Consider the following 115343-nt stretch of genomic DNA (forward strand, 5'->3'; position numbering starts at 1 on the left):
TCGGCACGGGCGGCCAGCCACATGTTCTGGATCGCACAGGACACCGATGCCAGGTCCATCTGCGGCATGGTCCGGCGCCCGAACACGTGCCGTTGCCGGTCATCGCGCAGCGCGACCACCAGCAGTTCGGCGCACTCCAGGATGCCCTCGACCTTCAGTTCCAGGAATTCGTCACCCCGGGTGCCCAACGCTTCGGCGGTGTGCTTGCGTTCCTCGTCGACCAGATCGTGCATGGCGGTGCGCAGGTTCGCGTCGCTGATGCGGATGAAGCGCCACGGCTGCATCAGTCCCACACTCGGGGCGGCATGCGCCGCCTGCAACAGCCGGGCCAGGACGTCCTCGTCCACCGTGGCGCCCGGCACGAATCGGCGAATGTCCCGGCGTTCGGCGATGGTCCGGTAGACGGCCCGGCGTTCGGCGGCGCTGAACGCGTGATCGGTCACGCCGTCAGCCTAGAGACCCCGGGCCGCCCTGGTGCTACGCAGCCCCGCGGCGGCCGCGCCGAGGCAGGCCGCGGCGACGGCACCGGCAAACCACGGGAACACCGAGGCCAGATCCCACCGGGTGGCGGCCCAGCCGGCAATCAGGGTCGGGACGGCCATCGCGGTGTAGGCCAGCAGGTAGAACGCCGACATCGTCTCGCCGCGCCGCGTCGCGGGCACCACATCGGAGAGGTGGCGCAGCGAGCCGCCGAATCCCAGTCCGAATGTCGCGCCGAGCAGCACCGCGGCCACGAACACCAGCTCCCAGCGGTGGGTCAGCAGGACCGGGATCGTCAGCAGCAGCGACACGGCCATCCCGACGTCACCGATGATCGCCGAGTACCTGGCCGGCAGCCGGGTGGCGGCGAGCTGGGCCATGGCGGCGGCGAACGCGGTGGTGGCGACCACCGCACCGCCGAAGACGAGATTGTCGATGTGCGTCTGCTGGGCGGCCAGTGACGGGTACAGCGAGAGCAGCACACCGAGCACCGACCAGGACGCCATGGCGCCCAGGGCCGAGAACCAGAAGTCGGCGCGGATCTCCGCGGGCACAGCCGGTTTGGCCAGCCGGATGGGACCCTGGGTGCGCGCGGTGTGTGGCTCGTCGAGTGCCAGCAGCCCGACGCCGATGACCAGGCAGATGACCGCGACAACGGCATACGGTGTGCGCAGCGGATGCGGTGCGTACTGGGCCAGCAGCGCCGAACCGATGATCGCGACTGTCATGCCGATGTTGAAGCTGACGCCACTGAGCTGGCCGGTGCGCACCCCGTGGTTCGGGCGCAGGTCCAGCAGTGCCGCCGCGCCGGCGACGACGATGGAGCCGACCGCGGCGCCGTGGATGGTGCGGGCCAGCAGCAGCATCGCCATGCTGTCCGCGATCAGGAACACCCCGAGCCCGATCAGCAGCGCCACCAGCGCCCCGATCAGGACCGGCTTGCGGCCGACGACATCGGAGATCTTGCCCGACACCAGCACCGCCGCCAGGGCCGCCAGCGCGTACACCGCGAAGACGATGGTGGTGGCCAGCGGAGACAGATGCCAGTTCGCCTCATAGATCCCGTACAGCGGGGCGGGCAGTCCGGAGACGCCCAGTGCGACGCCGCTCAGTACGAGTACGAGGGGGTAGGCCCAGCGTTGCACCGGGCTGGTCGCAGGGTCGAATGCCACCATCGCAGGCAACCTCCTCGGCTGGTTTGACGGACATCGAACTGGATCCAGGCTACGCTGGGTTTGACAGACATCAAACCGAATATGACCGAGGTTATTCCGATGCCGAACAATGCGCTGGTCACCGAGTACCCGGTGCATGCGGTGGGTCCGGTGCAGAGGGTGCTGGCGGCGATCCACGACCCGGTGCGTCTGGAGGTCGTCCGTCGCCTCTACAACGCCGGGACGCCACTGCAGTGCGGGGTGCTCTACGACGGCATCAACAAATCCACCGCCACCCACCATTTCAAGATTCTGCGTGAGGCCGGCATCACCGAGCGCATGGTGATCGACGGGTTGACCTATCAGAAGCTGCGTCTCGACGAGGTCGAGTCGGCCCTGCCCGGATTGCTGGCCAGTGTCGTCGGCGGCGCCAACCGGGACGCCGCCGCTAGCTGAACGGCGCGGGCGTCATCCCGTGCTCGGAAAGCCGTGTCCGGACCGCCTCGGCGATCTGCACGGCCCCGGGCGAGTCCCCGTGCACGCACACCGATTCCACGCTGATCGGTATCTCGGTGCCGTCCTGCGCGGTGACCCGGCCCTCGGTGACCATGCTCAGCACCCGGACCGCGATCTGCTCGGCGTCGCGCAGTACCGCGCCCGGTTCGCGGCGGGACACCAATTGCCCGTCGGGCCGGTAGGCGCGGTCGGCGAAGGCCTCGGCCACGGTACGCAGACCGAATTCTCTTGCAGCGCCGAAGAACACCGAGCCCGCCAGCCCGAGCACCGGCAGCCCGGGGTCCACCGCGTGCACGGCCGCCGCGACGGCGCGAGCCTGCGGCTCATTGGTGACGATCGAGTTGTAAAGCGCCCCATGTGGTTTGACGTAGGTCACCGATGACCCCGCAGCGGTGGCGATCGCGGACAGCGCACCGATCTGGTAGATCACCTCGGCGGTCAGCTCGTCGGGATCCACATCGATGAAGCGTCTGCCGAACCCGGCCAGATCGCGATAGCTGACCTGTGCACCGATGCGCACGCCGCGCTGGGCCGCGGCCCGGCAGACCCGCAGCAGCCCCGCCGGATCGCCGGCGTGGAAACCACAGGCCACGTTGGCCGAGGTGACGATGTCGAGCATGGCGTCGTCGTCGCCGAGGGTCCACACCCCGAAACCCTCGCCGAGGTCGGCATTGAGATCGACAGTCACGGTTTTCTAGCCTAGTGCGCGTCGATGCTCGTCGAGGTCGATCCGGTGCTCGGCGGAATCGATCAGCGCGTTGTCGTGAGTGGCGGCCACCACCGTGGTGCCGTGGGCCGCCAGCCTTCTCAGATGCCCGATCACCATGGCCGCCGATGCGGCGTCCAGCCCGGTGGTCGGCTCATCGAGCAGTAACAGCGGGGCCTCCTGCGCGAAGGCCTGAGCCAGCAGGACGCGTTGCCGTTGGCCGCCGGAGAGTTCGCCGAGCGTGCGGTGACGCAGATCGGCGAGTCCGAGTTCGGTCAGCCAGAATTCGACGACGGCACGGTCGTCGGCTGCGGGCCGGCGCAGCAGGCCGAGGTGGCGCCACCGCCCCATCATGACGGCCTGCGCCGCGGTCAAGGGGAATGAATCGGTGACCGCGCTGCGCTGCACGGCGAACGCGATATTGCGCGTACCGGGGGCGACGGTGCCGGCGTCGGGGTGATGCACACCGGCCAGTAGTCCGAGCAGCGTCGACTTCCCACAGCCATTGGAACCCACGACGGCGGTGACGGCGCCCGAGGCGATCGACAGCGTCAGCCCACGGAAAACCGTTGTGCCGGAAAAGCCGAAGTCGATCCCGGACACCTCGATGGCGTCGGTGACCCGAGTCACCTTATTGAAAATGAGTTTCATTACTGATAAGACTCTACGGCATGACGTCCTGGCTCATCGACCCCTTCCAGGCGGACCTGGTCCTTCGAGCCTTGGTGGCCGGGGTGACCGCCGCCTGTCTGTGCTCTCTGGTCGGCTGCTGGGTGTTGTTGCGGCGCAGTGTCTTCCTGGGTGAAGCCATGACCCACGGCATGCTCCCGGGTGTCGCCGTCGCCGCTCTGCTGGGTGGCAGCCTGATGGCCGGTGGCCTGGCCGCCGCCCTGATCATGGCCTTCGGTGTCGCCGCGATCGGCAGATCCTCGAAGCTGTCCGCCGATACCAGCATCGGACTGTTGCTGGTGGGCATGCTCGCGCTCGGGGTCATCGTGGTGTCCCGGTCCCAGAGCTTCGCCGTCGACCTCACCGGTTTCCTGTTCGGGGATGTCTTCGCGGTGCGCACCACCGATCTCGCGGTGCTCGGCGTCGCGCTGCTGCTGACACTGGGTGCCGTGGTCGCGGGGCACCGTGCCTTTGTCGCGGTGACCTTCGATCCACGTAAGGCCGCCACCCTCGGTCTGCGTCCGCAGCTGGCGATCCCGGCGCTCACGGTCCTGATGGCAGTGGCCATGGTTGCGTCGTTCCACGTGGTCGGGACCCTGCTGGTGCTCGGTCTGCTGGTCGCTCCGCCGGCCGCGGCGCTGGCATGGGCCACCTCGATACCCCGTGTCATGGCGCTGTCGGCCGTCATCGGGTCACTCGCGGTGTACGTCGGCCTGCTGATCTCCTGGCATGCCGGTACGGCGGGTGGCGCGACGATCGCCGGTGTCGCGGTGCTGCTGTTCTTCGTGTCGGCGCTGTTGGCCCAGCTGCGCATCCGGTGGACGAAGGCCGCGGCGGTGGCGGTGGTTTCCTGCGCGGTGGCCGGATGCGCCACCGCGCCGACGCCGGCGCCGGCTGCCGGTACGGGCGACGAGGTTGCCGTCGAGGACGGCGCCCGCGAGGCCGACGGGCCCCTGACGAAGCTGGTGCTCGTCGACCCCGTGACCGGTGCCACCTCGGTGTACGACGCGGTCGACGAGGTCGAGACCCCGGTCGGCACCCACGGACCGGTGACCGGACTGGAGGGTGATGGACGGTTCGCCTACCTGCAGACCCGCAGCGGCACCACTGTCGTCGATGCCGGGGCGTGGACCTTCGACCACGGAGACCACTACCACTACTTTTCCGGCACTGCGGCCGAGGCCGCGACGCTCGATGTGTCGGCGGCCTCGGTCAGCGCGAGCAATTCCATCGTGGCGCTCCGTTCACCCTCGGGGACAACCGAACTGATCGACCGGGAACGCCTCGGGCAGAAGTCCGTCGCACCGTCCGAACTCACCGTCCCGCCGGATGTGGCCGCGGCCGCGCCGTACGGCAGCAGGCTGGTGACGGTCACCTCCGGCGGCCGCCTGCAGGTCACCGACGACGCCGGCACCTCCGAGTTGGCGGGAGACTGCCCGCAGCCCTCCTGGGTGATGACCAGCAGGCGGGCCGTGGTGTTCGGATGCGAGACCGGCGCCGTCCGGGTCACCGGAGGTGACAAGGATCTGACGGTGACGGCGGCCCCGTATCCGGCCGACGCACCGTCCCAACGTCCGGCGAGCATGGAGCACCGCGACCGGGCCGACGTGTTCGCGGGACTGGCCGCCGGGAACGTCTGGGTACTCGACAGCCGTCAGCGATCCTGGACGCTGATCCCGGTCCCGGACGCGGTGGCGACCAACACCGCCGGCGACGGGACCGTACTGGTGCTGCACCGCGACGGGACACTCAGCGCCTTCGACATCGGAACCAGAACCGAGACGGCACGAATCGCGTTGTTCCCCGGCCCCATTCCGCACGACGGCCCGCAGCCGGTGGTCGATCTGGACTCCGATCGCGCGTATGTCAACAACGCCGCCACCCACGAGGTGTACGAGATCGACTATGCCGACGGACTGCGCGTCGCCCGCACCCTGCGCACCGAGGTGGCGCCCGGTCTCATGGTGGAGGCCGGCCGGTGAGCCGCCTGCTGGCTGTCCTCGCGCTGCTCGGGGCGCTGCTCACCGCGTGTGCGGACAGCGCCGGCGGTAGCGAGATCGTGGTGACCACCAACATTCTCGGCGACGTGGTGCGCAACGTGGTGGGTGATGCCGCGACCGTGCGGGTGCTCATGCAACCCAACGCCGACCCGCATTCGTTCGGGGTGTCCGCGCAGGACGCCGCGGCGATGGGCAGCGCCGGACTGATCGTCCACAACGGACTCGGACTGGAAGAGAACATCATCCGAAACGTGGAAAGCGCACGGGCACAAGGCGTTCCCGCGCTCGCGGTCGGTGATCACATCGATCCCCTCGAGTACCGCGGCGGCGACAGTGCGGGCACGCCCGACCCGCATTTCTGGACCGATCCGCAACGCATGATCACGGCCGTCGACGTCATCGAGCAGACGATCACCCGTGAGGTGGACGGGATCGACACCGCGGCAGTGACCCGCAACGCCGACACCTACCGCGAACAACTGCGCGCCCTCGATCGGTCCATGGGTGACGGTTTCGGCGCCCTGGCGCCGGAGCGCCGCAAGCTCGTCACCAATCACCACGTGCTCGGCTACCTCGCCGAGCGCTTCGGCTTCGCCGTGATCGGCGCCGTCGTGCCCAGCGGCACCACCCTGGCGGCACCCAGTCCGTCGGACCTGCAATCTCTGGTCGGGGCCATCGAATCCGCCCGGGTGCCGGCCATCTTCGTCGACTCCTCACAGCCGGAGAAGCTGGCCCGGGTGCTCGCCGAAGACGCCGGTGTCGAGGTGCGCATCGTGCCGCTCTACAGCGAATCCCTCGGCCCGCCCGGCACGCCGGGCGCCACCTACCTCGACATGATGCGCGCCAACACCGACGCCATCGTCACTGGTCTGCGATAGCAGAGAAAAGGAGCCAAAATGTCCCATCCGCGGTGGCTTTACCGCGTCGGAGCCGTGTCGTTCGCGACGGCCGCGCTGGCGGCGTGCTCATCGAGCACCGAGAACGCCGACAGCACAGCCAGTTCCGAGTCGACCTCGAGCGCGCCGATCGCCGAACCGCTGGTGGCCACCTACGACGGGGGCCTCTACATCCTCGACGGCGAGACGCTCGAGGTGAGACAGGACATCCCACTCGAGGGATTCCTGCGGGTCAACCCGGCAGGGGACCACGGCCACGTGTTGGTCACCACCACCGAGGGTTTCCGCATCCTCGATGCCGCGGGCGGGCAGCTGACCGAGGACACCTTCCCCGCCGTCGAGGCCGGTCATGTCACGCCGCACGGCGAGAACACCGTGCTGTTCGCCGACGGCACCGGGGAGATCACCGCCTTCGATCCGCATGACCTGGAAAAGGGCGGTATGCCCGAAACCCGGAAGTTCACCACCCCCGAGGCGCATCACGGGGTGGCCGTGATCCTGGCGGACGGCACCCTGCTGCACACCCTGGGCAACCCGGACACCCGCGTCGGCGCCGTTGCGCTGGACGGGGACCGCGAGATCGCGCGCAGCGAGGAGTGTCCGGGCGTGCACGGCGAGACCGCGGCCGCGGACGAGGTGGTGATTCTGGGCTGCGAGAACGGCGTGCTGGAGTTCGCCGACGGAAAGTTCACCAAGATCGCCAGCCCCACGCCGTACGGGCGGGTCGGCAACACCCGGGGTCACGAAGACTCGCCGGTGGTGCTGGGGGACATGAAGGTCGATGCGGATGCCGAAATGGAACGTCCCGAGCAGTTCGCGCTCGTCGACACCACCACCGACAAGATGCGGCTGGTGAAACTTCCACCGGGCGTGAGCTATTGGTTCCGTTCACTGGGACGCGGCCCGCAGGCCGAGGCGTTGATCCTCGGTACCGACGGCAAGCTGCATGTGTTCGATCCGGTGACCGGTGACCTGGTCACGTCGATCGAGGTGGCTGCGCCATGGACCGAGCCCGACGACTGGCAGCAGCCAGGTCCTGCTGTCTTCACCCGTGAGGGCGCGGTCTACGTCAGCGACCCGGCGGCCAAGCAGATCCACCTGGTGGATCTGGCGGCGGGCACCGTCACCGAATCGGTGACGCTGGAGCAGACGCCCAACGAGCTGAGCGGGGCCGTCGGCCACGACCACTGAGCAGAACAGCAGTCCGGCCGGGGGCACGCCCCCGGCCGGGTTCTGTGTCAGTGCGAATGCTGTTGGGTCACACCCCAGGCCGGCAGCGGATCGGAGAAACCGAGCCACGCCGACTCGCCCTCGGCGATCTCGTCATCGGTGAGCAGCGCGCCGTTCAGCAGTCGGTAGACCTTGTCCCGGTCGAGTTCGACGCCGATGAACACGATCTCCTGGCCGGGCGTGATGTCCGTGTTCGACCAGTATTGGGCCGGTTCGATCACCAGGTTCGGTCCGGCCTGCGACCAGATCGCGGCAATCGATGGGCGGCTCGCGACCCAGCAGAATCCCTTGCTGCGCAACACCCTGGTGGTCTTGGCGAGTGCACCGGCGAGCCGATGCGGATGGAACGGCCGGTCGGACCGGAAGGTCATCGAGCTGATGCCGTATTCCTCGGTCTCCGGCGTGTGTCCCTCGGCAATCTCCTCATCCCAGCCGGGAGACTGCGCCGCGGCGATCGGATCGAAGAGCCCGGTGCCCAGTACTTCTGCGATCTCGACGACACCGTGCCGAGTTCTGATCAGCTTTGCGGTGGGGTTGAGCCGGCGTAGCAGCGTCTCGACGGTGCCCAGGTGCGCCGGGCTCACCAGATCGGTCTTGTTGAGCAGCAACACATCTGCGAACTCGACCTGGTCGGTCAGCAGGTCGGCGATGCTGCGCGCGTCGCCCTCACCCGCGGAGAGGTCGCGGTCGGCCAGTGCCTCGCCTCTGGCGATCTCGGTGAGGAAGGTGGACGCGTCCACCACCGTCACCATGGTGTCCAGTTTCGCGAGCTGCCCCAGCTGGAAGCCGTCCTCGAACTCCCAGTCGAAGGTCGCTGCCACCGGCATCGGCTCGGAGATCCCCGTCGACTCGATGACCAGCTGGTCGAAACGGTTCTGCCGGGCCAGCGTGCCGACCGCCTCGACCAGATCCTCGCGCAGCGTGCAGCAGATGCAACCGTTGGTCAGTTCGACCAGCTTCTCGTCGGTTCGGAGGGCAGAAGCGAAGCGACCCGGGGAATGATCACGTTCCAGGTGTCCCTGCCCGGCGATCAGGGCGGCGTCGATGTTGATCTCGCTCATGTCATTGACGATGACCGCGACGCGGCGGCCCTCGCGGTTGCCGAGGATGTGGTTGAGCAGGGTGGTCTTGCCGGCACCGAGAAAGCCGGACAGGACGGTGACCGGAAGTAGAGCGGGGGCTGTCATGACACTCCTTATTGATAATGATTATCAATAAGACATTGTCCGATGCGGCGTTTACTAATGCAAACGGTTATCGTTATCGGCGTGATCTCGTTTGCGTCCTCCCGCGCCCTGGCCGCGGGTCTGCTGCTGGCCGTCCCCTTTGCGCTGAGTGCCTGCGGAACGAACGACGGACCGGCTCCGGCGTCGACCGCCGCCCAGGGGGACTGCCCGACCGAGCCCGTCGACGTGGTGGTCAGCGTCGACCAGTGGGGCAAGATCGTGTCCTCGCTCGCCGGAGCCTGCGCCAACGTGACGACAGTGCTGTCCGGCTCGTCGGTCGACCCGCACGATTTCGAACCGGCACCCTCGGACGCTGCCGCCTTCGAAGGCGCCCAGTTGGTCGTGGTCAACGGCGGCCACTATGACGAATGGGCGGCCAAATTGGCCGAGAACAGCGCCCCGGAAGCACCGGTCGTGGACGCCATGGCGATCCTCGGTGGCGATCACGCGGGCCACGACCACGAAGACCACGATCATGAGGGCCACGATCCTGACGACGCCAACCCGCACGCCTGGTACAGCCCGGTCGCGGTGACCGACGTCGCCACCGCGGTGACCGCCGAGCTCACCAAGCTCGCCCCGGCCGCAGGCGAATACTTCGCCGCCCGGAACACCGCGTTCACCGCGGCGCTGCAGCCTTACCGCGATCTCATCGCCCAGATCAAGGCCGGCGCCACCGGTAAGAGCTACGCCGCCACCGAGAGCCTGTTCGACGACATGGCCGCCGAACTGGGGCTGGCCAACCGCACCCCGCAGGGCTATCAGGTCGCCTCGTCGAACGAAACCGATCCCTCCCCGGCCGACCTCGACGCATTCCTGCGTCTGCTGTCGGATCGCGGCGTGGACGTGCTGCTCTACAACACCCAGACCGAGGGCTCGGTGCCCGAACAGCTGCGCGCCGCGGCCGAGAGCGCCGGTGTTCCGGTGGTCGATGTCACCGAAACGGTGGCACCGGGCGCGCCGACGTTCGAGGCTTGGCAGGTGGATCAACTCACCGCTCTTGCCGAGGCTCTTGGTGTCAACTAATCCGGTGTCCGATGACGCGCTTGTCTTCGACGATGTCAGCGTCGTCCGTGGCGGCCGGCTGATCTGGTCGGAAGGCACCTTCGCCATCCCGGCCGGCGGCATCGTGGCCGTGATCGGATCCAACGGCTCGGGCAAGTCGACGCTGCTGCAGGTCGTGCTCGGCCTGCTGCCGGTGGCATCCGGATCGGTGCAGGTGCTCGGCGGGCGGCCCGGGGCCAACAACGACGCCATCGGGTACGTGCCGCAGGACTATGTGGCCGGCGCCGGGGAGGCGATCCGCGCGCGCGACGCCGTGATGCTGGGACTCACCGGTCGGCGGTGGGGCGTGCGTCGCGACACCGCGGCCGACAAGGCCCGGGTCACCGACGCGCTGGAGGCCGTCGAAGCCGGCGAGTTCGCCGACCGACGGGTGTCCCAGCTGTCCGGCGGGCAGCGTCAACGCATCGCACTGGCCAACGCCCTGGTGTCCCGCCCGCGCCTGCTCATCCTCGACGAACCGCTCGCCGCGCTCGACCTGCGCAACCAGCACGAGATCGTGCAGCTGCTGTCCCGGCTGAACTCCGAGTACGACGTGACCATTCTCGTTGTCGCCCATGACCTCAATCCGCTGCTCTCGGTACTGGACAGCGCGGTGTACCTGCTCGACGGGCACGCCCATCACGCCGCCATCGATCAGGTCGTCGACGCCGATCTGCTGACCCACCTCTACGGCACCACGGTGGCGGTGGCCAACACCCTGCAGGGGCAGATGTACATGAGGACCACCTAGATGGGCAGTACCCAGGTGTATCTGGCGCTGGGCTATCAGGAGAACTGGTGGCAGATCCTGACGTCGGCGTTCATGCGCAATGCCTTGATCGGCGGGACATTGGTGGCCCTGGCCGCCGGTCTGATCGGCTACTTCATCATCGTGCGCAATACCGCGTTCGCCGCGCATGCGCTGGCCCATATCGGGCTGCCCGGAGCCACGGGTGCCGCCTTGCTCGGCCTGCCCGTGGTGCTCGGGCTGGGCGTGTTCTGCATCGGCGGCGCCTTGGTGATCGGGGCGATGGGTAAGCGCGCCGGTGACCGTGAGGTCACCACCGGCACGGTGCTGGCGCTGGCGACCGGCTTCGGCTTGTTCTTCAACTCGCTGGCCACCAAGAACTCGTCGACGCTGACCAATGTGCTGTTCGGCAATCTGCTGGCCATCACCCACCAGCAGTTGCTGACGTTCACCGCGCTGCTGCTGGTGATCGCCGCGACCGTCGTCATCGTGTACCGCCCCTTGCTGTTCGCCTCGGTGAACGCTCAGGTCGCCGAGGCCAAGGGCGTTCCGGTGCGGGCATTGTCGGTCATTTTCATGGCGCTGCTCGGCCTGTCCGTGACGATGGCCGTGCAGGCCGTCGGCACCTTGCTGCTGTTCGCACTGGTCGTCACCCCGGCCGCGACCGCGATCATGCTGACCGCGCGACCGCTGGCGGCGATGGCGATCTCCACGGTGATCAGCCTGGTTTCGGTGTGGGCGGGCCTGGCGTTGTCGGCGCTGTTCAACATGCCACCGAGCTTCGTCATCGTCACCATCGCGTGCGCCATCTGGCTCGCGGTGTGGTCGGGTAACCGGATCGGCGCCGTCGTCCGCTAGCCTCAACAGGCATGTCCAGAAGTCCGGCGCCGCGGAGGCGCGCGACGCTGGCATCGCTGGCCGCCGAACTCAACGTTTCGCGCACCACCATCTCCAATGCCTACAACCGGCCCGACCAGTTGTCGGCCGATCTGCGCGAGCGGGTGCTCGCCGCGGCAAAGGAATTGGGCTACGCCGGCCCCGACCCGGTCGCGCGGTCGCTCCGTACCCGTAGGGCCGGTGCGGTCGGCCTGATGATCACCGAGCCGCTCAACTATGCGTTCAGCGATCCGGCGGCCCTGGATTTTGTTGCCGGGCTTGCCGAATCGTGTGAGGAGGCCGGGCAGGGTCTGCTGCTGGTGGCGGCCGGCCCCAACCGCAGCGTCGACGACGGTTCGGCGGCGGTGCTCTCCGCGGGCGTCGACGGATTCGTCGTCTATTCGGCCTCCGACGACGACCCTTACCTACCGGTTCTGCTGCAACGCCATCTGCCGATCGTCGTCGTCGACCAGCCCGGGGATGTCCCCGGCGCGTCGCGGGTCTGCATCGACGATCGTGCGGCCATGCGTGAACTCGCGGAACATGTTGTGGGATTGGGCCATCGCGAGATCGGTGTGCTGACCATGCGGCTCGGTCGGGAATGGCCGCACGAGAGCACCAGACCCATGGTCGCCGATCCGGAGCGGCTCAACACCCCGCATTTTTTGGTCCAGCGTGAGCGGGTGCACGGGGTGTACGACGCGATGAGCGCGGCCGGACTGGATCCGGCGTCGGTGACCGTGGTGGAGAGCTACGAACATCTGCCGCAGTCCGGTGGTGCGGCGGCCGAGGTGGCGCTGGCCGCCAACCCGCGCATCACCGCCCTGATGTGCACCGCCGACGTGTTGGCGCTCTCGGCGATGGACTATCTACGGGCGCACGGCATCTTCGTGCCTGGGCAGCTGACGGTGACCGGTTTCGACGGGGTGCCCGAGGCACTGGCCCGCGGCCTGACGACCGTCACCCAGCCCAGCATGGAGAAGGGCCGCCGCGCCGGGGACCTGCTGCACAACCCGCCGCGCTCGGGTCTGCCGGTCGTCGAGGTGCTCGGCACCGAGGTGGTGCGGGGACGCACCTCCGGCCCACCCGCCTAGCTCCGGCGTCGCGCCAGCAGCACATCGTCATGGGTGTGCTGCCCGTCCGGGCCCGCAGGCACCGCGCGCTGCCGCCGGCGGTCCACGGTCACCTCCCAGTCGGTCCCGAACAGGGCGACCACATCGTCGTGCAGAAGGTAGAGCGCCGGATCGAATCCGTGTGACTTGGCCAGTTCCACGTCGATATCGGCGTGATGCACCACCAGCAGCAGACCGCCGGGCGCGACCGCGGCCAGCAGTGCCCGTTCGGCATCCCGTCCCGGCGAGTGCAGCAGGGCCGGATAGTGCGCGGTGACGAGATCGAAGCCGCCGTCGGGCAGGTCCAGATCCTCCAGGCGGGACCGGACCCAGGTCACCGCCACACCCGCCCGGTCGGCCGCCGCGGCGGCTTCATCCAGTGCCACCCGGGAGGCATCGATGGCCGTGACGTCCCAGCCCTGAGTGGCCAGCCAGACCGCATCGGCGCCCATGCCGCACCCGATGTCGAGTGCCGAACCCGTTGAGCGGCCGGTGATCTCGGACACGACGGCAGGGTTGGGGCGTTGGGCGGGTAGTCGATCCAGGTAAGCGTGGTAGCGCTCGTCCCATTGGTCGAACAGCATCTGTGCCGGGGTATCGGTCATGGCTCCAGGATGCGTGGCCGATGGACCGAAGAGCAATCAATCTTGCCGATCAGGCAATCGGGCATCGACCAGGAACCGCAGCACCGTCGCCACATCTGCCGGGGTGTCCACCCGGAAACCGGCCAGTGTCTCACCAGGCCCGATCTTGATGCCGATATCGCCGTCGCGCATCCGCCGAAATGCCTTCTCGTCGGTGACGTCATCGCCGAGGAAGACCACTGCCGTTGCCGCACAACGGTTCCGCAGGATGTCAACGGCCTCGCCCTTGTCGGTGACGATCACCGCGAACTCGAGCACCGCCTTACCCGCGGTGGTGTGCGCATCCCAGGACTCGGCCGCCGCGGTGGCCAGCGCGAGCGCGGCCGCACCGTCGGCTTCCGAGGCGTTGCGCACATGCAGCGCCACGCTGGCCAGCTTGGGTTCCACCGTCACGCCCGGTCTCCCGGCGGCGATCACGTTGAGCTCGTCGATGATTCGGGTCAGCAGCGCGGTGTCGATCGGGTGGGCGAATCCGGTGTCGAACTCGGCGCCGTGGCTGCCGACCGCCTGCACCGCATCCGACATCCCGGACAGTTCGCGCAGCACCGACAGCGCCCGCCCGGAGATCAGGGCGACGACGGTGTCGGGCAGCCCGGCAAGTTCTTCGAGTGCTGCCGCCGCCTCGGGCAGTGGCCGGGCGTCTGCGGGGTTGTTGACGATCGGCGATAACGTGCCGTCGAAATCGGAGGTGACCAGCAGGCGCGGGGTGGCCGCCGCCTCGGTGAGGGCGCGCTGCAGACCGGCATCAAGCACGGTCACACCTTAGGTTGTTCCCCGTCGCCGATGAGCAGCCGGACCGCCAGGTCGAGCCGTTTGGCCACGTCGGTGGCCGATGCGCGCCGTGTCAGCCAGGCCAACAGGTTGGACAGCCACACATCGGAGATGACGCGCGCGATGTGGAATTGATCCTCGGTGGGCTCGCCTTCGCTCATCGCGCGGGCAAACATGGAGTCCATCAACTTGCCGACGTGATCGACCTCGCCGGCCGCCGAGGCGTCGGCGAAGACGAAGGCGCGGGTCATGGCCTCGGTGAGCAGCGGGTTGCGCTGCATGGACCGGTTGAGGCGTCCCACCATGATGTTCAGGCGTTCGTACGGGGTGCCGCCGGTGAGGGTGGCGCGGTCGGTCTTGGCGTCGATACGTTCGAACTCCCGGCCCAGCGCGGACACCAGCAGGTGCACCTTGGACGGGAAGTAGCGGTAGAGGGTCCCGACGGCGACATCGGCGCGCTCGGCGACGGCCCGCATCTGGACGGCCTCGTAGCCGCCCTTTGAGGCGATGGCCAGGGTGGCGTCCAGGATGCGCTTGCGGCGTTCGCGCTGCGCCTCGGAACCGAGCTCGGATTCGGAGAGAACGGCCACGGCCATCACCTGACGGGGTGAGTCAGAACCCGATCCGGGTTGTGCAGGCGACGACATGTGGCGGACAACTCCTTCGTGATGCGCTTAAGGGGAAAACGATACGCATGCCGGCTGTTGATCGCTCACCTCCCCGCTCCAGATCACAACGGCGCGTCGCGGCCGTGACAGTGGTCGACTTGACGTCCGTGCGCTGGCACTATTAGAACACGTTCTAGTGGGAAGCGGAGCCTTCTCACCCAATGGCTAGGAGTTGCCGGTGTCCGTGTTGTCAGTGCAGACCGACACATCCGATGAGTTCGCGGCCCGTGAACTGGTGCGTAGCTGGGCCGGGGGCTCCGGAGCGATCGAGGCGACCCGCAATGTGGAGCTCGGGGATCCCGATGCCTGGCGGGCGCCGTACAGCGCTTTCGCTCAACTAGGGGCATTCGGTGTGGCGGTCCCCGAAGAGTTCGGCGGGGCGGGCAGCACCGTCGCGGATCTGCTGGCCATGGTCGACGAGGCCGCCGCAGCCCTGGTGCCCGGTCCGCTGGCCACCACGGCGCTGGCCACCCTGGTGGTCGACGATCCCGCCGTGCTGGAGGCGCTCGCCGGCGGAGAGCGCAGCGCAGGTATCGCGTTCGCCTCCGGCATCTCCTTCGACGCGGGCACCGCGACGGGCACCGCGGCGTTCGTCCTGGGTGCGGACCCGGCCGGTGTTTTCGTGCTGCCCGCCTCGGACAGTTGGTTGCTGGTCGACGGCACCGCCGACGGTGTCACGGTCGAGCCCCTGGAGGCCACCGACTTCTCCCGGCCGCTGGCGCGCGTGGTGCTCACCGGCGCCCCCGCCCAGGTGCTCGGCGCCTCCGCCCAGCGGGTCACCGATCTGATCGCCACCGTGCTGGCGGCCGAGACGGCGGGGCTGGCCCGCTGGCTGCTGGACACCGCCAACGAGTACGCCAAGGTGCGCGAGCAGTTCGGTAAGCCGATCGGCAGCTTCCAGGCCGTCAAGCACATGTGCGCGGAGATGCTGTTGCGCAGTCAGCAGGCCGCGGTCGCAGCCGCCGACGCCGCATCGGCCGCCGCCGGAGATGATGCCGAACAGCTGTCGATCGCCGCCGCGGTCGCCGCGTCCATCGGCATCGATGCCGCCAAGAAGAACGCCAGGGACTGCATTCAGGTGCTCGGCGGTATCGGCATCACCTGGGAGCATGACGCGCATCTCTACATGCGGCGGGCCTACGCGGTCGCGCAGTTCCTCGGCGGGCAGTCCCGGTGGCTGCGCCGCACCGTCGAACTGACCCGTGCCGGTATCCGCAGGCAGCTGCATGTGGACGTGGCCGATGCGGACGCCATCCGCCCCGAAATCGCGGCTGCCGCAGCGAAGATCGCCGAGCTGCCCGAGGACGAGCGCCAGCGGGCGCTGGCCGAGTCGGGGCTGCTGGCGCCGCACTGGCCCAAGCCCTACGGCCGGGACGCGACGCCCGCCGAGCAACTCGTCATCGACGAGGAACTGAACGCGGCGGGCGTGGCGCGCCCGGACATCTCGATCGGCTGGTGGGCCGCGCCGACCATCCTGTCGGCGGGCAGCCCCGAACTGATCGACCGGTTCATCCCGGGCACCCTCACCGGGGACGTGTACTGGTGCCAGCTGTTCTCCGAGCCGGGCGCCGGTTCGGACCTTGCCGCCCTGCGCACGAAAGCCGTTCGTACCGAGGGTGGTTGGCTGTTGACGGGGCAGAAGGTGTGGACCTCGAATGCGCACCGCGCGAACTGGGGCATCTGCCTGGCGCGCACCAATCCCGATGTGCCGAAACACAAGGGCATCACCTATTTCCTTGTCGAGATGAACTCGCCCGGTATCGATATCCGGCCGCTGCGCGAGATCACCGGCGAGGCCCTGTTCAACGAGGTGTTCTTCGACGACCTGTTCGTGCCCGACGATCTGGTGGTCGGCGAGGTCGACGGCGGATGGCCGCTGGCGCGCACGACGCTGGCCAATGAGCGCGTCGCGATCGCCACCGGCGGCGCCCTCGACAAGGGGATGGAGCACCTGCTCGAGGTGATCGGGGACCGCGAGCTGGACGGCGCGGAGGCCGACCGGCTGGGGACGTTGATCATTGCGGCACAGGTGGGTTCGCTGCTGGACCAGCTGATCGCGCGGTTGGCGGTCGGCGGCAACGATCCCGGTGCGCCGTCGAGTGTGCGCAAGCTGATCGGGGTGCGCTATCGCCAGGGTCTGGCCGAGACGGTGATGGACTTCCTGGATGGCGCGGGCATCGTGGATTCCCCGGACGTGCGTTACTTCCTGAACACCCGTTGCCTGTCCATCGCCGGTGGCACCGAGCAGATCCTGCTCACGCTGGCGGGGGAGCGGCTGCTGGGACTGCCGCGCTGAGATAACTGGTCAGCAGCCGGACCACCTCGTCTTCGAGCTGCCCGGTGTCCACCGGCGCCCCGATGAGCCGGTGCACCAACGATTCGACGGTGGCGATGGTCAGCCGGGCCGCGAAGTCCGGGTCGGTGACCCGGACCTCGGGGTGGTGGCGCAGCAGTTCGGTGACGCCGGCGACACCGCGGGCCTCGGTGTCGTGCAACCGGTTCAGCAGCGCCGCCGAGCGGGGCGCCTCCTCGAAGAGGACCCGGTGCAGCGAGGGGTCGTCGCGGTGATTGTCGATGGCGGCGCGCACGAACAGTCGCACCAGATCCTCGAGCGCCGCGGGCAGGCCGTCGCGCAGCCGCTCGGTCAGTAGCGTGGTGCCGGCGTCGATGTGCGCTTCACTGAGCGCGGCGAGGATGGCGTCCTTGTTCGGAAAGTACTGATACAGAGAGCCGATGGACACGTCGGCCGCGGCGGCGATGCGGTTCGTGGTGCCCGCGGCGTAGCCGTGCTCGCTGAAGACGCGGGCAGCCGCATCCAGGATGTCGCGACGGGTCTGAGCCGAGCGCTGCTGGCGGGGCTGCTTGCGGGCACGGAACCGGTCGGTGGGTGCCATGTCACCAGCGTAGGTCAGCTGAAAGTGGTCTGCGCGCACGCCGCCGGGGTGGTGAAGTTCACCCCGGAGTAGACGACCTGAACGTTCGAACACACGATGAAACCGGCTTCGGTCGTGGGTTTGCCGGTGGCCCAGTCGGTTTGCACGGCGGTACCGTCGGTGCGGAAACGCTCGAGCGGTCCACCGCCGAAGTAGGTGACCGAGATCTCGTTACCGCTGACGGCCTTGAAGGACCGGGAGAGGACGTTGTTGATGTTGGCGCCCTTGCTTTCCGGCGGTGCGCCCGACGGTGCGCTGTAGCTGACTTCCTGGAAGACACTGCGATCGGTGCTGCGCACGGTGATGGTCTGCCGCGCCCAGAACTCGCCCGGGAAGCCGATCGGCCCTTCCGGGGTCAGCAGGTTGATCTGGGTGTTGAAGAAGCACCGCCCCTGCGCCTGCACGCAGTCGGCGGTGGCGTGCACTTCGAGCGTGCCGCCCGGCGCCGGTATCGACGACATCCCGGAGTTCGTCGCGGCCCCGGCGACGGCCGGACCCGTCAACGCGGCGGTGGCACACACGGCCGCGGCCGTCAGACCCGTCGCCACGCGCCCAAGAATCCTCTTCACGGCAGTTCCTCCCGGTCCGGGCGAATGTTAGCCCGAGCGCTATTCGTCGTAGGTGACTTCCACCGAATCCGACGTGGGCAGCGCCTGGCACGCCAGGATCAGCCCTTCGTCGAGATCCGACGGTTCGAGCACGTCATTGATCTCCATGTCCACATCGCCCTTGCGCATCAGCACCGCGCAGGCCCCGCAGTGTCCCTCGCGGCAGGAGAACGGGGCGTCCAGTCCCTTGTTGAGCAGGACGTCGAGCAGCTTTGCCTTGCGCGGCCACTCGATCTCGTGGGTGGTGCCGTCGAGTTCGACGACGGCCTGCGCCGGCCCGCGGTCGTCGTCCTCGTCGATCTCGATGACCACCTCGGCGAACGGGTCCGAGTCCAGCGATTTGAAGACCTCGATGTGGATGTGCTTCGCGTCGACGGTCTTCAATGCGGCCTCGGCGGCCGCCATGAACGGGCCGGGCCCGCAGATGAATGCCTCGTGCGCGGCGAACGGCCGCAGCAGGGTGGCCAGCGCGTCGGTGCTGGGCAGGCCCTGCACGGTTTCCAGCCAGTGGATGACCGTCAACCGGTCCGGGTGTGCCGCCGCCAACTCACGCAATGCGGCGGAGAAGATCACCGAGTTCTCGTCGCGGTTGGCGTAGACCAGCACGATCTTCCCGCTGCCCTCGGCGAGTGCGGATTTGCAGATCGCCATCATCGGCGTGATGCCGCTGCCGGCGGCCAGCAGCAACAGATCAGTGTGCAGGTTCTTCGGCACGAACGTGCCCGACGGAGCCAGCACGTGCATTCGCATCCCGGCGTGGGCGTTGTCGCACAACCAGTTCGACGCGTAGCCGTCGGCGGTCCGTTTGACGGTGACCGTGAGATGCTCATCGACCGCCGGCGCGCTCGACAACGAGTAGCAGCGGGCCACCGACCCGGTCTTCTCGCTGGGCACCCGCAGGGTCAGGAACTGACCGGGTGAGTAGCGAAGCCGGTCCGCGGGAATGTCACTCCCGTCCGGAATCGAGAACACCAGCGAGCGGGCGTCGGCGGTCTCCTCGACGACCTCGGTCACCTGTAGTTCCAGCACATGGCTGCCGAGCGGCTCATCCGTCACAGCCCTGCCCTCATTTCCCTCATAACTAGAACATGTTACAAAACAGAACATGCGCAGGTCCAGCCGATGATTCGGCACGCTACTCGACACAAATCGTAACGTGTTCTAATCTTTGTCCAGTGCTTGATCTCGATCCGGGAGGCAATTCAGTGACGTCTATTGAACAGCGTGACGTGCAGGCGGTGCTCGCCGGCATCGATGATCTGTTGCCGAAGCTGCGGGAACGGGCCCAGGCCGCCGAAGATCGGCGCCAGGTGTCCTACGAAACCATCAACGAACTCGACGAGGTCGGCTTCTTCAAACTGCTCCAGCCCGAGCAGTGGGGCGGCCTGCAGGCCGACCCGACGAACTTCTACGAGGCGGTCCGCCGACTCGCCAGCGCCTGCGGTTCCACCGGCTGGATCAGCTCGATCATCGGTGTGCACAACTGGCATCTCGCGCTGTTCGACCAGAAGGCCCAGGACGAGGTGTGGGGCGAGGATCCGACGGTCCGGGTGTCCTCCTCGTACGCACCGATGGGGGCTGGCACCGTCGTCGACGGTGGTTACCTGGTCAGCGGCGCCTGGCAGTGGTCCTCCGGCAGCGAGCACGCCACCTGGGCGTTCCTCGGCGGCCCGGTGATCAAGGACGGCCGCCCGGTCGACTTCGGCAGCTTCCTGATCCCGCGCACCGAATACACCATCGACGACGTGTGGCATGTCGTCGGCCTGAAGGGGACCGGCAGCAACACCGTGGTCGTCAAGGACGTCTTCGTGCCCTCGCACCGCTTCCTGTCCTACAAGGCGATGAACGACGGCTCCGCGGGCGGGTACGAGAACAACACCGCGCCGGTCTACAAGATGCCGTGGGGCACCATGCACCCCACCACCATCTCCGCGCCGATCGTCGGTATGGCCTACGGCGCCTACGCCGCCCATGTCGAGCACCAGGGCAAGCGGGTACGTGCGGCCTTCGCCGGCGAGAAGTCCAAGGACGACCCCTTCGCCAAGGTCCGCATCGCCGAGGCGGCCAGCGATATCGACGCCGCCTGGCGCCAGCTGATCGGCAATGTCGGCGACGAGTACGCACTTCTGCAGGCGGGCAAGGAGATTCCGTTCGAGCTGCGCGCCCGCGCCCGTCGCGACCAGGTGCGTGCCACGGCCCGCTCCATCGCCTCGATCGACCTGCTGTTCGAGTCGGCCGGCGCCACCGCGCTGGTCACCGGCGCCCCGTTGCAGCGGTTCTGGCGTGACGCGCACGCCGGGCGGGTGCACGCCGCCAACGAGCCCGAGCGCGCCTACCTGATCTTCGGCAACAACGAGTTCGGACTGCCGCCCGCGGACACGATGGTCTGATATGACTGCCGTTCAAGAGATCACGTTCGAATCGACCTCGCGATACGCGGATGTGCAAGCCGGGGAACTGGCCATGCGGCTGCACTACCACGAGGCGGGTGACCCGACCGCTCAGACCATCGTGCTGCTGCACGGCGGTGGTCCCGGCGCGTCGAGCTGGTCGAACTTCGGCCGCAACATCGCCGTGCTCGCCGAGAAGTTCCACGTCATCGCGATCGACCAGCCCGGCTACGGGCTGTCCGACAAGCACACCGAGCACGAGCAGTACAACCGGTACAGCGCCAAGGCGGTGCTCGGTCTGCTCGACAGCCTCGGCGTGCAGGGACGCGTTCCGCTGCTGGGCAATTCGCTCGGCGGGGGCACCGCGGTGCGGTTCGCGCTGGACTACCCGGACCGCGCAGGCAAGCTCATCCTGATGGGGCCCGGCGGCCTGAGCGTCAACCTGTTCGCGCCGGATCCGACCGAAGGCGTCAAGGCGCTCGCGAAGTTCAACTACGAGCCGACGCGGGAGAACCTCGAAGCCTTCATCCGCATCATGGTGTTCGACCAGAAGCTGGTCACCCCGGAACTCGTCGACGAGCGATTCGCCATCGCCAGCACACCGGAATCGTTGGCCGCCACCCGGGCGATGGGTAAGTCGTTCGCGGGACCGGACTTCGAGCTCGGCATGATGTGGCGCGAGGTCTTCAAGCTACGCCAGCCGGTGCTGCTGATCTGGGGTCGTGAGGACCGGGTCAATCCGCTCGACGGCGCACTGGTCGCGGTCAAGCAGATCCCACGCGTGCAGTTGCACGTTTTCGGACAGTGTGGACACTGGGCTCAGGTCGAGAAGTTCGACGAGTTCAACAAGCTCACCATCGATTTCCTGAGTTAGGAAGGGCACCGCGATGAGCATCAAGGCTCTTGGATACATGCGCATCGAAGCCACCGATGTCGCGGCGTGGCGCGAGTTCGCGCTCAAGGTGCTCGGCATGGTCGAAGGCGACGGCAGCACCCCCGGTGCGCTGTACCTGCGCATGGACGAGATGGCCGCCCGGCTGGTGATCGTGCCCGGCGACCAGGACCGGCTGCTGATCTCGGGCTGGGAGGTCGCCGACGCGCCGGCGCTGCAGGCGCTGCGCGAGACGCTGTCCAAGGCAGGCGTCGAATTCGCCGAGGGCACCCGCGAGGAGCGCTCCGAACGGCGGGTTGAGGGCCTGATCCGTTTCACCGATCCGGCGGGCAACGTGCTGGAGGCGTTCCACGGTGCCCAGTACCTGGGGCGCCGGTTCGTCAGCCCGTACGGCCACAAGTTCGTCACCGCCGAGCAGGGTCTCGGGCACGTGGTGCTCACCTGTGACGATGATGCTGCGGCACAGGCGTTCTACCAGGATGTGCTCGGCTTCCGGCTGCGCGACTCGATGAGCCTGCCGCCGCAGTTGGCGGGCCGCCCGGCCGACGGTGATCCGATCTGGCTGCGCTTCTACGGGTGCAACCCACGCCACCATGCGCTGGCCTTCATGCCGATGCCCAACCCGACCGGCATCGTGCATCTGATGGTCGAGGTCGAGGAGTCCGATGACGTCGGTCTCTGCCTGGACCGCGCGCTGCGCCGCAAGGTGAAGATGTCGGCGACCCTGGGCAGGCACACCAACGACAAGATGCTGTCGTTCTACATCAAGACCCCCGGCGGGTTCGACATCGAGTTCGGTTGTGAGGGGCTCGAAGTCGAGGACACCAGCTGGGTGGCCCGGGAGAGCACCGCGGTCAGTCTGTGGGGCCACGACTTCAGCGTCGGCTTCAAGTAGTCATGAGTTCTGCGACCATCGATCCGCGTACCTTCCGGCATGTGCTCGGCCAGTTCTGCACCGGTGTCACCGTGATCACCACGGTCCATGACGGGGTGCCGATCGGTTTCGCCTGTCAGTCCTTCGCCGCGCTGTCGCTGGATCCGCCGCTGGTGCTGTTCTGCCCCACCAAGCAGTCGCGGGCCTGGCAGGCCATCGAGTCCAGCGGCAAGTTCTGCGTCAACATGCTGCACGAGAACCAGCAGCACGTCTCGGCACAGTTCGGATCCAAGGCGCCGGACAAGTTCGCCGGGATCGACTGGAGCCCTTCGGAACTCGGATCGCCGGTGATCGACGGCAGCCTGGCCCACATCGACTGCACGGTGGCCTCGGTGCACGACGGCGGTGATCACTTCGTCGTGTTCGGCGCGGTGCAGTCGATGTCGGAGCCGCCCGCTCTCAAGCCGCGCCCGTTGCTGTTCTACCGCGGCGAGTACACCGGTATCGAACCGGACAAGAACACCCCGGCCCAGTGGCGCGACGATCTGGATGCCTTCCTCACCGCGACCACATCGGACACCTGGCTCTGAGGCTGCTAGTCCCCGGTGCGCTGTATCCGGACGTCCAGTTCCACCTGGGCCGGGCAGTCTCCGGTGTAGTCCTGGAACGACTTCCCGGTCAGCGTGGCGATCGGGTTCTGCGGACCCTGCGGCAGCGGTAGTTCATCGCGGGATGACTGGCGTACCTTGCCGATTCCATCGGTGCACTGCGCATCACCCTCTGGGAAGCTCGCGGTGAAGCGGCGGTCGCCGTACTGCATCACGAACAGGTTGTTGGTGTCGATCGTCGACATCAACGTCACGCAACGGTCCCCGGTGCGCAGGCAGTGGGTGGTGGCGCGGTAGTCGTGCGGCGGGAACACCTCGCCGGTGGCCGGGTAGGTCTGGGTGTAGGTGTAGGTGCCCCACAGGGCCGCGCCGGGGGAGGCCCGCAGCGGCGGCTCCTCCGCAGGGTCCGCCGCCTGGGTACCGGTGCCGGTTCCGCTGGTGGGCGACAGGTTGACGGCACGCTTGCTGGCGCACAGGGCCGGTGCGGTGGCCCAGGTGTACTCACCGGACATCGATCCGTCGAGGCGGGGCCGCAGCGAGATGACAGTCCATCCGGTGACATCGACCTCGGCATCGCCGACCTTGCACTTGTCGGGCGCCTCGCGCACGGTCAACCAGTCTCCGTCGATGTAGTCGAACACCATGGAGAGCGACGGCGGTCCGGACGGGTTCTTCGGATCGACCACCGCCACCGTCGCAACACATTCGGTGCCGCGGCAGGTCGAGCGGGCCACCCAGGTCTCGGTGCGGGCCGTGCCGGCCACCGGCTTACCGTCCGGGGTGGCGGTCGGGCCGATGTCCACCTTGAAGCTGCCTTGCAGCGCCGGCCCGGCGTTCGTCTCCGTCGCCTCGTCGGTGGAGCGGACGGTGAACAGGCACGCCGCGAAACCGCCGAGGATGACCGCGATCAGCGCGACCGCCGCCAGCAGTTTGACGAGTGTGTGTTTGGTGTCTTTATTCAGCCCGAGTGCCATCGCGAACAGAATGCCATCCCAGAGTCGCTGCGATGAAGGCAATGACGGTCGTGGCGACATCTCGATGCACTGTTTCGTTGAGGATGTCGTGTTTGGCGCCGGGGAACTCGGCGATCTGCAGGGCCTCGATCTGTTCGGCGTAGGCCCGCACCGGCCCGACGGGCGCGATGGGATCGCCGGTGCCGTGTACCGCCAGGGTCGGGACCGTCAGCGTCGGAAGCTCGGCACCGAACCGATCCCAGGCGGCGGACAGTGCGCGCGCCAGCGGCGCGCTGTCCGCCTCGACGAATGCCAGCGGGTCGTTCTCCAGCGCGTCGAGGTAGAACGGGTCACCGGACAGCCAGGCCGGATCGAGATCCAGTGCGGTGTCGACGTCCAGCAGATCGGCCACCGGCGCCAGCGGAGCTCCGGAGATGATGCCCGCGCGGTAGCGCGCCGGCTGCTCCACCAACCGCAGCGCGGTGACGACAGATCCGAACGAATGGCCCGCCGCGATCAACGGCAGTTCCGGACGCTCCCGCTCGACGATGACGGTGAGCGCCTCGGCCAGCGCCGAGCTGTCCGCCAGGGTGCCGAAATCCCCACGGGGACCTGGGCTCAGCCCGTGCCCCAGCTGGTCGACGGCCCACAGGTCGATACCCGCGGCGTTGAGCGCGAACCCGTAGCGGTGGTACACGCCGGTGTGTTCGCCGAAGCCGTGCAGGAACACGACGGCGGCGCGGGGTTCGGCGGCCGCCCAGTGCCGGTAGTACGCGCGGGCGGTGTCGGTCTCCAGGAAGGGCATGGCCTCACGATATTCAGCTCGGGCCGCCGAGCAGAGCATTACGCTCAGCGATCATGCGATCCCGGATCGCGTCGATGATCGCCGCCACCTCGGGTCGGCGCAGCGTCTCGGCGCGGGTCACCAGCCAGTAGGCCAGCTGCACCGAGACGGCGTCGGGCAGCACCCGGACCAGATCGTCGTGCGGGTCGGCCAGAAAGCACGGCAGCAGTCCCAGGCCGGCGGCGGCGCGCGTCGCCTCGACGTGGACGAAGACATTGGTCGAGGAGACCGACTGCCGCATGCTCGGGGCGAAACTCGTGGCAAGGTCCAGTTCATCGACCTGCAGCATGGACTCGATGAAGTAGACCAGCGGATGGTCGGCGAGGGCGCCGACCTCGCCGGGGGTGCCGTGCTCGGCCAGGTACCTCCGGGAGCCGTACAGGGCCAGGCAGTAGTCGCCCAGCCGGATCGCCTGTGCCCGGTGCACGGTGGGCTCGCCGACCACGACCTCGATATCGACGCTGGAGCGCTGCTGGCTGGCACGCCGGGTGGCGGCGATGATCTCCACCGATACCCCGGGATGGCGGCGCTGGACCGCGGCGGCTGCCGGGGCGGCGATGTAGGCACTGAAACCGTCGGTCGCCGAGAGCCGCACCACCCCTTCGAGGTCGCGCTGCTCCCCGGACGGCGTGCCCAGCGACTGCACCGCGGCTTCGACGGCCTCTGCGGCGGCCAGCACCTCGCGACCCCGATCGGTCAGCTCCCACACCGCACCCACCCGGGTCAGCACCCGGGCGCCGATGGTCTGTTCCAATGCGGCGATGCGCCGCGAGACGGTGGTGTGGTTGAGCCCGAGGGTTTCGGCGGCGAGAACGTAGCGTCCGGTGCGCCCGACCGCCAGCAGGATCAGCAAATCGTCGGCACTCGGCAGGCCCATATCTGCATTTTTGCAGAGATGTACTGCAGATCTGACCATTGTGTCGATCTTGACGTGCATGAATACTCACTCATATGTGTGCTGCCGATCACAATTCCACTCAGACCACCACCGGTCTGAAACGCGTCGTCACCGCATCCATGGCCGGCACGGTCGTGGAGTGGTACGAGTTCTTTCTGTACGGCACCGCGGCGACGCTGGTGTTCAGCAAGGTGTTCTTCGCCGAGACGACCAGTGAGCTCAACGCGATCTTCCTGGCCTTCGCCACCTATGCGGTCGGGTTCGTGGCGCGCCCGCTCGGCGGCATCGTGTTCGGTCACTACGGAGACAAGTACGGTCGCAAGAAGCTCCTGCAGTTCTCCCTGCTGCTCGTCGGCGCCGCCACCTTCCTGATGGGCTGCCTGCCGACCTTCGGACAGATCGGTTACTGGGCGCCGGGTCTGCTGGTGGCGCTGCGCTTCATCCAGGGCTTCGCCGTCGGCGGTGAATGGGGTGGCGCGATCCTGCTGGTCGCCGAGCACAGCCCGAACAACCGCCGCGGGTTCTGGGCCAGCTGGCCGCAGGCCGGTGTCCCGGTGGGCAACATGCTGGCCACCGTCGTGCTGCTGGTGCTCACCGCGACCCTGTCGGAATCAGCCTTCCTGTCCTGGGGATGGCGGGTGGCGTTCTGGCTGTCCGCGGTCGTCGTGCTGATCGGCTACTACATCCGCACCAAGGTCACCGACGCACCCATTTTCGTTGCGGCACAACAGGAAGCCGAGCAGATCAAGGCCACCTCGTTCAGTGTCAAGGAGGTGCTCCTGCGTTACCCGCGCGGTGTGTTCACCGCGATGGGCCTGCGATTCGGCGAGAACATCATGTACTACCTGGTGGTCACCTTCTCCATCACCTATCTGAAGGTCTCAGTGGGCGCGGACACCAGTTCCATCCTGTGGTACCTGCTGGTCGCACACGCGGTGCACTTCGCCGTTGTGCCGGTGGTGGGCCACCTGGCCGACCGGTTCGGCCGGCGTCCGGTCTACATGGTGGGTGCGGTGCTGGGCGGCACCTGGGGCTTCTTCGCCTTCCCGATGATGAACAGCGGCAACTATGTGGTCATCACCGCCGCGATCACGCTCGGCCTGATGATCCACGCCTTCATGTACGCACCGCAACCGGCCATCATGGCCGAGATGTTCCCGACCCGGATGCGCTACTCCGGTGTGTCCCTCGGTTATCAGGTGACCTCCATCGTGGCCGGCTCGCTCGCACCGCTGATCGCGGTGAAGTTGCTCGACATCTACGGCTCGCCCGTGCCGATCTCGATCTACCTGGCCATCGCGTGCGCCATCACCCTGGTCGCGGTGCTCTTCACCCGGGAGACCAACGGCATCGACCTGCGGACTCTGGACGACGCGGATGCGCGGGAGATCGCCGAGGCGCGTGCATGAGTGAGCTCTCCGGCAAGACCGCACTGGTCACCGGTGGGGCCAGCGGTATCGGCGCGGCGTGTGCCCGCGAACTCGCGGGCCGGGGTGCGACCGTGACGGTGGCAGACGTCGACGAGGAGGCCGCCGGCGCGCTGGCCGACGAGATCGGTGGAACCGCCTGGGCGGTCGACCTTCTCGACGTGATAGCACTGCAGGATGTGCGCCTGGATGTGGACATCCTGATCAACAACGCCGGCGTGCAGACGGTCGCGGAGATCACCGAGTTCGACCCGGCGCGGTTCCGCTCGATGCTGGCCCTGATGGTGGAGGCGCCGTTCCTGCTCATCCGCGCCGCGCTCCCGCACATGTACGCGGAGGGTTTCGGCCGCATCATCAATATGTCCTCGGTGCACGGATTGCGGGCCTCTGAATACAAGGTCGCCTACGTGACGGCCAAGCACGCGCTGGAGGGGCTGTCCAAGGTCACCGCGCTCGAAGGCGGGCCGCGCGGGGTGACCAGCAACTGCGTCAACCCCGGCTATGTGCGAACGGCACTGGTGGACAAGCAGATCGCCGATCAGGCGAGCACGCACGGTATCGACGAGCAACAGGTGGTCGAGCAGATCCTGTTGAAGGAGAGCGCCATCAAGCAGCTGGTGGAACCCCAGGAGGTCGCCTCGCTGGTGGGCTGGCTGGCCTCCGCGCAGGCGCGCATGGTGACCGGTGCGTCATACAGCATGGACGGCGGTTGGAGCGCACGCTAGGCGCCCCTCTTGAGGCGCAAGGTCAACTCGTGCGCGGTGCGCAGCAGGGTCTCGCCGAGCTGCGCGGTGCGTTCGCCGGCCATCCGGGCCTGCACTCCGGTCAGGCTCAGCGCCCACTGCGGTTGGCCGAGTGCGTCGAAGACGGCGGCCCCGATACCCCAGCTGCCCTCGACCAGCAGGCCCGGGTTCAGCGAATAGCCATCGATCCGGGTCTGCCGGATCCGCTCCTCGATGACCGTGCGCGAATGCGCGGCGCCCCATTCCTTTTCGAGGGCGGCGCGGTGCAGATATTCCTGAGTCTCGCCGTCCGGGAGATGGGCGAGCACGACCAGACCCGCCGAGGCGATGCCGAGCGGAAACCGGCTACCCGGGTAGAGCACATGCGACCGCAATGGGAAGCTGCCCTCGATCGCGGACACACACACCGTCTCCCAGCCGCGTCTGGCGGACAGGAAGGCGCTCTCTCCGGTGTCGTCGGCGAGGGCGCGCAGCAGATCGTCGGCCACCGGTGCGGCGTCGTAGCGGCTGGTCGACACCGAGCCGAGCAGATAGATCTCCGGACCCAGGAACCACAGCCCGGTGCCGGCTTCCCGGTCGATCAGACCTTGCTCGGCGAGTGCGGTGAGCATGCGGTGCGTGGTGGCCCGCGGGATGTCGGTGGCGCGGGCGACGGCCGTCGTCGTGACGCCGCCGCGTTCCCGCCCGACGGCGCGCAGGATCGCGGCGACCCGGGTGATCACCGGTGTACCGAGCTCGGTCATGGTCCGACAATAGCGTTCACTGAGTGGACGCCGATAGCCCTGACCGTCCCGTCGAGCGAGCAGTTCGTAGTCGAATCACGGCAAACCTTGTGGCAGGAGGCGGCAAGATGATGTTCTGGTGGCGGCCGAAGACGCGTTCGGTGAGCGAACGCCTACAACAGGAAGTTGCGTACTGATGTCCAGTAAGCAGGTCAAGGACGTCCATGAGGCGATCGCCGGGATCGCGAGCGGATCGTCGCTCGCCGTGGGTGGTTTCGGGTTGTGCGGGATACCCGATGCCCTCATCGAGGCGCTGGCCGAGTCGGGCGTGGACAACCTCGAGGTCTACTCCAACAACTGCGGTGTCGACGGCGTGGGCCTCGGGGTGCTGCTCGGGCTCGGCCGGATCCGGCGGGTCACCGCGTCCTATGTCGGGGAGAACAAGGAGTTCGCCCGGCAGTACCTGTCCGGCGAACTCGAGGTGGAACTGACCCCGCAAGGCACCCTCGCCGAACGCCTCCGCGCCGGCGGCGCCGGTATCCCCGCGTTCTATACGCCCGCCGGAGTGGGCACGCCGGTGGCCGATGGTGGTCTGCCGTGGCGCTACGCCGCCGATGGTTCCGTCGCGGTGGCCTCACCGCCGAAGGAGACGCGCGAATTCGACGGCCGCCGGTATGTCCTGGAAACCGGCATCCGGACCGATTTCGCATTGGTGCATGCCGCAGTGGGGGATACCCAGGGCAACCTGGTCTTCGACAAGACCGCGATGAACTTCAATCCGCTGGCCGGGATGGCCGGCCGGGTGACGATCGCCCAGGTGGAACGGCTCGTCGCACCGGGCGAACTCGACCCGGAGGGCATTCACCTGCCGGGGGTCTTCGTCCAGCACATCGTCGAGACCGGACCGCAGGACGTCCGGATCGAGAAACGCACCGTCCGCGACGAGGCAGGAGTGAACGCATGACCGAGCCACAGACCGTCAAGGGATGGACCCGGCCGCAGATGGCGGCACGGGTCGCCAGTGAATTGCGCGACGGGGAATACGTCAACCTCGGGATCGGCCTGCCGACCCTGGTGCCGGGTTTCCTGGACCCGTCCGTCCGGGTCACCCTGCACTCGGAGAACGGCATTCTGGGCACTGGCCCGTATCCCCTTGAGGCTGAGGTGGATTCGAATCTCATCAATGCCGGCAAGGAAACGGTGACTGTCCTGCCCGGTGCGGCATTCTTCGATTCGGCGTTGTCATTCGGGATGATCCGCGGCGGGCACATCGATGTCGCCGTGCTCGGCGGGATGGAAGTGTCGCGGTTCGGCGATCTGGCCAACTGGATGGTGCCCGGCAAGATGGTCAAGGGCATGGGCGGGGCCATGGACCTGGTCCACGGCGCGGCGCGGGTGATCGTCCTGATGGAACACACCGACCGGCAGGGTAATCCGAAGATCCTCTCGGAATGCACCCTGCCGCTGACCGGCGAGCGGGTCGTGCACCGCATCGTCACCGATCTTGCGGTCATCGATATCCCCGGCGACGGCGAATTGGTGCTCGTCGAGACCGCGCCGGGCGTCACTGTCGACGACGTCCGCGCCGCGACGGGTGCGCCACTCACGCAGCGTTGAACCTGACCAGGTCCACGCTCAACCCGCACTCGATGACGCTGACCGTCCTGATCGGCGGCCCCGGCAGCGGCGGGGCGGTCGATCGGTAGACGGCCCCGGTGGGAGTGGTGAACTCGGCTGTATGCGCACCGTCGACCTCCTCGGTGCGCACCGACCAGCCCGGCGCCTCCTTGGCGTAGTTGCCGGCCTCGCACAGCCCGAGCCCGTTCAGTGCGCTCGTCGGGCCGTGCCTACGTCGGGGAACCGCATGGTCGTGGTGCCGAATCGGTGCATCGCAGTACGGAGTTCGGCATGTTCGGTCGCGAAGCTCCAACAATGTAGACAGGCCCTTCGGGAACAGCTGCGCCCGCGACTCCATCGCCACCAGCTGGCCGGACTGCGGGTGCCGGTACAACCGCCGGAGTGTCGATTTCAGTTCCGGGTCGGCCGCGCCGCCGGTGAGAGTGCGTGCGAAACCGGCCGGAATAGGACCGTAATCGGCCAACCAGGCGGGCGACTCATCGTCGCCGGCCAGGGTCGTATCGGCCATCACCAAGTTCAGTGTCATCGGTACGGGTTGTTCTGCAGGGCGGCCGGTGGTCCGTTCGACGAGGGTGTCGGCCATGGTCTGCCCGCGCGAGCGGTCGTCGAAGGTGGTGTCGGCGGCGCGCTTCAACGCGGCATACACCGCGACACCCTGGGCGACGGGCAGCAGCGCCGTCACATAGGCCATCGTGTCCGGTGCGGGGCGGATCGTCACGCAGCGGTCCTTGGCGGCTTTGGCGGACCGTGCGACCACCGCCTCGACGTCCAGCCTTGTGACGATGGCCTTGGCCTCGGCCGCCACCCGCTTGTCGCCCCAGCCCTCCAGCCGGGAAGGATCGGCACAGAGTTCGGCATCGAGCTGGCGGCGGTGATCGACACTCAGGCAGGCGGATTCGCGCACGATCAGGGTTGCCCGCCATTCCGAGAGGTGTCCGCGTTCCAGCGCGGCGAGGGTATGTGGCATCTCGTGGACCAACGCGCGGGCCATCCCGAGATGGGTGCCGCCGCGTACCGGCGCCTCATGGCGGGCCAACGCGACTTCGGCGGCCAGACCGCGCCCGCGTTTCGCCGCGGGCACTCCGGCGACAGCCTCGGCGGCGCGCCGCTTGGCTGACCACAACGCGGTGGCCCGGGCCTGCGCCGCCGCGGCCGCCGACTTGAGTCGCTCGAAACGCTCGATATCGGCCCGGAGCTCCGCCTCACCGGCACCGGGATCGATATCGAACATACTTTCGAACATGTAATTGATCATAGCTGCCACCACCGACACGCGATTGCGGCTAGCGGTAAAGACACCGGGCCCGCTCCGGGTGCAGAGTGGTGACCATGAGCATCCTCACCACCGCCGACGGCACCGACATTTTCTACAAGGACTGGGGTACCGGTCAGCCGATCGTGTTCAGCCACGGCTGGCCGCTGTCCTCGGACGACTGGGACAACCAGATGCTGTTCTTCCTGAGCCAGGGCTACCGGGTGATCGCCCACGACCGCCGCGGGCACGGCCGCTCCACCCAGACTCCGGGCGGGCACGACCTCGACCACTACGCCGACGATCTCGCGGCCCTGGTCGAGCACCTCGACCTGCACGAGGCCATCCACGTCGGGCATTCCACCGGCGGCGGAGAGGTGGTGCGCTTCCTGGCCCGCCACGGCGAGAGCCGCGCCGCGAAGGCCGCCATCATCAGTGCGGTGCCCCCGCTGATGGTGCAGACGGAGGCGAACCCGGAGGGCCTGCCCAAGAGCGTGTTCGACGATCTGCAGGCGCAGCTGGCGGCCAACCGTTCGGCGTTCTACCGGGCGCTGCCCGCCGGCCCGTTCTACAACTACGACAAGCCCGGCGTGGAGTCGTCCGAGGCCGTCATCGCCAACTGGTGGCGTCAGGGCATGATGGGTGACGCGCTGTCCCACTACGACGGGATCGTCGCGTTCTCGCAGACCGATTTCACCGAAGACCTGAAGAAGATCACCGTGCCGACGCTGGTGATGCACAGCCGTGACGACCAGATCGTCCCCTATGTGGCCGCCGGCCCGAAATCTGCTGCGCTACTGCAGAACGGGACGTTGAAGACATACGGCGACAACTTCCCGCACGGCATGCCCACCACACATGCCGATGTCATCAACGCCGATCTGCTGGCGTTCCTGAAGTCCTGAGCCACGGACCCATACGCTTCAGTGCCGTGGTGATATCGGAGGGCGCGCCGGCGAAGGACAACCGGACGAACGAACCCCCGTTCACGGTGTCGAAATCGATACCCGGCGCGATGGCAACACCGGTGTCGGCCAACAGCTTTGCGCAGAAATCCAGGGAGTCGGTGGAGTAGCGGGAGATGTCGGCGTAGACGTAGAACGCGCCGTCGGCCGGGGCCAGACGGTCCAGCCCGATATCGGCCAGACCGTTGAGCAGCAGCCCCCGGTTGACGGTGTATTCGCCGACCAGCGCGTCCGCCTCGGCCAGCGACGCCGGGTCGAACGCCGCCACCGCCGCCAGCTGCGGGAGCGTCGGAGGGCAGATGGAGAAGTTGCCGGTCAGCCGGTCCACCGCGCGGCGCAGCGGCTCCGGCACGAGCAGCCATCCCAGCCGCCAACCCGTCATGGCGAAGTACTTCGAGAAACTGTTCACCACAATGGGATTGCGGGAGGTCTCCCATGCGCAGCTGGTCGCCGGTGCCCCCGGGTACACCAGGCCGTGGTAGAGCTCGTCGCTGACCAACTGCACGTCGCGGTCATCGCACCAGTTCACGATGGCGGCCAGATCGGCGGGTGGGATGACGGTGCCCGTCGGGTTCGCCGGGCTGGCGATGATCAGCCCCTTGACCGGTGGATCCAGCGCCTCGAGCATCTGCACGGTCGGCTGGAAGCGAGTGTCCGGCCCGCACGGCACCTCGACCGGCTCGCACCCGAGGGCGGACAGGATGTTGCGGTAACAGGGGTAGCCGGGGCTCGTCACGGCGACCCGGTCGCCGACGTCGAAGCAGGACAGGAAGGCCAGCAGGAAACCTCCGGTGGACCCGGTGGTGATGACCACCGCGTCGGGATCGACCGCGATGCCGTGCCGGTCCAGATAGGACACCGCGATCGCCTCGCGCAGCTGCGGAATGCCCAGCGCCACCGTGTAACCGAGGTTGTGATGCTCCAGAGCATCGGCGGCGGCGGCCCGCACCGGCGCCGGTGCCTTCGCGCTGGGCTGGCCCGCGGACAGATTCACCAGATCACCGTGGCTGCGCTGGCGTTCGGCGGCGGCCAGCCACACGTCCATCACATAGAACGGTGGAATTCCCGCGCGCAGCGCGACGCGGCCGGTGTTTGCGGTCATCGGTTCCAGGCTAGTCTGCGAGCATCATGAGCACCCTCAAGAACCGGCCGAACGGTGCCCTGCTCGTCATCGATGTGCAGAACGACGTCGTCGCCGAGGCGGTCAGGCGCGACGAGGTGGTCGCCGCCGTCGGCCGACTGGTCGAACGCGCCCGATCCGAGAATGTCCCGGTCATATGGGTGCAGCACTCCGACGACGAGCTTCAGCGGGGCAGCGACGGCTGGCACATCGTCGAGGAGCTGACGCGAGCCGATGCCGAACCGCTGGTCGAGAAGAACCACGGTGACGCGTTCGAGGGCACCACGCTGGAGGGTGTGCTCGACAGCCTGGGCGTCGGCCGGCTCGTGGTGACGGGTGCCTCCAGCGATCAGTGCATCCGCTCCACCATCCACGGTGCATTCGCCCGCGGGTACGACGTCACGCTCGTCGGCGACGCGCACACCACCAGTGACTTGACCCAGTGGGGCGCACCACCGCCCGAACAGGTGATCGCGCACACCAACCTGTACTGGTCGTATCAGACCGCGCCGGGCAAGACCGCCGCCGTCGAGGCCGCCGACGCCGTACGGCTGGCTTAGAAGACCTCGGCTTCGAGCCGCCGCAGGTGCTCCCGCGGCGGCCCCAGCAACTGCGCGCTGCCATGGGCGCGCTTGAAATACAGCTGGATGTCGTGCTCCCAGGTGATGGCGATCCCGCCGTGCATCTGGACGGCTTCACCGACGACGGCGGTCAGCGCCTCGCTGGCGAAGACCCGTGCCAGCGACGCCGATGCCGGTGAGGGTTCGGCGATCGCGTCATAGACCACGGCGCGTGCGGTCTGTACGGCGACGTACAGATCGGCCATCCGGTGCTTGAGCGCCTGGAAACTGCCGATCGGGCGGCCGAACTGCACCCGGTCCTTGGTGTAGGCCACGGTGAGGTCCAGGGCGCGCGCCGCCGCCCCGATCTGCTCGGCGGCCAGCAGCAGCGCGGCGGTGTCGGCCAGCCCGGGATCGCTGCCCAGCGGCGTCGTCTCACCGGCGGTCACCGATGACAGCCGCCGGGTCAGGTCCATCGTGGACTTGGCGTGCGCGGTGGAGGTGTTCCAGCGGGTCAGATTCGTACCGTCCGCGGCAATCACCACATCGGCGATATCACCATTGATGACGTATTCGGGATCGAAGACCACCGTCCCGATCGAGACGCCCTCGGCCAGACCCTCCAGCGGCTCGTGGTCCTCGGCGCTCAGCAGCGCCAACTCGGCCAGCGTGGTGCCCAGCAGCGGGGTGGGCACCAGCGCCTTGCCGAGTTCCTCCAGCACCACCGCGGCATCGGCGAGTTCGCCGCCGGCGCCACCGAGATCTTCGGGCACCACAAGTGCTGCGGCGCCGACCTGTTCGCACAGCAGCTTCCACAGCGCCTCGTCGTAGCCGCGCTCGGATTCCATCGCGCGCCGCACGGCCTCGGGGTTGGCGTGCTTGTCGACCAGGGCGGCGACGGTGGAGCGGAGCAGTTCGCGTTCTTCACTCATGGTCAGAGGGCCTCCAGCAGTCGGCGGCGGTGCAGGGTGGGGTCGCCCCAGGCCGAGCGCAGCGCCTGTACCCGCAGCAGCAGCAGGGACAGGTCGTGCTCCTGGGTGAACCCGATGGCGCCGTGGGTCTGCAATGACGAACGGGCGGACAGCAGTGCGGCGTCGGCCGCGGCGACCTTGGCCGCGCTGACATCGCGGGCGGTATCGGCGGACCCGTCGGCCAGCGAGAGTGCCGCCCCGTACACCAGCGGGCGTGCCAGCTCGAGGGCGATGTGCACGTCGGCCAGCTTGTGTTTGATCGACTGGTAGGAGCCGATGACGCGGCCGAACTGGGTGCGCTGCTTGGCGTAGGCCACCGACTGGTCGAGCATGGCCTGCCCGGCGCCGATCAGCTGCGCCGCGGTGGCCAGCACGCCGAACTCGTAGGCGCGCGCGGTGTCGGCGGCCTGGGCGGCTCCGGAAGCGCTGACCTCGAACAGCTTTCGCGCCGGGTCCACCGAGTCGTGGGCCGCACCGGCGGTGGCGTCGCTGACCTGGCCGTCTCCGGCGAGCAGCACCAGATCGGCGAAATCGGCGTTGACGGCGTACGGCACCTGCGGGGGCAGTGCGACGGTCGCGATCGACTCGCCCGCGGCCAGAGCCGCGGTCCGCTCGTCATCGTTCAGCAGCAGCGGCGCGACGACGATCGATTCGGTGACCGGCCCGGGCACCGCCCAGTAGCCGAGACGTTCCAGCGCGACCACGGCATCGACCGGGTGCGCATCGATACCGTCGAACTTCTCGGCCACCAGCAGTGCGGTGACGCCGAGTTCGGACAGCTGGTTCCAGACCTTGCGGCCGGGTGCGGTGTCACCGTCAGCCCAGGCGCGGACCGCGGCGGGCACGTTTGCCGCACCGAGCGCGGCGTCGATACTGGACGCGAAATCGCGCTGCTGTTCGTCGATCTCGAAGTTCACTTGGGCTTCCCCCCAGAAATTTCCCGCGGCAGACCGAGTAGGCGCTCGGCGATGATATTGCGCTGGATCTCGTTGGTACCGGCATAGATCGGGCCGCCCAGGGCGAAGAGCAGGCCCTCGGTCCACTCGTCGACGATCTCGCCATCGGCGCCCTGCAGGTCCAGGGCGGTCTGGTGCAGCGCGACGTCCAGGTCGGACCAGAACACCTTGGTCACCGAGGACTCGGCCCCGAGCTCACCGCCACCGGCGAGCCGGGTGACGGTGCCGAAGGTGTGCAGCCGGTAGGCCTGAGCCTTGATCCAGGCATCGGCCACCCGGTCGGTGAACACCGGGTCCGGGTTGGATTTCCACAGTGCGACAAGCCGTTCGGCAGGTGCCAGAAAACGGGCCGGGCTGCGCAGCGACATGCCGCGCTCATTGCTCGACGTGCTCATCGCCGCGCGCCAGCCGTCGTTGACCTCACCGATGACGTCCTCGTCCGGGACGAACACGTCATCGAGGAACACCTCACCGAAACCGGTGTCGCCACCGAGTTGGGCGATGGGGCGGACGGTGATGCCGTCGGCCTTGAGGTCGAACATGAAATAGGTGAGGCCCTTGTGCCGCTGGGCCTGCGGGTCGGAGCGGAACAGCCCGAAACCGCGTTCCCCGAATGGGGCCCGCGAGCTCCAGATCTTCTGCCCGTTGAGCTTCCAGCCGCCCTCGACCCTGGTGGCTGTGGAGCGCAGCGAGGCCAGGTCACTGCCGGACTCCGGTTCCGACCAGGCCTGCGCCCAGATCTCCTCGCCACTGGCCATCTTCGGCAACACCCGGTCCAACTGTTCCTTGGTGCCGTGCGCGAACAACGTCGGCGCCAGCATGGAGGTGCCGTTGGCGCTGGCCCGTCCGGGCGCGCCGGCGCGGAAGTACTCCTCCTCGAAGGCCACCCACTGCAGCAGGGTGGCGTCGCGGCCGCCGTATTCCTTGGGCCATGCGATTACCGACAGGCCGGCGTCGAAGAGCACCTTGTCCCAGCGGCGGTGCTGCTCGAAGCCCTCACGGGTGTCGTAGGACTCGGTCGGGAAGGACTCCCGGTTGGCCGCCAGGAACTCCCGGACCTCGGCCCGGAACTCCTCGGTGCCCTCGTCGAAATTCAGGTCCACCTCAGGCCTTTCCGTCGATCTCACGGAGCGTTGGTTTGACCACTTTGCCTCCTGGGTTTCGCGGCAGAACATCGAGGAACGCCACCGAACGCGGCACCTTGAAGTTCGCCAGATGTTCACGCGTATAGGCGATCACCGCCGCCTCGTCGAGTTGTGCGCCGGCCTTGACCACGACGAAGGCCTTGCCGACCTCACCGAGGCGCTGATCGGGAACCCCGATCACCGCCGCCTCGGCCACCCCGTCGAGGCGGGCCAGCACCTGCTCGATTTCGGCCGGGTACACGTTGAACCCGCCGCAGATGTACATGTCCTTCAACCGGTCGGTGATGGTGAGATTGCCCGCCGCGTCCAAGGTGCCGATATCGCCGGTGTGCAGCCAGCCGTCGGCGTCGATGGCCGCGGCGGTCGCCTCCGCGTCGTCGAGATAACCGAGCATGACGTTGGGGCCGCGTAACAGCACCTCACCCGAGTCGTCCAGGCGCAGTTCGAAATCGGCGATCGGACGACCGCAGGTGGTGGCCACCGTGGTGGCGTCGTCGTCGGCGCTGCACATGGTGCCGAAGCCGGCAGCCTCGGTCAGGCCGTAGGCGGTCAGCACGATGTCGATGTCCAGTTCGGACTGCATCCGCTCGATCAGCACCACCGGCACCACCGCGGCGCCCGTGACCGCGAACCGCAGCGAGGTCAGATCGTGGTCGCCGCGGCGCGGATGGTCCAGCAGGGTCTGGTAGATGGTGGGCGGTCCGGGCAGCACCGTGATCTGGTGTTCGGCAACGGCTTTCATTGCCTGCTCGGGATCGAAGGTGAGTAGCGGGTAGAGCGTGGCCCCGGTCTGCAGGCAGGCCAGGATGCCGGCCTTGTACCCGAAATTGTGGAAGAACGGGTTGATGCACAGGTAGCGGTCGGCGCTGGTGATCTGCCCGCACGCCGCCCAGGCCGCCGAGGCGTCCAGCGACTGCCGGTGCGCACAGCGCACGCCCTTGCTGCGCCCGGTGGTGCCGGAGGTGAACAGGATGTCGGACACGTCGTCGGGGGAGACCGCGGCGGAGCGCGCGTCGACCTCGGTCAGGTCGGTGCCGCGGGCCACGAAGGAGTCCCAGGTTCCGTCGTCCGCGTCGATCGGCACCCGCACGATGTCACGCAGCGCCGGCAAGGCGGCGCGATCGAGTTGGGTGGTGCGGTCGGCCCCGAGGAACTCGCCGGCCGCGATCAGCAGGGGTGCCTCGGTGCGCGCCAGGATGTCGGTGGCCTCGCTGGCGGTGTAGCGCGTGTTCAGCGGGACGACGATGGCGCCGGCGTAGTGGGTGGCCAACGCGGCGACCACCCAGTGCCAGGTATTGGGAGACCAGATCGCAACCCGGTCGCCGACGGCGACGCCCAGGTCGATCATGGCCGCCGCGGCCCGTCGCACCTCGTCGCGCAACTGACCGTAGGTGAGCCGTTTATCCCCCGTGACCAGGGCATCATGCTCGGACAGCTGTACGGCAATCCGGTCCAGCACCGCTGGAACGGTCCGCGTTGCGCTCGTCATTGACGCTCCTCTAACAAAGCAAGTGCTTGGTAGGTTAGCCTACAAGGGTGATAGAGGTCGAGGACTTCCGGGCCGAGGTCCGGCAATGGCTCGCCGATAATCTGGTCGGCGAATATGCAGCGCTCAAGGGCCTCGGCGGCCCGGGGCGGGAGCACGAGGCATTCGAAGAACGGCGCGCGTGGAACCAGCATCTGGCCGCGGCCGGACTGACCTGCCTGGGCTGGCCCGAGGAGCACGGGGGTCGCGGTCTGACGGTCGCGCACCGGGTGGCGTTCTACGAGGAATACGCCAAGGCCGACGCCCCCGACAAGGTCAATCATTTCGGTGAGGAACTGCTCGGTCCGACGCTCATCGCGTACGGCACCCCGGAACAGCAGCAGCGCTTCCTGCCCAAGATTCTCGACGTCACCGAACTCTGGAGCCAGGGCTACTCCGAACCCGGCGCCGGCAGCGACCTCGCCAACGTCTCCACCTCGGCCGAACTGGTCGGCGACGAGTGGGTGATCAACGGCCAGAAGGTGTGGACCTCGCTGGCGCACTGGGCGCAGTGGTGCTTCGTGGTGGCCCGCACCGAAAAGGGCTCCAAGCGGCACGCCGGACTGTCCTACCTGCTGGTGCCGCTGGATCAGCCGGGTGTGCAGATCCGTCCGATCATCCAGCTGACCGGTGACTCCGAGTTCAACGAGGTGTTCTTCGACGATGCCCGCACCGAGGCTTCTCTGGTGGTCGGGGAACCGGGCGACGGCTGGCGGGTGGCGATGGGCACGCTGACCTTCGAGCGCGGCGTGTCCACGCTCGGTCAGCAGATCCAGTACGCGCGTGAGCATTCCAATCTGGTGGAACTGGCCAAGCGCACCGGCGCGGCCGACGATCCGCTGATCCGGGAGCGGCTCACCCGGTCCTGGACGGGTCTGAAGGCCATGCGGTCCTATTCGCTGGCGACCATGGATGTGGAGCAACCCGGCCAGGACAACGTCTCGAAACTGTTGTGGGCCAACTGGCATCGCCAACTCGGCGAGATCGCCATGGACGTGCAGGGCACCGCCGGACTGACGCTTGAGGGCGGCGAGTTCGACGAGTGGCAGCGGCTCTTCTTGTTCTCCCGCTCGGACACCATCTACGGCGGCTCCAACGAGATCCAGCGCAACATCATCGCCGAGCGGGTGCTCGGCCTACCGAGGGAAGCCAAAGGATGACAGACCTCTCCGCAGTCCCCACCGAGATCGACGGACACGGACTTCTGAAGGACAAGGTGGTCCTGGTGACCGCCGCTGCCGGCACCGGCATCGGGTCGACCACCGCACGACGTGCCCTGCTCGAGGGTGCCGATGTGGTGGTCTCCGACTTCCACGAACGCCGCCTGAACGAGACCCGCGAGGAACTCGCCGCGCTCGGCCTGGGCCGCGTCGAATCGGTGGTCTGCGATGTCACCTCCACCGAGGCCGTCGACAATCTCATCTCCCAGACGGTGGCCGTCGCGGGACGTTTGGATGTACTGGTCAACAATGCCGGCCTGGGCGGGCAGACACCGGTGATCGACATGACCGACGACGAATGGGACCGCGTCCTGAACGTCACGCTGACCTCGGTCATGCGCGCCACCCGCGCCGCACTGCGCTACTTCCGGGACGCCCCCCACGGCGGCGTCATCGTCAACAACGCCAGCGTGCTGGGCTGGCGCGCGCAGCACTCCCAGTCGCACTACGCCGCCGCAAAGGCCGGCGTTATGGCGCTGACCCGTTGCAGTGCAATCGAAGCCGTCGAGTTCGGGGTCCGCATCAATGCGGTGTCCCCGAGCATCGCCCGGCACAAGTTCCTGGAGAAGACCTCGTCCTCGGAACTGCTGGACCGGCTCGCCGGTGACGAGGCCTTCGGCCGGGCCGCCGAGCCGTGGGAGGTGGCAGCCACCATTGCCTTCCTGGCCAGCGACTACTCCAGCTACCTCACCGGTGAAGTGATCTCGGTGTCCAGCCAGCGAGCGTAGTTTCTCCACAGAACCTTCACAAACGCTGCCCGAAAGCACCACAGCCTGGCCCTACAGTCGACGGTGTGAAGCGAATCCTGGTGGTCGACGACGAGCCGACCATTCTGGCCGCGGTGGCCGACCGGCTGCGCGCCGAGTCGTTCACGGTGGACACCGCGGTCGACGGGCCATCCGCCGTCGCCGCTGCGGCGGCCACCGCTCCGGATCTGGTGGTCCTCGATGTCATGCTGCCGGGGTTCGACGGTCTGGAGGTCTGCCGCCGGATCCAGGCCGAACGGGCCGTCCCGGTACTGATGCTGACGGCCCGCACCGATGAGACCGACATGCTCATCGGCCTGGGTGTCGGCGCCGACGACTACCTGACCAAACCGTTCAGCATGCGGGAGTTGGTGGCCCGGGTGCAGGTGCTGCTGCGCCGGGTGGAACGTGCCGGCGGGCAGCAGCCGCTCGCGGTCGGTCCGTACCGGATCGACCTGCAGGAGCGCCGGGTTCATGACGGAGATCGGGAGATCTACCTGACCCGAACGGAATTCGATCTGCTGGTCTTCCTGGCCGGGCGTCCCCGCGCTGCGGTCGACCGCGAGACGCTCCTCCAGCATGTGTGGGGCTGGGCGGCCGAGGTGGAGAGCCGCACGGTCGACAGTCACGTGAAAGCGCTGCGGCGCAAGCTGGGTCCGGATCTGATCCGCACCGTGCACGGGGTGGGTTACGCCCTGGAGATGCCTCGGTGACCGCTCGGGACTGGTGGGACAAGCTGCCCCGCCCATTGGATCCGCTGGCCTCCTTCAAGGTCAAGACCACCCTGCTGGTCGGTAGCGCGATCACGTTGGCGGCGTTCACCTTCTGGATCGGCGCCAGCTGGCAGTTCCGCTGGGCACTGCTGGCAGCCCTGACGACCTCGGTGCTGTTCGTGCAGTTCCTCGCACACGGGATGACTTCTCCACTGCGGCAGATGACCGCCGCGGCGCGCGCGATGGCACGCGGCGACTACAGCATCCGGGTGCGCGCCACCTCACGTGACGAGGTCGGTCAGCTCGCGGCGGCGTTCAACCAGATGGCCGCGGATCTCGGTGCCGCCGACGAGTATCGGCGCGGCCTGATCGGCAATGTCTCCCATGAGCTGCGCACCCCGATCACCGCTCTGCAGGCGGTGCTGGAGAACATCGTCGACGGTGTTGCCGAGCCCGACCCGGACACGTTGCGCGCGGCGCTCAAGCAGACCGAGCGGCTGGGGGAGCTGGTGACCGACCTGCTAGACCTGTCCCGCGTCGAGGGCGGTGCGATCTCCCTGCAGCTCAACAGCTTCGGCGTCGAGGAATTCCTGCGCGACGCCGTCGCGCACACCGCGGTCGAGGTCATCGTCGACCCGCCAGACCTGACCGCGGTGGCCGACCCGGCGCGGCTGCGTCAGGTGGTGGTGAACCTGGTGGACAACGCCATCCGGCACAGCCCGCCCGGCGGACGGGTGTCGGTATACGCCCGGGCCGTTTCGGGGCTGCAACTGGAAATTCGCGATGAGGGCCCGGGCATCCCGGCAGAGGAGCGGGAGCGGGTGTTCCAGCGGTTCACCCGCGGCGACACCTCCGATGGCGGCACCGGCCTGGGTCTTGCCATCGCCCGCTGGGCTGTCGAATTACACGGCGGCACAATCGAAGTACTGGACGCAGCCGATGGTTGCCGAATCCGGGTGACCATCCCGGACCTGGAGGAACTCTCATGACGATGATGGCCCCGGGCGCCTACCCGATGATGCCGCCACCGCCGTTGATCGGCCCGGCACTGCCCCGCCACGGTGAGCCGGGATTCTCGGTCTTCTCCCGCCGGGTCTGGCCGCTGAACCCGCTGGCGGCCGCGCCGCTGCCCTTCGTCCTGATCGCAGTGGCCGTCGGGCTCGTGGGCACCGCGTTGTGGCGGCCGATGGAACACAGCATCGGGTACGTCGTGGTGGGTGCGCTGGTGTTCGGCGCCGTGTACGGGACGGCTGGGCGGCGGCCGGGCAGGTTCGAAGCGCTCGGCATCGTCATGACCCTGGCGCTGCTGGCGGTCCCGGCAGTGCTGGCCGCGCCGTGGGTGAACGCGTTGTGCATCGCGGCTGCCTGGCTGATCGGCTGGCACACGCTGGCCGGCGGGCGCACCTGGACCGCGGTGCTCGCCGGAGCGTTCGTGGCGTGGGCGCTGCCCGCCCGTGCCATCGGCTGGGTGCAGCGCGCGGCGCCACGCCGCGTTCAGGTACCCCAGCTCGGGCGCATCGCGCTGGTCACCGCGATCACCTGCGCTCTGGTGTGGGTATTCGGCGGGTTGTTCGCCGGAGCCGACCCGGCGTTCGACAAGCTGGTGCAGAACCTGATCCCGTCGTTCGATACCGAGGACATCGTCTCGCGCACGGTCGTATTCTTCGTGGTGCTGGCGTTCGTACTGGGCGGTGGATATCTGGTGCGCTTTCCGCCGAAGCTCGACGCGCTGGCACCCGGGCCGCGCAGTCCGATGCCGCGCTGGGAATGGGCGGTGCCGCTGGCCGTGCTCGACGGGTTGTTCCTGGCCTTCGTCGCCGTGCAGGCCACGGTCCTGTTCGGTGGGCGCGCCCACGTGCTGGCCACCGAGGGGCTGACCTACGCGGAGTACGCGCGGCAGGGCTTCTGGCAGCTGCTGTGGGTGTCGGCGCTGACCGTGCTGGTGATCGGTGTGGTGATCCGGGTGGCCTCGCGAGCGACTGGAACGGACCGCCGGACGCTGCGCATCCTGGTCGGAACCCTATGCGCCACATCGATTGTGGTGGTCGTCTCGGCGATCCACCGGATGTGGGTGTACCAGGACGCGTACGGGTTCAGCACCGAGCGGCTGATGGTCATCACCATCGAGCTGTGGCTGGGGACGGTGTTCGTGCTGATCGCCGTGGCGGGCGCGCGGATGTCCTCATCCTGGTTGCCGCGGGCGGTCCTGGTGGCCGGGGTGGTGGCCCTGCTGGGACTGGCCGCGCTGAATCCCGAACGGCTCATCGCCGACCGCAACATCGACCGGTTCGAGCGCACGGGCCAACTCGATGCGACCTATCTGTCCGGGCTGTCCTCCGATATCGATCCCGCCCTGCACCGCCTGCCCGAGTCGGTGCGCCAGTGCGTCACCGGTGAGTCGCCGGCCGGGACACCCTGGTATCTGTTCAACCTGTCCGGGTCCCGCGCGGACCGGATCTACACCTCGGCCCGTCCGGAGATCTGCGTGCCGTACTGGCCGGGTTACTGACGTCACCCCGTTACCGCTTACCTAGCAAGCGCTTGGTTGATACGCTGTGGAGATGACACAGCCGGCCAGCCGCCGTGACGAGCTCCTCACGCTCGCCGCGACGATGTTCGCCGAGCGTGGCCTCAAGTCCACCACGGTCCGCGATATCGCGGACTCGGCGGGCATTCTGTCGGGCAGCCTCTATCACCACTTCAAGTCCAAAGAGCAGATGGTCGAAGAGGTCCTCAAGGACTTCCTGGACTGGCTGTTCGAGCGCTACCAGGAGATCGTCGCCGGCGAGTCCACCCCGCTGGACCGGGTGAAGGGCCTGTTCATGGCGTCCTTCGAGGCGATCGAGCACCGTCACGCACAGGTGGTCATCTACCAGGACGAGGCCAAGCGGCTCTCCGCGCTTCCGCAGTTCGCGTTCGTCGACGACCGCAACCGCGAGCAGCGCAAGATGTGGGTGGACCTGCTGCACGAGGGCATCGCGGACGGCTCGTTCCGGCCCGACCTCGATGTCGACCTGGTCTATCGCTTCATCCGTGACACCACCTGGGTGTCGGTCCGGTGGTACCAGCCGGGCGGGCCCCTCACGGCCGAGGAAGTCGGCCGCCAATATCTCGCCATCGTGCTCGGTGGCATAACCCAAACCGATCAGAAGGAGACACCCTGATGGCTGAGGCGTACGTCATTGATGCCGTTCGTACCGCGGTCGGCAAGCGCAACGGCTCGCTGAGCGGTCTGCATCCGGTCGATCTCGGTGCCGCCGCCTGGCGTGGACTGTTCGAGCGCACCGATCTGGACCCGGGTGCGGTCGACGATGTCATCGCCGGCTGCGTGGACGCCATCGGCGGGCAGGCAGGCAACATCGCCCGGCTGTCGTGGCTGGCCGCCGGCTTCCCCGAAGAGGTTCCCGGTGTCACCGTGGACCGCCAGTGCGGCTCCAGCCAGCAGGCCATCTCCTTCGGCGCGCAGGCGATCATGTCCGGCACCGCCGATGTGATCGTCGCCGGCGGCATGCAGAACATGAGCCAGATCCCGATCAGCTCGGCGATGATCGTCGGCGAGCAGTTCGGCTTCACCTCGCCGACCAATGAGTCCAAGAGCTGGCTGCACCGCTACGGCGATCAGGAGATCTCCCAGTTCCGTGGGTCGGAGATGATCGCCGAGAAGTGGAACCTGTCCCGCGAGGACATGGAGCAGTTCGCGCTGACCAGCCACCAGCGCGCCCAGGAAGCGATCCGGGCCGGCTACTTCGAGAACGAGATCATCCCGGTGGACGGATTCACCATCGACGAGGGGCCGCGGGAGACCACGCTGGAGAAGATGGCCGGGCTCAAGACCCTGGTCGAGGGCGGACGACTGACCGCCGCGATGGCCAGCCAGATCTCCGACGGCGCCAGTGCCGTACTGCTCGCCTCCGAGGGCGCCGTCAAGACCCACGGTCTCACGCCGCGCGCCCGCATCCACCACATCAGCGCCCGTGGCGCCGACCCGGTGTACATGCTGACCGGTCCCATTCCGGCCACCCATTACGCGCTGGAGAAGACCGGCCTGTCGATCAGCGATATCGACACCGTCGAGATCAACGAGGCTTTCGCCCCGGTGGTGCAGGCCTGGCTCAAGGAGACCGGCGCCGACCCGGCAAAGGTCAACCCCAGCGGCGGCGCCATCGCCCTGGGGCATCCGCTGGGCGCGACCGGTGCAAAGCTGTTCGCCACCATGCTGAACACGTTGGAGCGCACCGGCGGTCGCTACGGGCTGCAGACCATGTGTGAGGGTGGCGGAACCGCCAACGTCACCATCATCGAGCGGCTCTGATCGCACGCCACACCCGGGCCGGCGTCATCGGCAGCTGATATACCCGCGCCCCGCACGCCCGGGCGATGGCATTCGCCAAGGCGGGGGCGACCGGGTTGTACGGTGATTCGCTCATCGACTTGGCCCCCAGCGGGCCCAGCTCGTCGTAGGTGTCGGCGAAATACACCTCCGTCACCGGAACATCCGCCAGTTGCGGCACGTGGTAGTTGCGCAGCGTCTGGGTGGTGACCGTCCCGTCGGCGCCGATCTGCATCTCCTCGAACAGTGCCGACCCGATCGCCTGCGCGACACCGCCCTCGACCTGACCGCGGCACTGCTGCGGGTTCATCACCACACCGGCGTCGGCGGCCTGAACCGACTGCAGGATCGACACCTCGCCGGTCTCCGGGTTCACCGCGACCCGGAAGGCGTGCACGTTGAAGGCCACCGAACGCGGTGTGCCGTCATGCTTTCCGCGGCCGGTGATCGGCACCGGCAGCGACCCGAAGTCCACCAACTGCTCGCCGCACTGCACCCCGTTGCGGTCCAGTCGGCACAGTGCCGGGGAGACCCCGGTCAGCTCGGCGGCGGCGGCCTCCAGTGCGTGGCGCAGCTCACGAGCGGCGAGTTGAGTCGCCCGACCGGCGACCACCGTGCCCGCCGAACCGAAGGCGCCGGTGTCGTAACCGGTTGTAGCCGTATCCGATTGGCGGATCGCGATCCGCTCGGCGACGGTGTTGAGCTCATGGGCGGCCAGCTGGGTGTGCACCGTGGTGGTCCCGTTGCCGAACTCCGTGGTGCCCACGTCCAACAGGTAGCTGCCCTCGGCATCGACCGATACCGCCGCCTCGGCGAAATGCCCGCGTGGGGGAATCGTGGCGATCATGGCCACCGCCATTCCCTCGCCGACCCGCCATCCCGCCGGCGCCGCGACCCCGTTGCCCGCGCGCAGGGCGCCCTCGGCCAGGTCGAGGCACTGGTCCAGCCCGTAGCTGCCGAAGGTCAGATCATCGTCGAGCACATGGGAATCCACGAACCTGTCGCCAGGCACGATGACATTTCGCCGCCGGAACTCGAAGGGGTCGACGCCGAGCCGGTCGGCGAGCTGGTCCATGGCGGACTCGATGGCGAACATGACCTGGCCGAGCCCGTACCCGCGGAACGCGCCCGAGGGCAGGTTGTTGGTGTAGACGGACCGGGCGTCAACGCGCTTGTTCGGGCTGCGGTACACCGCAACGGATTCACCGCAGCCATGGAACATGACCCCCGGGCTGTGGTTGCCGTAGGCCCCGGCGTCGACGAGGACGTCGATGGCCAGCGCGGTGAGCGCCCCGCCGCCGTCGGCGGCCACGGTGACATCGACGCGGAACGGGTGCCGGCAGGGCGCCACGGTGAACTGGTCGCTGCGGTGGAACTCGTAGCGCACCGGCGCTCCCAGGCGCAGCACCGCCAGGGCGACCAGGTCCTCGGTGAGCATTTCCTGTTTGCCGCCGAACCCGCCGCCGAGCCGTTTGGTGAACACCTGTACCTCGTCGGCACCGAGACCGAAGATGTGGCACAACTCGTTTCGGACCAGGAAGGGCACCTGCGTGCTGGTGCGGATCACCAGCTTGCCGGAGCCGTCGCGCCATCCGGTGCAGCCGTGCGTCTCGAGGTGGACGTGCTGTACCCGTTGAGTCAGCCAGCGTCCGCGCACCACGGCTCCGCCGGAGGCCTCGGCGGCAGCGATCCCGGCCGCGACATCGCCCACCTCGCCGTGCAGTTCGGCCACCAGATTGCGGTGCGGATCGGCGATGCGCGAGCCGGACCGCTTGTCGGCGTGCAGCAGCGGCGCACCCGTGCGGCCCGCGGCGTCGGGATCGAACACCGCGGGCAGTTCCTCGTAGTCGACAAGAATTGCCCGGCAGGCATTTTCGGCGATGTCGTAGCGTTCGGCCACCACCGCCGCGACGCGCTGGCCGACGAACCGCACGGTGTCGTCCAGGATGGCGGTGTCATCGGGGTCGTCGTCGCGCAGCTCGTGACGGGCCGTGGAGAACAGCACCGGCGGGCTGTCCCGGTGGGTCAGGACCAGCCGCACCCCCGGCATGGCCTCGGCCGCCGAGGTGTCGAGCGACCGGATGCGTGCGTGGGCCAGCGGGCTCGCCAGCACGGCCATGTGCAACAGCCCCGCGGGCGCGTCGTCCATGGTGTATTCCTCGGTGCCGGTGACCACGCGCACGCCCGCCGGGGCGCCGATGGACCGGCCCGCATCGTGGATATCGGACTTGTCGATGTTGACCACCCCGGACAGCGCGTCGGTGATCGCCCGGTAGCCGGTACATCGGCACAGGTTGCCCTTGAGCTGTTCGGGCAGATCCGACATCTGCTCCGGGGTCAATGTGGTTGCGGTGGTGACCATCCCGGCGGTGCAGAAGCCGCACTGGAATCCGGCGGCCTCCACGAAGCGGCGTTGCACAGGGTGCAGGTCGTCGGGAGTGCCCAGGCCGGCCACCGTCGTCACCGTCCGTCCCCCGGCCCGGAAGGCCGGGAACACGCAGGAATGCACCGCGGCGCCGTCGACGAGTACCGAGCACGCCCCGCAGTCGCCGGCGTCGCAGCCCTTCTTGACCTCGAAGTGACCGTGTTCGCGCAGGAAGGTGCGCAGACACTGGCCGGGACGCGGGTCCGCGTCACAGTCGGAGCCGTTCACCGAGAGCTTCATGCCAGCTCGGCCCGGATCTGCTCGGCGAGTGTCAGCGTCACCGCCCGGCGCCAGTCCGGGTCGCCGTGCGCATCGCGGGTCAGATCCTGATCGGGGATCCCGGCCAACACGGCCCGCAGATCCTCGGACGAAGGCGCGGCCGGGAATCCGAACACGTAGGGCCGCACCGTGGCCGCCGTCACCGACAGCACGAACCGGCCGTCCTCGTCACGGCGACCGATGATCACCACACCGGATCGGCCGAGCGGGGACGGGGCAAGCTTGCGGAACGCGGTCCGGGCCCGCAGTGCGACCACCGGGATTTGCACGGCGCGAAGGACGTCACCGGTCTTCAGCACATTGGTGGCTTCGCCGGTGACGAACTCGGTGACCGGCAGTGTGTACTCGGTGCCGTCGGCCCGCCACACGGTCACCTCGGCGTCCAGTGCCGTACACAGCGAGATCATCGCACCGGCCGGGAACGATAGGCAGATGTTGCCGCCGACGGTCGCGGTGCGCCAGATCTTGAACGACGCGAGCAGTGCGGTGCAACACTGCCGGAACAACGGTGCGGCCGCCCATTCCGGGGGCAACGTCGTTGACAGCGAGGCGACTTCGTCGAGGGTGCAGGTCGCCGCGAGTTCCAGCCCGGCCGGTGTCAGGGTGACCGACGGCCATCCCAGCCCGGTGATGTCGACCAGCCGGGTCACCGTCGGCTGCGGTTCGGAGAACAGCCAGGTGCCGCCGGCGAGCACGGCGTCTGCGGGTCCGAGCGGCCACACCTCGTCGCGGCGGGTGGGGATGTGCACCGCCTCGACGGTGTTGAGGTCCATCTATCGACCGTAGTCGCCGATCCGGGCGCGTGCAGGCCGAAGCCGCCGAACTGCACGGCTGCGCAGACGCTGTGACAATTGGGGGTATGCGTGTGTATCGCGGTCACCTGATCCACATCGGCGGTGCGCCCGGACTCGATGGTGCGCGCGATCATCTGGTGAGTATCCCCGACGGTGCGCTGGCCGTCGATGACGCCGGGACGATCGGCTACAGCGGTGCGTTCCGGGGGCTGCCCGAGATGACCGCTGAGGTCGTCGACTGCCGTCCGGGCTTTCTGCTACCCGGTTTCATCGACACCCACATCCACTTCCCGCAGACCCACTGTGTGGACTCCTACGGTGGCGGACAACTGCTGGACTGGTTGCAGCGCTGCGTTTTTCCGGCGGAAGCGATGCTGGCCGACGCCGGTTACGCCCGCGGCGTGGCCCGGGACTTCAGCAGCCGGCGCGTCGCCGTCGGAACCACCACGGCACTGGTGTTCGGGTCGGCCTTCCCGGAAGCCCAGGACGCCTTGTTCGAGGAATCGATCGCCGCGGGGCTGCGCACGATCTCCGGGCGCGGGATCCAGACGGTGGGCCCGCAGGCCGCCGAACCGCTGCTGACCGGCGACGATCAGGCAATCGAACTCACCCGCAACGAGATCGAGCGGTGGCACCACCGCGCCGACGAGCTCACCCACGTCGCGGTGGTGCCCCGCTTCGCGCTGTCGGTCACCGAGCAGACACTGCACGCGCTGGGCGAACTCTACGAAGATGTCCGGACCGACGGTGTCTACTTCCACACTCATCTGTCGGAGAACATCGGCGAGATCGACGCGGTGCGAGCCGGTTACGGTGTGCAGCACTATCTGGACACCTACGACGGACGCAGCGCGGGCGGTGGGGTGTCGCTGCTGGGCCGGCGCAGTGTGTTCGCGCACGCGGTGCACTGCACGGACCATGAACTGGGCCGATTGGCCGAGACCGGCAGCTCGATCGCGCACTGCCCGACCTCACAGCTGTTCCTCGGATCGGGCACCATGCCGTGGCGGCGCACCACCGCCAGTGGGGTCACGGTGGCGTTGGGTACCGATGTGTCCGCCGGTGACGAATGGCTGATCCCCCGGGTGCTCAACGACTGCTTCAAGGTGCACATCAGCGAGCCTGGGGGACAGGCGCTCTCGATCCCGCCCGCCGACCTGCTGTTCACTGCGACCCTGGCCGGGGCGCGGGCACTGGATCTGGAGGATCGGGTAGGCAACCTGGACGCCGGTAAGGAAGCCGATTTCGTGGTGATCGATCCGCAACGACAGGCGCTGCTGCCCGAGCTGCTGGCGCGGATCGATCCCGAGGACGCCGACCGCCTGCTGTTCACCCTGCTGATGAGCATGCGTGAGGACGCCATCGACGGTGTCTACGTACGGGGCCGCCGGGTCACAGCGCCGGCGTGAGCGGCCCGCCGAGAATGTTGCCGACGATCCCACGGATGACGTTGGTGCCGTCCTCTTTTCGCAGCTCGTCGTACCACTGCGCGGTGACCTGCGGATCCTTGGCGTGGGTGACGTCACAGCGTTTGCGGGCCCGCAGCACCAGTTCGCCGGCCCGTTCGGTGCGGGCGGCCTGATACGCGGCCAGCGCGGCGTGCACATCGCCCGCGTGATCCTTGAACGCCCACTGCAGTTCGATCGCGTCCTCCATGGCCGAGCAGCCACCCTGCCCGATATCGGGTGTGGTGTTGTGCGCCGCATCGCCGAGCACGGCGACCCGGCCCTTGACCCAGGTGTGGAAGGGATCCAGATCCAGGATCTCCACCCGGTTGGTGGTCTGCGGGTCCAGCTTGTCGATGAGGGTCTGCACCCCGGGAGCCCAGTCCGCGAACTGACCGCGCAACACCTCCCGGGCGGTCCCTCTCTCGTAGGGGGTCCCCTCGGGTTCGACGACGTCGAAGAAGAAGTAGAAGCGCCCGCCGGCGACCGGCATCACCGAGACACGTTTGCCCTCACCGACATACGTCGTCCATTCGGTGGCAGGCCCGATCCTGTCATCTGTGTCGACCAGCCCGTTGTAGTTGACGTAGCCCGCGTAACGGCGGGTCACCGGCCCGCCGAGCACATACTCGCGGGTGATCGAACTGGCGCCGTCGGCGCCGATGATCACGTCGGCGGTCACGGTGGTGCCGTCGGCGAAAGTTGCCGTCGCGGATTCGGGACCGTCGGTGACGCTGATCATCTTCATGCCGAAGTTGATGTCATCCAGGCCGTAGGCCTGCATCAGCATCGACTGCAGTTCGGCGCGCGCGATGGGGTACGGGCGCTGCCCCACCTCGTCGATCAGCGGCTGCATGGAGAACCGGCACATGGTCTCGCCGGTGTGCGCGTCGACATAACTCATGGTCTCGACGATGCCGCCCAGCTGCGCCGTCTCCTCCTGCAGACCAAGGTAATTGAGGCATTTGACGCCGTTGGACCACACCGAGATGGCGGCGCCGACCGGCTTGTTCTCGGTGACCCGCTCGTAGACCGCGGTCTCGATGCCGATCTGGCGCAGGGCGATGGCGGCACTCATTCCGCCCATGCCCGCCCCGATGATCACGACCTTCACGTTCAGCTCCCTCGGTAGGTGGAGTAGGAGTACGGGGACAGCAACAGTGGCACGTGGTAGTGACCCGTCAGATCGGTGATCTCGAAGGCGATCACGACCTCCGGGTAGAAACCGTTGATGCCCTCGGCGGCGAAGTAGGCGCCGGTGTCGAAATGCAGCCGGTACACGCCGGCGGCCAGATCCTCGCCGAGCCCGGCGATGCGGCCGTCGGCATCGGTGAGGCCGTCGGCGACCGTGGTGCCCGCGGCGGTGAGGGTGACCACGACACCGACGGCGGGCCTGCCGGTGGTGGCGTCGAGGACATGCGTGGAAAGGGTCATGCTGCCTATCATGTCGGTTCGCTCAGCAGGCGCTCCAGGCGCAGCCTGTTGATCTTGGCCAGTTCGTTGCGCATCACCCGGCGCTCGGTCTCCGGGTCGTTGTCGAGGCGGTCGGTCAGGATGGCCAGCAGTTCGTCGGCGGAACGTCCGCTGGCGCACACCAGGTAGACGTAGCCGAACCTGTCCTCGTACTCCCGGTTCTTCTCGGCCAGTGCGGCTTTCACCGCATCGCCGGCGTCGGCGACCCGGGCCTGCTCGCGGGCCGACGACGGACTGTGCGCCGCCGAGACCGACGCCCCGATACGGGGGTGGCCGTCCAGGGCGGCGTCGATCTCGGCATCGGGTAGCTCGGCGAGCACCCGGTCGGCCCGGTCGTAGAGCGCCTCGGCGTCCCGGAACGGTGAACCCGCCACCACCCGTCGCGCCCAGATCGTCGAGGAGCACACCTCGAACAGCAGGTGCATTCGTTGCCGGTCGGACAGCGCGTTGAAATCCTCCAGTCCGATCGCTTTCACGAGAGTTCGTTGAGCCTGCCGAACCGCGCCGCGGCAATGGGATTGGCGTCGGCGACCAGATCGGTGAAGCGGTAGTTTGCGATCTTGGCCACCTCGATCAGCGCGTAGGCCTTCTCGGTCGCCGCGGAGTTGTCGATCCGCGACCAACCGTTGCGCAGCACCCTATCGAAGCGTTCGGTCTCCCGTGCGCAGATGATCAGCGGGAAACCGAAGTGTTCGCGATAGGCGGCGGCCAGCCCGACCACGTCCTGGTGGTCGTCCTCGTCGAGATTGCTCAGCGCCACATGGTCGACCGCCAGCACCTGACCGGTCTCGTCCTCGGCACCCAGATCGTGGAAGGCGTTGAGCAGTTCCTCCTGCTGCTCGGTGGTGCCGGTCAGCACTGCGTCCTGGAAGGCCTCCCGCAGCGCGGTGGTGTCGGTGAACGGCCGCTGCTCGTAGGCGCGTTCGGCGGCCCACGTGACGTCCTGCACGACGTGCCCGAAGACCTCGGCGAAACGATCCTTCGTCATCGTGTTGACCTCGTCGAGGGAGATCGAGCCGCCGCCGGCGACCCGGGGCCCCTTCTTGCCGATGTGGAAGAAGACGATGTTGAGCACGATCGCGGTGATGGCGCCGGTGCTGATACCGCTGCCGAACAGGATGTCCAGTCCCGCGGGCAGTGCCGAGGAGATGCCCGGGTATGACGTCCCCAGCAGGGCCAGCGCCAGGCTGGTGGTCACGATGATGACGTTGCGGTGGTCGGTGAAGTCGACCTTGCCCAGCGTCTGGATACCGACGACGGCGACGGTGGCGAACAGCACCAGCGCCGCGCCTCCGAGCACCGGGTTAGGGATGGACGCCACGATGGCGGCCACCTTGGGCAGGAAGCCCAGCACGATCATGATGACGCCGGCCGCGGCGACCACCCAGCGGCTCTTCACCCCGGTGAGCCGCACCAGGCCGACGTTCTCGGAGAACGCGGTGTAGGGGAACGAGTTGAAGATGCCGCCGATGGTGGTGGCGACACCGTCGGCGCGCAGCACGTTGCCGATATCGGAGGGGCGGACCCGCTTGCCGACGATCTCGCCGGTGGCCAGGGTGCTGCCGGTCGACTCCACCGCGATGATCATCATCACGATGATCATCGTGATGATCGCGACGACGTCGAACTTGGGCATGCCGAACACGAACGGCGGTGTGAAGCCGAACAGCGAGGCCGCGCCGACCCGGTCGAAGTTCATGTCGCCCAATGCGAACGCCACCGCGCACCCCACGATCAGACCCAGCAGCACGGCGATCGTGGACATGAACCCGCGGAAGATCCGCTGGATCGCGACGATCACGGCGATGGTGCCCAGCGCGTAGAGCACCCAGCGCAGGTTGGTGGGATCGGGTTCGTGGGTGGCCGGGTTGGTGACCGCGTCCAGCGCGCCGATGGGCACCAGACACAGGCCGATGATGGTGATCAGCGTGCCGGTCACCACGGGCGGGAAGAATTTGAGCAGCCGGACGAAGACGGGTGCGATCAGGAAGGTGAAGACACCGGCGACGATCACCGCGCCGTACACGTAGAGCAGGCTCGCCGTCCCGCCACCGTGCGCCAGCCCGATCGCGATGATGGGGGCGACGCCCGCGAACGTCACGCCCTGCAGCAGCGGTAGCCGCACCCCGACGTTCTTGAACCCGACCGCTTGGATGATCGAGGCGACACCGCAGGTGAACAGGTCGGCGGTGATGAGCATGACGAGCTCTTCGCCGGACAGCCCCAGAGCGTTGGCGATCAGGATGGGCACCAGCACCGCGCCCGCGTAGAACGCGACGACGTGCTGGAAGCCGTATGCGGCCAGCTTCGGAAGGGGAAGCACCTCGTCAACGGGGTGCACGCGCTTGCGCTGGCTCTTGGTGGGTGCCGACATGGGAACAGGATCGGGCAGCTTCGCTGTTTTCCGGTGTCCTGCGCGTTTCGGGGATGTTGCCGCTGGAGCCACCTGTCATCGATACGGTCGATGGGAGTCATCGAAAGTCATCGTTGGACGTGATCGTGCGGCGCTGGTGTCATGGACACATGAAGACTTCACTGACACGTTTCGCCGCCGTGGCCGCCCTCGCCGTCGTCACCGGCGCGGCCTGCGCCCTGGAATCCGGGGTCGCCCGGGCCGACAACGAACCGACGGCGGGAGTCACCCGCACCGAGTTGCAGCGGTTGCCCGCGCCCGACCCGGCGTTCGAGATCGTGCAGACCCGCACCGAGATCCCGGTGGGCGCCCGGTCCGGCCGGCACTCGCACCCGGGCCCGGAGGTGGGCTATATCGTGGCCGGCGACATCGAGTTCCGGTTCGACGACCGCCCCACGCAGTACGTGCACACCGGGGATCCGTTCCTCATCCCGGCCGGCGTGATCCACGATGCCGTCAACGTGGGTCAGGTGCGCACACTGATGTTGTCCACCTACGTCATCCCGGTCGGTCAGCCGTTGGTCGATATGCACTGAGCCCGTCAGTGGTCGTGCAGGATCACCCCGCGGATATTGCGTCCGTCGCGCATGTCCTGGTACCCCTCGTTGACCTCGGCGAGCTTGTACTCGTGGGTGACGGTCTCGTCGAGCAGCAGCTTGCCCTCCCGGTACAGCGACAGCAGCCGGGGGATGTCCGCGCGCGGGTTGGCCTCGCCGTAGAGGCTGCCCAGCAACCGCTTCTGGAACAGCGTGAACATCATCAGCCCGAGCGTGGGGGAGTTGTCGGCCATCGTGGACAGTGCGGTCATGACGACCGCGCCGCCCTTGCGGATGATGTTGGCGGCATCCTCGAGCATCGCGCCCTCCAGCAGCCCGACGGTGAGGATGGCCGAATCCGCCATCACCCCGCGGGTCAGCTCGGCGACCAGAGCGGTTGCTTCGGGCAGTGAGGTGGCGAAGTGGGTGGCTCCGAATCGGAAAGCCAAGTCCCGCTTGGCTTCCACCGGCTCGACGACGATGATCTTCTCGGCGCCGGCCAGTCGGGCGCCCTGTACCGCGCCGCTGCCGATCCCGCCGAGCCCGATGACGACGACGGTGTCTCCGGGTGCGACGTCGGCGGTGTTGACCGCCGAACCCCAGCCGGTGGTGACACCGCAGCCCAGCAGGCAGGCCCGTGACAGCGGAATGTCGTCATCGATCTTGACGATGGACGCCTCGGGCACGGTGCCGTATTGGGAGAAGGTGCCGACCAGGGCCATCACTCCGATGTTCTGGTCCCGTGCGCGGCGCCGGTAGGTGCCGTCGAGCTGGGTGCCCGCCATGATCATCGCACCGAGGTCGCAGAGGTTCTGGTGGCCCGTCGAGCAGAACCGGCAACGTCCGCAGGCCGGCAGGAACGAGGCGACGACGTGATCGCCGGGTGCGAGCCCGACGACGCCGGCCCCGACCTCGCGCACGATCCCGGCACCCTCGTGGCCCCCGATCAGCGGCAGCGGGGCGGGCAGGTCACCGGTGCGGATGTGTTCGTCGGAGTGGCACAGTCCGGTGGCCTCCCAGGACACCAGCACCTCGCCGTCGCCGGGCGGATCGAGATCGATCTCCTCCACGGTCCAGTCGCCGCCGTACTCCCACAGAATCGCCGCGTTGGTCTTCATCCGGCCGAGTGTAGGAACCGCACAGGTCTACCGTGGCCGAATCGCCACGATCACCAGCGGCCCCGGATGCGGTCGCGAAGGTTGCGCCCGTCGGGGTCGTAGATCATCCGGTAGGCGGGGCTCGCCCAGAGCCGGGTGAACCTGCTGGGTCGCTCCGGTTGATGGGGGCGCAGCCTGCCCGGTGGGCGCGGGCCGCTGCGCCCGGAGGCATGCCAGGCCTCCAGCGCGTCTGCGGCGGCGGTGATTTCGGCGATCGCGGTGCGCGGGTCGGCGAGTCCGCCGTCCTCGCTGCCGTCCTCGGCGCGATCGAGGTGTTCGCGCAGCAGGCGTAGCCGTAGGTCGCGCGCGAAGTCGCCGCGTGTGTCCAGGACCGCGCAGGACAACTCGCTGTCGTGGGTCCAGGACCGCCGGTTGAAGTTGTCGCTGCCGACGCTGGCCCAGACGTCGTCCACCGTGCAGACCTTTGCGTGCACGTACACCGGTGTCCCGGCATGATTTTCGAGGTCGAACACGTGCACCCGGTCCGGGCTGACCCGGCTGCACGCCTGGACGGCTTCATGGCGGCCGATCTGATTCGGCGGCAGCGCGAACCGTCCGTCGACATCGGGGTATCGGGGCACCACCGCCACCAGATGCAGTTCCGGGTTGTCTTGCAGGGCGCGCGCCAGCAGCTTCGCCACCCGCTTCGACCACAGGTATTGGTCCTCCAGGTAGATCAGTTGGCGGGCCCGGCCCAGCGCCTTGCTGTAACCCCTGGCGATGCTGCGTTCCCCCAGCGGCGCGAAGTCGTACTCGAAATGCGCGTCGGGATAGGTGCGCAACACCTGCACCGCGTGCGGTCCGCACGGGGGCGGGTCGGGCGGCTGCTCGGGTAGCTTGCCGGCTTGCAGGTCGGCGCCGCGCAGTTTGTCGCGCAGGTAGGCGATCGGCGACAACATGTCCAGCTGCGCGGGATCGTTCCACCGTTCCCGGAACGAGGTGTCCAGCGCGCCGACGACAGGGCCCTGCAACCGCAATTGCACGTCGTGCCAGGGTGGGTGTTCGCCGTAGTGCTCCGCCATCTGCACGGCTTGGCGGTCGCCACGGTGGGAGGCGTCGTCGCGGCGGGAATGGCACAGGTCGATACCGCCGGCGAACGCGACATCGCGTTCCGGTGCGCCGGGGTGCCGGATCACCACCAGCTTCTGATGATGGGACCCACCGAAGCGGACGCGTTGGTCGAGCAGCACCTCGCCGCCCGCCTTCTCGACCGCGTCGCCGAGGTGCTGGTTCTCTTCCTCGCTGTAGGACAGCGCGTCCATGTGCGACCGCCACATGAGTCCCTTGACCACCACGCCGCGCTCGGCGGCGCGGCAGAACAGCTCGCCGACCGTCGGGCCCTCGTCGCGCAGCAACTGGTCGGGGTCGCCCCGCCAATCGGTGAAGAACACGTAGTCACCGGCGCGCAGTGCCTCGACCTCCCTGACCAGGTGGTCGAAATAGGTTGACCCGTGGATCAGCGGTTCGGCCAGGTTGTCCGTGCACCAGTTGGGCAGCTGCGAATGCGGATTGCCGCGTTCGTGCTCCGTGAGGAACCATCGGGCAAGATCGGGCATTGTCGGCGGGTACCCGATAAGCGGGCCTGCCGAACAATGTCAGTCGGTGATGAAGCCCGATGCCTTGGTCAACTGCTCGATCGCCTCGGCGACGATCTGTGGCACCAACTCCGCGCAGGACGGCAGGTCGTCCAGGATGCCGGCGACCTGTCCGGAGGCCAGCACGCCGGCGTCGGTGTTGCCCTCGACCAGGCCGGCCTTGAGCAGCATCGGGGTGTTGGCCGCCATCACGACCTGCGACCAGGTCAGGTCCTTGCCGTGCCGCATGGCCAGGCCGTCGGTGACCATGGACTTCCAGGTCATCCCGGACAGCTTCTTGAACTTCTGGGCATTGCCGATCGCCGCCGCGAAACCGCGTACCGGTGAACCGCTCTCCAGCTTCTCCACCAGCCCGGTGCGCAGCACCCGGTGTGGCATGCCGTCGACGCGGGTGGAGACGACGGTGCCGTCCAGTGCCGCGTCCAGATAGCGCCGCTTGACGGCGTCCGGGACGGTCGAGTCCGAGGTCAGCAGGAACCGGGTGCCCATCGCGACCCCGGCCGCCCCGTAGGACAGCGCGGCGGCCAGGCCGCGGCCGTCGAAGAAACCACCCGCGGCGATGACCGGCATACCGGTGTCGGCGACGGCGTCGAGCACTGATGGCAGCAGCAGCGTGGTGGCGATCGGGCCGGTGTGGCCGCCGCCCTCACCGCCCTGCACGATCACCGCGTCCGCGCCCCAGCCGGCGACCTTCTTGGCGTGCTTGGCCAGACCGACCGACGGAATCACCACTACGCCTGCCTCTTTGAGCCTGGCGATGAGGTCGGGCTTGGGTGCTAAGGCGAAGGAGGCAACTTTGACTCCTTCGCGGATCAGGAGGTCGACGCGGTCGTTCGCATCGCCGGCGTCGGCACGGATATTGATGCCGAACGGTTTGTCGGTGGCCGCCTTGACCTTGGCGACGGCGGTGGTGAGTTCTTCCAGCGTCATCGTCGCCGAGGCCAGGATGCCCAGGCCGCCCGCGTTGGAGGTGGCCGCGACCAGTCGGGCGCCGGCCACCCAGCCCATACCGGTCTGCACGACCGGGTGCTCGATGCCGACCAGTTCGGTCAGCGGGGTCTTGAGTGTGGTCATGGTTAGACCTTGACTTCCTTGTCGCGCAGTGACTTCGGGTCGATGACCTGGCGCAGCAGCTCCTGCTCCTCACCGGTGGGAACCCGGGTGGTGGCGGCCTCGGACAGGCCGTGCACCTCGAAGGAGGTGTTCTCGGCGACCTGATCGGCCTCGACACCGGGGTGCAGCGAGACGGCGCGGAACTGGTGGTCGGGGCCGTTGAAATCGAAGACGCCCAGGTTGGTCACCACTCGGAAGATGTTGGCGAAGCGGAACGCGGGATTGTCCGGATCGACCTTGTCCCAGCCGATCCCGGACACGATATCGACGGAGTCGGTGAACACCCGCTTGGAGTGGTTACCCACGAAGTAGCTGGTGGCGTGGTTGATGCTGTTGCCGGGCGCCCCGCGCACACCGAACATCTGCCGGGTGGGGTGCTGGATGGGCCCGAACGCGGAGAGGTTCTGGTTGCCGAAGCGGTCGATCTGGTTGGCGCCCATCACGACATGACGCTTTCCCCAGGACAGGGTCTCGAAAACCCGGTTGAACGGCATCCAGCCCTCGATGGCCGCCGGTGCCCCGATGGCCGGGGTGTCGGCGATGATGCGGGCCTCACCGTCGGTCAGCACGATGTCGGGGGAGAAGGTCAATCGAGCCAGACGGGCCCCGATCTGGACGATGGTGGTCATCGGGGAGACCATGATTTCGCCTGCGTCACGGAACAATTCGGCGCACGCGACGGCGCACACCTCGGCACGGGTCACCGACATCACTTGGCTCCTTCCTTCTGCGCTTCGGCGAACTTGCGCACCGCGGCCTGGTAGTCGGCCTCGCTGCCGGACAGATACGTCTTCACGAACTCGGCCCAGGTCTCATCGGATCCCGCCGCCTCGGCGTAGTGCCGCTGGAACTTCTCATCGCGCTTGTAGTCGGGTTCGTTGGTGGTGAAATGCGCACCGTTGGGCGCCTCCACGACGGTGTCGACCATCATCCGGTTGATCAGCAGCTGCTGCGGCACCACCGAACTCACCAACTCCTCGGTGGACACCACCTTCTCCACGGAAAGGAAGCGCTGCTGCGCCGACATCAGGAACAGGTCGTCGAAGTACGGGTCGATCCCGGTGTAGGCCGCATTGCCGCGGGCATCGCCGAGGTTCAGGTGCACGAACGCGGCGTCCAGGTTCAGCGCAGGCATGGCGATCAATTCGTCGTCCCCATAGGGCGATTTCACGGTCTTGAGCTCATCGCCCCAGAACGTCCGCACATCGCTGCCCAGTCCGGCGCGGATCGGCAGGAACGGCAGCCGTTGCGCGGCGGCCTGCAGCCCGCAGCGCAGCATGCCTTCGTCCATCTCGCGGGCCTCGATGGCGCCGCTGGTGCGCGCCTTGGCGAACCACGGATCGTAGAACGGCGGCGAGTCCAGGGAGACGAAGCCGTAATAGACACGCTTGACCTTGTCGGCCGAGCACAGCAGGCCCAGATCGGGACCGCCGTAGGTGACCACGGTCAGGTCCTTGACGTCGGTGCGCAGCAGCGCGCGGATGAAGGCCATCGGCTTGCGCCGCGAGCCCCAGCCGCCGATGCCGATGGTCATGCCGCTCTCGATGGACGAGACGGCCTCGTCCAGAGTTGTTCTCTTGTCTTTCATTATTTCCCTGCTCGCTTCGCTCGTGCCCGCCGAATCATTGTTACTTTGTTCCCTTGTCGGTTCCTGCGAACGCGTCGCGGTGCTCGTCGGACACCCCGGCCAGGTTCAGCTCGAACGTAAACCCTTGCTCCATGCGGTATCTCGCGGTGACCGGCTGCACGTCGATGAAGTTCAGCGCTTCCTTGGCGGCACGGATCACCCGGGTGTCCTTGCTGGCGATATCACGGGCCACCCGCAGTGCGGACTCGTCGAGATCGGCGCGCGGCACCACCTCGTGCACGGACCCGAAGTGCTGCAGGGTGTTCGCGTCCACGGTGGCGGCGGTGAAGAACAGTCGGCGCATCAGATGCTGGGGCACCAGCCGCGACAGGTGGGTGGCCGCGCCCAGGGCGCCGCGTTCGACCTCCGGGAGGCCGAACGTGGCGTCATCGGAGGCGACGATGACATCGGCGTTGCCGACCAGGCCGATACCGCCGCCGACGCAGAATCCGTTGACTGCGGCGATCACCGGCACCTCGCACTCGTACACGGCCTTGAAGGCGTGGTAGCAGCCACGGTTGGCGTCGATGAGCGCGGTGAAGCCCTCGGTGTTCTGCATCTCCTTGATGTCCACGCCGGCGTTGAAGCCGCGGCCCTCGGCACGCAGGATGACCACGTGGGTGCTGCGGTCGCGGCCCGCGGCGGTGATGGCATCGCCGAGTTCGAACCAGCCGCGGGACGGGATGGCATTCACGGGTGGGTAGTTCACGGTCACCGAGACGATGCCCGGTTCGACTGTGCTGGTGGTGATCGTCATGAATCACTTCCTTGAGGGGGTCGCTACCTAAGCAAGCACTTGCTTGGTACGCTAGCACAGTGACCGATGCGGCTGGAATCAATCTGCAACTGGATGGCCGGGTGGTCCTGGTGACCGGCGGAGTGCGCGGTGTCGGAGCCGGTATCAGCGCTGTCTTCGCTGCTCAGGGCGCCACCGTGGTGACCTGTGCACGCCGCCCGGTAGAAGGCTCGCCGTACGAATTCCACTCCTGCGACATCCGCGACGACGCGTCGGTGCAGGCCCTCATCGGCGCGATCGTCGAGCAGCACGGGCGCCTGGATGTGGTCGTCAACAACGCCGGCGGCTCGCCCTACGTGCTGGCCGCGGATGCGTCGGCCAAGTTCAGCACCAAGATCATCGAACTCAACCTGATCGGTGCACTGTCGGTCTCGACGCACGCCAATGCGGTCATGCAGAACCAGGACTCCGGCGGCTCCATCGTCAACATCTCCAGCGTGAGCGGGCACCGGCCGACACCGGGTACCGCCGCCTACGGCGCCGCCAAGGCCGGCATCGACAACCTCACCTCGACGCTGGCCGTGGAATGGGCGCCCAAGGTCCGGGTCAACTCGGTGGTCGTCGGCATGGTCGAGACCGAACAGGCCGAGCTGTTCTACGGCGATGCGGACTCGATCGCGGCCATCTCCAGGAACGTGCCGCTGGGCCGGCTGGCCAAACCCGCCGATATCGGCTGGGCCACAGCGTTTCTGGCATCCGAAGCGGCTTCCTATATCAGCGGTGCGTCGCTGCAGGTGCACGGCGGCGGAGAACCGCCGCACTATCTGTCGACCACCACTGCGGATATCAAATAACACCGACGTTCAGTAACTAGAAGGAGATCAGCAATGGGTTTGCTCGACGGCCGGGTAGTCATCGTGACCGGCGCCGGTGGCGGTATCGGGCGTGAGCATGCGCTCGCCTTCGCCGCTGAGGGCGCACGCGTGGTGGTCAACGACATCGGTGTCGGACTGGACGGTTCACCGGCCGGCGGCGGCAGCGCCGCGCAGACCGTCGTCGACGAGATCGTCGCTGCCGGTGGGGAAGCCGTCACCAGCGGTGCCAACGTCGCGGACTGGAGTCAGGCCGAGGGGCTCATCCAGACCGCCATCGATTCCTTCGGCGGCCTCGACGTTCTGGTCAACAACGCGGGCATCGTCCGGGACCGGATGTTCGTCAACGCCACCGAAGACGAATTCGACGCCGTCACCGCCGTGCATCTCAAGGGGCATTTCGCCACCATGAAGCACGCCGGTGCCTACTGGCGGGCACAATCCAAGGCCGGCAACACTGTCGACGCCCGCATCATCAACACCAGCTCGGGCGCCGGACTGCAGGGCAGCGTCGGCCAGGCAACCTACAGCGCCTCCAAGGCCGGCATTGCCGCGCTGACGCTGGTGGCCGCCGCTGAGATGGGCCGCATCGGCGTCACCGTGAACGCCATCGCCCCGTCGGCCCGCACCCGGATGACCGAGACGGTGTTCGCCGAGATGATGTCGACGCAGGACTCCGACTTCGATGCGATGGCGCCGGAGAACATTTCCCCGCTCGTCGTCTGGCTGGGCAGCGTCGAGTCCCGCGACGTCACCGGCCGCATCTTCGAGATCGAGGGCGGCATCATCCGGGTGGCCGAGGGCTGGGCACGCGGCGGCGAAATCGACAAGGGCGCCAAGTGGGATCCGGCCGAGCTCGGCCCGGTGGTCACCGACCTGTTGGCGAAGTCCCGCACACCGCTGCCGGTCTTCGGCGCCTAGACCGGTTCGCAGATCACCAGCGGGATGACACGGTCGGCGGCCTCCCGGTATCCCCGGTAGGGCGGGTACATCCGAGTCAGACGCGGCCAGTAGCGGTTTCGCTCCTCGGCCGTGGCGTCTCTGGCGGTCATGTCCCATTTGTGCGGGCCGTACTGCACCTGCACACGCGGATCCGACGCGATGTTGAGATACCAGGCCGGATCGTGATCACGGCCGCCGAACGAGGCGGGCAGTACCACCCGGTCGCCGTCGCGCAAGCACAGCGTCGCGGTGACCCGGGGCTGCCCGGTGCGGCGACCGGTGGTGGTGAGCAGCGCCGCCGGCAACCACAGCAGGCGCGCGCCGATGCGGCCGTCGGTGTGCTGGTAGGTCCAGACGTGAGCCTTGGCGAAGTACTTCATGGACCAGGCGAGTAGCCCCGAATTCCGAACGTCGACCATGCCCCGTCTTTGCCCCGAACCGGGCTGGGGCAAACGCCCGACTACCGCAGATTCAGTATCGCGTAGAGCATTGTCGTGAACACCAGGAAGCCCGCCGTGCACGCGCGGCGGGCGGTCCGTCGGCGTTCGGCGGGGAACGCCGCGGGCAGCACAACGGCGAACAGCAGTCCGGCGATCAGACCCGCGACGGTGCCGAACATCAGCGCGTACCCGTGCGGATCGATCGCCGGGTCCGCCGAGAAGCCGGATCGGGCGACCGAATACATGCACAGCAGCCACAGCAACCCTGCGGTCGAGCCGAGCAGCCCGGCGACGGCCCGCACGATCGCCGGGGTCACTGCTTGGTCGGGTCGGTGGTGCAGATGGTCAGTAATGACCGGCGGTTCTGCTCGGCAACCTGCTGCGGATCGAGCCAGCCGATTCCCTGAAAGTAGAACGTGTCCGCGGGGTGCTCGGACGACCCGTCGACGACCTCGCTGATCTGCGTCGGCGTGGACCCTGAACCCTCAGGTGCGGTCACGATGAGGGTCACCTCTTCGGCTGTGCGCCAATCGAATCCGTCGGGCAACGGCTCGGTGACCTGCAGCCCGTCGTACGGGCCTCCCACCGTCAACTGATCGACCTCGGCGGTTCCGCTGACCGGCGCCAGGGTCAGCCGGCCGGCATCCGGGGTGAACAACACGACCACCCGGGACACCTCGCCGCACGGTGTGCCGGTCGAGAGTTCCAGCCGGCCATCGGTGACTCGGGCACCGAAAACCGGTGGCAGCGAAGCGACCTCGGGATCATCACCGATGAGTGAACATCCCGAGAGGCTGAAACCCAGTAGCGCGGCCATCAGATGTCTGATCACGTGTAACCCCCGTCGCCCAAACCGGCCTCCTTCTCGATGCCGTCCGAGTCGGTGACGGCGGCCCACAACATGCCGAAGTAGCCCTTGTCCGCCCACTGCCGCGAATGCATCTCCTCGTGGTGCAGCAGCCGGTCGAGGTCCAGGGAACCCGCACGGGGAGTACCATCGGCGCCCACGTTCCAGGACGTGCCGGACTCGATGATCTGCCGCAACTGCTGGGACGGATTGTTGCCGTGATCGATGTTCTCCATGAAGATGTCGCCCCAGGCGGTGCCACCCTTCCAACTGAACTGGTCCTGCACCCAGTTGCCGCCCATCCCCATCAGCATGCCGTTGGGCGTCGTCATCAAAGCCCCGTCGGCGCCGAGGATGAACGGCACATCCTCGTCGTAGGTCCACGAGTTCGCGTTCTGCCGGTCGATGATCCGTTGCACCTCGTCGGCGTTGTAGGGCTCCGGGGTGAAGTCGGTCGTCGGGTTATCACCGTAATCGGTGCCGGCGTTGAGGATGTAGGTCATCAGCACCGCCTTGCGGGCGTCCTCTCCCGAGGTGCCCTTCGGAAGCTGGAAGAACGATTTCCCGTCGGGATCCTTCACGCGTTGCATGCCGCCCAGTACCTCGAAGCTGGCCGGCGTGATGTCGTGACGGCGCGCGATGTCGACGATCGTGTCGGGCGGAACACCCTGGCGCTCCGCGTTTTCCAGCCACTCCCTGTAGTAGCCCGTGGGCTCCTCGTCGAGGAGCCCCGCTTCGCGTAGTGCCTTCTCGTATTTGTTCTCCGGTTCGGGCTGCTGATCACCGGGCGTATCGCCCGGCCCGTCACCGCCTCCGAATTTCTGGATGCCCAAGGCCCGGTACTCCTCACCGAGCGCGGCGATGCGGGCGCCGACCGCATTCAGGTCGCTGTTGGACCGGGTCACCGTGTCGATCACCTCGGCGACACCCTTCTGCACGATCGGCACGAGCATGCGTTCGCCCGCGGCGGTGGGCGGCACCGTCGCGGCCGCATCGGTCACCCAGCGCCGGGTGGCGTCCAGGCTCTCCCGGCCGGTGCTGACCAGGCGCGCCGACTGGTCGACCTGCTCGCGCAGTCGCCGATCGAGATCGGCAAGGGCACCCAGCACGCGGCCGTGCTCGGTGTTGACCGCGGCGTAGGCATCGGCCGCGGTCCCGGTCCACTGCCGGCCGGGTGCGGCAGCACCAACCTGTTCCTGGAGCCGGCGCAGGGTGGAACTGCCGTCGAACGCGGCGCCGTCCTGTGGCGTTCCGGCGCCGAAGGTCGCGCGAGCATTCGACCAGGTCGACATGAACGCGTCGAGCACACCCATGACCATCAGTCTTTCACGGTGCCGTGCCCACCGGATGCAGCGATTTCAGGCCGACACGGTGTCAGGCGGCATCCTTCTCGGTGCCGGAGTCGCGGTCGGCGGTCTTGGTCTCCGGGCGCGCGGCCTGCTTTGGGGCGATCGGAGAAACCTTCCGTTCCGTGCTGAGACCGGGTGTGTCGGAGCTCTTTTCGGCCACTACAACGCTGGGACGGCCTGGCTTCTTCACCGTGCGGGCGGTCCGTAGTTTCTTGACGGGGGCGGCCACCTCGGGTTGCGGCTCCACGGCCTGCGCTGTGGCGGGCGCCGCGATGCGGTTCTCTGCGGCCGCCGCCGGCGTGTCGGTGGTCGTGGTGTTCGGCGCGCTCGGCCGGAGCACCTTGGCGACTTCACCGGCGATATCGCGCACCACGGCGACCGCGAACTTGATGGGGGCCTGCACGACGGCGCCGACACCGTTGCGGATTGCCGTGGCGATCTGGCCGATGTCGCCGGTGCCGAAGGCCCGCACCACGTTGTAGGCCGCGGTCTGCGGTGCCACCACGAGATCGCGCGCGTTGACAAACAGTTTGGTGCCAAGGCCGGCCGGTCCGACCGGCAGACCCGCCCAGGTTTTCAGCGTCCAGCCCTCCTCGGAGCTGCCCTCCACCACCACAATCCCGGTGTTGTCCAACCGGTGGCGCAGCATCAGCCCCAGGTCCGGGTTGTCGACGTTCATCATCGTCCAGAACATGATCGTGGCGGCATGGGAGAACACGACGGGGTTCTGTGCGCCGGAGTCCTCGACGACCTGAAGCGCGGCGTCCATACGGGCATCGAAGGCGTTGCCGTCTCCGCCGCCGGGGACCGGCACCGAGCGAGCACCCAGCGTCCACAAGGCGGGGGCGAGCACGTAGCCGATTCCGCCGATCCCGGAATCCGACGATCCCTCGAACCAGCCGGCGTTGATCTCCCGGAATCCGGGCAGCACGGTGGGGGTGAGGCCGGTGGCGGCCGCGAACGGCGCGGCGGTTTCGGTGGTGCGCACCATGTTCGACGCGTAGATCGCGTCATAGTCCACACCGCCGGCGGCCAGCGCTGCCGCCACCGCCGCCGCCTGGGTCTGGCCCAGCGGCGTCAGATGGGCACCGGGAATCGAGTTGTCGATCGTGTGCGTCGCATTGGCTTCGGACTCGCCGTGCCGCACGAAGGTCACCGTCATCGCGGCCGCGGGCAGGGCCGTGATGACGAACAGGACGGCGGCGGTCAGCGCCGCGAGCAGGAGTTTCAGTGACCGACTGCGTGACCCCGGGACCATCGGATCACAGTAGCGAGCCAGGCCGTATCGCCGCGTGAAATGGCGGGAAATGCGGCCGAAACGAACGGTGCGCCGATGACACACCACTTAAGGGGTTTTCACCGACGCGAAGGTGGCGTCCGCGCTGCGAACCTGTTGATACGGAAAGGCCGGTTCTGCCGACGCGATCCGCAGCACACGTGCCTTCGGCGAGAAATCAGTAGGAGATATCCATGAGCAACATCAGCATCATCGGTCTGGGCCACATGGCCGGCGCCCTGGCAGGCCGGGCACTGGCGGGCGGCAACACCGTCGAGCTCATCGGCCGCAACCCGGCCAAGGCGAAGGAACTGGCGAGCAGGCTGGATGGAGCCACTGTCAGGGCGATCGGAGAGCCCCCGGCGGGAGACATCGTCGTGCTCGCCGTGCCGTACGCCGGCGCCGCGGTGGCGGTCGGAGAGTTCGGAGATGCGCTGAAGGACAAGGTCCTCATCGACATCACGAACCCCTTCGCTCCCGATCTCACAGGCCTCGTGACCCCCGACGGCAGTTCCGGTGCCCAGGAGATCGCCAAGGCCGCCCACGCCGGCACGCGCGTCGTTAAGGCGTTCAACACCTTGTTCGCCGAGGTCCTCGCGACCCGTCCGGACAAGGACCGCCCGCTGAACGTCTTTCTCGCCGGCGACGATGCCCAGGCGAAGGCCGACGTGTCGGCGTTCGCCGAGAGCCTGGGACTGCGCCCGTTGGACGCCGGGCCGCTGTCAATGGCGCGGGCGCTGGAGTACGCCGGCCTGTTGGAGATCAGTCTGAAGACGCACGGGCTCGAGCAGATCGACTTCGCTCTGGGTATCACCGTCGTGCGCTGATCCGAATCGCCATCTGCACCAGGAGGATTTGTTGCAAGCATATGAACACTCGCCATGAGACGACACCACGACGGCGTGAGCGATAAATCGAACCCCATGTCGGAGAACAGTCGTGGCGATTATCCGGTGTGGGGTACGTGTTCGGTGGGGATGACGCCGAATCGGCCGGCCTGGTAGTCCTCGTAGGCTCGAAGGATCTCCTCGCGGGTGTTCATCACGAAGGGCCCGGACTGAACCACTGGTTCTCGGATCGGCCGGCCACCGAGTAGCAGGACCTCCAAGTTCGGCTCGGCGGCGGGTTGGCTCTGCTGTGCGGCCAGGGTCAGCGCGTTCCCGGCGCCGAACACGCTGAGTTGGCCCTTGTGGATCGGCTGTGCTGCCGTACCTGCGGTGCCGGTGCCGGCGAGCACGTAGGCCAGCGCGTTGAAGTCGGCCCGCCATGGCATTTCCAAACGCGCGCCCGGGCTTATGGTCGCGTGCACGACCGTGATCGGTGTGTGGGTCGTCCCCGGCCCGGTATGACCGGCGATACCGCCGGCGATGACCCGCAGCAGTCCGCCACCGTCGGCCGAGGACAGCAGCCGGGCTTGCCGGGCGCGGATATCCTGGTAACGCGGTGTGACGAACTTGCTGGCGCGCGGCAGGTTCACCCACATCTGGACACCGTGGAACATTCCGCCTGAGACGACCAGATGCTCCGGGGGCTTCTCGATGTGCAGGATTCCGCTGCCCGCGGTCATCCACTGCGTGTCACCATCGGTGATCGTCCCGCCGCCGCCGTGGGAGTCGGTGTGCTCGAACGTGCCGTCGATGATGTAGGTGACAGTCTCGAAGCCTCGGTGCGGATGCCAGGGGGTTCCCATGGGCTCGCCTGGTGCCCATTCGATCTCGCCTATCTGGTCCATGTGGATGAATGGGTCCAGGTCGGTGAGCGACACCCCGGCGAATGCCCGTCGCACGGGGAATCCGTCTCCCTCGAGCCCGACCGGTGCAGTGGTGATAGATCGCACCGGCCGTTGCATGCCGGTGGCGGGATCGGGGACGGCGACCCGGGGCAAAGTGAGCGTATCCGCAGTGATGGCTGGCATGGCTTGGTCTCCTGTCGGTTGGCAAAAGGTTTGGGATACCGGACCCCGGCGGGGTGGTCGTGCTGTTTTCTGTCAGTGGCTTCGCAGGCGGTCGACGACGAATTCGGCTGCCTCGGCGGCCATGCCGTTGACGGCGTACGCGCTATGGGCGCCACGATCGAGGCCGGTCGATCCGCAGACCGGATCCCTTGGGGCGCAGAGGTCGATGGTCCTGTCGTCGAAGGCCGGGCCGATCTCGATGGGAGGAGCGTCATGCCGCAGCAGCCTCAGGATTTCCGGTGAGGGTTTACCGAACAGGACGACCGCGGTGATGTTCTCGACGACGTCCGGAGGTAGAGCGGTCAGCGCGTACCCGGCAGGAACGGTCTCGCTGGTGACGTAGCCGCTGACGGCGGCGCCCTGAGAGTAGCCGCCGACGATGATCTCGGTGGAGGGGCAGTTGGCACTGAGATCGAGCAGGCGGTTGCCGGCGTCCAGGATGCCTTCGACGGCCCGGTCGAACTGCAAGGATGCCGGATAGTTCACGGCATGGACGCCGACGACGCGGTCGGGTAGGCGTTCGCGCAGTGCTTGGATGAATGGCTCACCGACCTTGCCCACGCCCGGGTCCTCGAAGGTACCGCGAGCAAAGACGACCTCGACATCGGCGCAGTCGGCGATCGAGGTCGCTGCGGGCTCCCCGTTTGCCTGTCCAGGGGTGGCGCCGATGAACAGTGCGGCGATTGCCGCGCCGACGGCCATCGCGTAGAGCGGCAGGCGCAAAACGTTTGTATCTCCCTGTTGGATAACTAATTTCGAAGGCGAATGCCGTATCATGGCGATTGTGTCCTTTGGTTCGGTGGCGGTGGCCCCTGCCCGTCGATGTTGGAACTACCCCGCTTGATTGTGAGCGCCCCTGTACCCACGGTCCGCGGCGATGCCGGCCAACAGCACGCGCAGGCGAGAGCGGCCGCGGTGGATTCGTGACATGACAGTCCCCAGTGGCGTGCCCATGATCGCGCCGATCTCTTTGATGGCAAGGCCCTCGACGTCGGCGTAGTACACCGCCATCCGAAAATCGGCGGGCAAGGCATCCAGTGCGTTCCTGATGTCGTTGTCGGGTAACAACTCCAATACCTCCACCTCCGCAGAGCGGAGTGCTCTCGGCGAACGGCCGGCGTCGGCAACGAGCTGCCACTCGAGTGTCGTGTCGACCGACAACTCGGCGGGCCGGCGCATCCGCTTGCGGTAATTATTGATGTGGGCATTGGCTTGGATGCGAAAGAGCCATCCCTTGAGATTCGTTCCTTGCTGGAAAGTCCTGAAACCCGCGTACGCCCGCACCAATGTCTCCTGCACCAGATCCTCGGCGTCAGCGCGCTGCCGGGTCAGCCGCATGGCTCCACCGAAAAGCGTGTCCAAAAGCGGGATCACGTCACGCTCGAAACGCGCTGCCAGTTCGACGTCGCTCTCGGCCGGGATCGGGGCAAGGTAGCTCGTGACTTGTAGCGGTGCAGCGCTTTCCAGGTTGGTCATGACAACCTCATAGTGCTCTCGGTCAATGTGAGCACCGGCATTCCACTAGCGGGTGCGAGGCGATTGTGAAGTGCGACGATGGCTCGCATCGGCCGCAGGTGGATTGACAGCGAGGCGACCTTGCCCGCGGCGTTGACCCCGATCAGGTCGATACCGTCGATCTCCGTTTCGCCGATCCTGATGTTGGTGACGACCGCGAAATATCCATCTCCGGAGATGATGTGGGTGACCGTGAACTCATCGACGACGTCGAGGATTTCAGACACCACCTTCGCGACCTGTTCGCGGCCTACGCAAGGCACAACGTCGATCGGGCTCTCGAGGATCACATATTCGGCGAGTTGAGCTGCTGCGCTTGTGCCATCGCGTGTTTGCAGAGCCGCCAAGAATGCCGATAGTCCTGCTGGAATCTCATCCACAGGCATTGACCTCCGTTGATTTCCAGGGCCTCCCGGGACGTAAGTGTGCTGCTGATCGAGTCGGGAGAACCGGCTTGTCCGTGTCATCAGGTTCGCAGCGAGGACGCCGCCTTCGCGTCGGTGAAGATCCCTTAAGCAAGCACCGGCGCCCACCGTCGCGGCGGCGTCATCGGTCTTCCTACGAACAGGTAGCGGCGGAACGAACCTCTACCACTGACCGGATCGCGTTGTCCCTCGCGGAGGGGGACCACCTATCAGCGCACTCCTTGGAACACGATCTCCAGAACACCGTCGATGTATGCCGGTTCAAGTGGCATCGCATGAACCAGCCGGTACTCGACGACTCCGTAGAGCAGGTCGCGCAGAGTCTGCCAGTCGGCGTCGGCGCGCATCTCACCGCGCTGCTGCGCCAAGGCGGTGCGGGCGCGGAAATCTTCGATATTGGGTTCGATGATTCGTTCGAAGAGGGCGCGCAGGAGGCTGGGGTCGGACTGGCCGGCGGCGATCAGACACCGGTAGGCCGGTCCGAAGCCGGTGGTCGTAATCAACTCCAGGATCGCCGACAGCTGGGTCCGGATGTCGGCGACGAGGTCGCCGGTGTCGGGGAGCACGACGACAGTGCTGAGGCTTTCGGTCGCAGCTTCGAGTATCACCGCGCCTTTGGATGGCCACCAGCGGTAAATCGTCTGCTTGCTCACGCCGGCCTGCCTGGCGATCGCTTCGATCGAGATTTTGTCGTACCCGATCTCGCCGATCATCGACATGGACGCATCGAGGATGGCGCGACGCGATTGCTCATTCCGGTTCGCAGGCACATCGCAAACCGTAGACGAGCGGAGGCCGACTCGGATGCAATACGGTGCGGTCCGTATTGACGTAGGGCGGACCGTCTCATATCGTCGCGGTAGCCGGCGTGGCGCTCCGGCCAAGGCTCAGATCACTCTGGTCGGCACGGATCGGCGCCACTTCAGGAAGGAAGCCAGCCGGTGTGTGTCGAACGGGTCGATTCATATGGACAAACCCTGCTGTGACGATGTTGGAGCAGCCGCCACTGCGGGGGGAGGACGGACTCACCCGAGCCCAGGCTGAGCAAAAAGGTGGGGGTCTACTGGGGCGACGGGCGGAACGTGAAGCGATCAGCAAACTTCTGGCCGAGGCGCAGGCGGGGCGCAGCGGGATACTCGTGGTGCGCGGGGAAGCGGGCATCGGAAAGACTGCACTGCTGCAGCATGCCCGCGAAACCGCGGTCTCCCTGGGGATCCGGGTGGAATCGTCGCTCGGCGTGGAGTCAGAGTCGCAGTTTGCGTTTGCCGGTTTGCACCAACTGTGCGCGCCGCTACTCGGCCGCACGGAGACGCTGCCAGACCCGCAGCAGACCGCACTCGACGTCGCGTTGGGCCGCCGGACCGGTGCCGCGCCGGACCGGTTCCTGGTCGGGCTGGCCGTCCTCAACCTCCTCGCAGATGAGGGGCCGATGCTGTGCCTCGTCGACGATGCGCAATGGCTGGACCAGGCGTCCGCGCAGGTTCTTGCGTTCGTGGCGCGGCGGGTGGCGGCCGAACGGTTGGTGCTGGTATTCGCAGTGCGCGACCCCTGCGAAGGCGGCGGAGACCGGTTCGCCGGGTTGCCCGAGGTACGCCTGGACGGGGTGGTCGACACCGATGCCCGAGCGCTGCTGACCACGGCCGTTCGCGCACCGCTCGATCGTCGGGTCCGCGACCGCATCATCGCCGAGGCGCGCGGTAACCCGTTGGCGCTGCTGGAGCTGCCCGGCGGCGCGCAGTTGGCGGGTGGGTTCGAGCTCCCCGACGTCATGAGCGTGCCGCGCCGCATCGAGGACAACTTTCAGCGGCGCTCGCGCAGCCTCCCCGCTGAGACACAACTGCTGATGTTGGTGGCTGCCTCCGAGCCGACCGGCGATGCATCTCTGCTGTGGCGCGCCGCCAACTGTCTAGGGATCGACCGCGAAGCTGCCGCGCCCGCGGAAAGCGCAGGATTGCTCGAGATCGACACCCGGGTGCGGTTTCGCCATCCGTTGGTGCGCTCGGCGGTCTACCGTGCGGCCACGGCGCCGGAGCACCGTCGGGCCCACTATGCCCTGGCTGCCGCCACCGACCCGCAGGCCGATCCGGACCGCCGCGCTTGGCACCGCGCGCAGTCGGTGTTGGGTACCGACGAAGAAGCCGCCGCGGACCTGGAACGCTCGGCCGATCGCGCGTTGGCCCGCGGTGGGTTCGGTGCTGCGGCAGCGTTTCTTCGGCGCGCAACCGATCTGACGCCAGAGCCCGGGCATCGAGCGAGACGCGCACTGGATGCTGCCAACGCCAAGCACTGTGCCGGTGCGCCCGAAGTCGCCCTGAAACTGCTGGAGAGCGTGGACGCCGGGCGACTGGACGCGCTGCAACGCGCCCGTCTGGAACTGCTCCGCGCCCAAATCACATTCCACCTCACCCAAGGCAGCGAGGTGCCGGGGATGCTGCTGGGCGCCGCTCGGATGTTGGCTCCCCTGGATCCTTCGCTCGCGCGTGAGACCTACCTGCAGGCTTTCGACGCGGCGACCATCACCGGGAGTTCGGGTCTCGAACCCGGCCTACCCGAGATCGCCGCCGCGGTCAGTGCCGCACCGGTGCCCACTGGGGAGCCAGGACCGGCGGATTTACTGCTCGACGGGTTGGTGGCCGTACACATGAATGGATTCGAATCCGGTGTGCCCATCCTCAGGCGGGCCCTGGAGGCGTTCCGCGAGCACGTGTTCCCGGTCGAGACCGTCCGAGTCGGCGACGCAGGCAACTGGCTGTGGCTGGCCACGCGAACGGCAATAGCACTGTTCGAGGACGAACTGGTCATCGTGTTGGCCGACCGCTACGTGGGGCTCGCGCGCGAAGCCGGCGCCCTCGCCACGCTGCCCGCTGCGCTGGTAGTTTCGGCGTGCGCGCGGGTCTACACCGGTGAGCTTCATCTCGCCGCCGAGTTGGTGGACGAGGCTGCTGCGATATCACGAGCGACTGGCGCGATGCCTCTGAGCTTCGCGCAAACCTACCTGGATGCGTGGCGTGGGGTCGATTCGGAGGACGTCGATCGATGCGACGCCCGTGACGGGAAGGCAACGGAACGCACGCGGGGTATCGAAGCCACGGTGTCCATGTGTGCGGCGGCGGTGCTCCACAACGGCCGGGGTAACTATCCGGCGGCTCAGAAAGCCGCTTCTCAAGCATGTGACACGTACGAACCGTCGATCAGATGGCAGGCGCTCCATGAACTCGTCGAGGCGGCCTCCCGCGCCGGCGATCCGGAATCCGCCTCTCGCGCAATGGAAGAATTCAGTGCAAGAGCCCGCGCCAGCGGTACCGAGTGGGCACTCGGTGTTGCTGCGCGCTCCCGAGCGCTGACCAGCACCGGACTGGAAGCAGAAGAGCACTACCGCGAGGCGATCGCGCGACTGCAAAATTGCCGAATGGGTGCCTTTCTTGCCCGCACCCACCTCGTCTACGGTGAGTGGCTACGCCGTGAAGGGCGACGCCACGACGCACGCGAACAACTCCGCACCGCGCACGCGCTCCTGGCTGATATGGGCGCAGAGCCGTTCGCCGCCCGCGCCGCCCGCGAGCTACATGCCACCGGCGAGCATCCACGCAAACGGACCGCCCAACCGACCGACGCGCTCACCGCCCAAGAGCTGGCCATCGCGCGACTCGTCGCTACCGGAGCTACTTCCCGTGAGGTCGGTGCGCAACTCTTCCTGAGCCCGCGCACGATCGAAGCCCACCTGCGGAACATTTTCCGGAAACTCGGCATCACCTCCCGTCGACAACTCAAGGAGCTGCACCCGCCGTGACCTGAGGCGGACCGAAAAGCTCACTCGCAGAGCCCTTCCGGGAACGGCGGTGCACCGACACTCGATCAGGGCCAAAGAAACACGGCATCGCTGTAACCGCGCCTCGCACGGGCGATGGATGAGTACTCACGTTGAAGGAGTCCTGTGAACCCCATCCAGCCCAGCGCCGAGCCCCCGGGCTGTAGGCGCCGTTTGGCGCGGCCCGGATCGTCTGTTGTCGCCGCGTAAAATGACGGGAAATGAAGTCGGAGCAGGCGGTGCGTCCATGACACGGGCCGATCCCGCTGTGCCCGTCTTCGGTCGTGCTCAGTTGGTGGGTCTCACGGTCCGGGTGGCCACCGGCGCCGCCGGCGCACCGCAGGGGGTCCTGCTCGTCGGTGAGCCTGGGATCGGCAAGTCGATGTTGCTGCGGCACGCCATGGCGCAGGTACCGAACCCGGCCCGGGTGCTGTTCGCATCCGGGACCGAGCCGCACCACATACCCCCGTTCACCGCGCTGGCCGATCTCATCCGGCCCATCGCGGATCGGATCGCGGATCTGCCGATCACGCTGCGCGACGCTCTTCACGATGTGATGGGTACGGGCGGGGACTCCGTGACACCCGCCCCGGCGGGGATCCAGCAGGCGGTGCTCGCGCTGCTCGTGGCAGCCGCCGATCAGTCGTTGATCCTCGTACTCGATGATTTCGATCGGTTCGAGCCGGACTCGCGGCAGGTGCTCGCTTATGTGCTCGGCCGGATTCCGCACCTACCGGTGCGGATCTTGATGAGCGCACGCCGACTGGACGTGTTGCGCGGACTCGATTCCGTGATCACCGTGGCCGATGTGCCCCCGCTGTCGGATGCGGCAGCGACTCAACTGATCGAGGCGCAGTCGGTGATGCCGCACCCAAGCGTGTGCGGAGAGATCATCCGGTGGTCCGGCGGGAACCCGCTGGCGATCATCGAGTCCGCACGTTTCTACGGCAGATCCGGATCGGAGGTCTTCCGGTACAACCGCATGGTGGATGGTGGTTTCGCCCACGCACTGTTCGCCACTCAACTCTCCGAACTCCCGGCCGATGCCGGTCGGCTGGTGCTGTTCGCGGCGACGGGCGCCGGCTACGAGGATGTCGACATCCTCACCGCCGCTGCGGGCTTCGCTGACGATTTCGCGCGGTGGGAACCGGCCATCGCGGCCGGACTGGTCACGGTAGGTGAGGACCGGCGGGTGCGGTTCAGTCACCCGTTGATCCGCAGCGTCGCCTACTCCGAGGGCGGTCACGAACAACGCCGTGCGGCGCACATTGCGCTCGCGGAGTCGTGGTCCCTGGATTTGTTCTGTCGAGCATGGCATCTGGCCGCCGCAGCGACAGGTGCGAACGAGGCGGTGGCCGCAATGCTGGAACAAGCTGCGAAAGAGTCTCGGCAGCGCGGCGGATATCTGGAGGTGGCTCGGGCACTGCAGCGGGCCGGGGAGTTGAGTGCAGACGGTGAGAACGCGGCCCGCCGGTACACGTTGGCCGCGGCGGCAGCGAACTTCGGTGGTGACCCGGCCTGGGCGCAGGCACTGAGCGCCGGCGCGGTGCAGAAATCGGCCGACCCGGAGATCATCGGGCAGGCGGCGCTGACCCGGGCATCCATTCTCGTCCAGGCTGCTCGCCCGGCGGAAGCGTACGGCCTGGTCCGTGGCACTCTGGATGGGGCGGGACCGTCCGACACCCGGCTGCGGCTGAGCCTCATGTACGTCGCGGCCTCTGCCGCCTACTACTCCGGTGACCGCATCGAGCGGTCCCACCTACGCCGCTGGCTCGATGAGACCGCCGAGGACACCCTGTCCGCGTCGGTCTTCGAGATGGCGCTGCCGCTGGAGTCGGCTCCGCTGCAGCGCGCATATATCGCGATGTACGCCGACAGTGCCGCGAGTGAGCACAGCCGGCCTGCGTCGTGGGACCGGCGCTGGTTGCAGCCGATGTCGGCCGGGATCGAACCGTATCGCCGGCTGATCGTCGGTGAGATGGCCTATGTGACCGAGGACAGCGCACTGGCAGTTGTCGAACTCCGGCAGGCGGTCGAACAACTGAAGGTGACGGGCGGCCTGCGTGGTTTCACCTACGCCATGGCGGCCCTGGCATGGTCGCTACTTGACACCGGGCGCTGGTCCGAGCTTCGGGAGTTACTCGGTGACATCGAAACCCTATGCACCGTATATGATCTTGCACTTCTGCACACCGAGAGCAATCTCGCGCGCGCCCAGCTGCTCGCCGCAACCGGAGACGCTGATGGCGCCGACGCGGCGCTCGATGACGCCACTCGCATCATGGCGGACAAGGGCGGCGCGGCGACCGCTGTGGCAAAGGCCCGGGCGAGCGGATGGAATGCCTTGGCCCAGGATGATTTCGATACGGCGTATCGGTCTTTTCGGCAGATGTTCGACACGGACGGTGAGCCCGTCCATTTCGTCGTATCGCACCGCGGTATCGCCGATCTGGCGTGGGCTGGGGTGCGCAGCGGGCAGACCGATGAGGTGCGGCGCCTGGTCGCGTCCATCGGCAAGCAGCTCGGATCCCGTCCGCCCCTGCGGCTGCGACTGTTGCGTCATCAGGCGCTTGCGCTGACGGCCTCGACTCATCTCGCCGAACGCCACCACCGGCTGGCGGTCGCCGACCCGGCGGGGGAGCGGTGGCCGATGGAACGTGCTCGCGCACATCTGCATTACGGCGAATGGCTGCGCCGGGACCGCCGTCCGGCAGAGGCCAGGACGCACCTGGCGGCGGCACTGGCGGTGTTCGAGCGACTCGGGGCGGTTCCCTTCGAACGGCTCGCCCGCGCGGAACTACGTGCCGCCGGGGTCACCGACTCGGCACCGCGGACCGTCGAGGGCCTGGATTCGCTGACGGCGCAGGAACGTCAGATCGTCACCATGGCGGCCTCGGGTCTCACCAACCGTGAGATCGGGCAGCGCTTCAACCTCTCGCCGCGGACCGTTGCCTACCATCTCTACAAGGTGTATCCGAAGCTGGGGATCAGCCGCCGCCATCAGTTGCGCGACATCATCGACGGCTGACTCTCAGGTCGGCACACCTAGTGACTGGTCGGATCGGTGACGATCTCGACCAGCGCCGGCCCCGGGTGACGGAGCGCCTCGGCGATCGCAGGCCCCAGTTCGGCTGCATCGGTCACCCGGCGGCCGTACGCACCACAGTTGCGCGCGTAGGCGGCGAAGTCCGGATTGTGCAAAGACGTCTGCCACACGGCGTATTCGGCGCCGCGCTGTTCTGCACTGATCTTCGCCAGCTCGCCGTTGTTGAGCAGGATGTGGGTGATGTTCATGCCGTACTTCACCGCGGTGGTGACCTCGGCGAGGTACTGACCGAACCCACCGTCGCCGGTGATGGCCACGATCGTACGGTCGGGTGCGGCGGCCCAGGCTCCCATGGCGGCGGGATAGCCGAAACCGATGGAGCCGAGATACCCCGACATCAGCACCGACTGTTCTTTCGTCTCGAAGTAGCGGCCGAAGGAGTACGCATGGTTGCCGACATCCACCGCCAGTACGGCGTTGTCCGGAACCTGGCGGGCAAGTTCTTCGAAGACGGTCGCCGCGGCCACTCGCCCGCCCGGCTGTTTGGTGGTGCGTCGGGTCTTCTCGGCTCGCCAGATCGACCACCGGGCAGCCACTTCGGGCCGTTGATCGACCAGGTCTGGATGTTCGTGCACGCCGTCGAGGATGGCCGCGGCGGTGACGCCGACGTCGCCGAGCACCGGAACCGACACCGGACGGAACCGGCCGAGCATCATCGGGTCGGTGTCGACCTGAATGGTCGGCTTGTACGGCGAGATCCCACTGTGGTTGGAGAATGACGCACCGAATACCAGGATCAGATCGGCCTTGTTCATCATCCACGATGCCACCGGGGTACCGGAGCGGCCCAGTACTCCGCAGGCCAGCGGATGAGCGTCCGAGATCTGGCCCTTCGCCTTGAATGTGGTCAACACCGGTGCATGCAGGCTTTCGGCGAGCGAGATCACCGCGGGCATATCGAATTTCGCGCCGGCACCGACGATGACCAGCGGTCGGGTCGAGGAGGCGATCAGTTCGAGGGACTGTGCCAGCGCGGCCGCCGGCGGTGCCACGCGCAGGTCCGGTATCCGGCCGTCGGGACCCGACGGTGCGCCGTCTGCGTTGGGGAGCACCTGGACCTCGTCGGGGAGTACGAGATGGCCGACTCCGCGTTCCAGGATGGCGTGTTTGAGCGCCATGGTCATCAGCTCGGCGTGGTCGGAACCGGCGCGCACCATGGCCGAGTAGACCGTGACATCGGCGAACGCCGCGAGGAGATCGATATCCTGGAATGCGCCCTTTCCTGCCACCGAGGAATCGACATTCCCCGAGATCGCGAGTACTGGGGCGCGGTCTGATCTGGCGTCGTACAGACCGGTGAGCAGATTGGTCGAGCCGGGCCCGGCGATACCGAAACACGCGGCGGGACGACCGGTGAGTTTGCCGTACGCCGCGGCGGCGAAGGCCGCTGCACCTTCGTGCCGGATACCGAAAAATCGCAGCTTCCCGGCAGATTCGGCGCGGTGCATCGCGTCCGCGATACCGAGATTCGAGTGGCCGACCATGCCGAAGACCGTGTCCACACCCCAGTTGGACATCGTCTCGACCAGCACGTCGCTGACCGTCCTGGTGTGTTCGGCCGGCGTCGGCACCTTGACGTACACACCGTCGGTGCGCACCTCGACCGGGTAGGTGGGGACGTCGAAATCGGGACCACCCGCGGCCTCGCCGGTGAACGGGTCGAAGTCGAAACCGTGCCACGGGCAGCGGATCTTGTCGTTCTCCAGCGTGCCCTGCCCCAGCGGGCCGCCCTGATGCGGGCACCTGTTGTCGATGGCACCGTAGCGGCCGTGGAGCTTGGTCAGTGCCACCGTCTTGATCCCGGCCGGGCACACCGAGACCTCACCCTCGTCGAGGTCGTCGATGTCGACAGCTTTGTGCCAGTGGAATTCTGGATCGGTCACAGTGCGATGGCTCCTGCGTAGGGGACTCCGGTGAGGTAGGCGAAGTCGCGTTCGAAGGTGACGAGGTCGTCGAGCTCGAAGTCGGCGAGACGTCGGTGCCCGCAGGCGCGGGCCAGCACGACCATCAGGTCGGCGGTGGCGCGCAAGAACCGGTCCAGGCGCTGGGCTGCCTGCTGCACGGGTAGGCGGGCGCGCAGGCGTGGATCCTGGGTGGCGATACCGACCGGGCAGGTGTTGGTGTTGCAGGCGCGCATCCCGACACAGCCGATGGCCTGCAGTGCGACGTTGGACAGGCCGATCGCGTCGGCACCCAGCGCCAGCGCCTTGACCATGTCCGCCGGCGTGCGGATCCCCCCGGTGACGGCGAGGGTGACCCCGTGCGCTTCGCTGCGGTCGAGATGGCGCCGCGCCCGGGCCAGCGCCGGGATGGTCGGCACGGAGATGTTGTCGCGGAAAATTGTTGGTGCGGCACCTGTTCCGCCGCCGCGACCATCGAGGATGAGGTAGTCGACCCCGATCTCCAGCGCTGCGTCGATATCCTGCTCAATGCGCTGCGCGCTCATTTTGTAGCCGATCGGGATTCCGCCGGAGATCTCCCGCACCTGGGCTGCGAACTCGGTGAACTGACCGATCGACGTCCAGTCCGGGAAACGGGCGGGTGAGATGGCGGCGGTACCCGGTTCTAAACCGCGGACCTCGGCGATCTTGCCGACCACCTTGTTCCCGGGAAGGTGTCCGCCGGTTCCCGTCTTGGCGCCCTGTCCGCCCTTGAAATGGAAGGCCTGGACATCGCGTATCCGGTCGAGGCTCCACCCGAACCGGCCGGAGGCCAGTTCGTAGAAATACTTCGAGTTCTCCTGCTGCTCCTCGGGCAGCATGCCGCCCTCACCGGAACAGATCCCGGTACCGGCCCGCTCGGCGCCCATGGCGAGTGCGGTCTTGGCCTCCTGCGAGAGCGCGCCGAAACTCATATCGCTGACGAACAGTGGAATGTCGAGCACCAGTGGCCGTTTGGCCGCCGGACCGATCACCGTCGTGGTGTCCACGGTTTCGTCGTCGAGCAGCGGCAGCCGGGCGAGTTGAGCGGTGACGATCTGTATCGAGTCCCAAGACGGCAGTTGATCGCGGGGAACGCCCATCGCGGCCGCCGCGCCGTGGTGGCCGACCTTGCTCAGTCCGTGCTCCGCGAGGTCGTGGATCGCCGTGACGAACGGTTCCTCGGCGGTATCGGTGGGCTTGATCCACTTGCCCTGATAGCCGTCGTCGCCGTGGGTCTGCGGGTTGGCCCGCGCGAACTCGGACACTGCGTCGCGGTCGACAAAGACGTCGTCATCGGAAACCCACACGGGGAACTTCGTCAGCGCGACGGCTGGATTCACCGGGGAGACGCCGGTGTCGGCGTCGTAGCGCCAGCCGTGCACGCCGCAGACCACGAGGCCGTCCTGCAGCTGCCCGTCCGACATCAGGGCACCGCGGTGGCTGCACCTGCCGTACAACGCTGACACTGCGTCGCCGCGCCGAATCAGGATCAGGTCCACCCCCGCGGCCACCACCGGGTATGGCGAACCCTCGGGTAGCTCCGCGAACGATGTCAGTCTCAGCGCCGTCTGCACGCGCCGACTATCGCGCACCAACCGCGCATGCACATCAGTCAGATGACTGGTGGCATCGATACCGAGCTAAGCGGGGTCGCAGATGAGGATCGGGATCTTACGATCGGTGTAGGACCGGTAGTTCGCGAAGTCGGCGTACATCGCGTCGAGCTTGGGCCAGTACTGGTCGCGCTCGGCGTCGGTGGCCTCGCGCGCCACCAGCTCCAGTCGTTCCTTCTTGGTCTGGAACGTGATGGCGGGGTTGGCCTTCAGATTGAGGTACCACATGGGGTTGGTGGCCCGGCCGCCCTGCGAGGCGACCAGGACGATGCGCTTGCCCTCCTGCAGGAACAGCAGCGGACTGTCGCGCGGCTCCCCGGACTTGCGCCCGATGGTGGTCAGGATGCCGACCTCCGCGCCGCGCAGGAATTTGTTGCCGAACTTGCCGTTGGTCTTCTTGAAGATCCAGGTCTGCGCCCGCGACATCCACTTGATGGCGGTGCCGGTGGACGGCGCATTGAGCCGTTCGACCTGTTTGGGGTTCAGCGGCTTGGGTGTATCGGTCATGAGCAGAACCTATCGGCCGATGAACGGCTTCAGCGACGCACGGATGTGGTGGATCCGGGGATCGTCGACCGGGATCAGGAAGGTCTCGTCGACGTGCGAGCACACCCGTCGGCCGAACAGTCGCGGTGTGGTCAGTACATCGAACTCGGCCCGGATGTGGTCACCGTCGACGGTGAACTTCGGCGGCGTGGTCTGCTCGATCACCTTGAACTGCGGGCCGTTGTTCAGGCTGCGCCGCAGATGATCTCCCGAGCGTCCGGTCTTGAGGCCCATCTCGATGCGGATGCAGTCCGGCGCGAACGGGACCGCATCGGCCCGATGGGTGGACAGGGCGTCGATATAGGCCTGTGCGGCAGCGATGCGTTCGGCCTCGGTCGCCATCAGATCCGCTCGATGATGGTGCCCGTAGGCTCGCTGGGACGGGAGACGGGCATCTCAGATCCGCTCGATGATGGTGCCCGTGGACAGAGCGCCGCCGGCGCACATGGTGATCAGCGCGGTGCTCTTACCGGTGCGCTCCAGTTCGTGCAGAGCGGTGGTGATCAGCCGGGCGCCGGTGGAGCCGACGGGATGTCCGAGCGCGATGGCGCCGCCGTTGACGTTCACCTTGTCCATGTCGGCGCCGTGCACCTGCGCCCAGGACAGCACCACCGATGCGAACGCCTCGTTGATCTCGACCAGGTCGATGTCGCCGATCTTCATACCGGCCTTCTCCAGCACCTTGGCCGTCGACTGCACCGGTCCGTCGAGGTGGTAGTAGGTCTCGGACCCGACATTGGCCTGCGCGACGATCCGCGCTCGCGGGGTCAGGCCCAGCGCCTTGGCCTTGTCTTCGTCCATCCAGAGCACCGCGGCCGCGCCATCGGAGATCTGCGATGAGGTGCCGGCGGTATGGATGGCGCCCTCCATGACCGGCTTCAGCGCCGCCAGACCCTCGGCGGTGGTGTCGCGCAGGCCCTGGTCCCGGGTGACCAGCGCCCATTCGTCGGTGGGTCGCTTGTTCTCGTCGAGGACCGGTGCCGAGATCGGGGAGATCTCGCGGTCGAAGCGCCCCTCCTCCCAGGCCCGCTTGGCCTTGGCCTGCGAAGCCAGACCGAACGCGTCGAGGTCGGCGCGGGTGATACCGCGGCGCTTGGCGATGCGTTCGGCGGCCTCGAACTGGTTCGGCATGTCGATATCCCACGACGAGGCCCGGATGATGCTGCGATCGGGGCCGGCGTTCGCGCCCAGGCCCACCCGGCTCATCGCCTCGATACCGCAGGCGATACCGATGTCGATGGCACCGGTGGCGATCAGGCCGGCGATCAGATGGTTGGCCTGTTGGGCGCTGCCGCACTGGCAGTCGATGGTGGTGGCGCCGACATGCTCGGGCAGGCCCGCGGTCAGCCAGCCGACCCGGGTGATGTTGTTGGACTGCTCGCCGTACTGGGTGACGCAGCCGCCGATGAGCTGCTCGACGTCACCGGCATCAATACCGGCCTTCTCGACGACGGCCTTCTGGACCGCGCCCAGAAGTTCGGTGGCGTGTAGTCCGGACAGCCATCCATTGCGCTTGCCGATCGGGCTGCGGGTGGCTTCGACGATGACAGGATTACCCATGATGTCAGGCTAGAACACGTTTCATTAGTCTGACAAGCGACGATGCCCCCGTGCCTTTTATCTGCGGTGAAGGCATGTTTCAATGGTTCCTAAGTGGCACTAGAAGGAATTGTTCCCGACCCCGACATGTGCCCGGACTTTGCGCAAAGGAGATCTGCATGGCCAGCCCGAACCTGCCCGACGGCTTCGATCCGCTCGACGCGAGCCTGAACCTCGAACGGCTGCCGGTCGAGGAGCTGGCCGAGCTCCGCAAGACCGAACCCATCCACTGGGTGGACGTGCCGGGCGGAACCGGCGGCTTCGGTGACAAGGGCTACTGGATCGTCACCAAGCACGCCGACGTCAAGGAGGTGTCCAAGAACAGCGAGGTCTTCGGCAGCTCGCCGGACGGCGCCATCCCGGTCTGGCCGGAGGGCATGACCCGCGACGCGATCGACCTGCAGAAGGCCGTGCTGCTCAACATGGACGCCCCACAGCACACCCGGCTGCGCAAGATCATCTCCCGCGGCTTCACCCCGCGCGCCGTCGGCCGCATCGAGGAAGAGCTGCGCACCCGCGCCCGCAACATCGCCGAGTCTGCTGCGGCCGAGGGTGTCGGCGACTTCGTCGAGCAGGTCGCCAGCGAGCTGCCGCTGCAGGCCATCGCCGGACTACTCGGTGTGCCGCAGGAGGATCGGGACAAGCTGTTCCGCTGGTCCAACGAGATGACCGCCGGTGAAGATCCCGAGTACGCCGACGTGGATCCGGCGATGTCCTCCTTCGAGCTGATCACCTACGCGATGAAGATGGCCGAGGAGCGCTCCAAGAACCCGACCGAGGACATCGTCACGAAGCTGATCGAGGCCGATATCGACGGCGAGAAGCTCTCCGATGACGAGTTCGGGTTCTTCGTGATCATGCTGGCGGTGGCCGGCAACGAGACCACCCGTAACTCGACGACGCACGGCATGATCGCCTTCGCGCAGCACCCCGAGCAGTGGGAGCTGTACAAGAAGGAGCGACCGGGCACCACCGCCGACGAGATCGTCCGTTGGGCCACCCCGGTTTCGGCGTTCCAGCGCACCGCGCTGGAGGACACCGAACTGAATGGGGTGAAGATCAAGAAGGGTGAGCGCGTAGTGCTGTCGTACCGCTCGGCCAACTTCGACGACGAGGTGTTCGAGAACCCGCACGAGTTCAACATCCTTCGGGACCCGAACCCGCACGTCGGCTTCGGCGGCACCGGTGCGCACTTCTGCATCGGCGCCAACCTGGCCCGGATGACCATCAACCTGATCTTCAACGCGATCGCCGATGCGATGCCCGATCTCAAGCCCGTCGGCGATCCGGAGCGGCTGAAGTCCGGCTGGCTCAACGGCATCAAGCACTGGCAGGTCGACTACACCGGCGCCGGAACAGCCGTCTCCAACTAGAACACCAAGGAGCAGATCGGGTGGACTTCTCGCCGAACCCGGAGCAGCAGGCTGTCGCCGATGTGGTGACATCGGTGCTGGACCGGGAAAATAGTTGGGACGCACTGGTTTCCGGTGGAGTCGCCGCGCTCGCCGTGCCCGAGAGGCTCGGTGGTGACGGTTTGGGGCTGGCCGAGGTGGCGACAGCGCTGACCGAGATCGGCCGCCACGGCACGGTCGGTCAGGCACTGGCCACTCTCGGTCTCGGCCTGGTGCCGCTGCTGGATCTGGCTTCCGAGGCGCAGCAGGACCGCTACCTGGCCGGCGTGGCCGAGGGCGCGGTGCTGTCGGCGGCGCTCAACGAGCCGGGGACATCCCTGCCGGAGAGCCCGTCGGTCACGCTGGCCGAGGGCAAACTCAACGGCACCAAAATCGGTGTGCCCTATGCCGAGACGGCACAGTGGCTGGTGGTCACTGTGGTCGGCGCGGTGGTGGTGATCTCGCCACAGGCACCGGGTGTCACGCTGACCAAGACCCCGAGCTCCAACGGGTCCGACGAATACGTGGTGGTATTCGACGACGCCGAGGTCGATGGCGTGCTGGAGGGCGCGAGCGTCACCCGGGTGAACCAGCTGGCGCTGGCGGCCATCGGCGCCTTCGCCGCCGGGCTGGTCGCCGGTGCGTTGCGGCTCACCGCGGACTACGTGGCCACCCGCGAACAGTTCGGAAGGCCGCTGTCGACCTTCCAGACGGTCGCCGCCCAGCTGTCCGAGATCTACATCGCTTCGCGCACCATCTCTTTGGTGTCCACGTCGGTGGTGTGGCGGCTGACCGAGGGCCTGGATACCGATGATGATCTGGCGCTGCTCGGCTACTGGCTGACATCGCAGGCGCCGCCGGCGATGCGGCTGTGCCACCACCTGCACGGCGGTATGGGCATGGACATCACCTACCCCATGGACCGTTACTTCTCTTCGATAAAGGATCTGACCCGGTTGCTGGGCGGGCAAGCGTACCGACTCGATCTGGTGGGAGCGTAAATGTTCATCGAACTGACCTCGGAGCAGCGGTCACTGCAAGCTGAACTGCGCGAGTACTTCACGACTCTGATCACGCCCGAAGAGGCGGCCGCGATGGAGTCCGACCGGCACAACGAGGCCTACCGCACGGTGATCAAGCGGATGGGCTCGGACGGAAAACTCGGTGTCGGCTGGCCCAAGGAGTACGGCGGCCTCGGCTTCGGTCCGATCGAGCAGCAGATCTTCGTCAACGAGGCCAACCGGGCCGATGTACCACTGCCGATGGTGACGCTGCAGACCGTCGGGCCCACCCTGCAGGTGCACGGCACGGAGGCGCAGAAGAAGAAGTTCCTGCCCGGAATTCTGGCCGGCGAAGTGCATTTCGCGATCGGCTACTCCGAACCGGAGGCAGGCACCGACCTGGCTTCGTTGCGTACCAGCGCAATCCGCCACGGTGACGAGTACATCGTCAACGGGCAGAAGATGTGGACGACCGGCGCCCATGACGCCGATTACATCTGGCTGGCCTGCCGCACGGATCCGGAAGCCGCCAAGCACAAGGGCATCTCGATCCTGATCGTCGACACCAAGGATCCCGGCTATTCCTGGACGCCGATCATCCTGTCGGACGGCGCCCACCACACCAACGCCTCCTACTACAACGAGGTGCGGGTGCCCGCCGACATGCTGGTCGGTGAGGAGCACGGCGGCTGGAAGCTGATCACCACCCAGCTCAACCACGAGCGGGTCGGACTGGGACCGGCCGGCCGCATCGCCGGCATCTACGACGAGGTCTACGAGTGGGCGGCCAAGCCCGGCCCGGACGGCGTCACGCCGCTCGAGCAGGAGGGCGCTCGCCGGCTGCTCGGCCAGATCAAATCGATCTGGCGGGTCAACGAACTGCTGAACTGGCAGGTCGCGGCCTCCGGTGAGACCATCGCCGTGGCCGACGCCGCGGCGACGAAAGTCTTTTCCACCGAACGGATTCAGGAAGTCGGCAGGCTCGCCGAAGAGGTCGTCGGCCGATACGGCAACCCCGCCGATCCGGAGACGGCCCGGCTGCTGGACTGGCTGGACAAGATGACCAAGCGCAATCTGGTCATCACCTTCGGCGGTGGTGTCAACGAGGTGATGCGCGAGATGATCGCGGCATCGGGTCTCAAGGTGCCGAGGGTCCCTCGGTGATGAGCGCTTGCGCGAAGAGCAGACGATCATGAGTGATCTGCAGGCGGGCATCGACGCCATCGTCGCGGCGGGAGGCGGTGAGCCCACCATCGCCCGGGATCCGGTGAATCGCCCGATGATCCACCACTGGACCGATGCGATCGGTGACACCAACCCGATCTACGTCGACGAGGACGCCGCCAAGGCGGCCGGGCACGACGGCATCGTCGCGCCACCGGCCATGATCCAGGTCTGGACGATGATGGGCCTGGGGCGCACCCGCTCCGATGATGATCCACTGGCCCGGGCCATGAAGCTGTTCGACGACGCCGGCTACGTCGGCGTGGTCGCCACCAACTGCGATCAGACCTACCACCGCTACCTGAAGCCGGGTGAGCTCGTCGCGATGAGCGCCGAGATCACCGATGTGGTGGGTCCCAAGCAGACCGCGCTGGGCGAGGGCTACTTCATCAACCAGAAGATCCGCTGGCACGTCGGTGATGAAGAGGTCGCCGAGATGGACTGGCGGATCATGAAGTTCCTGCCCGCCGCCAACCAAGCCGCACAGGCTGGGGCGAGCGAAGCGACGGGTAATGTCCCTGCCGCCGAAACGGGTGCTTTGCCAGAGGATCTGGACCCCGACAAGCTGATGCGGCCGTCGTCCTCACGCGACACCAAGTTCTTCTGGGACGGCATCAACGCCCACGAGTTGCGGCTCCAGCGCCGACCGGACGGCACGCTGCAGCATCCGCCGGTGCCCGCGGTCTGGGCCGACAAGGATGCCCCGGTCGACTATCTCGTCGCCTCCGGCAAGGGCACGGTGTTCAGCTATGTCGTGCATCATGCACCGAAGGTGCCCGGACGCACGCTGCCGTTCGTGATCGCGCTCGTCGAACTCGAAGAGGGCGTCCGCATGCTCGGTGAGCTGCGCGGTATCGATCCTGCAGACGTGAAGATCGGATTGCCGGTGCACGCAACGTATCTCGATTTCCCGGATAGTGATGTCAGCCCGGCCTGGAGCCTGTACGCATGGGAGGTCACCGCGTGAGCGTGACCGTGGGCACCAAGCTGCCCGAACTCCAGATCTACGGTGACCCGACCTTCATCGTCTCGACCGCCATCGCGACCCGCGATTACCAGGACGTGCACCATGACCGGGACAAGGCGCAGGCCAAGGGTTCCAAGGACATCTTCGTCAACATCCTGACCGACACCGGTCTGGTGGGGCGCTATGTCACCGACTGGGCCGGCCCGGCCGCCGTCGTCACCTCGATCAAACTCCGCCTCGGTGTGCCGTGGTACGCCTACGACACCATCACCTTCACCGGTGAGGTCACCGCGGTCGACGGCGACCACGTGACGCTGAAAGTGGTGGGCGCCAACAGTCTCGGCAATCACGTCATCGCCACGTCCACTCTGACATTGGGGGACAAGTGACGCTCTCCGGCAAAGCCGCCATCGCCGGTATCGGCGCCACCGACTTCTCCAAGAACTCCGGACGCAGTGAACTGCGCCTGGCCGCCGAGGCGGTGCTGGACGCACTCGACGACGCGGGCCTGTCGCCGGCCGACGTCGACGGCCTGGTGACCTTCACCATGGACTCCAACCTGGAGACCGCCGTCGCGCGGTCGACCGGGATCGGGGACCTGAAGTTCTTCAGCCAGATCGGCTATGGCGGTGGCGCGGCGGCCGCGACGGTGCAGCAGGCCGCCCTTGCGGTGGCGTCCGGAGTCGCCGAGGTCGTGGTGGCCTACCGGGCGTTCAATGAGCGCTCGGAGTTCCGGTTCGGTCAGGTGATGAGCGGCCTGACCGTCAACGCCGACTCCCGCGGCGTGGAGTACAGCTGGTCCTACCCGCACGGCCTGAGCACCCCGGCCGCCTCGGTCGCGATGATCGCGCAGCGCTACATGCATGAATACGGCGCCACCAGTGCCGATTTCGGCGCCGTGTCGGTCGCCGACCGCAAGCACGCCGCCAACAACCCGAAGGCGCATTTCTACGGCAAACCGATCACCATCGAGGATCACCAGAACTCGCGGTGGATCGCCGAGCCACTGCGGCTGCTGGACTGCTGCCAGGAGACCGACGGCGGGGTGGCCATCGTGGTCACCACTCCGGAGCGGGCCAAGGATCTCAAGCACCGACCGGCGATCATCGAGGCGGCCGCACAGGGCGCGGGCGCCGATCAATTCACCATGTACTCGTACTACCGCGATGAGCTCGGGCTGCCCGAGATGGGTCTGGTCGGCCGCCAGCTGTGGGAGCAGAGCGGCCTGTCGCCGGCCGATATCCAGACCGCGATCCTGTACGACCACTTCACCCCCTACACGCTCATCCAGCTCGAGGAGCTCGGCTTCTGCGGGAAGGGCGAGGCCAAGGACTTCATCGCCGGGGGCGCCATCGAACTCGGTGGGCGGCTGCCGATCAACACCCACGGCGGTCAGCTCGGTGAGGCCTATATCCACGGGATGAACGGCATCGCCGAGGGTGTGCGCCAGTTGCGCGGGACATCGGTCAATCAGGTCGACAATGTCGAGCATGTGCTGGTCACCGCGGGTACGGGCGTGCCGACCTCGGGTCTGATCCTCGGCTAAATAGTGTGCCGACCCCGGTCGGGGGCACGGTAATCTCGAGCCCATGGGGATCCAGCCCGATGTGAGCCCATACGGGGGGCAGACGGTGACCGGCCCGGGGTGGCCGAACGTCGATGAGAACGCGCTGGCCGCCGCGGCGGCGCAGTACGAGGCGCTTGCGGCCAAGATCAGCGGCACGGTGGTGCCGCAGCAACAGGGCCAGCTGATGAAACTCACCGACACCTGGGAGGGTGGCGGTTCGATGGCCGCCGCCGGTGAGGCCACCACCATCATCGGCGGGCACGAGGCCAACGCCGCTCAGGCCGCCGCGATCGCGGCCAAGCTGCGCACCATGGAGGCCGCCGTCATCCAGACCAAGACGATGGCGAACATCGTCGCGCAGGAAACCCAGGCAGAGTGCATGGCGATCCAGTCGATGCCGGTCAGCAACACCCAGGCGCTGGTGCAGAGCCGGATCATGCTGGGGCTCTCGCAGAACTCCGCCACCGTGACGGCCAATGCCGGCACGATGGCCAACAGCATCGGCGCCCCGGCGAGCACCCCCTCCACGGGAACGCCCCCGGTGGGGCCGCAGCAGGTCGCCGGCCAGGACCCGTCACAGGCGATGCAGATGATGGGTCAGCTGGCCGGGCTGGTCGGACAGATCCCGCAGATGCTCGGCCAGGCGATGGGCCAGGTGACCCAGGCCCCGCAGCAACTCGCGCAGACCCTCGGCCAACCGTTGCAACAGCTCACGTCGATGTTCGGTCAGGGCGGCGGCGGAGGGGGTCTGGGCGGGGTGTCGCCCTTCTCCGCGTTCTCGAACCACCCGCTGGCCGGTGGCGGTGGGGCAGGTGCCGGGGCGGGCATGGTGCGCGCGGCCGGCCTGCCCGGTGGCGGCGGTGGGTCCGCGCAGTCCCCGCTGATGGCGAGTCTGGTCGGTAACACCCTGCCGGTGTCGGTGGCCCCCGCGCCCGGAGCCGGTGCGGGAAGTGGCGCGATCGGCGGTATGGCACCGGTGGCCGCCGGCGGTGGCATGGGCGGCGGCATGGGTGGGCCGATGATGGGGCAGCGCGGGAGCAGCGGGGGCACGACAACCGGTCTGGCGCTGCCCGAGGCCCTGGAATACGACCTGGCCGAAGACGATGTCGACGAGGATTGGTGAGCAACTGTGTCGAGTCCACTTCGTAAACCCGAGGGCATCAGCTGGAGTGCGGCCTCGGTGGAGCTGCCGCCGATGCCGGTCATCCCGCCGGGTGCCGACGCGATGAGCATGACAATCTCGGCGGTGCTGCCGACGCTCGAAGCATCGATGACAGCCAACGTGACTTCGCTTGCGGCCAAGGAGAATACGTTCTCCGGCAAGGTCGGAGCGGCGCAGGCCGCCTACAACGTGGGCGACGAATCTGCCGGTCAGTCGGTGGGTCAGACCGGCGACATGCTGGGACAACTCACCGGTCAGCTGGGTCAGCTGGCGCAGATGCCGCAGCAGGCGGCCAGCAGCCTCGGCGGTGGCGGCCAGGGGGGTGGCGGTCAGGGCGGCGGCTTCGGCCAGCTGATGCAGCAGGCGATGCAGGCGGCGCAGGGCGCGGTCCAACAGGGCACCCAGGCCGCGCAGCAGGGGCAGCAGCAGGAACCAGGCGGGTCGGCAGGCGGTCCGCCCCCGGGCGTGCCCGGCGCGCCGACAAGCGAGCAGCGCGAGAACGAGCAGAACGCACGCGAGGACCAGCAGAACCAGCGCGAAGATCAGCAGGACGAGCGCCAGGCCGCCCAGGACACCCGCGATCAGCAGCAGGACCAGCGGCAGTCGCAGCTGGATTCGCGCGAGCACGCGGCGGCCGGCCCATCGGCCGGCGGTTCCACCGGGGGCCCGGCACCCATCGCGCCGCACGGACCTTCGCGACCGACCGGCGGCGAGGACCTGTCTCGGCAGGTGTAGTCGGCGTCACCGAATTCCTTTGCTGTCGAGGCCCGGGCCAGTGCTCGGCGTCTCCGCCTGGAAATCCAATACGCCTCTGCGCAAACATGACTGCCGATCCGTCGGTAGGTGTGCGCTGGTGCCGGTTCGACGCTGGTGAGCGCTGTCCAGCGCGCTTGGCGGTCTCTGGACCTCGCGACGCAGTTCTAGCGAACTCATGTGCATTCGCCATGGATGCGTGCGGAGGGTTGGTGAAAACCTTGCGAAGTTGCCGTCGAGTAAATTAACCTCTTAGCTGTCTTGCTACCCCAGTCCCTGGTAGCGCAGGTCTGAACACAGGTATTCGGGGATCTGAACGGTCCGGGCGGACTGCTGAGACTCCTGGTTCGACGTGCACCGCAGAATTCGCTCACATTCTGGTGAGCTATTGAGCGGGTTGCGGTCGACGGGCGTGAACGGGGCACGCGCACGTGAGAGGTTCTGAATCGTCGGCGCAGCGGTCGATCACTCTCGCCCGACGGCGAAAATCGCACTCGCACAAAGCCATTCGAGGCCACGCTGGCCTGCCCCCCACGCCGGGAACTAGTTCCTCCGGTGGCGAGAATTGGATCCCCAGACCTATGTACCGGACCCCTCCGCCGTCCGATAGTGAGTCTGTATCCGAATCGTGTGCAGTGAGAGGGGGCTCGATGAATTCAGCACTGGCGACCACGGTTCTGCGGATGGCGTTGTGGCACCCGGACCGGACCGAGCAGCACGTCGCCGGATGGTCCTCGGCGTTCGACCTCCACCGGCGCCCCGGGCGTGAAGTCCATGTGAACGGAAACTGGCTGGCGCACAACAGATCATCGACCAGTCGGTACGCCGCGGAGATGGTCCGGGCGCTCGCGTCGACAGGTCGGTTGCGGTTGGTTCTGCACGTTCCGGCCGATGCGGGTGAAGCAGTTACTGCATGGGCCGAGGAGAACCATGTCCAGATCCGGAGATCCAGGTTCACCGGTACCGCATTCGAGCAGATCCATCTCCCATCGGCCACCGCGGGCCGGATACTGCTGAACTTCGAGGGGACCGCGCCGATCTTCAAGCGCCGGCAGTTGGTGACCATGCACGACGCCGCTCCGTTTCGGCGGCCATCAGGCTTCAGCAGAAGCTACCGGCTGTTCCACTCGCTGGCCTATCGGTGGCTCGCCCGAACGGCCGACGGCCTGGTCACCGAGTCCGTGTACAGCGCGCATGAGCTGGCCGATGTGCTGAAGATCGATGTCGATCGTTTCATCGTGGCCGGGGGCGCCGCCGATTCACTGGACGGTGTGCATCCGATTCGACCCGAACTGCCGGTGTGGGGGGACCATTACCTGGTGATCGGCACCGCGGCGCCGCACGAGAACATCGTTGCTGCCGCGACAGCGATGGCGAGATCGGGGCGCAGGGTGTTGGTCGTCGGGCTACGCAGTTCAGACTTGACGGCGGACTCCTCGGTGGTCTGTGCCGAACATGTGACGGATGCCGAGCTGGTGTGGCTGTACCGGCACTGTCCGGCGTTCGTCCTGCCCGCTACCTACGCCGGCTTCGGACTCTCGGCTGTCGAGGCGCAGGCCATGGGCTGCCCGGTGGTATGCGCGGATTCGGCTGCGCTGCCAGAGGTTTGCCGGGACACCGCGCTCTATTTCGATCCCGATGATCCCGACATGCTGACGGCGCAACTGGACCGGCTGGACTCGGAGATCGGTCTCGCCGAAGAGATGCGGTGCCGTGGATTGCTGAACGCGGGCCGCTATTCATGGATCGACTCGGCCCGCAAGATCATCGACTGGATGGAGAGAACGCAGCGCCCCGTGACACGTTGCTGACGATAGCCACGGTGTCCGAACGTCGCCAAGACTTCCGCGGAGTCGGACCGCCGTCCATTGTTTGTCCGATCAATTAATCATGTCCTTTTGTGCCGTGTGCTGCAGTTTTGGCGAAGACTAATTAGTTCGCTGAAATCGCAACTCGGGTTGCATTCGACACGGTCGTAAATTAGCCTCAGCTTCAGCCGTGCAGCCCTAGACCCTGGTTGCAGTAGGTGTTCTATAGCGCTCAGTCCTTCGGGCGGTCTATGGTCGAGGCGAAGCGGCATTTTGCAGACAGCGCCACAAGTTGTCTAGCAATACTCTTCGCTACGTACTTTGACGTCCACGGGGACGCCGCGCTCGATCACCCGCCGGCCATGAGCGCCTCGGCGGGGGGCGTGCAGTTGCCACATTCATTACGCAGGGGGGCGAAGATGAAGGCATTTGGAGTGTTGGTTCGTGCATCGGGGTGGGTGCTGTGACCGTGGCCGAGGACGGCGGTGAAGCCTTCGCTGTTGCTTCCGCGGTTCAGCCCGATCAGTTCTGGTCCCCGGGTGTGGGTGAGGTGTACCGACGGCAGAGTCCCCTCACCCGCGTCGAACGACACTGGGAAGGTGTCGACGGTGTCGGCCAGCTTTATGGCGCAAGGGTTCTGATCATCGATGACTGCAAGCTGTACCGCGACTACCTCGTCGCCGTCGTCACCTCACAGGGAGCGGTGACGCCCGGGGTCGCATGGGACTGGCCCTCATTGGTTGCGGCGGTCGAAGCGATCACGCCGGCCGTCATTCTGGTCAACATGAGAACTCGTGACAGTGCGATGCTGCTACGACAGGCCATGCAGTTGAGCCCGAGTTCCCGCGTCGTCGTGCTGGGCGTGTCCGGGGACGACGAATCGGAGATCGTCGGGTGCGCAGAGGCCGGTGTGGCGGGCTATCACCTGCGCTCCGAGACCCTGGACGATCTGATCACCGCCATACACAAGGTTGCCGCGGGCGAATTTCTCTGTTCGCCGGCTGTTTCCGCGATCCTGCTGCACCGGATCTCATCGCTGGCCGCGCAACGCCAGCCGGCCGCCAAAGGTCTGGTCCTCACGACCCGTGAGGTTCAGATCCTGCGGATGCTCGAGGCGGGTCTTGCGAATCGGGAGATCGCCGACCAGCTATGTATCGCCGTGCACACCGTGAAGAACCATGTGCACAGCCTCCTGACCAAGCTCGGTGTCACCTCGCGTGCCCAGGCTGCCGCGCTGGCCCGCACCATCCTTCCCGCCGAGAGCCCCACGTAACCAGGACTGCGGGGATCTAGTGATCCAGTCCGAAATTCGCTCCATCGGTCCATGTACCAATCGCCGTGATGCCCCGATAGTGAAGGCATGTCATTCGGTGCAGCTCGCGTCCATCGACCAGCCGGGCCTGTAAGCGCGTGAACCCCGGCGTGATGGATGACGGGTGGTCGGCCGGCAATGGGCGGCCACCGCCCGAACTGCATTCGGTCGGGGCACCGCGCGACGAGTGGGCCACCGCCGATGATGTCGGTCTACTGCGCGACCTGCGGATCTTGATCCTCAACGACTGCGCCATGTTCCGTGACTACCTGGTTGCCGTACTCGCATCTTACGGCGCGGAGTCACCGGGGGTCGCCTGGGATCTGGTGTCGTTGATAGCCGCCTTCGAGACGACACAACCACGAATCATCCTGTTGGACAGTAGAACACGTGACAGCACGATGCTGCTACGGCAGGCGATGAAACTGAGTCCACACGTCCGACTGGTGGTCCTCGGCGTATCTGAAGAGGACGAGGCCGAGATAGTTTCGTATGCCGAGGCCGGCGTGGCGGGCTACCACCTGCGCAGCGAGTCGCTCGAGGACCTGCTTGTGTTGATACACAAGGTTGCTGCCGGCGGCTCCCTGTGTTCGCCGAGAGTGTCGGCAATTCTGCTCCGCAGACTGTCGGCACTGGCCTCACAGGGCCGTCCGGCGGCCAAGGAACTGGTCCTCACTTCGCGGGAGATTCAGATCCTACGGATGCTCGAGATGGGCCTCACCAATCGTGATATCGCCGAGCAGCTCCGAATTGCCGTTCATACCGTCAAGAACCACGTCCACAGCCTGCTGACCAAGCTCGGCGTGAGCACGCGCGCGCAGGCCGCGGCACGAGCCCGAGCCATCCTGCGACCCGAGGGGCCCCCAGGGAACTAGTCCTGGAACCGGGCGAAGGTTCAGTTCGAAAATCGCTCGGATGGTCCATGTACCAATGGCACTGGTTCGCCGATAGTGATGTGGTGCTTCGGAGTTTACTCAGGACTATTCGGGAGGGTCGCTGGTGTTCAACGTGACATTGCAGCCGGCTGAATCCGGATTTGCGCCAATAGCTTTCATCGCGCCACGTTTCGGGCAACGTTGATGTGCGGCATCATCGCGTGCCGGACAGACCGGCCGGCGGTCGACTACCTCCGGGTGGGGTTGCGGCGACTCGAGTACCGCGGATACGACTCCGTCGGGGTGGCGCTGCGGACGGCCTCCGGCGACATCGCCCGGCTGCGGACCACAGGGCGAATCGGCACGCTGGAGAATCTGCTCGACGGCTGGTCCGGTGCAAAGTTCGACGGGATGGGAATCGGGCACACGCGCTGGGCGACTCATGGTGCGGTGACCGAGGAGAACGCGCACCCACACGTCGATTGCACCGGTCAACTCAACCTGGTGCACAACGGAATCATCGTGAACGCGGACGACCTGCGGACCGAGCTCATTGCCGCCGGTCACCGGTTTGCGACCCGGGTCGACAGTGAGGTCCTCGTCCACCTGATCGAGGATGAGCGCCGACGCTGTGACGACATCCTGCAAGCAGTACAGAATGCGTTGACCAGGGCCCGCGGGTCGTGGGCACTTGCGGTGCTGGAGCAGCGGTCAAGCCGGATCGTGGTCGCTTCCTGCGACTCTCCGTTGTTGTTGGCGCACACCAGTCATGGCGACTTCGCGGCCAGCGATATCACGGCGATCGCCGATTGGGCGGATGAGTTCCGTGTCCTGGGATCGGGCGACGTGGTCGAACTGACCAGCCGCGACAGGTGGCACCGTGGTGGCGTCAGCGTGGCGCCGCCTGCGCTGACCCGACACCAATGCCGCAGCAGTGATGTCGAACTGGGCAATTACCCCGATTTCATGGCCAAAGAGATCGATGAGCAGCCGGAAGCTGCGGCCCGCGTGATCGATCAACTCGCTGATGGGATCGCGACCGGCGAGGTATGGAACCGACTGGGACTGCCCCCTTTCGAGCGGCTGCGGGTGCTCGGCTGCGGGACCTCGCTGAACGCCGGGAACGTGATCGCCAATCTGGCGCGTGGGCTCGGCAGGATCCCGGTGACCGCCACCGTGGCGAGCGAGGCCACCGCCGATGTCCCGGAGCCTGCGCAGTTGTGCCTGGCGCTGAGCCAGTCCGGTGAAACCGCCGACGTCCTGCGGGCGGTGGACTCATCGATCCTGGGCGGTTCGACACTGCTTGCCCTCACCAACAATCCGTACTCCACGCTCGCACGGCAGGCCGACGCCGTGGTGGGATTTCCGGCCGGTCCAGAAATCGGGGTGGCCGCCACCAAGACGTTCATCTGCCAGATCATCGCCGGCTCAGCCGTGATGCTCTCCGCGCTGGTGGCGATGAAACGGTTGTCACCCGCGGTGGCCGCACGCCTGGCCGACGACCTGAAACGGCTACCGGATCAGCTCGCTGTCGCCGGTGCAGTGGCCAATTGCGCTGTACCGGCGATCACCGAAGAAGTCATCGCCGCTTCGGGTTTCATCTTCATCGCACGCGGTTCTGGCCTGCCCTACGCGGCCGAAGGAGCGTTGAAGCTCAAGGAGCTGACCTATCGGTGGGCCGAGCACTACCCGGCCGGCGAACTCAAGCATGGACCGCTGGCCCTGGTCGAACCGGGCACGCCCGTTGTCGTCGTCGACAACGGCGATCCCAAGCTGGCCGCCAACATCGCCGAGGTCGAGGTTCGCGGCGGCCGGGTGATCACCATCGGCTCCGCGGGGAGCACGATGCCGGTCGTGATGGGACCGGTAGCTCCCTGGGGGCCCATCGCGGCGACCATCCCGCTGCAGGTGCTGGCCCGGATGACGGCCCTCGCACTCGGTCGCGACGTCGACAAGCCCAGAAACCTTGCCAAATCGGTCACCGTCGAGTGACCGAGAACGGCCAGCACACGGTGAGCATTCAGATGGGAGCACGAGCGATGAGCGATCTTGCGGCGCAAGCGAATGAACCGGGAGTCCTTCTCGAGCGAAACATGGTCTCCTTCGGTGCCTGTTCCGCTGACGACGTGGTGAACGACTTCGCTGCGATTGTGCGAGAACAGCCCAACCATGCTGCGCTCATGCACAACGGCGCCACGGTGAGCTATCGAGAGCTCGCGGAGCGCATCCGCCGTCAGGCATTGCACCTCAGAGTCTTCGGATTCGGTGTGGCGGCACCGTCGCCGTTGATCGGGACGATGGTGTCGCACGCACCTTCGGTCGTCGAGCAGCTGTTCGGCATACTGCAGGCCGGCGCCGCCTTCTGCCCGATCGACTCGGGACTTCCGGTCGCCAGACAGCAGCAGCTCGCCGAGGTCATGGGACTGGATCGCGTGTTCAGCTCGGGCAACGAGTCGCTGGTCGGTGACGAATTCGCCGGCGATGTTCAGGCGGCCTTGCCGCGGTGGCGGCCGGACGATCCGGCCTATGTGTTGTGCACCTCGGGATCGACGGGGCGGCCGAAGCCGGTGGTGGTGTCGCGCAATGCCCTTGCCGTGACCGTGCGCGCCTTGCGGGACCTCTTCGCGCTGACCCCGCACGACCGTGTGCTGCAGTTCGCCTCGCTGGGATGGGACACCTGCCTGGAGGAGATCCTGCCGGCACTGACTGCCGGCGCGACAGTGGTTTTCGACGATGCGGCCCATTCCCATTCGTTTCCGCGGTTCGTCCGCATGCTGGCCGATCGCGAAGTGACGGTGCTCGATCTGCCGACAGCGTTCTGGCATGAACTGGTGCTCTTTCTGCACGAGGAACATGTGGCACTGCCGGACAGTGTGCGCCTGGTGGTGATAGGCGGCGAACGGATCGATCGAACCAGGTTTGCCCAGTGGCGCGATCGGGGAACCGGGAACATCCGGCTGCTCAACACCTACGGATGCACCGAGACCACGATGATCACCCATGCGGTGCAGCTGAGCGGTCCCGGCACCGAATCAGCTGTCTCGGAAGTCGAGTCGGAGTTGCCGCTCGGGCGCGCGTTGCCGCATGTGCGCGACCATGTCACCGACGAGGGTGAGCTCCTGGTGTCGGGCCCGGCACTGGCCGACGGCTACCTCGGGCTACTGGAACGTACTGCGGCCGAATTCCCGGTGATCGACCACGGCGACGGACCGGCGCGCTGGTTCCGTACCGGAGACCTCGTCACCCGCGGTGAGGGCGGCCTGCTGTATCCGTGCGGGCGAGCCGATGAGCAGGTGAAGGTGCTCGGTGTGCGGGTGCATCCGGCTGAGGTGGAAACCCATCTGAGCGCGCACCCCGCCGTGCGGGGCGCCGTCGTGATCGGCGAACGATCTCTGGGCCGCACCACGTTGGCGGCATACGTCGTCCCGATCGGGGCGGTGACTCCGGGGGAGCTGAAACGTCATCTCCGCAGTCTCCTGCCCAGCCAATTCGTACCCAGCAAGCTGATATTCGTCCGTGAGCTGAGCTACACGTCCAGCGGGAAAATCGACCGGACGGCCACTCAGCGTGCCGCCGCCGACTACGACAGCAGAGGAGCTGGCCGATGAGCACCGGTCACATCGTGCAGATCTTCCGGCGGGTACTCGGGCCGGTGGAAGTGGCTCCGCACTCCGACTTCTTCGAGCTCGGTGGAGATTCGCTGCTGGCCACCCGGGTGCTCAGTGCGATCGCGCGCGACTTCGGCACGGAGTTGTCGTGGGATGACTTCATCGAGAATCCCTCGCCCGACGGGCTTTTCGCCAAGGTCACGGCCGCGGTGCGATGAACGGGGAAAGCATGCGTGTCGTGGTTGTCGGGGCCGGCCTTGCGGGGCTGACTGCGGCCGCCGACCTGGTGGCGGCGGGGGCCGATGTCACCGTGCTGGAGGCGGACGACCGGGTGGGAGGTCGGGTACGCGGCGTCGAGATCGCCGGCGGTGTCGCCGCCGACGGGGGTGCCGCCTATCTGGGTGTCCGGCACACCGAGTTGCTCGCGCTGATGCGGGAACAGGGTCTGAATGTGGTCTCCACCGGGATGACGGGCGACAGTACGTTCCTGCTGTCGGGTCGTCGGACGACCACTGCGAGCCGAGTGCCACCGCTGGACGCTGTGGCACTCGGCGACCTGTTCGACCGCCTTGAGGAGCTCGTCGCCGCGATCCGGCCGGACAAGCCGTGGCTGAGCCCGCAAGCGGGACAACTCGACCGGCTGACCGCCGCGCGCTGGCTTGCCGATGAGATCGAGCATCCGGATGCGAAGACCTTCTTCCCACTCTTCATCGGCGAGATGATGGCGGCCGATCCTGCCGCGATCTCCGTGCTCCACATGGCCTTCTATCTTCGCTCCGGCGGCGGCATCCGGTATCTGAACGCCTTCGAAGGCGGTGCCCAGCAATGGCGGATCGATGGCGGCGCGCACCTGCTGTGCCAGGCGCTGGCCGCACAGCTGGGTGACCGGGTTCGGTTGGGACAGAGCGTCTGTGCGATCGATCAGACGTCCGCCGAGGTCCACGTGCAGTGTGCACCGGGACCCGATGGCACACGACCGAGGTATCGGGCCGACCGGGTGGTCGTCGCCGTGCCGCCGGCGCTGGCGCAGCGCATCACCTTCCGGCCCGGTCTGCGCAGCCCTCGGGCCACGGCGTCCACCGGCCCCGGATGTGCGGTCAAGGTACACCTGGGCTATCCGGCTCCGATCTGGCGCGAGCAGGGTCTGTCCGGATGGTCGGTGAGCTCACACGGGCCGCTGCTGTCCACCGTCGATGACTCCCCGTCCGATGAATCAGTCGGTGTGCTCACGGGATTCGTCACCGGCTCGGAGGCGTCGACGTTCTCGGCGCTGTCGGCTCGCGAGCAACAGGATGCCGTTCTGACCCATGTGGGACGGCTCTTCCCGCAGCTGCCGCCGCCGGAGCGGTACTCGGTGACGGACTGGCTCACCGCGCGATACAGCCGAGGCTGCTACGCCGCTCTGTTCGGTCCCGGAGATTGGCTGCGCCTGGGGCCGACACTGATCACCCCACACGGCCGCGTCCACTGGGCAGGTACCGAAACCAGCATGGAGTTCTTCGGGCTGATGGAGGGCGCCATCCGGTCGGGCCGACGGGTCGCGACAGAGTTGATCCACCGAGCCACACCCGATGATGTCGGAGCCGACTCGCTTGTCTTCAGCCGTGCGGGTAGCGCACGCGTCAACCACAGTTCCGTCGAATAGGAGTAGATCATGCGATATCTGGTGACCGGCGCGTGCGGATTCATCGGTTCGACCCTGGTGGATCGTCTGCTGGCCGAAGGCAACGAGGTGATCGGGATCGACAATCTCGTCACCGGTGTCCCGGCCAACCTCGACCAGGCGCTGCGTTTCAACAGGATTCGGCCGGGAAAGTTCACTTTCTTGAAGGCCGATATCCAAGCGACCGAGCTGGTCGGCATCGTCGACGGCGCCAACCCCGATGTCGTCTGCCATCTTGCCGCACAGGTTGACCTACGGGCATCGGTTTCCGATCCGCAATTCGACGCCCGGGCAAATGTGCTGGGCACGATCAACATTCTGGAGGCCACCCGGCGCGCGGGAGTTCGCCGCTTTGTCTATGCCGCGTCCGGGGGGTCGCGATATGGAGCGCCGACGAGCCTGCCGGTCGCCGAGACCGCCCCACTGAAGCCGCTGTCGCCGTATGCGGCCGCCAAGGTTGCCGGCGAAATGTACATCGGCGCGTATGCCGGCATGTACGGCATCGCTCCGATCTGTTTGGGACTGTCGAATGTATACGGGCCACGCCAGAATCCGTTCGGCGAAGCCGGTGTGATCGCGGTCTTCGGGAGCAGAATGATCAGCGGCAAACCCGTCACCGTGTACGGCGACGGCACCGCCTCCCGTGATTACGTCTACGTCGACGATGTGGTGGACGCTTTTGTGCGGGCCGGTCGGGCCCCGCTGTCCACGGTAGGTACCTACAACATCGGCACGGGGCAACAGGCCACCGTCACCGAGGTGCACCGCGCCATCGCCGCTGTGCTCGATGGGGCGCCGGAGCCGTGCTTCGCTCCGGCCCGGACCGGTGAACTTCACGAGATCGCCCTGGATCCGACAAAGGCAAAAAGGGATCTCGGGTGGGAACCCGCTGTCGACCTCGTGGAGGGAATCGACCGTACCGTGCGTTGGCTGCGCGCGACCCTCGATCCTGAGCCGGCCCTTCTGCTGGATGCCTGAACGCAGTAATCGACGGTTTTTTGCGTACTAGGAGGCGAATTGAATCCCATAGTGAGGCGCCGCCTCGAGCAGATTCGGCAACGGTGGTGGCTGGTTCTGCTGATTGTCGCTGCTGCCGTGCTGTCGGCCGTGCCGGCACTGCTCACCGCCAAACCGACGTACATCGGGACCTCGACCCTCATCCTGGCCTCACCGGGTCGTAACCCGGTAGACGACGCGACGATGGCCGTCGGGTACATCAGCCTTTTCAACGAACCCGAGATGATCACCCGATTGCGGGCGAACCGGAACATCCCAGAGGATGTCACCTTCATCGGTCGAACGGTGGCTGCGAGCCCAATTCTCGTGATCGAGGCGACCGCGTCAGATCCAGAGGTTGCCCAGCGAACAGCGGCCAATATGGCCGAGGCGTTTCGCGATGACATCAACGCTGTCCGGAAAAAGGGCAACGACAAGGCCATTCTCAATACCGAGAAGCAACTCGACGTGCTGCTCGACCACCCCGGACCCGACGGTCTGATCAATCCGATGGCGCCTGTCGTGCAGCAGAGGCTGGACAGCTTGCGGTCTGACTCCACGAATCAACTCCGGGATCTGCAGTTACAGGCCGGCGTCACCGCCATCACCCCGAACGCCCTGTTCGAGTTGGCGTTACGGTGTGTCGGCGGATTGCTGCTCGGTGTGCTTGCCGCCCTGGGGCTGGCCGCGATGTCCACCCGAATCGCCAACGCCGCAGATCTTTTGGACAAGACCCAGCTGGAACCGCTGGTCGAGGTCCCTGGCGGTGGTTCGATCGAGCTGAACCGATTGCGAGAGGACCGGCTGCGCACGCTCGCCAACTTCGTCACCCTCCAGGACCAGGCGAAGTCCAAGGTCATCGCGCTGACCGATTGCCGCGGCGCCCGCGGCGCCCGTGAGCTCGCCGAGGCACTGGCCAGATTGTCGGCACAACAGGGATATCGAACCGTCCTGGTGTACGCCGACAACGACGGATCGCAGCACGCTCAGGGCCTCGGTTTCAACGATGCGCTGGTCAATAGTGCGCTGGCCAACGGCTTGCTGAAGGACGGCGCAGTCGATTCGCTGCAGGTCTTGGGTGCGGGTTCGGTGGTTGCCGACCGGTATTCGCTCGTCGGACGGGACAAGATCGTCGCGGTCCTCGATGAGCTGCGTGCAGGCGCCGACACCATCGTGGTCGCCGCGCCTTCGCTGGTCGAGACCATCGAGGCTCAATCAATCTGTGCCGCAGCTGACTTCACCATGGTCGTGGTCGGCAGCCATTCGTCACGGGCTGGCGATGTGGCAGCCGCGGTCGATGTGCTCGCCGATGCGCGCGCAGTGCTCCTCGGAGCGGTGCTGATCGACGGTAGACGGCCGCCCCGTCCGCGGGGAGGCCTGCGTCGGCGGTGGGCGACTGTGAACGGTGTTGAGCACCGGGTGAACGCGGACCGGGGCGAGCTCACCTTTGGGCAGTCCGAATGACGATGGTGACCGCGCCGGTCGGCGCCACTGCCGGCGCCGTGCGGGTGCGAGCTTGGTTGCCTTTCGCTGCCATCGCTCTGGTGATGCCTGCGGTGCTGCTGGTCGGCGCGAAATCCGGCTACCTGCTGGTGCTCGGTGCGGCTGCGGCTGCGGTGGGGGTGTGCATTCTGGTCAGCCCGGTGTTCGGCACCGTGCTGCTGCTCGTCACGATGTTCCTGCGGCTGCCTATTCGCGCCCAGGCGGCACTGCCGGTCGAGTTGTTCCTGGTGGTTTTTGCCGGGACCGTCGTTGCGGCCGTGCTATGGCTGGACCGGACGCGCGAACGCGTGCGCGGTACCGGGCCCATCGAGTGGGCGATGGCCGCATACGTGACCTGCAACGTCTACTCGATGCTCGCCCCACATCAATACGGCACGGGTGACCCGCTTCTGGGCACCGACCTGCCGATCCCGAGGTTCATCTTCGTCGGGACGTTGATTCCGTTCGCGATGTACCTGGTGGGGCGCTACGCCTTCGACCGGGTAGCGACGGTGCGTGCCCTGCTCTGGGTGATCCTGGGTCTGGCGTCCTATTCGGCCGCGGTCAGCATCATGCCGGCCGTCGGGCTGGCGGGTCAGGTCTGGCCCCGCTACATCGTCACCGATGTCCGCCCGAGCTGGGCCGGTCGCGCCGTGGGGATCTTCAACCAGCCTGTAGGCAACGGGATGGTCCTGGTCCTGGGCTTCGCCATCGCCATGGTGCTGTTGCACCGGCGCAACGATCCGACGTGGCAGCGGGCCGCGGCGCTGGTGGTTGCGGTTGCCAGTGGCTGCGGTCTGTATCTGACCCATACCCGGGCGGTCTGGCTCGCCGGCGTCGTGGTGCTCGTCATCGGCGCCATCCTCGCCAAGGGATGCCGCCGGGGGTACATCGCGATACTCCTGGTGCTGGGCGCCACGGTCGTCGTCAACTGGGCGGCATTCACCAGCGCGGACCGGGCGGCCGGCGGAGTGGGCTCCGATGCGGAGGTCGAGTCACGGCTCAACGACATGCAGACTGCGCTGTGGGCGTTCACGCAGCGACCCATCGACGGCTGGGGAGTGGGCCGCTTTCAGTCGGTCAACACGATTCATCATCAGCAGTGGGCTGCCGATGTGCCCTGGGCGAGCGGCTTCGGCGAGGTCTCTCATCAGAACGAGCTGGCGATCCTGGCCGAGTTGGGCGTGATCGGGCTCGCGGCGTGGGTCTGCGTACTGGCGTTCATCGCTTACCGCCTGTGGAATGCCTACCGGACACTGCCGGACCAGGACCTGTGTGGCAGGCCGCTCATGCTGATGGCGATGATGGCCATCGCTGTACTGGTCTGTGCCGGTTTGACGGTCGACCTCCGGTACTTCGACTTCCCCACGGCTGTCATCTTTCTGCTCGCCGGGGTGGCCGTAGGGTGGTCCGATCGTGGCAGACATCTGCCGGACGCCGGGCATGACGGCCGCGCCGCGAGATTGTCCTACGGCGAGGTGACGCGATGAGCGGGCGGCCGATCCGGCTGCTGTTCGTGGTCCCGGATCTGATGGTCGGCGGTGCCGAGCGCCATGTGACCACCTTGTTGCCGCGGATGGATCCAGAACGGTTCGTGCCTTCGGTCATATGCATCGGCGAGCAAGGCGGGCTCTTCCCCGACCTGCTGGCCGAGGGAATCGAGGCCCGGGCACTGAATCTGGGCGGAAAGCACCAAGCCGCCCGGGCCCTGTTCGAGCTCATCGCAGCCGTCCGGGAGCAGCGGCCGGATGTCGTGGTGGTCCGCGGTTACAACGCAGAAACGCTGGGTCGCATCGCGGCCCGGGTCGCCGGTGTGCCGCACACGGTGATGTGGGTGCACAACATCGCCGATCCCACGCCTCGAAGCACTCTGCGCGCCAACCTCGACCGCGCGTTGAATCACTGGACGAGTGCCTATTTCGGCGTCGCTGAGGCACAGCGGGCCTACATGGTCGACGAACTCGGCTATCCCGACGACAAGATCCGCATCATCCTCAACGGGGTGGACCCGACATTGTTCGGTACCAACATCGCCCCTGAGGCGAAATCCGAATTCGGCTGGGAAGACGGCGATCCGGTTGTCGGCATCGTCGCCGAGCTCAGCCCGGTGAAGGACCACGTCACCTTTCTGCACGCGGCGCGCCTGGTGGTCGACCAGATACCCCGGGCACGGTTCCTCGTCATCGGGGACGGGGTGTGCCGTTCCGAGCTGGAGGCGTTGTCGGCGGAGCTGGACATCACCGCGAACGTCCGTTTCACCGGTGTGCGTCGTGACGTCGCCCGGCTGTTCGGCGCGATGGATGTCTTCACGCTGAGTTCGCTGTCAGAGTGCTTTTCGATCGCACTGCTGGAAGCAATGGCGTGCGCCAAACCGGCGGTCTGCACCGCGGTCGGCGGAACCGCCGAGATCATCGACGCGGGGGAGACCGGCTATCTGGTGCCGCCGAAAGCTCCGCGGCAGCTCGCCATCCGCCTGATCGAGTTGCTGTCCGACCCGCACACCGCGCACCGGATGGGACGCGCCGGACGCAATCGCGTCCTCACCGAGTTCAGCCTGGACCGCAGCGTCGAGGCGGCCCAGCAGGCCTTCGAAGGCGTCCTCGCAAACCGGCATCTTTCGATCGGACGGGGTTGAGAAGCCATGCGGCACATATTGATACTGGTCGAGAACCTCTCGGTGCCGTTCGACCGTCGGGTATGGCAGGAAGCCCGGGCGCTGACCGACGCAGGTTTCAAGGTCACCGTCATCTGCCCGGTCGGCACCGGTCAGGACACCGAGCAGGAGACGGTGATCGAGGATGTCCGGATCCTGCGCTACCCGCTGCGCGCGGCCACCGGCGGCCCGAGCGGGTATCTGAGCGAGTACACGCTCGCGCTGTTCCACACGCTGCGCCTCGCGATCAAGGTCCGCCGCGAGGGCCCCGTCGACATCGTGCATGCGTGCAACCCTCCAGACCTGTTGTTCCTCATCGCTCTGGCGCTGCGCCCGGGCGGCACCCGGTTCGTCTTCGACCATCACGACCTGGGGCCCGAGATGTTCCTCTCCAGGTTCCCCGAAGGAGGACGAATCCTGTACTGGCTCACGCGATTCGTCGAACGACTCACCTTCGCCACCGCGGACGCGGTGATCTCGACGAACGAGAGTTACCGCCGCATCGCGATCGAGCGCGGCAAAGTCGCCGCCGAGCGGGTGACCGTGGTGCGCACCGCACCCGACCTGAGCCGATTCCTGCAGCGGGAACCCGATGACAGCCTGCGTCGTGGCAAGCACTATCTGCTCGCGTATCTGGGCGTAATGGGCCCCTCGGACGGGGTCGACTACGCGGTGCGGGCGATTGCGTACCTGCGCGATGTGGTCGGGCGCGACGATTTTCACTGCATCTTCATGGGTGCGGGCGACTCACACGACGAAGTGGCCGCCCTCAGCGCGCGTCTCGGGCTCGCCGACATCGTGGAATTCCCTGGGCGGGTGTCCGATGAGTTCGCGCAGCGATGTCTTTCCACGGCCGATGTGTGCCTGGCCCCCGACCCGCGCAATCCGCTGAACGACGTGTCGACGATGAACAAGGTGGTCGAGTACATGGCGATGGCCCGGCCGATCGTTTCCTTCGATCTCGTCGAGGCGCGGGTGTCGGCTGCCGATGCTGCGGTGTACGTCGAGCCCAACGACGAACTCAAGTTCGCGCAGGCCATCGACGCTCTGCTCGACGACCCCGAGCGACGCCGGCGGATGGGCGAGTGCGGCTATCGCAGGGTGGCCCGTGAACTGTCCTGGGAGGTGTCCCGGCGTGCCCTGGTCCGGTTCTACGAACAGCTGCTCGGCCGGGGTGGCTCCAGGCAACTGCCGGCGGTTGCGACCGAAACACTATCCATTCGAAGCGATTTGACCAACCGTCCGCACCATTCGGAGGCGAAATGAAGCAGGCCGTGCAGAACTTGAAAACCGGCGAGGTCTCGGTGCGGGAGGTGCCCCCGCCGAAGCTGAACCGGGGCGGCGCACTGGTGGCCACGCTGTCCTCGCTGATCAGCGCGGGCACCGAGCGCAACAAGATCGAACTCGGTGAGAAGAGCATGCTCGGAAAGGCCAGGGCGCGGCCCGAATTGGCCAGGCAGGTCGTCGAAAAGGCCCGTCAGGACGGTGTGAAGGAGACTTACCGCACCGTCATGCAGCGGCTGGAAGCGCCCAACCTGCTGGGTTACAGCGCTGCCGGCCGGGTGCTGGCCGTCGCGCCCGATGTGCCCGGCATCGAGGTCGGCGATCTCGTCGCCTGTTCGGGAGCGGGCTATGCGAATCATGCCGAGGTCAACTTCATCCCCAAACATCTGCTCGCCAAGGTGCCCGAAGGGGTCAGTGCGGACGAGGCGGCCTACGGAACCCTGGGTTGTATCGCGATGCACGGGGTGCGACAGGCCGAGATCGGACTCGGGGACCGTGTGCTCGTGGTGGGTCTGGGGCTGGTGGGCCTCATCGCCGCCCAACTGGCCAGGGCCGCGGGTGCGCGCGTGTTCGGTACCGATCTCGATCCCGCCGCGTGTCTGCTGGCGGAGAGCGTCGGCGTCGAGCGGGCCGCGCCGCGGGCGTCCATCGAGGCCGTCATCGGCGACATCACCGGTGGCGTCGGTGTCGACGCGGTGGTGATCTGCGCGGCCGCCCATTCCAACGATCCCATCGAGCTCGCCGCACGACTCGTCCGCAACCGCGGGCGGGTGGTGCTGGTGGGTACCGTCGGGCTGACGTTGCCCCGAGATCCGTTCTATATGAAAGAGATCGAACTGCGGTACTCGCGCTCCTACGGCCCGGGACGCTACGACCCCGGATACGAGGAACACGGACACGATTACCCCATCGGATACGTCCGCTGGACCGAGCAGCGCAACTTGGGGGAGTTCCTGCGTCTGGTCCACGATGGGCGGGTGGACGTCGGGACACTGACCACGCATCGCCTGCCGGTGGACGACGCCGCCGACGCCTACGCATTGATATCCGGCAGGTCGCCCGATGCGGCACGACCGATCGGCGTGCTGCTGCAGTACCCGGACGGGCAGGCTGCGGCCGCCCGCAGCCAGATCGCGGTGAAGCCGCGCACCCGGCTGCCGGCCGAGCGGGTGGGGTTGGGGATGGTGGGAGCGGGGAACTTCGCGACCCGCGTCCTGCTCCCGGCCCTGATGGACACCGGCAAGGTGCAGCCCGTCGGGATCACCACATCCAGCGGCACCACCGCGGGTCAGGTGGCCCAGACCTACGGATTCGGGCATTCGACGGGCGACGCCGACGCGCTGATCAATGCCCACGGTGTCGATGCGGTCGTGATCGCCACCCGCCACGATTCGCATGCGGGACTCGCCGCGCAGGCTCTGCGCGCCGGAAAGGCCACCTTCTGCGAGAAGCCGCTCGCCACCACATGGGAGGACCTCGAGCAGGTCGCGTCGGCATGGACCGAGAGTGGCGCGCCACTTCTGGTGGGGTTCAACCGCCGGTTCTCGCCACTGAGCACGAAGCTGAAAGAGGCGCTGCCGCGTGGCGTGCCGAGAGTCATGATCGCCCGCTGCAACGCCGGTCAGATGCCGCCGGACCACTGGATGCGCGATTCCATCTTCGGCGGCGGGCGGATCGTCGGCGAACTCTGCCACTTCCTCGACCTGGCCTGCTCGATGGCCGAGGGCCGCCCGCTGCGGGTGTCCGCGGAGGCCATCGGTTCGCCGGACTCCGCCGAGCTGGCAGACACGATCGTGGTGCAGGTCGCGTTCTCCTGCGGCTCCATCGCCAGCCTGCAGTATCTGGGCAACGGCGATCCGAGTATCCCCAAGGAGCGCATCGAGGTCTATTGCGGCGGTGTGGTCGGCATCATCGACGACTTCTTCGCCTTGGAAATCGGGCACGCCGGGAAGCGGAAACGCTCGCGAGGACGCCGCCAGGAGAAGGGGCACCGCGAGGAGATGCGGCTGTTCGTCGACCTCGCCACCGGCGCGGGCGACATGGAAGCTGTTGCCGAGGACGCCTTCTGGTCCAGCGCACTCACCCTGCAGGTGCCCTGGGCGCTGGCCCAGGGCAGGGCCGTGCTGGTCGACCTGCCCAAGGCGCTCGGCGGGCGCGGGGCAGACGCCGGGCTGGCCGGAGCCGAGGAACAGCCGGGATGAGCGCGCGCAGCCGGCTCACGGTCGCCCTGGTGGGGCCCTTCCCCCCGCCGTACGGCGGCATGGGTGTCTACTTCTCCGCCGTCGAGGCGGGCGTGCGGCAGCAGGGCATGGTGCCGTTGCGCGTCCCGGTCCCGTATGCCGCGGTGGGCGGTTGGTGGCGCGACCTGGGCAGGGTGGTGGCCTTCGCGCGCGCCGCCCTGACGGTGCTGCGCACCAGACCCGATGTGGTGCACTGTGTGACGGGCAGCCAGCCGAACCTGATCGGCAACATCCTGCCGCTGCTGGCCGCCGGGATGGCGCGTAGGCCGAGCGTACTGTCGATCGCCGGTGGTGAGTTTCCGGCCGCGGTCACCGCGTACCGCGGTGCCCGCAGACGGCTGGTCCAGTTCATCCTCACCCGGCCGCAGCTGCTCATCGCGTGTACCGACGAGATCGCCGAGGCGCTCCTGTCGGTCGGCGTGCCGCAGTCCCGCATCGTCGTTCTGTCAAATGCGTTGCCGCTCAATTTGGATCCGCGCGCCGATCAGGTGCTCCCGCCCGAGGTCGCCGACTTCGCCGACACCCATGCACCGTTGATCGCCTCCATCAGTGGCTGGTACGAGCTCTACGGGAGCCAGGATCTCGTGGCGGCCGTGCGTGAGCTCCGCGTGACGAACCCCGAACTGGGCCTCGTGCTGATGGTCAAGGCCGGCGGTGACGCCGCATTCCGCGCCGGACTGCTGGAACGTGTCTCCCGCGACGGCCTGGCCGACGCGGTCATGGTGCGCGAGGACGAACAGGCGGTGTTCCCGATCCTGCGCAGGGTGGATGCCTTCGTGCGGACCCCGCACCATGAGGGTGACGCGATCTCGGTGCGCGAGGCATTGGCCGTCGGAACACCCGTGGTGGCCAGCGATGTCGGATTCCGACCGAGCGGAGTCATCCGCTACCGCCCCGCCGATCCGGGAGATCTCGCGGCCAGACTCGCCGACACCATCGCCCGCCGGGCCGCCGGAGTTGCGATGAACGATCGCGACCCCGCTGAAGGAGAACGAAACCTGGAGTTCCTGCTTTCGTCCTACCGGCGCCTGGCCGGCGTGGGCGTAGCCGACCGGGAGGCCCAAGATGCCCGAACTTAGCTGGTATGCCGGTCGGGCAGCCACCATGTCACCGCGTGAGATGGTCTGGCGGGCCAAGAAAATGGGCGAGACGCTCATCCGTCGCGACGTGTGGCTGGAGCCGATCGATTCCCGGATGCTGCGGCGCCCCGCCGCCGACTGGGACGAAATGCGGCAGCGCTTCGCCGACGGCAAGGGGCGACCGGTGCTGCTCGATCAGGAGCGGGCCCGCCGGATCGCGGCGGAGCACCCGGCGATCGTGCGCGCGGTCCTCGGCGATGCCGATCGGTGCATCGCCGGCGAACGTGCCTATTTCGGATACCCGAGTGTGAACATCGGTCGGTTCATCGACTGGAGTTACGACCCGATCACCGATTTCCGTTGGCCCGAAGCCACCAGTGGCAGGATCGACCACCAAGAGGCGGTCAGCGACCCAAAATGGATCTGGGAACTCAACCGCCTGCAGCATCTACCGGTGCTGGCCCAGGCATGGCTGTTCACCGGTGAATCACACTATGCAGAAACCGCTTTCGAACATCTTGACTCCTGGCTGGACCAGAACCCGGCGGCCACCGCGACCATGTGGCGCAGCCCGTTCGAGGTGGGGCTGCGGGCGATCTCGGTCGCCGTTGCGCTGCAGGGACTCCGCAATTCCCCCGCGATGACCACGCAGCGTTACCGCCGGGCGGTTCGGATGCTCGATGCGAGCGCCCGTCACTGCTGGCACAACCGATCCCGGTTCAGTTCGGCCAACAACCACCTGGTCGGCGAACTCACCGGGCTGGTGACCGTACACCTGTTGTTCCCGGAGCTGGCCGCACCCGCGGCGCTGAAAAGGCGTGCCATCACTGCGCTGAGTGCCGCCGCGGATCAGCTGATCCTGCCCGATGGGGCCGGCGCCGAGCAGTCGATCTCCTATCAGATATTCACCGCGGAGTTGTTCGCGATCTTGGTGGCATTGTGGCGTCTGTGCGGCGATCAGGTACCGGCCCGCATCGCTGCCGCACTCGAGCGCAGCACCCGGTATCTGGTCTCACTGGTCGGCTCACACGACCCGGATCCGCGGTACGGGGACGACGATGACGGCTTCGCGCTGAGACTGGGCGCCGAGCCGAAGCGCACGGTCCGTGCCCATTTCGGCATCGTGGCCGCGACGACCGGACACGAGAGCGCGGCGCGGTACGGCGAGATGACGCCGGCCGCCGCCTGGGTCGCAGCTGCGCTGGGCACACCGCTGCGTGCGATCGGTGCCGGAACGGGTCTGGACGGCGCCGACTCGAGCATGTACGCACCGAGCGGCGGATTGGTGGTGCTGCGACCGGGCCGCAACCGGTTGACCATGGACGTCGGTCCACTCGGTTACCTCTCGACCGCGGCCCACGGTCACGCCGACGCGCTGGCGGTGACGCTCAGCGACCGGGACGGAGAGATCATCGTGGACCCGGGGACCGGCAGCTACTGCATGAATCCGGACTGGCGAACAGTGCACCGCGGCACCCGCGCGCATCCGACTGTGTGTGTCGACGACGTCAACCAGTCGGTGATCGGTGGTCCGTTCTACTGGCGGCGGCACGCCACCACCACCGTGCGCTCGGTCGATCTCGAACGGGGTGTCGTCGACGCCGAGCACGACGGCTACCGCAGACTCGACGACCCTGTGACGCACCGGCGTTGGCTGATCGCCCCGCCCGGCGATACGACCGTGATCGTGGTCGATCTGCTGGATGGGAAGCGGACACACGGCATCGCGGTGTCCTGGCCCGTGCATCCTGCGCTGGACTGGCTTCCCACCCAGGACGGTCACATGGTCTCCCGGGACGGTGTTCCGGTTCTGCAGCTGTGCTATGCCGCAACGACGCCGGTGGAAACCGGCCAAGTCCGGGGCGACACCGATTCCGGCCTGGGCTGGTGGTCGGATCGACTGGAGGGCAGGGTGCCCGCATGGCTGCTCACCGCGCGCACCGGGGCCGGCCTGCCGGTGGCGCTGCTGTCGCTCCTGCACACCGTCGACTCCGGTTTGATCGCCCTGCCCGAAATCACCCGTAGCGGTGAGGTACTGGCCGTCAGCTGGTCCCAGGACGGCATCCGGCGCGCACTGACGATCGACACCAGTCGGTCCGGGGCCGTGGCGACCGTGTCCTGTCCGTCGATCGTTTCGTCAGCACGAGGGTGGTGAGCAGTATGAATGCACAGCAATCGTCAGCTGTCAGTGTTTTCGGTCTCGGCTATGTGGGTTGCGTGAGTGCGGCATGTCTGGCCTCCCGCGGTCACCGTGTCATCGGCGTGGACGTGAATCCGGCCAAGCTGGACGGGCTGCGCCACGGCAGGTCACCGATCGTCGAGAGCGAGATCGGTGAGCTCACCGCCGAGGTTGTTGCTGCAGGCCGTCTCACGGTGTCCGCGGACGCGCACGCCGCGGTCCTCGCGTCCGACATCTCGCTGATCTGCGTCGGCACGCCATCGACCAGCGGTGGCGGCTTGACCACCCGGTATCTCGAAGAGGTCACCTCCGAGATCGGTCTGGCGATCCGGGAGAAGAATCGGCACCATGTGGTCGTTTATCGCAGCACCATGGTGCCGGGTACCTGCGAGACGCTCCTGATACCGCTGCTGGAACGGGTTTCGGGCAAGCGCGCGGGGATCGATTTCGGCGTATGTGTCAATCCCGAGTTCCTGCGCGAGGGAACCAGCGTGCGGGACTTCTTCGCACCCCCGAAAACAGTGGTGGGAGCGACAGATCCGGCGAGCGGTGACAAGGTCATCGGCATCTATGACGGCCTTCCCGGTCCGGTCTTCCGGGTGCCCATCAGGGTCGCGGAGATGACGAAGTACATCGACAACAGCTTCCACGCCCTCAAGATCGGCTTCGCCAACGAGGTCGGCGCCCTGTGCGCCGCGCTGGGCTTGGATTCGCATGCCGTCATGGACATCTTTGTGGCCGACACCAAACTCAACATCAGCCCGGCCTATCTGCGGCCGGGATTCGCCTTCGGTGGCTCGTGCCTGCCCAAGGATCTGCGCGCGCTCACCCACACCGCGCGGCGTAACGACGTCGACCTTCCCTTGCTGTCGAACCTTTTGGTGTCCAACGAGGTTCATCTGCGGCGGGCCCTCGATATGGTTGTCGCCCACGGGCGGCGCAAGGTGGGGATCTTCGGCATGTCGTTCAAGCCGGGAACCGATGACTTGCGTGAGAGCCCGATGGTAGAACTTGCAGAGCGCCTCATCGGAAAGGGATTCGACGTCAAGATCCACGACGCCAATGTCGTGCTGTCGAGGCTTCTCGGCGCGAACCGGGCCTATATCGACGAGCGGCTGCCTCATGTGGGCGACCTACTGACCGACGATATCGACGCCGTGCTCGAGCACGGCGAAGTTCTGATCATCGGATCGTCGGCACCCGAGGTTGTCGAGGCGGTGTCACGCGCCGGCGCGCAGCGACTGATCATCGACCTGGTGCGACTGCCCGACGCCGCGCAACTGCGCGGAACGCCGACCTATCAGGGCATCGGCTGGTAGCTCATGTCCGTCTCGTCGGAAAGTCAGGGCATCGCGCAAGATGGGCTCAGCGGGGTGCTCAAACGCGGAGTGGGGTACTCCGTGATAGGAGTGGCCGTCTCCCAGGTCGTGGTCATCGTTCAGACGATCGTGCTGGGCCGGTTGCTCGGTCCGGTGGAGGTGGGTGTCTTCACGGCAGGCACGGTGTTGATGGGTTTCCTGCTGGTGTTCTCGCAGGGCACGCTGGCCCAGGCACTGATCAAGCGCGAGGGCGACATCGAGGACGCGGCCAACACGGTGCTGGCCGCCAACGCTGCGACCGGTCTGCTGTTCGGAATCGGAGTGCTGGCTTCCGCGCCCCTCATCGGGCACCTGTTTCACGACCCCCGGGTCGGCCACATCGCGGCCGCAACGTCGGGTCTGGTGCTGCTCTATTTGTGTCTGAGCGTGCCAGAGGCACTCATGCAGCGCACATTTCAATTCAAGCAACGAATGATCATCCAGCCCGCGGCAAAGATTGCGTTCGCCGGCGTTTCGACGGTGTTCGCATTCCTGGGATTCGGCGCGTGGTCCATGGTCTACGGTTCCTACGCGTCGATCACCGTCCTGCTGGTGCTGAGCTGGTGGATGGCGAGGTGGCGTCCGTTCCGCGGTCACATCTCGTTCCGGCTCTGGCGCGAGATGGCGACCTTCTCGCTGCCCCTACTCCTGGACAACGTCGCACACAGCATCCGGGAGACGTTCCAGCAGGTGCTCCTCGGCCGTCGGCTCGGGACCGGTGACCTGGGCCAGTACCGCTACGGCTACCAGATGGCGGGCATACCGGCGGCAGCCATCGTCGATGTGTTCGGGTACCTGTTGTTTCCCGCGTTCGCGAAGCTCTCCACCGACCGCGACCGGTTCAGGGGCGCGTTCCTGCGCGCTCTGGGCTGGACCTGGTTTGTTGCCCTACCGATCGGAGCTCTGTTGGTGGTGCTCGGCGAGCCGGTCGCGGTGCTGCTTTTCGGCGACGAATGGCGGCCGGCCGGTTCGGCGGCCATGGCGATGGCGGGAGTTGCGGTGGGGGCCGCGCTCAACGCACTCGGCGTGACGGTGATCAAGGGCGGCGGCCGGGTGTCCCTGGTCAACTGGTTGAGTGTGCTCGGTCTGGTTGTGCATCTGCCGCTTATCGTGCTGCTCTTACCCTTTGGCCTCATCGGAGTGGGTATCGGGCTGTCGGTC

At 67.2% G+C, this 115343-nt stretch carries 106 protein-coding genes (2 of these 106 only partly in view); 58 read left to right on the plus strand and 48 right to left on the minus strand.

The features are described 5' to 3' along the window. On the minus strand, window positions 1-443 hold the 5' portion of the coding sequence (gene bluB, locus ASE48_RS30000) for a 5,6-dimethylbenzimidazole synthase (protein ID WP_057170850.1). The gene continues 232 nt to the left of window position 1, outside the view; only the first 443 of its 675 coding nucleotides appear in the window; the start codon lies at window positions 441-443; its stop codon lies off the left edge, out of view. A gap of 9 nt (window positions 444-452) precedes the next feature. After that, window positions 453-1655 (minus strand): MFS transporter, encoded by a 1203-nt coding sequence (locus tag ASE48_RS30005; protein ID WP_057170851.1) that lies wholly within the window; start codon window positions 1653-1655, stop codon window positions 453-455. A gap of 99 nt (window positions 1656-1754) precedes the next feature. Here ASE48_RS30005 and ASE48_RS30010 point away from each other — a divergent pair, with 99 nt between their 5' ends. Beyond that, window positions 1755-2090 (plus strand): ArsR/SmtB family transcription factor, encoded by a 336-nt coding sequence (locus tag ASE48_RS30010; RefSeq protein ID WP_057170852.1) that lies wholly within the window; start codon window positions 1755-1757, stop codon window positions 2088-2090. On the opposite strand, the gene ASE48_RS30015 is transcribed toward ASE48_RS30010, so the two are convergent. Together ASE48_RS30015 and aztA are read right to left on the minus strand one after the other, a co-directional pair. Next, entirely contained in the window at window positions 2083-2838 is a 756-nt protein-coding gene (locus tag ASE48_RS30015) for a LamB/YcsF family protein (protein WP_057170853.1), read from the minus strand. The genes ASE48_RS30010 and ASE48_RS30015 overlap by 8 nt on opposite strands. A 6-nt stretch (window positions 2839-2844) precedes the next feature. Beyond that, window positions 2845-3486, minus strand: a complete 642-nt coding sequence (gene aztA / locus ASE48_RS30020; RefSeq protein ID WP_235571720.1) for a zinc ABC transporter ATP-binding protein AztA — start codon at window positions 3484-3486, stop codon at window positions 2845-2847. A gap of 41 nt (window positions 3487-3527) precedes the next feature. Here aztA and aztB point away from each other — a divergent pair, with 41 nt between their 5' ends. Genes aztB through aztD form a run of 3 tightly spaced genes read left to right on the plus strand, consistent with a single transcriptional unit; the run spans window position 3528 to window position 7612 of the window. Next, window positions 3528-5507, plus strand: coding sequence for a zinc ABC transporter permease AztB (gene aztB / locus ASE48_RS30025; protein ID WP_057170855.1), 1980 nt, complete (start codon window positions 3528-3530; stop codon window positions 5505-5507). Continuing rightward, window positions 5504-6403, plus strand: coding sequence for a zinc ABC transporter substrate-binding protein AztC (gene aztC / locus ASE48_RS30030; protein ID WP_057170856.1), 900 nt, complete (start codon window positions 5504-5506; stop codon window positions 6401-6403). Before aztB ends, aztC begins: the two co-directional genes overlap by 4 nt. Before the next feature lie 18 nt (window positions 6404-6421). After that, a complete protein-coding gene (aztD, locus tag ASE48_RS30035; protein WP_057170857.1) occupies window positions 6422-7612 on the plus strand; it encodes a zinc metallochaperone AztD in 1191 nt (396 codons plus the stop codon). A 47-nt stretch (window positions 7613-7659) separates the two neighbouring features. Here aztD and ASE48_RS30040 read toward each other — a convergent pair whose 3' ends face one another. Further along, on the minus strand, window positions 7660-8838 hold the full coding sequence (locus ASE48_RS30040; RefSeq protein WP_057170858.1) for a GTP-binding protein: 1179 nt from the start codon (window positions 8836-8838) through the stop codon (window positions 7660-7662). 57 nt (window positions 8839-8895) lie between these two features. Here ASE48_RS30040 and ASE48_RS30045 point away from each other — a divergent pair, with 57 nt between their 5' ends. The 4 genes from ASE48_RS30045 to ASE48_RS30060 are packed head-to-tail and all read left to right on the plus strand — an operon-like array spanning window position 8896 to window position 12639. Beyond that, complete coding sequence (locus ASE48_RS30045; protein ID WP_057170859.1) at window positions 8896-9903, plus strand: metal ABC transporter solute-binding protein, Zn/Mn family; 1008 nt, start codon at window positions 8896-8898, stop codon at window positions 9901-9903. Between the two features lie 4 nt (window positions 9904-9907). Next, entirely contained in the window at window positions 9908-10672 is a 765-nt protein-coding gene (locus tag ASE48_RS30050; protein ID WP_235571731.1) for a metal ABC transporter ATP-binding protein, read from the plus strand. After that, window positions 10673-11527: a metal ABC transporter permease gene (locus ASE48_RS30055; protein ID WP_057170861.1), complete on the plus strand. Its 855-nt coding sequence runs from the start codon at window positions 10673-10675 to the stop codon at window positions 11525-11527. 11 nt (window positions 11528-11538) lie between these two features. Then, the gene (locus ASE48_RS30060; protein ID WP_057170862.1) at window positions 11539-12639 is read left to right on the plus strand and encodes a LacI family DNA-binding transcriptional regulator; all 1101 of its coding nucleotides are present in this window, start codon (window positions 11539-11541) and stop codon (window positions 12637-12639) included. On the opposite strand, the gene ASE48_RS30065 is transcribed toward ASE48_RS30060, so the two are convergent. Genes ASE48_RS30065 through kstR form a run of 3 tightly spaced genes read right to left on the minus strand, consistent with a single transcriptional unit; the run spans window position 12636 to window position 14662 of the window. Further along, the gene (locus ASE48_RS30065) at window positions 12636-13262 is read right to left on the minus strand and encodes a class I SAM-dependent methyltransferase (RefSeq protein ID WP_057170863.1); all 627 of its coding nucleotides are present in this window, start codon (window positions 13260-13262) and stop codon (window positions 12636-12638) included. The genes ASE48_RS30060 and ASE48_RS30065 overlap by 4 nt on opposite strands. A 36-nt stretch (window positions 13263-13298) precedes the next feature. Continuing rightward, complete coding sequence (gene otsB, locus ASE48_RS30070; protein ID WP_057170864.1) at window positions 13299-14060, minus strand: trehalose-phosphatase; 762 nt, start codon at window positions 14058-14060, stop codon at window positions 13299-13301. Then, a complete protein-coding gene (gene kstR, locus ASE48_RS30075; protein ID WP_162264296.1) occupies window positions 14057-14662 on the minus strand; it encodes a cholesterol catabolism transcriptional regulator KstR in 606 nt (201 codons plus the stop codon). The genes otsB and kstR overlap by 4 nt, the downstream gene beginning before the upstream one ends. A 250-nt stretch (window positions 14663-14912) precedes the next feature. Here kstR and ASE48_RS30080 point away from each other — a divergent pair, with 250 nt between their 5' ends. Then, window positions 14913-17036 (plus strand): acyl-CoA dehydrogenase, encoded by a 2124-nt coding sequence (locus ASE48_RS30080; protein ID WP_442928786.1) that lies wholly within the window; start codon window positions 14913-14915, stop codon window positions 17034-17036. Here the strand turns inward: ASE48_RS30080 and ASE48_RS30085 are convergent. The 3 genes from ASE48_RS30085 to ASE48_RS30095 are packed head-to-tail and all read right to left on the minus strand — an operon-like array spanning window position 16996 to window position 19337. Next, window positions 16996-17634 (minus strand): TetR/AcrR family transcriptional regulator, encoded by a 639-nt coding sequence (locus ASE48_RS30085; RefSeq protein WP_057170958.1) that lies wholly within the window; start codon window positions 17632-17634, stop codon window positions 16996-16998. The genes ASE48_RS30080 and ASE48_RS30085 overlap by 41 nt on opposite strands. A 14-nt stretch (window positions 17635-17648) precedes the next feature. After that, the gene (locus ASE48_RS30090; protein WP_235571733.1) at window positions 17649-18221 is read right to left on the minus strand and encodes a hypothetical protein; all 573 of its coding nucleotides are present in this window, start codon (window positions 18219-18221) and stop codon (window positions 17649-17651) included. Between the two features lie 60 nt (window positions 18222-18281). Further along, window positions 18282-19337, minus strand: a complete 1056-nt coding sequence (locus tag ASE48_RS30095; protein ID WP_057170868.1) for a ferredoxin--NADP reductase — start codon at window positions 19335-19337, stop codon at window positions 18282-18284. A 149-nt stretch (window positions 19338-19486) separates the two neighbouring features. Here ASE48_RS30095 and hsaA point away from each other — a divergent pair, with 149 nt between their 5' ends. From hsaA to hsaB, 4 genes are read left to right on the plus strand one after another with little or no spacing between them, the layout of a single operon-like run. Next, window positions 19487-20671: a 3-hydroxy-9,10-secoandrosta-1,3,5(10)-triene-9,17-dione monooxygenase oxygenase subunit gene (gene hsaA, locus ASE48_RS30100; protein WP_057170959.1), complete on the plus strand. Its 1185-nt coding sequence runs from the start codon at window positions 19487-19489 to the stop codon at window positions 20669-20671. Window position 20672: 1 nt separating this feature from the next. Further along, the gene (hsaD, locus tag ASE48_RS30105) at window positions 20673-21545 is read left to right on the plus strand and encodes a 4,5:9,10-diseco-3-hydroxy-5,9,17-trioxoandrosta-1(10),2-diene-4-oate hydrolase (protein WP_057170869.1); all 873 of its coding nucleotides are present in this window, start codon (window positions 20673-20675) and stop codon (window positions 21543-21545) included. 13 nt (window positions 21546-21558) lie between these two features. Continuing rightward, the gene (gene hsaC / locus ASE48_RS30110) at window positions 21559-22458 is read left to right on the plus strand and encodes an iron-dependent extradiol dioxygenase HsaC (protein ID WP_057170870.1); all 900 of its coding nucleotides are present in this window, start codon (window positions 21559-21561) and stop codon (window positions 22456-22458) included. A gap of 2 nt (window positions 22459-22460) precedes the next feature. After that, window positions 22461-23027 (plus strand): 3-hydroxy-9,10-secoandrosta-1,3,5(10)-triene-9,17-dione monooxygenase reductase subunit, encoded by a 567-nt coding sequence (gene hsaB / locus ASE48_RS30115; RefSeq protein ID WP_057170871.1) that lies wholly within the window; start codon window positions 22461-22463, stop codon window positions 23025-23027. Between the two features lie 5 nt (window positions 23028-23032). Here the strand turns inward: hsaB and ASE48_RS30120 are convergent, their stop codons facing one another. The 3 genes from ASE48_RS30120 to ASE48_RS30130 are packed head-to-tail and all read right to left on the minus strand — an operon-like array spanning window position 23033 to window position 25719. Further along, window positions 23033-24019 carry a hypothetical protein gene (locus tag ASE48_RS30120; RefSeq protein WP_057170872.1) on the minus strand — a complete coding sequence of 329 codons (987 nt, stop codon included), beginning with the start codon at window positions 24017-24019 and terminating at the stop codon, window positions 23033-23035. Continuing rightward, a complete protein-coding gene (locus ASE48_RS30125) occupies window positions 24000-24803 on the minus strand; it encodes an alpha/beta fold hydrolase (protein WP_057170960.1) in 804 nt (267 codons plus the stop codon). Before ASE48_RS30125 ends, ASE48_RS30120 begins: the two co-directional genes overlap by 20 nt. 13 nt (window positions 24804-24816) lie before the next feature. Beyond that, on the minus strand, window positions 24817-25719 hold the full coding sequence (locus ASE48_RS30130; protein ID WP_200962304.1) for a LysR family transcriptional regulator: 903 nt from the start codon (window positions 25717-25719) through the stop codon (window positions 24817-24819). 74 nt (window positions 25720-25793) lie between these two features. Between ASE48_RS30130 and ASE48_RS30135 the strand changes: the two genes are divergently transcribed. Next, the gene (locus tag ASE48_RS30135; protein WP_057170873.1) at window positions 25794-27149 is read left to right on the plus strand and encodes an MFS transporter; all 1356 of its coding nucleotides are present in this window, start codon (window positions 25794-25796) and stop codon (window positions 27147-27149) included. Next, the gene (locus ASE48_RS30140; protein ID WP_057170874.1) at window positions 27146-27892 is read left to right on the plus strand and encodes a 3-hydroxybutyrate dehydrogenase; all 747 of its coding nucleotides are present in this window, start codon (window positions 27146-27148) and stop codon (window positions 27890-27892) included. The genes ASE48_RS30135 and ASE48_RS30140 overlap by 4 nt, the downstream gene beginning before the upstream one ends. Here the strand turns inward: ASE48_RS30140 and ASE48_RS30145 are convergent. Then, window positions 27889-28653 (minus strand): IclR family transcriptional regulator, encoded by a 765-nt coding sequence (locus tag ASE48_RS30145; RefSeq protein WP_057170875.1) that lies wholly within the window; start codon window positions 28651-28653, stop codon window positions 27889-27891. The genes ASE48_RS30140 and ASE48_RS30145 overlap by 4 nt on opposite strands. A gap of 175 nt (window positions 28654-28828) precedes the next feature. Here ASE48_RS30145 and ASE48_RS30150 point away from each other — a divergent pair, with 175 nt between their 5' ends. Next, window positions 28829-29596 carry a CoA transferase subunit A gene (locus tag ASE48_RS30150; protein WP_057170876.1) on the plus strand — a complete coding sequence of 256 codons (768 nt, stop codon included), beginning with the start codon at window positions 28829-28831 and terminating at the stop codon, window positions 29594-29596. After that, on the plus strand, window positions 29593-30249 hold the full coding sequence (locus ASE48_RS30155) for a CoA transferase subunit B (RefSeq protein ID WP_057170877.1): 657 nt from the start codon (window positions 29593-29595) through the stop codon (window positions 30247-30249). Before ASE48_RS30150 ends, ASE48_RS30155 begins: the two co-directional genes overlap by 4 nt. On the opposite strand, the gene ASE48_RS30160 is transcribed toward ASE48_RS30155, so the two are convergent. Next, window positions 30236-31513, minus strand: coding sequence for a DUF222 domain-containing protein (locus tag ASE48_RS30160; protein WP_057170962.1), 1278 nt, complete (start codon window positions 31511-31513; stop codon window positions 30236-30238). The two genes, ASE48_RS30155 and ASE48_RS30160, sit on opposite strands and share 14 nt — an antisense overlap. An 86-nt stretch (window positions 31514-31599) precedes the next feature. Between ASE48_RS30160 and ASE48_RS30165 the strand changes: the two genes are divergently transcribed. Beyond that, window positions 31600-32427 (plus strand): alpha/beta fold hydrolase, encoded by an 828-nt coding sequence (locus ASE48_RS30165; protein ID WP_057170963.1) that lies wholly within the window; start codon window positions 31600-31602, stop codon window positions 32425-32427. Here ASE48_RS30165 and ASE48_RS30170 read toward each other — a convergent pair. Then, entirely contained in the window at window positions 32393-33589 is a 1197-nt protein-coding gene (locus ASE48_RS30170) for a pyridoxal phosphate-dependent aminotransferase (RefSeq protein ID WP_057170878.1), read from the minus strand. The genes ASE48_RS30165 and ASE48_RS30170 overlap by 35 nt on opposite strands. Before the next feature lie 26 nt (window positions 33590-33615). On the opposite strand from ASE48_RS30170, the gene ASE48_RS30175 reads away from it, so the two are divergent. Further along, entirely contained in the window at window positions 33616-34167 is a 552-nt protein-coding gene (locus tag ASE48_RS30175) for a cysteine hydrolase family protein (protein WP_057170879.1), read from the plus strand. On the opposite strand, the gene ipdE2 is transcribed toward ASE48_RS30175, so the two are convergent. From ipdE2 to fadD3, 4 genes are read right to left on the minus strand one after another with little or no spacing between them, the layout of a single operon-like run. Further along, window positions 34164-35099 (minus strand): acyl-CoA dehydrogenase IpdE2, encoded by a 936-nt coding sequence (gene ipdE2, locus ASE48_RS30180; RefSeq protein WP_057170880.1) that lies wholly within the window; start codon window positions 35097-35099, stop codon window positions 34164-34166. The genes ASE48_RS30175 and ipdE2 overlap by 4 nt on opposite strands. A 2-nt stretch (window positions 35100-35101) precedes the next feature. Further along, on the minus strand, window positions 35102-36055 hold the full coding sequence (locus ASE48_RS30185) for an acyl-CoA dehydrogenase (RefSeq protein ID WP_057170881.1): 954 nt from the start codon (window positions 36053-36055) through the stop codon (window positions 35102-35104). After that, entirely contained in the window at window positions 36052-37197 is a 1146-nt protein-coding gene (locus ASE48_RS30190) for an acyl-CoA dehydrogenase family protein (protein ID WP_057170882.1), read from the minus strand. The genes ASE48_RS30185 and ASE48_RS30190 overlap by 4 nt, the downstream gene beginning before the upstream one ends. A 1-nt stretch (window position 37198) precedes the next feature. Then, the gene (gene fadD3, locus ASE48_RS30195) at window positions 37199-38728 is read right to left on the minus strand and encodes a 3-((3aS,4S,7aS)-7a-methyl-1,5-dioxo-octahydro-1H-inden-4-yl)propanoate--CoA ligase FadD3 (protein ID WP_057170883.1); all 1530 of its coding nucleotides are present in this window, start codon (window positions 38726-38728) and stop codon (window positions 37199-37201) included. A gap of 47 nt (window positions 38729-38775) precedes the next feature. On the opposite strand from fadD3, the gene ipdE1 reads away from it, so the two are divergent. The 7 genes from ipdE1 to fadA6 all read left to right on the plus strand — a co-directional run bounded on the left by ipdE1 (window position 38776) and on the right by fadA6 (window position 45755). After that, window positions 38776-39924 (plus strand): acyl-CoA dehydrogenase IpdE1, encoded by a 1149-nt coding sequence (gene ipdE1, locus ASE48_RS30200; RefSeq protein ID WP_057170884.1) that lies wholly within the window; start codon window positions 38776-38778, stop codon window positions 39922-39924. Further along, on the plus strand, window positions 39921-40712 hold the full coding sequence (ipdF, locus tag ASE48_RS30205) for a (5R,7aS)-5-hydroxy-7a-methyl-1-oxo-2,3,5,6,7,7a-hexahydro-1H-indene-carboxyl-CoA reductase (protein WP_057170885.1): 792 nt from the start codon (window positions 39921-39923) through the stop codon (window positions 40710-40712). The genes ipdE1 and ipdF overlap by 4 nt, the downstream gene beginning before the upstream one ends. Before the next feature lie 65 nt (window positions 40713-40777). After that, window positions 40778-41443 (plus strand): response regulator transcription factor, encoded by a 666-nt coding sequence (locus ASE48_RS30210; protein WP_057170886.1) that lies wholly within the window; start codon window positions 40778-40780, stop codon window positions 41441-41443. Further along, the gene (locus ASE48_RS30215; protein WP_057170887.1) at window positions 41440-42432 is read left to right on the plus strand and encodes a HAMP domain-containing sensor histidine kinase; all 993 of its coding nucleotides are present in this window, start codon (window positions 41440-41442) and stop codon (window positions 42430-42432) included. The genes ASE48_RS30210 and ASE48_RS30215 overlap by 4 nt, the downstream gene beginning before the upstream one ends. Beyond that, window positions 42429-43952, plus strand: a complete 1524-nt coding sequence (locus ASE48_RS30220) for a DUF4153 domain-containing protein (protein ID WP_057170888.1) — start codon at window positions 42429-42431, stop codon at window positions 43950-43952. Before ASE48_RS30215 ends, ASE48_RS30220 begins: the two co-directional genes overlap by 4 nt. A 52-nt stretch (window positions 43953-44004) precedes the next feature. After that, window positions 44005-44607, plus strand: coding sequence for a TetR/AcrR family transcriptional regulator (locus tag ASE48_RS30225; RefSeq protein WP_057170964.1), 603 nt, complete (start codon window positions 44005-44007; stop codon window positions 44605-44607). Next, entirely contained in the window at window positions 44607-45755 is a 1149-nt protein-coding gene (gene fadA6, locus ASE48_RS30230) for a steroid 3-ketoacyl-CoA thiolase FadA6 (protein ID WP_057170889.1), read from the plus strand. The genes ASE48_RS30225 and fadA6 overlap by 1 nt, the downstream gene beginning before the upstream one ends. Here fadA6 and ASE48_RS30235 read toward each other — a convergent pair. Together ASE48_RS30235 and ASE48_RS30240 are read right to left on the minus strand one after the other, a co-directional pair. After that, window positions 45739-48438 carry a molybdopterin-dependent oxidoreductase gene (locus tag ASE48_RS30235; RefSeq protein ID WP_057170890.1) on the minus strand — a complete coding sequence of 900 codons (2700 nt, stop codon included), beginning with the start codon at window positions 48436-48438 and terminating at the stop codon, window positions 45739-45741. The two genes, fadA6 and ASE48_RS30235, sit on opposite strands and share 17 nt — an antisense overlap. Beyond that, on the minus strand, window positions 48435-49250 hold the full coding sequence (locus tag ASE48_RS30240; RefSeq protein WP_057170891.1) for an FAD binding domain-containing protein: 816 nt from the start codon (window positions 49248-49250) through the stop codon (window positions 48435-48437). Before ASE48_RS30240 ends, ASE48_RS30235 begins: the two co-directional genes overlap by 4 nt. Window positions 49251-49336: 86 nt before the next feature. On the opposite strand from ASE48_RS30240, the gene ASE48_RS30245 reads away from it, so the two are divergent. Further along, entirely contained in the window at window positions 49337-50680 is a 1344-nt protein-coding gene (locus tag ASE48_RS30245) for a guanine deaminase (protein ID WP_057170965.1), read from the plus strand. Here the strand turns inward: ASE48_RS30245 and hpxO are convergent. The 4 genes from hpxO to ASE48_RS30265 are packed head-to-tail and all read right to left on the minus strand — an operon-like array spanning window position 50664 to window position 54563. Beyond that, window positions 50664-51830: an FAD-dependent urate hydroxylase HpxO gene (gene hpxO / locus ASE48_RS30250; protein ID WP_057170892.1), complete on the minus strand. Its 1167-nt coding sequence runs from the start codon at window positions 51828-51830 to the stop codon at window positions 50664-50666. The two genes, ASE48_RS30245 and hpxO, sit on opposite strands and share 17 nt — an antisense overlap. Window positions 51831-51832: 2 nt before the next feature. Further along, window positions 51833-52150 (minus strand): hydroxyisourate hydrolase, encoded by a 318-nt coding sequence (uraH, locus tag ASE48_RS30255; protein WP_057170893.1) that lies wholly within the window; start codon window positions 52148-52150, stop codon window positions 51833-51835. Between the two features lie 8 nt (window positions 52151-52158). Then, window positions 52159-52665, minus strand: coding sequence for a 2-oxo-4-hydroxy-4-carboxy-5-ureidoimidazoline decarboxylase (gene uraD / locus ASE48_RS30260; RefSeq protein WP_082614530.1), 507 nt, complete (start codon window positions 52663-52665; stop codon window positions 52159-52161). After that, window positions 52662-54563: a solute carrier family 23 protein gene (locus ASE48_RS30265; RefSeq protein WP_057170894.1), complete on the minus strand. Its 1902-nt coding sequence runs from the start codon at window positions 54561-54563 to the stop codon at window positions 52662-52664. The genes uraD and ASE48_RS30265 overlap by 4 nt, the downstream gene beginning before the upstream one ends. Before the next feature lie 149 nt (window positions 54564-54712). Here ASE48_RS30265 and ASE48_RS30270 point away from each other — a divergent pair, with 149 nt between their 5' ends. After that, a complete protein-coding gene (locus tag ASE48_RS30270; protein WP_057170895.1) occupies window positions 54713-55138 on the plus strand; it encodes a cupin domain-containing protein in 426 nt (141 codons plus the stop codon). 5 nt (window positions 55139-55143) lie between these two features. Here ASE48_RS30270 and ASE48_RS30275 read toward each other — a convergent pair whose 3' ends face one another. The 6 genes from ASE48_RS30275 to echA20 are packed head-to-tail and all read right to left on the minus strand — an operon-like array spanning window position 55144 to window position 61387. Next, on the minus strand, window positions 55144-56256 hold the full coding sequence (locus tag ASE48_RS30275) for an NDMA-dependent alcohol dehydrogenase (RefSeq protein WP_057170896.1): 1113 nt from the start codon (window positions 56254-56256) through the stop codon (window positions 55144-55146). Between the two features lie 50 nt (window positions 56257-56306). After that, window positions 56307-57851 (minus strand): phospholipase D family protein, encoded by a 1545-nt coding sequence (locus tag ASE48_RS30280; RefSeq protein WP_057170897.1) that lies wholly within the window; start codon window positions 57849-57851, stop codon window positions 56307-56309. A 39-nt stretch (window positions 57852-57890) separates the two neighbouring features. Further along, window positions 57891-58964, minus strand: coding sequence for a (3aS,4S,5R,7aS)-5-hydroxy-7a-methyl-1-oxo-octahydro-1H-indene-4-carboxyl-CoA dehydrogenase (ipdC, locus tag ASE48_RS30285; protein ID WP_057170898.1), 1074 nt, complete (start codon window positions 58962-58964; stop codon window positions 57891-57893). 2 nt (window positions 58965-58966) lie between these two features. Further along, a complete protein-coding gene (gene ipdB / locus ASE48_RS30290) occupies window positions 58967-59713 on the minus strand; it encodes a cholesterol ring-cleaving hydrolase subunit IpdB (RefSeq protein WP_162264297.1) in 747 nt (248 codons plus the stop codon). After that, a complete protein-coding gene (locus ASE48_RS30295; RefSeq protein WP_057170900.1) occupies window positions 59713-60591 on the minus strand; it encodes a CoA transferase subunit A in 879 nt (292 codons plus the stop codon). The genes ipdB and ASE48_RS30295 overlap by 1 nt, the downstream gene beginning before the upstream one ends. Before the next feature lie 40 nt (window positions 60592-60631). Continuing rightward, complete coding sequence (gene echA20, locus ASE48_RS30300) at window positions 60632-61387, minus strand: (7aS)-7a-methyl-1,5-dioxo-2,3,5,6,7,7a-hexahydro-1H-indene-carboxyl-CoA hydrolase (protein WP_057170901.1); 756 nt, start codon at window positions 61385-61387, stop codon at window positions 60632-60634. A gap of 59 nt (window positions 61388-61446) precedes the next feature. Between echA20 and ASE48_RS30305 the strand changes: the two genes are divergently transcribed. Then, window positions 61447-62220 carry an SDR family oxidoreductase gene (locus ASE48_RS30305; protein WP_057170902.1) on the plus strand — a complete coding sequence of 258 codons (774 nt, stop codon included), beginning with the start codon at window positions 61447-61449 and terminating at the stop codon, window positions 62218-62220. A gap of 33 nt (window positions 62221-62253) precedes the next feature. Continuing rightward, the gene (locus tag ASE48_RS30310; RefSeq protein WP_057170903.1) at window positions 62254-63159 is read left to right on the plus strand and encodes an SDR family oxidoreductase; all 906 of its coding nucleotides are present in this window, start codon (window positions 62254-62256) and stop codon (window positions 63157-63159) included. On the opposite strand, the gene ASE48_RS30315 is transcribed toward ASE48_RS30310, so the two are convergent. From ASE48_RS30315 to ASE48_RS32450, 5 genes are all read right to left on the minus strand, one after another. Next, entirely contained in the window at window positions 63156-63599 is a 444-nt protein-coding gene (locus tag ASE48_RS30315) for a nitroreductase family deazaflavin-dependent oxidoreductase (RefSeq protein ID WP_057170904.1), read from the minus strand. The two genes, ASE48_RS30310 and ASE48_RS30315, sit on opposite strands and share 4 nt — an antisense overlap. 41 nt (window positions 63600-63640) lie before the next feature. Continuing rightward, window positions 63641-63937 (minus strand): hypothetical protein, encoded by a 297-nt coding sequence (locus ASE48_RS30320; protein WP_057170905.1) that lies wholly within the window; start codon window positions 63935-63937, stop codon window positions 63641-63643. Then, window positions 63934-64452 carry a hypothetical protein gene (locus tag ASE48_RS30325; protein WP_057170906.1) on the minus strand — a complete coding sequence of 173 codons (519 nt, stop codon included), beginning with the start codon at window positions 64450-64452 and terminating at the stop codon, window positions 63934-63936. Before ASE48_RS30325 ends, ASE48_RS30320 begins: the two co-directional genes overlap by 4 nt. Further along, window positions 64449-65780, minus strand: coding sequence for an EspA/EspE family type VII secretion system effector (locus ASE48_RS33610; protein ID WP_235571736.1), 1332 nt, complete (start codon window positions 65778-65780; stop codon window positions 64449-64451). Before ASE48_RS33610 ends, ASE48_RS30325 begins: the two co-directional genes overlap by 4 nt. A gap of 61 nt (window positions 65781-65841) precedes the next feature. Then, entirely contained in the window at window positions 65842-67074 is a 1233-nt protein-coding gene (locus ASE48_RS32450) for a histidine phosphatase family protein (RefSeq protein ID WP_082614531.1), read from the minus strand. 212 nt (window positions 67075-67286) lie between these two features. Between ASE48_RS32450 and ASE48_RS30340 the strand changes: the two genes are divergently transcribed. Next, window positions 67287-67919 carry an NADPH-dependent F420 reductase gene (locus tag ASE48_RS30340; RefSeq protein ID WP_057170907.1) on the plus strand — a complete coding sequence of 211 codons (633 nt, stop codon included), beginning with the start codon at window positions 67287-67289 and terminating at the stop codon, window positions 67917-67919. Window positions 67920-68038: 119 nt separating this feature from the next. On the opposite strand, the gene ASE48_RS30345 is transcribed toward ASE48_RS30340, so the two are convergent. From ASE48_RS30345 to ASE48_RS30365, 5 genes are all read right to left on the minus strand, one after another. Beyond that, a complete protein-coding gene (locus tag ASE48_RS30345; protein ID WP_057170908.1) occupies window positions 68039-69007 on the minus strand; it encodes a pirin family protein in 969 nt (322 codons plus the stop codon). 72 nt (window positions 69008-69079) lie between these two features. After that, a complete protein-coding gene (locus ASE48_RS30350) occupies window positions 69080-69769 on the minus strand; it encodes a cutinase family protein (protein WP_235571738.1) in 690 nt (229 codons plus the stop codon). 108 nt (window positions 69770-69877) lie between these two features. Further along, window positions 69878-70522 (minus strand): sigma-70 family RNA polymerase sigma factor, encoded by a 645-nt coding sequence (locus ASE48_RS30355; protein WP_057170909.1) that lies wholly within the window; start codon window positions 70520-70522, stop codon window positions 69878-69880. Then, on the minus strand, window positions 70519-70947 hold the full coding sequence (locus ASE48_RS30360; RefSeq protein WP_156409439.1) for a nuclear transport factor 2 family protein: 429 nt from the start codon (window positions 70945-70947) through the stop codon (window positions 70519-70521). The genes ASE48_RS30355 and ASE48_RS30360 overlap by 4 nt, the downstream gene beginning before the upstream one ends. Before the next feature lie 248 nt (window positions 70948-71195). After that, window positions 71196-71756 (minus strand): TetR/AcrR family transcriptional regulator, encoded by a 561-nt coding sequence (locus ASE48_RS30365; RefSeq protein WP_268766341.1) that lies wholly within the window; start codon window positions 71754-71756, stop codon window positions 71196-71198. Window positions 71757-71854: 98 nt separating this feature from the next. Here ASE48_RS30365 and ASE48_RS30370 point away from each other — a divergent pair, with 98 nt between their 5' ends. Both ASE48_RS30370 and ASE48_RS30375 read left to right on the plus strand, forming a co-directional pair. Further along, window positions 71855-74776: an ATP-binding protein gene (locus tag ASE48_RS30370; RefSeq protein ID WP_235571740.1), complete on the plus strand. Its 2922-nt coding sequence runs from the start codon at window positions 71855-71857 to the stop codon at window positions 74774-74776. Between the two features lie 265 nt (window positions 74777-75041). After that, window positions 75042-77822, plus strand: coding sequence for a helix-turn-helix transcriptional regulator (locus ASE48_RS30375; RefSeq protein ID WP_057170912.1), 2781 nt, complete (start codon window positions 75042-75044; stop codon window positions 77820-77822). Window positions 77823-77839: 17 nt separating this feature from the next. On the opposite strand, the gene ASE48_RS30380 is transcribed toward ASE48_RS30375, so the two are convergent. The 5 genes from ASE48_RS30380 to ASE48_RS30400 all read right to left on the minus strand — a co-directional run bounded on the left by ASE48_RS30380 (window position 77840) and on the right by ASE48_RS30400 (window position 83541). Beyond that, entirely contained in the window at window positions 77840-79783 is a 1944-nt protein-coding gene (locus ASE48_RS30380) for a thiamine pyrophosphate-dependent enzyme (protein WP_057170913.1), read from the minus strand. After that, window positions 79780-81396 (minus strand): glutamate synthase-related protein, encoded by a 1617-nt coding sequence (locus ASE48_RS30385; RefSeq protein ID WP_156409440.1) that lies wholly within the window; start codon window positions 81394-81396, stop codon window positions 79780-79782. Before ASE48_RS30385 ends, ASE48_RS30380 begins: the two co-directional genes overlap by 4 nt. Before the next feature lie 66 nt (window positions 81397-81462). Next, window positions 81463-81942, minus strand: coding sequence for a nitroreductase family deazaflavin-dependent oxidoreductase (locus tag ASE48_RS30390; protein WP_057170914.1), 480 nt, complete (start codon window positions 81940-81942; stop codon window positions 81463-81465). Window positions 81943-81951: 9 nt separating this feature from the next. Next, window positions 81952-82323: a nuclear transport factor 2 family protein gene (locus tag ASE48_RS30395; protein WP_057170915.1), complete on the minus strand. Its 372-nt coding sequence runs from the start codon at window positions 82321-82323 to the stop codon at window positions 81952-81954. A gap of 54 nt (window positions 82324-82377) precedes the next feature. After that, on the minus strand, window positions 82378-83541 hold the full coding sequence (locus ASE48_RS30400; RefSeq protein ID WP_057170916.1) for a steroid 3-ketoacyl-CoA thiolase: 1164 nt from the start codon (window positions 83539-83541) through the stop codon (window positions 82378-82380). Window positions 83542-83699: 158 nt separating this feature from the next. Here ASE48_RS30400 and ASE48_RS30405 point away from each other — a divergent pair, with 158 nt between their 5' ends. The 25 genes from ASE48_RS30405 to ASE48_RS30525 form a co-directional block, all read left to right on the plus strand. After that, window positions 83700-84953: a cytochrome P450 gene (locus ASE48_RS30405; RefSeq protein ID WP_057170917.1), complete on the plus strand. Its 1254-nt coding sequence runs from the start codon at window positions 83700-83702 to the stop codon at window positions 84951-84953. A gap of 20 nt (window positions 84954-84973) precedes the next feature. Then, window positions 84974-85972, plus strand: a complete 999-nt coding sequence (locus tag ASE48_RS30410) for an acyl-CoA dehydrogenase family protein (RefSeq protein WP_057170918.1) — start codon at window positions 84974-84976, stop codon at window positions 85970-85972. Then, window positions 85973-87136: an acyl-CoA dehydrogenase FadE29 gene (gene fadE29 / locus ASE48_RS30415; RefSeq protein WP_057170919.1), complete on the plus strand. Its 1164-nt coding sequence runs from the start codon at window positions 85973-85975 to the stop codon at window positions 87134-87136. A 28-nt stretch (window positions 87137-87164) separates the two neighbouring features. Continuing rightward, window positions 87165-88163: a bifunctional MaoC family dehydratase N-terminal/OB-fold nucleic acid binding domain-containing protein gene (locus ASE48_RS30420; RefSeq protein WP_057170971.1), complete on the plus strand. Its 999-nt coding sequence runs from the start codon at window positions 87165-87167 to the stop codon at window positions 88161-88163. Between the two features lie 2 nt (window positions 88164-88165). Then, window positions 88166-88552 (plus strand): MaoC family dehydratase, encoded by a 387-nt coding sequence (locus tag ASE48_RS30425; RefSeq protein ID WP_235571758.1) that lies wholly within the window; start codon window positions 88166-88168, stop codon window positions 88550-88552. After that, window positions 88549-89709: a lipid-transfer protein gene (locus tag ASE48_RS30430; protein WP_082614533.1), complete on the plus strand. Its 1161-nt coding sequence runs from the start codon at window positions 88549-88551 to the stop codon at window positions 89707-89709. The genes ASE48_RS30425 and ASE48_RS30430 overlap by 4 nt, the downstream gene beginning before the upstream one ends. Window positions 89710-89752: 43 nt before the next feature. Further along, window positions 89753-90853, plus strand: coding sequence for a hypothetical protein (locus tag ASE48_RS30435; RefSeq protein ID WP_057170922.1), 1101 nt, complete (start codon window positions 89753-89755; stop codon window positions 90851-90853). Window positions 90854-90859: 6 nt separating this feature from the next. Further along, window positions 90860-91627 carry a hypothetical protein gene (locus tag ASE48_RS30440; protein WP_082614534.1) on the plus strand — a complete coding sequence of 256 codons (768 nt, stop codon included), beginning with the start codon at window positions 90860-90862 and terminating at the stop codon, window positions 91625-91627. Window positions 91628-92295: 668 nt separating this feature from the next. Continuing rightward, window positions 92296-93456 (plus strand): glycosyltransferase family 4 protein, encoded by a 1161-nt coding sequence (locus ASE48_RS30445; RefSeq protein WP_057170924.1) that lies wholly within the window; start codon window positions 92296-92298, stop codon window positions 93454-93456. Window positions 93457-93916: 460 nt separating this feature from the next. Further along, a complete protein-coding gene (locus tag ASE48_RS30450; RefSeq protein ID WP_156409442.1) occupies window positions 93917-94726 on the plus strand; it encodes a LuxR C-terminal-related transcriptional regulator in 810 nt (269 codons plus the stop codon). A gap of 137 nt (window positions 94727-94863) precedes the next feature. After that, the gene (locus ASE48_RS30455) at window positions 94864-95640 is read left to right on the plus strand and encodes a LuxR C-terminal-related transcriptional regulator (protein WP_082614536.1); all 777 of its coding nucleotides are present in this window, start codon (window positions 94864-94866) and stop codon (window positions 95638-95640) included. A gap of 204 nt (window positions 95641-95844) precedes the next feature. Continuing rightward, the gene (gene glmS, locus ASE48_RS30460) at window positions 95845-97632 is read left to right on the plus strand and encodes a glutamine--fructose-6-phosphate transaminase (isomerizing) (RefSeq protein ID WP_057170926.1); all 1788 of its coding nucleotides are present in this window, start codon (window positions 95845-95847) and stop codon (window positions 97630-97632) included. Window positions 97633-97733: 101 nt separating this feature from the next. After that, window positions 97734-99248: an AMP-binding protein gene (locus ASE48_RS30465; protein WP_057170973.1), complete on the plus strand. Its 1515-nt coding sequence runs from the start codon at window positions 97734-97736 to the stop codon at window positions 99246-99248. Next, entirely contained in the window at window positions 99245-99466 is a 222-nt protein-coding gene (locus ASE48_RS30470) for an acyl carrier protein (protein WP_057170927.1), read from the plus strand. Before ASE48_RS30465 ends, ASE48_RS30470 begins: the two co-directional genes overlap by 4 nt. 11 nt (window positions 99467-99477) lie before the next feature. Then, the gene (locus ASE48_RS30475; protein WP_057170974.1) at window positions 99478-100893 is read left to right on the plus strand and encodes a flavin monoamine oxidase family protein; all 1416 of its coding nucleotides are present in this window, start codon (window positions 99478-99480) and stop codon (window positions 100891-100893) included. 9 nt (window positions 100894-100902) lie between these two features. Then, window positions 100903-101889 carry an NAD-dependent epimerase/dehydratase family protein gene (locus tag ASE48_RS30480; RefSeq protein ID WP_057170928.1) on the plus strand — a complete coding sequence of 329 codons (987 nt, stop codon included), beginning with the start codon at window positions 100903-100905 and terminating at the stop codon, window positions 101887-101889. Between the two features lie 51 nt (window positions 101890-101940). Continuing rightward, window positions 101941-103371: a hypothetical protein gene (locus ASE48_RS30485; protein ID WP_057170929.1), complete on the plus strand. Its 1431-nt coding sequence runs from the start codon at window positions 101941-101943 to the stop codon at window positions 103369-103371. After that, window positions 103368-104879 carry an O-antigen ligase family protein gene (locus ASE48_RS30490; RefSeq protein ID WP_235571745.1) on the plus strand — a complete coding sequence of 504 codons (1512 nt, stop codon included), beginning with the start codon at window positions 103368-103370 and terminating at the stop codon, window positions 104877-104879. Before ASE48_RS30485 ends, ASE48_RS30490 begins: the two co-directional genes overlap by 4 nt. After that, entirely contained in the window at window positions 104876-106024 is a 1149-nt protein-coding gene (locus ASE48_RS30495) for a glycosyltransferase (protein WP_200962308.1), read from the plus strand. Before ASE48_RS30490 ends, ASE48_RS30495 begins: the two co-directional genes overlap by 4 nt. Before the next feature lie 6 nt (window positions 106025-106030). Beyond that, entirely contained in the window at window positions 106031-107308 is a 1278-nt protein-coding gene (locus ASE48_RS30500; RefSeq protein ID WP_082614540.1) for a glycosyltransferase family 4 protein, read from the plus strand. Between the two features lie 8 nt (window positions 107309-107316). After that, a complete protein-coding gene (locus tag ASE48_RS30505) occupies window positions 107317-109527 on the plus strand; it encodes a bi-domain-containing oxidoreductase (protein ID WP_162264298.1) in 2211 nt (736 codons plus the stop codon). After that, a complete protein-coding gene (locus ASE48_RS32945; protein ID WP_057170931.1) occupies window positions 109524-110645 on the plus strand; it encodes a glycosyltransferase family 4 protein in 1122 nt (373 codons plus the stop codon). The genes ASE48_RS30505 and ASE48_RS32945 overlap by 4 nt, the downstream gene beginning before the upstream one ends. A 25-nt stretch (window positions 110646-110670) precedes the next feature. Next, on the plus strand, window positions 110671-112800 hold the full coding sequence (locus ASE48_RS30515) for a heparinase II/III family protein (RefSeq protein WP_235571747.1): 2130 nt from the start codon (window positions 110671-110673) through the stop codon (window positions 112798-112800). Window positions 112801-112805: 5 nt separating this feature from the next. Continuing rightward, window positions 112806-114143: a nucleotide sugar dehydrogenase gene (locus ASE48_RS30520; protein WP_057170977.1), complete on the plus strand. Its 1338-nt coding sequence runs from the start codon at window positions 112806-112808 to the stop codon at window positions 114141-114143. Between the two features lie 3 nt (window positions 114144-114146). After that, a protein-coding gene (locus tag ASE48_RS30525) for an oligosaccharide flippase family protein (protein ID WP_057170932.1) crosses the window boundary here: on the plus strand, window positions 114147-115343 show its 5' portion. It continues 333 nt past the right edge of the window; only the first 1197 of its 1530 coding nucleotides appear in the window; the start codon lies at window positions 114147-114149; the stop codon falls past the right edge of the window.

Source organism: Mycobacterium sp. Root265 (assembly GCF_001428895.1).
In the GTDB taxonomy this organism is placed as follows: Bacteria; Actinomycetota; Actinomycetes; order Mycobacteriales; family Mycobacteriaceae; genus Mycobacterium.

Excerpts from the sequence above, each read along its gene's own strand:
- ASE48_RS30005 (WP_057170851.1), bottom strand. The coding sequence starts at position 1,655 with ATGGTGGCATTCGACCCTGCGACCAGCCCGGTGCAACGCTGGGCCTAC.
- ASE48_RS30010 (WP_057170852.1), top strand. The coding sequence starts at position 1,755 with ATGCCGAACAATGCGCTGGTCACCGAGTACCCGGTGCATGCGGTGGGT.
- aztB (WP_057170855.1), top strand. The coding sequence starts at position 3,528 with ATGACGTCCTGGCTCATCGACCCCTTCCAGGCGGACCTGGTCCTTCGA.
- aztD (WP_057170857.1), top strand. The coding sequence starts at position 6,422 with ATGTCCCATCCGCGGTGGCTTTACCGCGTCGGAGCCGTGTCGTTCGCG.
- ASE48_RS30040 (WP_057170858.1), bottom strand. The coding sequence starts at position 8,838 with ATGACAGCCCCCGCTCTACTTCCGGTCACCGTCCTGTCCGGCTTTCTC.
- ASE48_RS30045 (WP_057170859.1), top strand. The coding sequence starts at position 8,896 with ATGCAAACGGTTATCGTTATCGGCGTGATCTCGTTTGCGTCCTCCCGC.
- ASE48_RS30055 (WP_057170861.1), top strand. The coding sequence starts at position 10,673 with ATGGGCAGTACCCAGGTGTATCTGGCGCTGGGCTATCAGGAGAACTGG.
- ASE48_RS30060 (WP_057170862.1), top strand. The coding sequence starts at position 11,539 with ATGTCCAGAAGTCCGGCGCCGCGGAGGCGCGCGACGCTGGCATCGCTG.
- ASE48_RS30065 (WP_057170863.1), bottom strand. The coding sequence starts at position 13,262 with ATGACCGATACCCCGGCACAGATGCTGTTCGACCAATGGGACGAGCGC.
- ASE48_RS30085 (WP_057170958.1), bottom strand. The coding sequence starts at position 17,634 with ATGGCACCCACCGACCGGTTCCGTGCCCGCAAGCAGCCCCGCCAGCAG.
- hsaD (WP_057170869.1), top strand. The coding sequence starts at position 20,673 with ATGACTGCCGTTCAAGAGATCACGTTCGAATCGACCTCGCGATACGCG.
- hsaC (WP_057170870.1), top strand. The coding sequence starts at position 21,559 with ATGAGCATCAAGGCTCTTGGATACATGCGCATCGAAGCCACCGATGTC.
- hsaB (WP_057170871.1), top strand. The coding sequence starts at position 22,461 with ATGAGTTCTGCGACCATCGATCCGCGTACCTTCCGGCATGTGCTCGGC.
- ASE48_RS30120 (WP_057170872.1), bottom strand. The coding sequence starts at position 24,019 with ATGGCACTCGGGCTGAATAAAGACACCAAACACACACTCGTCAAACTG.
- ASE48_RS30125 (WP_057170960.1), bottom strand. The coding sequence starts at position 24,803 with ATGCCCTTCCTGGAGACCGACACCGCCCGCGCGTACTACCGGCACTGG.
- ASE48_RS30130 (WP_200962304.1), bottom strand. The coding sequence starts at position 25,719 with ATGGGCCTGCCGAGTGCCGACGATTTGCTGATCCTGCTGGCGGTCGGG.
- ASE48_RS30135 (WP_057170873.1), top strand. The coding sequence starts at position 25,794 with ATGTGTGCTGCCGATCACAATTCCACTCAGACCACCACCGGTCTGAAA.
- ASE48_RS30140 (WP_057170874.1), top strand. The coding sequence starts at position 27,146 with ATGAGTGAGCTCTCCGGCAAGACCGCACTGGTCACCGGTGGGGCCAGC.
- ASE48_RS30145 (WP_057170875.1), bottom strand. The coding sequence starts at position 28,653 with ATGACCGAGCTCGGTACACCGGTGATCACCCGGGTCGCCGCGATCCTG.
- ASE48_RS30150 (WP_057170876.1), top strand. The coding sequence starts at position 28,829 with ATGTCCAGTAAGCAGGTCAAGGACGTCCATGAGGCGATCGCCGGGATC.
- ASE48_RS30155 (WP_057170877.1), top strand. The coding sequence starts at position 29,593 with ATGACCGAGCCACAGACCGTCAAGGGATGGACCCGGCCGCAGATGGCG.
- ASE48_RS30160 (WP_057170962.1), bottom strand. The coding sequence starts at position 31,513 with ATGTTCGAAAGTATGTTCGATATCGATCCCGGTGCCGGTGAGGCGGAG.
- ASE48_RS30165 (WP_057170963.1), top strand. The coding sequence starts at position 31,600 with ATGAGCATCCTCACCACCGCCGACGGCACCGACATTTTCTACAAGGAC.
- ASE48_RS30170 (WP_057170878.1), bottom strand. The coding sequence starts at position 33,589 with ATGACCGCAAACACCGGCCGCGTCGCGCTGCGCGCGGGAATTCCACCG.
- ASE48_RS30175 (WP_057170879.1), top strand. The coding sequence starts at position 33,616 with ATGAGCACCCTCAAGAACCGGCCGAACGGTGCCCTGCTCGTCATCGAT.
- ipdE2 (WP_057170880.1), bottom strand. The coding sequence starts at position 35,099 with ATGAGTGAAGAACGCGAACTGCTCCGCTCCACCGTCGCCGCCCTGGTC.
- fadD3 (WP_057170883.1), bottom strand. The coding sequence starts at position 38,728 with ATGACGAGCGCAACGCGGACCGTTCCAGCGGTGCTGGACCGGATTGCC.
- ipdF (WP_057170885.1), top strand. The coding sequence starts at position 39,921 with ATGACAGACCTCTCCGCAGTCCCCACCGAGATCGACGGACACGGACTT.
- ASE48_RS30220 (WP_057170888.1), top strand. The coding sequence starts at position 42,429 with ATGACGATGATGGCCCCGGGCGCCTACCCGATGATGCCGCCACCGCCG.
- ASE48_RS30225 (WP_057170964.1), top strand. The coding sequence starts at position 44,005 with ATGACACAGCCGGCCAGCCGCCGTGACGAGCTCCTCACGCTCGCCGCG.
- fadA6 (WP_057170889.1), top strand. The coding sequence starts at position 44,607 with ATGGCTGAGGCGTACGTCATTGATGCCGTTCGTACCGCGGTCGGCAAG.
- ASE48_RS30235 (WP_057170890.1), bottom strand. The coding sequence starts at position 48,438 with ATGAAGCTCTCGGTGAACGGCTCCGACTGTGACGCGGACCCGCGTCCC.
- ASE48_RS30240 (WP_057170891.1), bottom strand. The coding sequence starts at position 49,250 with ATGGACCTCAACACCGTCGAGGCGGTGCACATCCCCACCCGCCGCGAC.
- ASE48_RS30245 (WP_057170965.1), top strand. The coding sequence starts at position 49,337 with ATGCGTGTGTATCGCGGTCACCTGATCCACATCGGCGGTGCGCCCGGA.
- uraH (WP_057170893.1), bottom strand. The coding sequence starts at position 52,150 with ATGACCCTTTCCACGCATGTCCTCGACGCCACCACCGGCAGGCCCGCC.
- ASE48_RS30265 (WP_057170894.1), bottom strand. The coding sequence starts at position 54,563 with ATGTCGGCACCCACCAAGAGCCAGCGCAAGCGCGTGCACCCCGTTGAC.
- ASE48_RS30270 (WP_057170895.1), top strand. The coding sequence starts at position 54,713 with ATGAAGACTTCACTGACACGTTTCGCCGCCGTGGCCGCCCTCGCCGTC.
- ASE48_RS30275 (WP_057170896.1), bottom strand. The coding sequence starts at position 56,256 with ATGAAGACCAACGCGGCGATTCTGTGGGAGTACGGCGGCGACTGGACC.
- ASE48_RS30280 (WP_057170897.1), bottom strand. The coding sequence starts at position 57,851 with ATGCCCGATCTTGCCCGATGGTTCCTCACGGAGCACGAACGCGGCAAT.
- ipdC (WP_057170898.1), bottom strand. The coding sequence starts at position 58,964 with ATGACCACACTCAAGACCCCGCTGACCGAACTGGTCGGCATCGAGCAC.
- ipdB (WP_162264297.1), bottom strand. The coding sequence starts at position 59,713 with ATGTCGGTGACCCGTGCCGAGGTGTGCGCCGTCGCGTGCGCCGAATTG.
- ASE48_RS30295 (WP_057170900.1), bottom strand. The coding sequence starts at position 60,591 with ATGAAAGACAAGAGAACAACTCTGGACGAGGCCGTCTCGTCCATCGAG.
- echA20 (WP_057170901.1), bottom strand. The coding sequence starts at position 61,387 with ATGACGATCACCACCAGCACAGTCGAACCGGGCATCGTCTCGGTGACC.
- ASE48_RS30310 (WP_057170903.1), top strand. The coding sequence starts at position 62,254 with ATGGGTTTGCTCGACGGCCGGGTAGTCATCGTGACCGGCGCCGGTGGC.
- ASE48_RS30315 (WP_057170904.1), bottom strand. The coding sequence starts at position 63,599 with ATGGTCGACGTTCGGAATTCGGGGCTACTCGCCTGGTCCATGAAGTAC.
- ASE48_RS33610 (WP_235571736.1), bottom strand. The coding sequence starts at position 65,780 with ATGGGTGTGCTCGACGCGTTCATGTCGACCTGGTCGAATGCTCGCGCG.
- ASE48_RS32450 (WP_082614531.1), bottom strand. The coding sequence starts at position 67,074 with ATGGTCCCGGGGTCACGCAGTCGGTCACTGAAACTCCTGCTCGCGGCG.
- ASE48_RS30340 (WP_057170907.1), top strand. The coding sequence starts at position 67,287 with ATGAGCAACATCAGCATCATCGGTCTGGGCCACATGGCCGGCGCCCTG.
- ASE48_RS30345 (WP_057170908.1), bottom strand. The coding sequence starts at position 69,007 with ATGCCAGCCATCACTGCGGATACGCTCACTTTGCCCCGGGTCGCCGTC.
- ASE48_RS30355 (WP_057170909.1), bottom strand. The coding sequence starts at position 70,522 with ATGACCAACCTGGAAAGCGCTGCACCGCTACAAGTCACGAGCTACCTT.
- ASE48_RS30360 (WP_156409439.1), bottom strand. The coding sequence starts at position 70,947 with ATGCCTGTGGATGAGATTCCAGCAGGACTATCGGCATTCTTGGCGGCT.
- ASE48_RS30375 (WP_057170912.1), top strand. The coding sequence starts at position 75,042 with ATGACACGGGCCGATCCCGCTGTGCCCGTCTTCGGTCGTGCTCAGTTG.
- ASE48_RS30390 (WP_057170914.1), bottom strand. The coding sequence starts at position 81,942 with ATGACCGATACACCCAAGCCGCTGAACCCCAAACAGGTCGAACGGCTC.
- ASE48_RS30395 (WP_057170915.1), bottom strand. The coding sequence starts at position 82,323 with ATGGCGACCGAGGCCGAACGCATCGCTGCCGCACAGGCCTATATCGAC.
- ASE48_RS30400 (WP_057170916.1), bottom strand. The coding sequence starts at position 83,541 with ATGGGTAATCCTGTCATCGTCGAAGCCACCCGCAGCCCGATCGGCAAG.
- ASE48_RS30405 (WP_057170917.1), top strand. The coding sequence starts at position 83,700 with ATGGCCAGCCCGAACCTGCCCGACGGCTTCGATCCGCTCGACGCGAGC.
- fadE29 (WP_057170919.1), top strand. The coding sequence starts at position 85,973 with ATGTTCATCGAACTGACCTCGGAGCAGCGGTCACTGCAAGCTGAACTG.
- ASE48_RS30420 (WP_057170971.1), top strand. The coding sequence starts at position 87,165 with ATGAGTGATCTGCAGGCGGGCATCGACGCCATCGTCGCGGCGGGAGGC.
- ASE48_RS30435 (WP_057170922.1), top strand. The coding sequence starts at position 89,753 with ATGGGGATCCAGCCCGATGTGAGCCCATACGGGGGGCAGACGGTGACC.
- ASE48_RS30445 (WP_057170924.1), top strand. The coding sequence starts at position 92,296 with ATGAATTCAGCACTGGCGACCACGGTTCTGCGGATGGCGTTGTGGCAC.
- glmS (WP_057170926.1), top strand. The coding sequence starts at position 95,845 with ATGTGCGGCATCATCGCGTGCCGGACAGACCGGCCGGCGGTCGACTAC.
- ASE48_RS30465 (WP_057170973.1), top strand. The coding sequence starts at position 97,734 with ATGGTCTCCTTCGGTGCCTGTTCCGCTGACGACGTGGTGAACGACTTC.
- ASE48_RS30470 (WP_057170927.1), top strand. The coding sequence starts at position 99,245 with ATGAGCACCGGTCACATCGTGCAGATCTTCCGGCGGGTACTCGGGCCG.
- ASE48_RS30475 (WP_057170974.1), top strand. The coding sequence starts at position 99,478 with ATGCGTGTCGTGGTTGTCGGGGCCGGCCTTGCGGGGCTGACTGCGGCC.
- ASE48_RS30480 (WP_057170928.1), top strand. The coding sequence starts at position 100,903 with ATGCGATATCTGGTGACCGGCGCGTGCGGATTCATCGGTTCGACCCTG.
- ASE48_RS30490 (WP_235571745.1), top strand. The coding sequence starts at position 103,368 with ATGACGATGGTGACCGCGCCGGTCGGCGCCACTGCCGGCGCCGTGCGG.
- ASE48_RS30495 (WP_200962308.1), top strand. The coding sequence starts at position 104,876 with ATGAGCGGGCGGCCGATCCGGCTGCTGTTCGTGGTCCCGGATCTGATG.
- ASE48_RS30500 (WP_082614540.1), top strand. The coding sequence starts at position 106,031 with ATGCGGCACATATTGATACTGGTCGAGAACCTCTCGGTGCCGTTCGAC.
- ASE48_RS32945 (WP_057170931.1), top strand. The coding sequence starts at position 109,524 with ATGAGCGCGCGCAGCCGGCTCACGGTCGCCCTGGTGGGGCCCTTCCCC.
- ASE48_RS30515 (WP_235571747.1), top strand. The coding sequence starts at position 110,671 with ATGTCACCGCGTGAGATGGTCTGGCGGGCCAAGAAAATGGGCGAGACG.
- ASE48_RS30520 (WP_057170977.1), top strand. The coding sequence starts at position 112,806 with ATGAATGCACAGCAATCGTCAGCTGTCAGTGTTTTCGGTCTCGGCTAT.